The 112,873-nt window shown below is 64.4% G+C and carries 110 protein-coding genes, 6 tRNA genes and 1 other RNA gene (2 of these 117 cut by a window edge); 74 read left to right on the top strand and 43 right to left on the bottom strand.

Features of this window, described 5'->3' with window-relative positions:
• The 10 genes from rplU to SB749_RS09335 form a co-directional block, all read left to right on the top strand.
• Window positions 1-110, top strand: the final stretch of a protein-coding gene (gene rplU / locus SB749_RS09380; protein ID WP_025776790.1) for a 50S ribosomal protein L21. The gene continues 199 nt to the left of window position 1, outside the view; only the last 110 of its 309 coding nucleotides appear in the window; the start codon falls outside the window, past its left edge; it ends in the stop codon at window positions 108-110.
• A gap of 15 nt (window positions 111-125) precedes the next feature.
• Window positions 126-377, top strand: coding sequence for a 50S ribosomal protein L27 (rpmA, locus tag SB749_RS09375; RefSeq protein WP_025776788.1), 252 nt, complete (start codon window positions 126-128; stop codon window positions 375-377).
• Window positions 378-477: 100 nt separating this feature from the next.
• Window positions 478-2,043: a GTPase ObgE gene (obgE, locus tag SB749_RS09370; protein WP_410710109.1), complete on the top strand. Its 1,566-nt coding sequence runs from the start codon at window positions 478-480 to the stop codon at window positions 2,041-2,043.
• A complete protein-coding gene (gene proB, locus SB749_RS09365) occupies window positions 2,040-3,206 on the top strand; it encodes a glutamate 5-kinase (protein WP_410710108.1) in 1,167 nt (388 codons plus the stop codon). Before obgE ends, proB begins: the two co-directional genes overlap by 4 nt.
• 3 nt (window positions 3,207-3,209) lie before the next feature.
• Window positions 3,210-4,499, top strand: a complete 1,290-nt coding sequence (locus tag SB749_RS09360) for a glutamate-5-semialdehyde dehydrogenase (RefSeq protein ID WP_410710107.1) — start codon at window positions 3,210-3,212, stop codon at window positions 4,497-4,499.
• A gap of 176 nt (window positions 4,500-4,675) precedes the next feature.
• Window positions 4,676-4,837, top strand: a complete 162-nt coding sequence (locus SB749_RS09355; RefSeq protein ID WP_167443897.1) for a hypothetical protein — start codon at window positions 4,676-4,678, stop codon at window positions 4,835-4,837.
• A gap of 1 nt (window position 4,838) precedes the next feature.
• Window positions 4,839-5,444 (top strand): nicotinate-nucleotide adenylyltransferase, encoded by a 606-nt coding sequence (gene nadD / locus SB749_RS09350; protein WP_264801570.1) that lies wholly within the window; start codon window positions 4,839-4,841, stop codon window positions 5,442-5,444.
• The gene (locus tag SB749_RS09345) at window positions 5,437-6,906 is read left to right on the top strand and encodes a hypothetical protein (RefSeq protein WP_410710106.1); all 1,470 of its coding nucleotides are present in this window, start codon (window positions 5,437-5,439) and stop codon (window positions 6,904-6,906) included. The genes nadD and SB749_RS09345 overlap by 8 nt, the downstream gene beginning before the upstream one ends.
• Window positions 6,907-6,958: 52 nt before the next feature.
• Complete coding sequence (gene rsfS, locus SB749_RS09340; RefSeq protein WP_264801572.1) at window positions 6,959-7,336, top strand: ribosome silencing factor; 378 nt, start codon at window positions 6,959-6,961, stop codon at window positions 7,334-7,336.
• The gene (locus SB749_RS09335; RefSeq protein WP_410710105.1) at window positions 7,333-7,929 is read left to right on the top strand and encodes a histidine phosphatase family protein; all 597 of its coding nucleotides are present in this window, start codon (window positions 7,333-7,335) and stop codon (window positions 7,927-7,929) included. Before rsfS ends, SB749_RS09335 begins: the two co-directional genes overlap by 4 nt.
• A gap of 94 nt (window positions 7,930-8,023) precedes the next feature.
• Here SB749_RS09335 and SB749_RS09330 read toward each other — a convergent pair whose 3' ends face one another.
• Window positions 8,024-9,163 carry a glycosyltransferase family 4 protein gene (locus SB749_RS09330; protein WP_410710104.1) on the bottom strand — a complete coding sequence of 380 codons (1,140 nt, stop codon included), beginning with the start codon at window positions 9,161-9,163 and terminating at the stop codon, window positions 8,024-8,026.
• Between the two features lie 122 nt (window positions 9,164-9,285).
• Between SB749_RS09330 and SB749_RS09325 the strand changes: the two genes are divergently transcribed.
• Genes SB749_RS09325 through SB749_RS09300 form a run of 6 tightly spaced genes read left to right on the top strand, consistent with a single transcriptional unit; the run spans window position 9,286 to window position 15,187 of the window.
• The gene (locus tag SB749_RS09325; RefSeq protein ID WP_410710103.1) at window positions 9,286-12,324 is read left to right on the top strand and encodes a DUF4040 family protein; all 3,039 of its coding nucleotides are present in this window, start codon (window positions 9,286-9,288) and stop codon (window positions 12,322-12,324) included.
• Entirely contained in the window at window positions 12,321-12,653 is a 333-nt protein-coding gene (locus SB749_RS09320) for a sodium:proton antiporter (protein ID WP_039210769.1), read from the top strand. The genes SB749_RS09325 and SB749_RS09320 overlap by 4 nt, the downstream gene beginning before the upstream one ends.
• Window positions 12,650-14,167 carry a monovalent cation/H+ antiporter subunit D family protein gene (locus SB749_RS09315; RefSeq protein WP_410710102.1) on the top strand — a complete coding sequence of 506 codons (1,518 nt, stop codon included), beginning with the start codon at window positions 12,650-12,652 and terminating at the stop codon, window positions 14,165-14,167. The genes SB749_RS09320 and SB749_RS09315 overlap by 4 nt, the downstream gene beginning before the upstream one ends.
• Window positions 14,167-14,541, top strand: coding sequence for a Na+/H+ antiporter subunit E (locus SB749_RS09310; protein WP_264801797.1), 375 nt, complete (start codon window positions 14,167-14,169; stop codon window positions 14,539-14,541). The genes SB749_RS09315 and SB749_RS09310 overlap by 1 nt, the downstream gene beginning before the upstream one ends.
• Window positions 14,538-14,798, top strand: a complete 261-nt coding sequence (locus SB749_RS09305; RefSeq protein ID WP_039210778.1) for a monovalent cation/H+ antiporter complex subunit F — start codon at window positions 14,538-14,540, stop codon at window positions 14,796-14,798. Before SB749_RS09310 ends, SB749_RS09305 begins: the two co-directional genes overlap by 4 nt.
• The gene (locus SB749_RS09300; RefSeq protein ID WP_039210779.1) at window positions 14,798-15,187 is read left to right on the top strand and encodes a cation:proton antiporter; all 390 of its coding nucleotides are present in this window, start codon (window positions 14,798-14,800) and stop codon (window positions 15,185-15,187) included. The genes SB749_RS09305 and SB749_RS09300 overlap by 1 nt, the downstream gene beginning before the upstream one ends.
• Window positions 15,188-15,232: 45 nt before the next feature.
• Here the strand turns inward: SB749_RS09300 and SB749_RS09295 are convergent, their stop codons facing one another.
• A complete protein-coding gene (locus SB749_RS09295) occupies window positions 15,233-15,955 on the bottom strand; it encodes an alpha-ketoglutarate-dependent dioxygenase AlkB family protein (RefSeq protein WP_410710101.1) in 723 nt (240 codons plus the stop codon).
• A 56-nt stretch (window positions 15,956-16,011) separates the two neighbouring features.
• Between SB749_RS09295 and SB749_RS09290 the strand changes: the two genes are divergently transcribed.
• Window positions 16,012-16,680, top strand: a complete 669-nt coding sequence (locus SB749_RS09290; protein ID WP_410710100.1) for an alpha/beta fold hydrolase — start codon at window positions 16,012-16,014, stop codon at window positions 16,678-16,680.
• Window positions 16,681-16,765: 85 nt separating this feature from the next.
• Here SB749_RS09290 and SB749_RS09285 read toward each other — a convergent pair whose 3' ends face one another.
• The gene (locus SB749_RS09285) at window positions 16,766-17,977 is read right to left on the bottom strand and encodes an NAD(P)/FAD-dependent oxidoreductase (RefSeq protein ID WP_410710099.1); all 1,212 of its coding nucleotides are present in this window, start codon (window positions 17,975-17,977) and stop codon (window positions 16,766-16,768) included.
• Window positions 17,978-18,139: 162 nt separating this feature from the next.
• Between SB749_RS09285 and SB749_RS09280 the strand changes: the two genes are divergently transcribed.
• The 4 genes from SB749_RS09280 (at window position 18,140) to SB749_RS09265 (ending at window position 21,484) form a co-directional block, all read left to right on the top strand.
• Window positions 18,140-18,212: transfer RNA gene (locus SB749_RS09280), tRNA-Ala, on the top strand.
• Between the two features lie 117 nt (window positions 18,213-18,329).
• Window positions 18,330-18,686, top strand: a complete 357-nt coding sequence (locus SB749_RS09275; RefSeq protein WP_410710098.1) for a hypothetical protein — start codon at window positions 18,330-18,332, stop codon at window positions 18,684-18,686.
• Between the two features lie 159 nt (window positions 18,687-18,845).
• The gene (locus SB749_RS09270; protein ID WP_410710097.1) at window positions 18,846-20,198 is read left to right on the top strand and encodes a GH1 family beta-glucosidase; all 1,353 of its coding nucleotides are present in this window, start codon (window positions 18,846-18,848) and stop codon (window positions 20,196-20,198) included.
• Window positions 20,195-21,484, top strand: coding sequence for an MFS transporter (locus SB749_RS09265; protein WP_410710096.1), 1,290 nt, complete (start codon window positions 20,195-20,197; stop codon window positions 21,482-21,484). Before SB749_RS09270 ends, SB749_RS09265 begins: the two co-directional genes overlap by 4 nt.
• A gap of 35 nt (window positions 21,485-21,519) precedes the next feature.
• Here SB749_RS09265 and SB749_RS09260 read toward each other — a convergent pair whose 3' ends face one another.
• From SB749_RS09260 to SB749_RS09245, 4 genes are all read right to left on the bottom strand, one after another.
• A complete protein-coding gene (locus SB749_RS09260; protein WP_410710095.1) occupies window positions 21,520-22,062 on the bottom strand; it encodes a YdeI/OmpD-associated family protein in 543 nt (180 codons plus the stop codon).
• Between the two features lie 112 nt (window positions 22,063-22,174).
• Complete coding sequence (locus tag SB749_RS09255) at window positions 22,175-23,704, bottom strand: 3-hydroxyacyl-CoA dehydrogenase NAD-binding domain-containing protein (protein ID WP_410710094.1); 1,530 nt, start codon at window positions 23,702-23,704, stop codon at window positions 22,175-22,177.
• On the bottom strand, window positions 23,701-24,612 hold the full coding sequence (locus SB749_RS09250) for a 3-keto-5-aminohexanoate cleavage protein (protein ID WP_410710093.1): 912 nt from the start codon (window positions 24,610-24,612) through the stop codon (window positions 23,701-23,703). Before SB749_RS09250 ends, SB749_RS09255 begins: the two co-directional genes overlap by 4 nt.
• Entirely contained in the window at window positions 24,609-25,547 is a 939-nt protein-coding gene (locus SB749_RS09245) for a TetR family transcriptional regulator C-terminal domain-containing protein (RefSeq protein WP_410710092.1), read from the bottom strand. The genes SB749_RS09250 and SB749_RS09245 overlap by 4 nt, the downstream gene beginning before the upstream one ends.
• Before the next feature lie 193 nt (window positions 25,548-25,740).
• Here SB749_RS09245 and SB749_RS09240 point away from each other — a divergent pair, with 193 nt between their 5' ends.
• Window positions 25,741-27,114 carry a pyridoxal phosphate-dependent decarboxylase family protein gene (locus tag SB749_RS09240; protein WP_410710091.1) on the top strand — a complete coding sequence of 458 codons (1,374 nt, stop codon included), beginning with the start codon at window positions 25,741-25,743 and terminating at the stop codon, window positions 27,112-27,114.
• A 77-nt stretch (window positions 27,115-27,191) separates the two neighbouring features.
• On the opposite strand, the gene SB749_RS09235 is transcribed toward SB749_RS09240, so the two are convergent.
• Window positions 27,192-27,887, bottom strand: a complete 696-nt coding sequence (locus tag SB749_RS09235; protein WP_410710090.1) for a YczE/YyaS/YitT family protein — start codon at window positions 27,885-27,887, stop codon at window positions 27,192-27,194.
• A 107-nt stretch (window positions 27,888-27,994) separates the two neighbouring features.
• On the opposite strand from SB749_RS09235, the gene SB749_RS09230 reads away from it, so the two are divergent.
• The 5 genes from SB749_RS09230 to SB749_RS09210 all read left to right on the top strand — a co-directional run bounded on the left by SB749_RS09230 (window position 27,995) and on the right by SB749_RS09210 (window position 33,472).
• On the top strand, window positions 27,995-29,485 hold the full coding sequence (locus tag SB749_RS09230) for a PLP-dependent aminotransferase family protein (RefSeq protein WP_410710089.1): 1,491 nt from the start codon (window positions 27,995-27,997) through the stop codon (window positions 29,483-29,485).
• A 41-nt stretch (window positions 29,486-29,526) separates the two neighbouring features.
• Complete coding sequence (locus SB749_RS09225) at window positions 29,527-30,297, top strand: YggS family pyridoxal phosphate-dependent enzyme (protein ID WP_410710088.1); 771 nt, start codon at window positions 29,527-29,529, stop codon at window positions 30,295-30,297.
• A 23-nt stretch (window positions 30,298-30,320) separates the two neighbouring features.
• Window positions 30,321-31,346: an arsenic resistance protein gene (locus SB749_RS09220; RefSeq protein ID WP_410710087.1), complete on the top strand. Its 1,026-nt coding sequence runs from the start codon at window positions 30,321-30,323 to the stop codon at window positions 31,344-31,346.
• 32 nt (window positions 31,347-31,378) lie between these two features.
• Window positions 31,379-32,836 carry an AlkA N-terminal domain-containing protein gene (locus tag SB749_RS09215; RefSeq protein ID WP_410710086.1) on the top strand — a complete coding sequence of 486 codons (1,458 nt, stop codon included), beginning with the start codon at window positions 31,379-31,381 and terminating at the stop codon, window positions 32,834-32,836.
• A 63-nt stretch (window positions 32,837-32,899) separates the two neighbouring features.
• Entirely contained in the window at window positions 32,900-33,472 is a 573-nt protein-coding gene (locus SB749_RS09210; protein ID WP_410710085.1) for a methylated-DNA--[protein]-cysteine S-methyltransferase, read from the top strand.
• A 102-nt stretch (window positions 33,473-33,574) separates the two neighbouring features.
• Here the strand turns inward: SB749_RS09210 and SB749_RS09205 are convergent.
• Together SB749_RS09205 and SB749_RS09200 are read right to left on the bottom strand one after the other, a co-directional pair.
• Window positions 33,575-33,647: transfer RNA gene (locus SB749_RS09205), tRNA-Ala, on the bottom strand.
• 93 nt (window positions 33,648-33,740) lie between these two features.
• Window positions 33,741-33,968 carry a hypothetical protein gene (locus SB749_RS09200; RefSeq protein ID WP_157070552.1) on the bottom strand — a complete coding sequence of 76 codons (228 nt, stop codon included), beginning with the start codon at window positions 33,966-33,968 and terminating at the stop codon, window positions 33,741-33,743.
• Between the two features lie 784 nt (window positions 33,969-34,752).
• Between SB749_RS09200 and SB749_RS09195 the strand changes: the two genes are divergently transcribed.
• On the top strand, window positions 34,753-35,658 hold the full coding sequence (locus SB749_RS09195; RefSeq protein WP_410710084.1) for a universal stress protein: 906 nt from the start codon (window positions 34,753-34,755) through the stop codon (window positions 35,656-35,658).
• Window position 35,659: 1 nt separating this feature from the next.
• On the top strand, window positions 35,660-36,535 hold the full coding sequence (locus SB749_RS09190) for an alpha/beta fold hydrolase (RefSeq protein ID WP_410710083.1): 876 nt from the start codon (window positions 35,660-35,662) through the stop codon (window positions 36,533-36,535).
• 92 nt (window positions 36,536-36,627) lie between these two features.
• Here SB749_RS09190 and SB749_RS09185 read toward each other — a convergent pair whose 3' ends face one another.
• Both SB749_RS09185 and SB749_RS09180 read right to left on the bottom strand, forming a co-directional pair.
• Entirely contained in the window at window positions 36,628-36,858 is a 231-nt protein-coding gene (locus SB749_RS09185) for a hypothetical protein (protein ID WP_169252172.1), read from the bottom strand.
• Between the two features lie 72 nt (window positions 36,859-36,930).
• The gene (locus tag SB749_RS09180) at window positions 36,931-37,350 is read right to left on the bottom strand and encodes a phage holin family protein (protein WP_039210811.1); all 420 of its coding nucleotides are present in this window, start codon (window positions 37,348-37,350) and stop codon (window positions 36,931-36,933) included.
• A 252-nt stretch (window positions 37,351-37,602) separates the two neighbouring features.
• On the opposite strand from SB749_RS09180, the gene SB749_RS09175 reads away from it, so the two are divergent.
• Window positions 37,603-38,913, top strand: coding sequence for an MFS transporter (locus SB749_RS09175; protein WP_410710082.1), 1,311 nt, complete (start codon window positions 37,603-37,605; stop codon window positions 38,911-38,913).
• Between the two features lie 147 nt (window positions 38,914-39,060).
• A complete protein-coding gene (locus SB749_RS09170; protein WP_410710081.1) occupies window positions 39,061-40,530 on the top strand; it encodes a peptide MFS transporter in 1,470 nt (489 codons plus the stop codon).
• Window positions 40,531-40,848: 318 nt separating this feature from the next.
• On the opposite strand, the gene SB749_RS09165 is transcribed toward SB749_RS09170, so the two are convergent.
• On the bottom strand, window positions 40,849-41,706 hold the full coding sequence (locus tag SB749_RS09165; RefSeq protein ID WP_410710080.1) for a CPBP family intramembrane glutamic endopeptidase: 858 nt from the start codon (window positions 41,704-41,706) through the stop codon (window positions 40,849-40,851).
• Window positions 41,707-41,817: 111 nt separating this feature from the next.
• Between SB749_RS09165 and SB749_RS09160 the strand changes: the two genes are divergently transcribed.
• Together SB749_RS09160 and SB749_RS09155 are read left to right on the top strand one after the other, a co-directional pair.
• On the top strand, window positions 41,818-43,035 hold the full coding sequence (locus tag SB749_RS09160; RefSeq protein WP_410710079.1) for a molybdopterin molybdotransferase MoeA: 1,218 nt from the start codon (window positions 41,818-41,820) through the stop codon (window positions 43,033-43,035).
• A 32-nt stretch (window positions 43,036-43,067) separates the two neighbouring features.
• A complete protein-coding gene (locus tag SB749_RS09155) occupies window positions 43,068-44,273 on the top strand; it encodes a ThiF family adenylyltransferase (protein ID WP_410710078.1) in 1,206 nt (401 codons plus the stop codon).
• Between the two features lie 32 nt (window positions 44,274-44,305).
• On the opposite strand, the gene SB749_RS09150 is transcribed toward SB749_RS09155, so the two are convergent.
• Entirely contained in the window at window positions 44,306-44,551 is a 246-nt protein-coding gene (locus tag SB749_RS09150) for a MoaD/ThiS family protein (protein WP_410710077.1), read from the bottom strand.
• A complete protein-coding gene (gene moaA / locus SB749_RS09145) occupies window positions 44,552-45,640 on the bottom strand; it encodes a GTP 3',8-cyclase MoaA (protein ID WP_410710076.1) in 1,089 nt (362 codons plus the stop codon). It lies immediately after the preceding gene.
• A gap of 41 nt (window positions 45,641-45,681) precedes the next feature.
• On the opposite strand from moaA, the gene SB749_RS09140 reads away from it, so the two are divergent.
• The 13 genes from SB749_RS09140 to gluQRS all read left to right on the top strand — a co-directional run bounded on the left by SB749_RS09140 (window position 45,682) and on the right by gluQRS (window position 57,206).
• A complete protein-coding gene (locus SB749_RS09140) occupies window positions 45,682-46,890 on the top strand; it encodes a molybdopterin molybdotransferase MoeA (protein WP_410710075.1) in 1,209 nt (402 codons plus the stop codon).
• On the top strand, window positions 46,887-47,357 hold the full coding sequence (moaC, locus tag SB749_RS09135; protein ID WP_410710499.1) for a cyclic pyranopterin monophosphate synthase MoaC: 471 nt from the start codon (window positions 46,887-46,889) through the stop codon (window positions 47,355-47,357). The genes SB749_RS09140 and moaC overlap by 4 nt, the downstream gene beginning before the upstream one ends.
• Window positions 47,354-47,785, top strand: coding sequence for a molybdenum cofactor biosynthesis protein MoaE (locus tag SB749_RS09130; RefSeq protein ID WP_410710498.1), 432 nt, complete (start codon window positions 47,354-47,356; stop codon window positions 47,783-47,785). The genes moaC and SB749_RS09130 overlap by 4 nt, the downstream gene beginning before the upstream one ends.
• Window positions 47,782-48,183 (top strand): TOBE domain-containing protein, encoded by a 402-nt coding sequence (locus SB749_RS09125; protein WP_410710074.1) that lies wholly within the window; start codon window positions 47,782-47,784, stop codon window positions 48,181-48,183. The genes SB749_RS09130 and SB749_RS09125 overlap by 4 nt, the downstream gene beginning before the upstream one ends.
• A gap of 95 nt (window positions 48,184-48,278) precedes the next feature.
• Complete coding sequence (modA, locus tag SB749_RS09120; RefSeq protein ID WP_410710073.1) at window positions 48,279-49,043, top strand: molybdate ABC transporter substrate-binding protein; 765 nt, start codon at window positions 48,279-48,281, stop codon at window positions 49,041-49,043.
• Window positions 49,044-49,045: 2 nt separating this feature from the next.
• Window positions 49,046-50,743 carry an ABC transporter permease gene (locus SB749_RS09115; RefSeq protein WP_410710072.1) on the top strand — a complete coding sequence of 566 codons (1,698 nt, stop codon included), beginning with the start codon at window positions 49,046-49,048 and terminating at the stop codon, window positions 50,741-50,743.
• Between the two features lie 29 nt (window positions 50,744-50,772).
• Entirely contained in the window at window positions 50,773-52,461 is a 1,689-nt protein-coding gene (locus tag SB749_RS09110; RefSeq protein WP_410710071.1) for an AMP-binding protein, read from the top strand.
• A 125-nt stretch (window positions 52,462-52,586) separates the two neighbouring features.
• Entirely contained in the window at window positions 52,587-53,339 is a 753-nt protein-coding gene (locus tag SB749_RS09105; RefSeq protein ID WP_410710070.1) for an amino acid ABC transporter ATP-binding protein, read from the top strand.
• A gap of 45 nt (window positions 53,340-53,384) precedes the next feature.
• Window positions 53,385-54,284 (top strand): glutamate ABC transporter substrate-binding protein, encoded by a 900-nt coding sequence (locus tag SB749_RS09100; RefSeq protein ID WP_410710069.1) that lies wholly within the window; start codon window positions 53,385-53,387, stop codon window positions 54,282-54,284.
• 70 nt (window positions 54,285-54,354) lie between these two features.
• Window positions 54,355-55,017, top strand: a complete 663-nt coding sequence (locus tag SB749_RS09095; protein WP_410710068.1) for an amino acid ABC transporter permease — start codon at window positions 54,355-54,357, stop codon at window positions 55,015-55,017.
• Window positions 55,014-55,856, top strand: coding sequence for an amino acid ABC transporter permease (locus tag SB749_RS09090; protein WP_410710067.1), 843 nt, complete (start codon window positions 55,014-55,016; stop codon window positions 55,854-55,856). The genes SB749_RS09095 and SB749_RS09090 overlap by 4 nt, the downstream gene beginning before the upstream one ends.
• Before the next feature lie 94 nt (window positions 55,857-55,950).
• Window positions 55,951-56,271 (top strand): GNAT family N-acetyltransferase, encoded by a 321-nt coding sequence (locus SB749_RS09085; protein ID WP_410710066.1) that lies wholly within the window; start codon window positions 55,951-55,953, stop codon window positions 56,269-56,271.
• The gene (gene gluQRS, locus SB749_RS09080; protein WP_410710065.1) at window positions 56,268-57,206 is read left to right on the top strand and encodes a tRNA glutamyl-Q(34) synthetase GluQRS; all 939 of its coding nucleotides are present in this window, start codon (window positions 56,268-56,270) and stop codon (window positions 57,204-57,206) included. Before SB749_RS09085 ends, gluQRS begins: the two co-directional genes overlap by 4 nt.
• Before the next feature lie 44 nt (window positions 57,207-57,250).
• Here the strand turns inward: gluQRS and SB749_RS09075 are convergent, their stop codons facing one another.
• Together SB749_RS09075 and SB749_RS09070 are read right to left on the bottom strand one after the other, a co-directional pair.
• Window positions 57,251-58,420 (bottom strand): glycosyltransferase, encoded by a 1,170-nt coding sequence (locus SB749_RS09075; RefSeq protein ID WP_410710497.1) that lies wholly within the window; start codon window positions 58,418-58,420, stop codon window positions 57,251-57,253.
• A gap of 42 nt (window positions 58,421-58,462) precedes the next feature.
• Window positions 58,463-59,374, bottom strand: coding sequence for a DMT family transporter (locus SB749_RS09070; RefSeq protein ID WP_410710064.1), 912 nt, complete (start codon window positions 59,372-59,374; stop codon window positions 58,463-58,465).
• Window positions 59,375-59,630: 256 nt separating this feature from the next.
• Here SB749_RS09070 and SB749_RS09065 point away from each other — a divergent pair.
• The 7 genes from SB749_RS09065 (at window position 59,631) to SB749_RS09035 (ending at window position 65,056) form a co-directional block, all read left to right on the top strand.
• Window positions 59,631-59,703, top strand: a tRNA-Asn gene (locus SB749_RS09065).
• Window positions 59,704-59,812: 109 nt separating this feature from the next.
• Window positions 59,813-60,829, top strand: a complete 1,017-nt coding sequence (locus SB749_RS09060; protein WP_410710063.1) for an LLM class flavin-dependent oxidoreductase — start codon at window positions 59,813-59,815, stop codon at window positions 60,827-60,829.
• 96 nt (window positions 60,830-60,925) lie between these two features.
• On the top strand, window positions 60,926-62,347 hold the full coding sequence (locus tag SB749_RS09055; RefSeq protein WP_410710496.1) for an MFS transporter: 1,422 nt from the start codon (window positions 60,926-60,928) through the stop codon (window positions 62,345-62,347).
• 102 nt (window positions 62,348-62,449) lie between these two features.
• The gene (locus SB749_RS09050) at window positions 62,450-63,751 is read left to right on the top strand and encodes an EAL domain-containing protein (protein WP_410710062.1); all 1,302 of its coding nucleotides are present in this window, start codon (window positions 62,450-62,452) and stop codon (window positions 63,749-63,751) included.
• Between the two features lie 92 nt (window positions 63,752-63,843).
• Window positions 63,844-63,920 (top strand) — tRNA-Ile (locus tag SB749_RS09045).
• A 31-nt stretch (window positions 63,921-63,951) separates the two neighbouring features.
• On the top strand, window positions 63,952-64,116 hold the full coding sequence (locus SB749_RS09040) for a hypothetical protein (protein ID WP_410710061.1): 165 nt from the start codon (window positions 63,952-63,954) through the stop codon (window positions 64,114-64,116).
• Between the two features lie 448 nt (window positions 64,117-64,564).
• Window positions 64,565-65,056: a DUF3145 domain-containing protein gene (locus SB749_RS09035; protein ID WP_101546746.1), complete on the top strand. Its 492-nt coding sequence runs from the start codon at window positions 64,565-64,567 to the stop codon at window positions 65,054-65,056.
• A gap of 318 nt (window positions 65,057-65,374) precedes the next feature.
• Here SB749_RS09035 and SB749_RS09030 read toward each other — a convergent pair whose 3' ends face one another.
• The 6 genes from SB749_RS09030 to aceE form a co-directional block, all read right to left on the bottom strand.
• Window positions 65,375-66,619, bottom strand: a complete 1,245-nt coding sequence (locus SB749_RS09030; RefSeq protein WP_410710060.1) for a beta-ketoacyl-[acyl-carrier-protein] synthase family protein — start codon at window positions 66,617-66,619, stop codon at window positions 65,375-65,377.
• A gap of 67 nt (window positions 66,620-66,686) precedes the next feature.
• The gene (locus SB749_RS09025) at window positions 66,687-66,938 is read right to left on the bottom strand and encodes an acyl carrier protein (RefSeq protein ID WP_025776743.1); all 252 of its coding nucleotides are present in this window, start codon (window positions 66,936-66,938) and stop codon (window positions 66,687-66,689) included.
• A gap of 119 nt (window positions 66,939-67,057) precedes the next feature.
• Window positions 67,058-68,059 carry a beta-ketoacyl-ACP synthase III gene (locus tag SB749_RS09020; protein WP_410710059.1) on the bottom strand — a complete coding sequence of 334 codons (1,002 nt, stop codon included), beginning with the start codon at window positions 68,057-68,059 and terminating at the stop codon, window positions 67,058-67,060.
• An 18-nt stretch (window positions 68,060-68,077) separates the two neighbouring features.
• Entirely contained in the window at window positions 68,078-68,983 is a 906-nt protein-coding gene (locus tag SB749_RS09015; protein ID WP_410710058.1) for an ACP S-malonyltransferase, read from the bottom strand.
• Between the two features lie 34 nt (window positions 68,984-69,017).
• Window positions 69,018-70,238, bottom strand: a complete 1,221-nt coding sequence (locus tag SB749_RS09010; protein ID WP_410710057.1) for a PucR family transcriptional regulator — start codon at window positions 70,236-70,238, stop codon at window positions 69,018-69,020.
• 126 nt (window positions 70,239-70,364) lie between these two features.
• Window positions 70,365-73,127 carry a pyruvate dehydrogenase (acetyl-transferring), homodimeric type gene (aceE, locus tag SB749_RS09005; RefSeq protein ID WP_410710056.1) on the bottom strand — a complete coding sequence of 921 codons (2,763 nt, stop codon included), beginning with the start codon at window positions 73,125-73,127 and terminating at the stop codon, window positions 70,365-70,367.
• A gap of 294 nt (window positions 73,128-73,421) precedes the next feature.
• On the opposite strand from aceE, the gene SB749_RS09000 reads away from it, so the two are divergent.
• The 3 genes from SB749_RS09000 to SB749_RS08990 all read left to right on the top strand — a co-directional run bounded on the left by SB749_RS09000 (window position 73,422) and on the right by SB749_RS08990 (window position 74,798).
• A complete protein-coding gene (locus SB749_RS09000) occupies window positions 73,422-73,865 on the top strand; it encodes a DUF3052 domain-containing protein (RefSeq protein ID WP_139467151.1) in 444 nt (147 codons plus the stop codon).
• Window positions 73,862-74,329: a redoxin domain-containing protein gene (locus SB749_RS08995; RefSeq protein ID WP_410710055.1), complete on the top strand. Its 468-nt coding sequence runs from the start codon at window positions 73,862-73,864 to the stop codon at window positions 74,327-74,329. The genes SB749_RS09000 and SB749_RS08995 overlap by 4 nt, the downstream gene beginning before the upstream one ends.
• Before the next feature lie 64 nt (window positions 74,330-74,393).
• Window positions 74,394-74,798: an HIT family protein gene (locus SB749_RS08990; RefSeq protein ID WP_410710054.1), complete on the top strand. Its 405-nt coding sequence runs from the start codon at window positions 74,394-74,396 to the stop codon at window positions 74,796-74,798.
• A gap of 26 nt (window positions 74,799-74,824) precedes the next feature.
• Here SB749_RS08990 and SB749_RS08985 read toward each other — a convergent pair whose 3' ends face one another.
• Complete coding sequence (locus tag SB749_RS08985; RefSeq protein WP_410710053.1) at window positions 74,825-75,586, bottom strand: MerR family transcriptional regulator; 762 nt, start codon at window positions 75,584-75,586, stop codon at window positions 74,825-74,827.
• Between the two features lie 93 nt (window positions 75,587-75,679).
• Window positions 75,680-76,861, bottom strand: coding sequence for a trans-sulfuration enzyme family protein (locus SB749_RS08980; protein ID WP_410710052.1), 1,182 nt, complete (start codon window positions 76,859-76,861; stop codon window positions 75,680-75,682).
• Between the two features lie 109 nt (window positions 76,862-76,970).
• Between SB749_RS08980 and SB749_RS08975 the strand changes: the two genes are divergently transcribed.
• A complete protein-coding gene (locus SB749_RS08975; RefSeq protein ID WP_101554022.1) occupies window positions 76,971-77,444 on the top strand; it encodes an Lrp/AsnC family transcriptional regulator in 474 nt (157 codons plus the stop codon).
• Between the two features lie 34 nt (window positions 77,445-77,478).
• Window positions 77,479-77,907 carry a DUF1801 domain-containing protein gene (locus tag SB749_RS08970; RefSeq protein ID WP_410710051.1) on the top strand — a complete coding sequence of 143 codons (429 nt, stop codon included), beginning with the start codon at window positions 77,479-77,481 and terminating at the stop codon, window positions 77,905-77,907.
• A 59-nt stretch (window positions 77,908-77,966) separates the two neighbouring features.
• Here SB749_RS08970 and SB749_RS08965 read toward each other — a convergent pair whose 3' ends face one another.
• Entirely contained in the window at window positions 77,967-78,557 is a 591-nt protein-coding gene (locus SB749_RS08965; RefSeq protein WP_410710050.1) for a DUF2249 domain-containing protein, read from the bottom strand.
• Window positions 78,558-78,680: 123 nt separating this feature from the next.
• Here SB749_RS08965 and SB749_RS08960 point away from each other — a divergent pair, with 123 nt between their 5' ends.
• Window positions 78,681-79,028, top strand: coding sequence for a cupin domain-containing protein (locus tag SB749_RS08960; protein ID WP_410710049.1), 348 nt, complete (start codon window positions 78,681-78,683; stop codon window positions 79,026-79,028).
• A gap of 148 nt (window positions 79,029-79,176) precedes the next feature.
• On the opposite strand, the gene SB749_RS08955 is transcribed toward SB749_RS08960, so the two are convergent.
• Together SB749_RS08955 and SB749_RS08950 are read right to left on the bottom strand one after the other, a co-directional pair.
• Window positions 79,177-79,250, bottom strand: a tRNA-Val gene (locus SB749_RS08955).
• 94 nt (window positions 79,251-79,344) lie between these two features.
• Window positions 79,345-79,842, bottom strand: coding sequence for a TetR family transcriptional regulator (locus SB749_RS08950; RefSeq protein WP_410710048.1), 498 nt, complete (start codon window positions 79,840-79,842; stop codon window positions 79,345-79,347).
• 82 nt (window positions 79,843-79,924) lie between these two features.
• Between SB749_RS08950 and SB749_RS08945 the strand changes: the two genes are divergently transcribed.
• Window positions 79,925-80,001: transfer RNA gene (locus SB749_RS08945), tRNA-Pro, on the top strand.
• Between the two features lie 121 nt (window positions 80,002-80,122).
• Here the strand turns inward: SB749_RS08945 and SB749_RS08940 are convergent.
• Complete coding sequence (locus SB749_RS08940) at window positions 80,123-81,529, bottom strand: uracil-xanthine permease family protein (protein WP_410710047.1); 1,407 nt, start codon at window positions 81,527-81,529, stop codon at window positions 80,123-80,125.
• A 360-nt stretch (window positions 81,530-81,889) separates the two neighbouring features.
• Here SB749_RS08940 and bioB point away from each other — a divergent pair, with 360 nt between their 5' ends.
• Window positions 81,890-82,945 carry a biotin synthase BioB gene (gene bioB / locus SB749_RS08935; protein WP_410710495.1) on the top strand — a complete coding sequence of 352 codons (1,056 nt, stop codon included), beginning with the start codon at window positions 81,890-81,892 and terminating at the stop codon, window positions 82,943-82,945.
• 14 nt (window positions 82,946-82,959) lie between these two features.
• Here the strand turns inward: bioB and SB749_RS08930 are convergent, their stop codons facing one another.
• Window positions 82,960-84,501 (bottom strand): fatty acyl-CoA synthetase, encoded by a 1,542-nt coding sequence (locus tag SB749_RS08930; protein WP_410710046.1) that lies wholly within the window; start codon window positions 84,499-84,501, stop codon window positions 82,960-82,962.
• A gap of 118 nt (window positions 84,502-84,619) precedes the next feature.
• Here SB749_RS08930 and SB749_RS08925 point away from each other — a divergent pair, with 118 nt between their 5' ends.
• Both SB749_RS08925 and SB749_RS08920 read left to right on the top strand, forming a co-directional pair.
• A complete protein-coding gene (locus SB749_RS08925; protein ID WP_410710045.1) occupies window positions 84,620-85,474 on the top strand; it encodes a Nif3-like dinuclear metal center hexameric protein in 855 nt (284 codons plus the stop codon).
• A 14-nt stretch (window positions 85,475-85,488) separates the two neighbouring features.
• Entirely contained in the window at window positions 85,489-86,217 is a 729-nt protein-coding gene (locus SB749_RS08920; protein ID WP_410710044.1) for a zinc ribbon domain-containing protein, read from the top strand.
• A gap of 57 nt (window positions 86,218-86,274) precedes the next feature.
• Here SB749_RS08920 and SB749_RS08915 read toward each other — a convergent pair whose 3' ends face one another.
• On the bottom strand, window positions 86,275-87,051 hold the full coding sequence (locus SB749_RS08915) for a YaaA family protein (RefSeq protein WP_410710043.1): 777 nt from the start codon (window positions 87,049-87,051) through the stop codon (window positions 86,275-86,277).
• 141 nt (window positions 87,052-87,192) lie between these two features.
• On the opposite strand from SB749_RS08915, the gene rnpB reads away from it, so the two are divergent.
• Window positions 87,193-87,561: RNase P RNA component class A (rnpB, locus tag SB749_RS08910), an RNA gene on the top strand.
• A gap of 27 nt (window positions 87,562-87,588) precedes the next feature.
• On the opposite strand, the gene ppgK is transcribed toward rnpB, so the two are convergent.
• Together ppgK and map are read right to left on the bottom strand one after the other, a co-directional pair.
• Window positions 87,589-88,422 (bottom strand): polyphosphate--glucose phosphotransferase, encoded by an 834-nt coding sequence (gene ppgK / locus SB749_RS08905; RefSeq protein WP_410710042.1) that lies wholly within the window; start codon window positions 88,420-88,422, stop codon window positions 87,589-87,591.
• A gap of 1 nt (window position 88,423) precedes the next feature.
• Window positions 88,424-89,332: a type I methionyl aminopeptidase gene (gene map, locus SB749_RS08900; RefSeq protein WP_410710041.1), complete on the bottom strand. Its 909-nt coding sequence runs from the start codon at window positions 89,330-89,332 to the stop codon at window positions 88,424-88,426.
• 125 nt (window positions 89,333-89,457) lie between these two features.
• On the opposite strand from map, the gene SB749_RS08895 reads away from it, so the two are divergent.
• On the top strand, window positions 89,458-90,183 hold the full coding sequence (locus tag SB749_RS08895; RefSeq protein WP_264801670.1) for a FadR/GntR family transcriptional regulator: 726 nt from the start codon (window positions 89,458-89,460) through the stop codon (window positions 90,181-90,183).
• A gap of 76 nt (window positions 90,184-90,259) precedes the next feature.
• Here SB749_RS08895 and ald read toward each other — a convergent pair whose 3' ends face one another.
• Entirely contained in the window at window positions 90,260-91,378 is a 1,119-nt protein-coding gene (gene ald, locus SB749_RS08890; RefSeq protein ID WP_410710040.1) for an alanine dehydrogenase, read from the bottom strand.
• Window positions 91,379-91,697: 319 nt separating this feature from the next.
• Between ald and SB749_RS08885 the strand changes: the two genes are divergently transcribed.
• From SB749_RS08885 to SB749_RS08875, 3 genes are read left to right on the top strand one after another with little or no spacing between them, the layout of a single operon-like run.
• Window positions 91,698-91,901, top strand: coding sequence for a hypothetical protein (locus tag SB749_RS08885; RefSeq protein WP_410710039.1), 204 nt, complete (start codon window positions 91,698-91,700; stop codon window positions 91,899-91,901).
• A 4-nt stretch (window positions 91,902-91,905) separates the two neighbouring features.
• Entirely contained in the window at window positions 91,906-93,264 is a 1,359-nt protein-coding gene (glnA, locus tag SB749_RS08880) for a type I glutamate--ammonia ligase (RefSeq protein ID WP_410710038.1), read from the top strand.
• Window positions 93,264-96,305, top strand: a complete 3,042-nt coding sequence (locus SB749_RS08875; RefSeq protein ID WP_410710037.1) for a bifunctional [glutamine synthetase] adenylyltransferase/[glutamine synthetase]-adenylyl-L-tyrosine phosphorylase — start codon at window positions 93,264-93,266, stop codon at window positions 96,303-96,305. Before glnA (SB749_RS08880) ends, SB749_RS08875 begins: the two co-directional genes overlap by 1 nt.
• A 73-nt stretch (window positions 96,306-96,378) precedes the next feature.
• Here SB749_RS08875 and SB749_RS08870 read toward each other — a convergent pair whose 3' ends face one another.
• Both SB749_RS08870 and glnA (SB749_RS08865) read right to left on the bottom strand, forming a co-directional pair.
• A complete protein-coding gene (locus SB749_RS08870) occupies window positions 96,379-97,845 on the bottom strand; it encodes a mycothione reductase (RefSeq protein WP_410710036.1) in 1,467 nt (488 codons plus the stop codon).
• Window positions 97,846-97,995: 150 nt separating this feature from the next.
• Window positions 97,996-99,420: a type I glutamate--ammonia ligase gene (gene glnA / locus SB749_RS08865; RefSeq protein WP_410710035.1), complete on the bottom strand. Its 1,425-nt coding sequence runs from the start codon at window positions 99,418-99,420 to the stop codon at window positions 97,996-97,998.
• A gap of 143 nt (window positions 99,421-99,563) precedes the next feature.
• On the opposite strand from glnA (SB749_RS08865), the gene SB749_RS08860 reads away from it, so the two are divergent.
• On the top strand, window positions 99,564-100,004 hold the full coding sequence (locus SB749_RS08860; protein WP_410710034.1) for an RDD family protein: 441 nt from the start codon (window positions 99,564-99,566) through the stop codon (window positions 100,002-100,004).
• 163 nt (window positions 100,005-100,167) lie between these two features.
• Here the strand turns inward: SB749_RS08860 and SB749_RS08855 are convergent, their stop codons facing one another.
• The 3 genes from SB749_RS08855 to lipB form a co-directional block, all read right to left on the bottom strand.
• Window positions 100,168-100,905, bottom strand: coding sequence for a DUF4191 domain-containing protein (locus tag SB749_RS08855; RefSeq protein WP_410710033.1), 738 nt, complete (start codon window positions 100,903-100,905; stop codon window positions 100,168-100,170).
• A gap of 63 nt (window positions 100,906-100,968) precedes the next feature.
• Window positions 100,969-102,021 carry a lipoyl synthase gene (gene lipA, locus SB749_RS08850; protein ID WP_410710032.1) on the bottom strand — a complete coding sequence of 351 codons (1,053 nt, stop codon included), beginning with the start codon at window positions 102,019-102,021 and terminating at the stop codon, window positions 100,969-100,971.
• Window positions 102,022-102,031: 10 nt separating this feature from the next.
• Entirely contained in the window at window positions 102,032-102,670 is a 639-nt protein-coding gene (gene lipB, locus SB749_RS08845) for a lipoyl(octanoyl) transferase LipB (RefSeq protein ID WP_410710031.1), read from the bottom strand.
• A gap of 158 nt (window positions 102,671-102,828) precedes the next feature.
• On the opposite strand from lipB, the gene SB749_RS08840 reads away from it, so the two are divergent.
• The gene (locus tag SB749_RS08840; RefSeq protein ID WP_410710030.1) at window positions 102,829-104,244 is read left to right on the top strand and encodes a hypothetical protein; all 1,416 of its coding nucleotides are present in this window, start codon (window positions 102,829-102,831) and stop codon (window positions 104,242-104,244) included.
• Window positions 104,245-104,306: 62 nt separating this feature from the next.
• Here SB749_RS08840 and sucB read toward each other — a convergent pair whose 3' ends face one another.
• From sucB to SB749_RS08825, 3 genes are all read right to left on the bottom strand, one after another.
• Window positions 104,307-106,145 (bottom strand): 2-oxoglutarate dehydrogenase, E2 component, dihydrolipoamide succinyltransferase, encoded by a 1,839-nt coding sequence (gene sucB, locus SB749_RS08835; RefSeq protein ID WP_410710029.1) that lies wholly within the window; start codon window positions 106,143-106,145, stop codon window positions 104,307-104,309.
• 21 nt (window positions 106,146-106,166) lie between these two features.
• A complete protein-coding gene (gene lpdA / locus SB749_RS08830) occupies window positions 106,167-107,555 on the bottom strand; it encodes a dihydrolipoyl dehydrogenase (protein WP_410710028.1) in 1,389 nt (462 codons plus the stop codon).
• A gap of 153 nt (window positions 107,556-107,708) precedes the next feature.
• The gene (locus SB749_RS08825) at window positions 107,709-109,184 is read right to left on the bottom strand and encodes a leucyl aminopeptidase (protein ID WP_410710027.1); all 1,476 of its coding nucleotides are present in this window, start codon (window positions 109,182-109,184) and stop codon (window positions 107,709-107,711) included.
• A 122-nt stretch (window positions 109,185-109,306) separates the two neighbouring features.
• On the opposite strand from SB749_RS08825, the gene SB749_RS08820 reads away from it, so the two are divergent.
• Entirely contained in the window at window positions 109,307-110,413 is a 1,107-nt protein-coding gene (locus SB749_RS08820) for a quinone-dependent dihydroorotate dehydrogenase (protein ID WP_410710026.1), read from the top strand.
• Here SB749_RS08820 and SB749_RS08815 read toward each other — a convergent pair.
• Entirely contained in the window at window positions 110,388-110,999 is a 612-nt protein-coding gene (locus SB749_RS08815; protein ID WP_410710025.1) for a DUF3043 domain-containing protein, read from the bottom strand. The genes SB749_RS08820 and SB749_RS08815 overlap by 26 nt on opposite strands.
• A gap of 23 nt (window positions 111,000-111,022) precedes the next feature.
• Between SB749_RS08815 and SB749_RS08810 the strand changes: the two genes are divergently transcribed.
• The 3 genes from SB749_RS08810 to aat all read left to right on the top strand — a co-directional run.
• On the top strand, window positions 111,023-112,399 hold the full coding sequence (locus SB749_RS08810) for a dipeptidase (RefSeq protein WP_410710024.1): 1,377 nt from the start codon (window positions 111,023-111,025) through the stop codon (window positions 112,397-112,399).
• Between the two features lie 79 nt (window positions 112,400-112,478).
• Window positions 112,479-112,832 (top strand): HesB/IscA family protein, encoded by a 354-nt coding sequence (locus SB749_RS08805; RefSeq protein ID WP_025778316.1) that lies wholly within the window; start codon window positions 112,479-112,481, stop codon window positions 112,830-112,832.
• Between the two features lie 29 nt (window positions 112,833-112,861).
• Window positions 112,862-112,873, top strand: the 5' end (the start) of a protein-coding gene (gene aat / locus SB749_RS08800) for a leucyl/phenylalanyl-tRNA--protein transferase (protein WP_410710023.1). The gene runs 666 nt beyond the window's last position; 12 of the gene's 678 nt are visible here — the first part of the coding sequence; the start codon lies at window positions 112,862-112,864; the stop codon falls past the right edge of the window.

The following is a 112,873-nucleotide window of genomic DNA, read 5'->3' as shown; positions in this document are numbered from 1 at the left end:
TCCGCGGTCCCAAGATTGTGATCCAGAAGTACAAGAACAAGACCGGGTACAAGAAGCGTCAGGGCCACCGCCAGGACCTCACCCGTCTGAAGATCACGAACATCAAGTAAGAGGAGACTTCTCACATGGCAAGCAAAAAGGGAGTCAGCTCGACCCGCAACGGTCGCGACTCGAACCCACAGTACCTCGGCGTGAAGCGCTTCGGCGGCCAGGCCGTCAAGGCCGGCGAGATCATCGTCCGCCAGCGCGGAACCAAGTTCCACCCCGGAGCGAATGTCGGCCGTGGAGGAGACGATACCCTCTTCGCACTGACCGCAGGTGCCGTGGAATTCGGAACCCGCAACGGTCGCAAGATCGTCAACATCGTCGGAGCCTGATCCTTCCCGGATCCGTTCCGTCGTCAATATGATCTCTCCCTGAAAAGGGAGCATGAAGGGTGAGTCGAACGACTCACCCTTCATCTGATATAAGGACATTATGGCCACCGAGTTCGTAGACCGTGTCACCGTTCACCTCGCCGCAGGCGCGGGTGGGAACGGGTGTGCCTCGATAAGGCGCGAGAAATTCAAACCGCTCGGCGGGCCCGACGGCGCCGACGGCGGCAACGGCGGCAACATCATCTTCCGCGTCGACCGTCAGACCACCACCCTGCTTCCCCTGCACCACCGTCCGCACGTGCGCGCCGACGACGGCGGGATAGGCAAGGGCGATCTGCGCCACGGCGCCGACGGCAGAGACCTCATAGTCGACGTCCCAGAGGGCACCGTGGTGAAGAACACCAACGGCGACGTCATCGCCGACCTCGTCGAGGAGGGAACCGAATTCACCGCAGCCGCCGGTGGCCGCGGCGGGCTCGGCAACGCCGCGCTGGCCTCGACGAAGCGCAAGGCCCCCGGCTTCGCGCTCCTCGGAGAGCCCGGACAGACGCTCAGCCTCGTGCTCGAACTCAAGACGATCGCCGATATTGCCCTCGTGGGATACCCATCGGCGGGCAAGTCGAGCCTGATCGCTGCGCTGTCAGCCGCCAAACCGAAGATCGCCGACTACCCATTCACGACACTCGTGCCCAACCTCGGGGTCGTCCAGGCCGGCGACACCCGCTACACGGTCGCCGACGTTCCAGGACTGATCCCCGGCGCATCGGAGGGCAAGGGACTCGGCCTCGAGTTCCTCCGCCACGTCGAACGCTGTGCCGGCCTCGTCCATGTCATCGACATGGCCACCTGGGAGCCCGGACGCGATCCCGTATCCGACCTCACGATCATCGAATCCGAACTCGCCGCCTATGCCGTCGACCTCGACGACGGGAGCGGACTCCTGCCGCTCTCACAGCGCCCGAAGCTCGTGGCGCTCAACAAGGTCGACATCCCCGACGGTCGCGACCTCGCCGATATCGTCCGGCCCGATCTCGAAGCCGCCGGATACCGGGTCTTCGAGATCTCGGCAGTCAGCCACGCGGGTCTGCGGGAACTCTCGTTCGCCATGGCCGAGCTCGTGCTCGCCGAACGGGAACGTCGCGCCGAGATCGAAGCGACACCGCAGCGCGTAGTCATCCGGCCGAAGGCCGTCGACGATCGGGGATTCGAAGTCCGTTCCGAACGCACCTCCGACGGACCGCTGTTCCGCGTCCTCGGTGACAAGCCTCGTCGCTGGGTGCAGCAGACGGACTTCGGAAACGACGAAGCCGTCGGCTACCTCGCCGACCGCCTCGAGCACCTCGGCGTCGAAGAGGCTCTCTTCAAGGCCGGAGCGAAACCCGGCGACACCATCGTCGTCGGCGGAGACGACGGCGTCGTCTTCGACTGGGACCCCACAACCGTCGGCGGAGCCGAACTGCTCGGCTCCCGCGGATCGGACGCCCGACTCGACGAGGAAACGCGCTCCACACGCAAGGAACGCAAGGCCGCTTATCACGAGAAGATGGACGCGAAGGCCGCCACACGGGCCGAGTTCGAACAGGAGCGGCTGGCCGAACGCTCCCTCCGTGAGAGCCGCCTCGGTGCACCTGCGACAGAGTCTGGTGAGGGAGCCGGCGAGGAGTGACCGCCGCAGCTCAGGCGGATTCTTCCGCAGGATCGTTCCGTGACGACATCGCCCGAGCCCGTCGCATCGTCGTCAAGGTCGGATCGTCCTCGCTGACGACGATCGACGGCGGACTCGACGAAGCCAAACTCATCGCGCTCACCGATGTCATCGGGGCCCACCGATCGGCCGGTCACGAGGTCATTCTCGTCTCCTCCGGCGCGATCGCAGCCGGTCTGGAGCCGATGGGGCTGAAGAAGCGCCCTCGAGACCTCGCCAGCCAGCAGGCAGCGGCCGGGGTCGGTCAGGGACTGCTCATGGCCGCATACACGCGGGCGCTGGGACGCTACGACCTCGTTCCCGGCCAGGTGCTGCTCACCGCCGATGACCTGATCCGACGCACCCAGTACAAGAACGCCCAGCGAGCCATCGACAAACTCCTGGCCCTGGGCACGCTGCCCATCGTCAACGAGAACGACGCCGTGGCCACCGAGGAGATCCGCTTCGGAGACAACGACCGGCTGGCAGCTCTCGTCGCTCACCTGGCTCACGCCGATGCGCTCGTGCTGCTCTCCGATGTCGATGCGCTCTACTCTGGACCCCCGGACCAGCCCGGCTCCCGCCTGATCGGCCGCGTGCACGGACCTGGTGACCTCGACGACCTCTCCATCGGCGGAGTCGGGACAGCCGGAATCGGCACGGGCGGAATGGCCACGAAGGTCGACGCCGCCATCATGGTCGCCGATTCGGGGATCCCGGCCGTGCTGACCTCGGCACCGCAGGCCGCCTCGGCGCTGGCGGGGGAGACCGTGGGCACATACTTCGCCGTCACCCACAGACGACGGGGCACCCGCCTGCTGTGGCTGCGCCACCTCGCCCGGACCTTCGGATCGGTCACGATCGACAGAGGAGCCGAAACGGCCGTGCTCTCGAGGGGCACGTCCCTGCTCGCCGCGGGAGTCACCTCCTGCAGCGGGGACTTCGAAGCAGGGGATCCGGTCGAGATCCGCAATCTCGACGACGAGGTCATCGCCCGCGGTATGTCGAACTTCTCCTCGGACGAGCTGCCGCTGATGTTCCGTTCCACAACCGAGGAACTTGGCACCCGTCTGGGAAATGACTACCGTAAAGAGGTCATCCATCGAAACGATCTCGTTCTCACACAGGTGAGCGGGGGGAGATAGCCCATGACAGCAGCAGCCGAGATCCACCCGAAGACTGTGCGCGGCGTGACCCGCATCGTGCGCAACGCCAAGTCCGCCTCGAGCCTGTTGTCGACGACCTCGACCGCCGAGAAGAACGCTGCTCTCGGTGCCATCGCCGAGGCGCTGCGCGGCAACACCGACCGCATCGTCAAAGCCAACGACGCCGACATCGCCGCCGGCACCGAGAACGGAATGAGCGAGGCTCTGCTCGACCGCCTGCGCCTCGACGCCGATCGCATCGCAGCGATCGCGGACTCCGTCGAGGACGTCATCGACCTCGCGGATCCCGTCGGCGATGTCGTCGTCGGACGCACCCTGCCCAACGGCATCCGACTCACCCAGAACCGTGTCCCGATGGGTGTGATCGGTGCGATCTACGAAGCCCGCCCGAACGTCACCGTCGACATCGCCGTCCTCGCACTCAAATCTGGAAACGCCTCCGTCCTGCGCGGAGGATCGGCTGCGCAGAACTCGAACACTGAGATCATCTCCATCCTCCGGCGAGCCGTCGAATCGGCGGGACTGCCGGCCGACTCGATCAACGGCATCGACCAGTACGGGCGCGAAGGCGCGAACGTGCTCATGCACGCCCGCGACTACGTCGATCTGCTCATTCCCCGAGGTGGCGCCGACCTCATCAACATGGTCGTGCAGGAATCGATCGTGCCCGTCATCGAAACCGGTGTGGGCAATGTGCACATGTTCATCGATTCCACCGCCACGGTGAAGACCTCCGTCGACCTCGTCCTCAACTCGAAGACGCATCGACCCAGCGTGTGCAACTCGCTGGAGACCCTCCTTGTGCATGAGAAAGCCGCGAAACGCGTGCTGCCGAAGATCCTCGAACGCCTCGACGGCGCCGGGGTCATCGTCCACGCCGACTCGGACGTCTCGGCACTGGCGCCGGCCGGGATGAAGGTCCGACGGGTGTCGCGGCGCGACTGGGCCAAGGAGTACCTGGGACTGGAGATCGCGATCAAGCTCGTCTCCGGCATCGAAGAGGCCATCGACCATATTCGTGCCTACAGCTCCGGCCACACCGAGGTGATCGTGACGAAGGACCTCGACAACGCTGATACCTTCGTCACCGCCATCGATGCAGCGGCGGTGGGAGTCAACGTCTCCACGCGATTCACCGACGGGGGAGAGCTCGGCTTCGGTGCGGAGGTGGGCATCTCCACCCAGAAGCTGCATGCTCGCGGCCCCATGGGACTCGAACAGCTGACGACCACGAAATGGGTGATGATGGGCAACGGCCAGGTCCGTTCCTGAGCCCGAATCGGCTCCGACACTCCGCGATCAGGGTACTCACCGCCCGACCAGGGGAGACATCGGAGGGGGAAGAAGTCATGTCGATGCCGGATTCCCCGATGGTTCATGAGAAACTGAGAAGGTAACGACCCCGAAGCGCTCTGTGCGCGACGGATCAATGAGTAAGGAGAAATGACGTGAACGCAGCCATCATGGCCGCCGCGGCCGAAGGTGGGGAGCACGCAGCCCACGTGGAGCTGCCGATGGATCCGATCTGGTACGGACTCATCACCCTGGCGATCTTCATCACGATGGGCATTGTGTCTCGGTCGTGGAAGGGCATCTCGCACCGCCACTGATATGGCAGAGCACAGACGCAGAGTCGGTGTCATGGGCGGCACCTTCGACCCCGTCCACAACGGCCACCTCGTCGCGGCAAGTGAGGTCCAGGCGACCTTCGACCTCGACGAGGTGGTTTTCGTCCCCACGGGACGGCCGTATCAGAAGGACGTCGAAGAGGTCAGCAGCGCCGAGCACCGGTACCTGATGACTGTCATCGCCACGGCATCGAATCCGCGGTTCACCGTCTCTCGAGCCGACGTCGACAGACCGGGTCCGACCTACACGATCGACACGCTGCGCGACCTCGCCAGCAGCTACGGTCCCGAAACCGAGTTGTTCTTCATCACCGGCGCGGACGCTTTGGCTCAGATCTTGACGTGGAAGAATGTGGATGAGCTGTTTTCCCTGGCGCATTTCGTCGGGGTCAGCCGGCCCGGGCACGAACTCCACGGTGAGGGACTGCCGGTCGACCGGCTGAGTCTCGTGCAGATCCCTGCGCTGGCGATATCGTCCACGGATTGCAGACAACGGGTGATGGATGGTGCACCCGTCTGGTACCTCGTACCGGACGGCGTAGTGCAGTACATCGCGAAATACGAGTTGTACAGGAGTGAGAATGGCTGAGGAGCAGTTCACGTCACGTCGAGCACGGCGCGAAGCCGAAAGGCTGGCGGCGGAACAGGCGTTCGAAGCACGAGAGGTTCCTGAGCAGCCGAAGGAGGCTCCGAACTCTCGCGCCGGACTCCTCAGTCCGCTGCCCCCGAAGAAGCCCGGTGCGAAACCCGCCGCTGAGACCAGCGACGACACCGCCTCGCGCATCGACCCCGAACCCTCGCCGCGGACCAGCCACGAACGCGGCGCCCTGGCATCGGACCACCCGCAGGAGTCCCGGCCGCCGGTGCATGCCGAAGACCGTCTCGACCCGACACGGACCCCGTTGCCGCACTTCCAGTCGCGTGCCGAGAAGAAGAGATACCTGCGCGAACACGGACTTTCGCAGTACGGCGATCTGTCCACCGGCGCTATGCCGGTTGTCGCCGATGAGAAGGAACTGGCCGAACGGCAGGCCGCAGCCGAAGGTCGACTGACCGGACCGATCCCGGAAATCTCGGATTCTGAACCCGCGGACTCGAGCTCGGAAGCTGCGCCGGCAGCAGCAGACTCCGACGAAACACAGGCTTCGGCAGCCGCTGCGAAGGAATCGGTAAGCGATTGGCAACCCGACGCGAAGTCCGCCGCGACGGAACACGAATCCTATGACACCGCCGGTTTCGGGGGAGCAGCTGATGAGGTCGCCGCCCGCGATTTCGAAGCTCCAGTCACTCCTGCCTCGGCTCCGCGGCCGTCGACGGTGGAGAGCGAACCCTATGACGCACTGTCGATGCCGTACTCGGCTCTCGACGGCGACGCTCCTGCACTCGGCACCGAGGACGAGGACGAGACGCCTGCCGAGAACTCGGACGGGCCGGACTCAGAGGATCAGAACGCCTCAACCGACGAGCCTGCCACGGGTGTTGCCGCTGCAGCAGATCCCGCGGATGAACCTGCCCCGGAAGACAAGCCGGCCTCGAAGCCTGAGGCAGATGTCGTCGACGAGTCCGAGCCTTCGTCTCGGTCGCGACGGATGCCGATCGTGCAGCCGCCCTCGACCTCCGGAGTCCGAGTCGTCACTGCCGCCTCGGCGCAGATCCCCGAGGTCGACGAGCCCCGCAAGAGCGATGCTCGCCGGCCGCAGACCGCGGCGCCCGGTCGTGCCGAAGAGTCGCAGTCCGGCTCGGCCTCTGAGGGTTCCGGCGAATCGGCCGGCGACTCAGGTTCCGATGACGCGGCGCGCGCCCTGGCCGCCAACCCGGAGACCCGGCCGATGGAAGCAGTGCCCGAAGCCTGGTCGCTGCCGAATGCCGACTACGAAGACGAAGAAACCGTGAACCCTCCCGGCTCACGCATCCGTGCCAGCTCGGTGACCGGGCAGGACGGTCAGATCCTCATGGGCGAAGAGCCTTCGAAGATGCCCTATATCGTCCTTGGCGTGGCCGCGTTCTTCGCCCTGGCCCTCATCGTCATCGCCCTCGTCATGTTCCTCTGAGCAACACCCGGGACACACCACCTCGACAACCGCATCCATGCGAAAGGATCTTGTGAGCGAGATCGCCGAATCCACCCAGTTGCTTCGAACCGCGGCCAAAGCCGCGGACGAGAAGCTCGGAACCGACATCATCGGCCTCGATGTGAGCTCCACGCTCTATATCACCGACGCGTTCCTCATCGTCTCCGCCGATAACGAACGCCAGATCGGTGCGGTCATCGACGCTATCGAACAGGAAGTGCAGCTCGTCCACGACCGCACTCCGCTGCGCCGCGAAGGCCGGGGAGGGGACTGGGTGCTGCTCGACTTCGGCGAGATCGTCGTCCATGTCTTCTCCGCCGAACAGCGCGAATACTACGCGCTCGAACGGTTGTGGAAGGACGTTCCGGTCATTGATCTGCAGCTGCCGGAACCCGGCTCGGAGACATGACGAAGACCGTTCTGTTCTGGCGTCACGGACAGACGGACTTCAACGTCGCCGGTCGATTCCAGGGGCAGTCCGACGTCCCCCTCAACGATACGGGCCGAGAGCAGGCTGATCAGGTCGCCAGGCGGCTCGCCGAACTCGGACCGGAACTCATCGTCTCCTCCGACCTCTCGCGCGCCGCTGCGACCGCCGACAGCTTGGCCACACGCGTCGCTGTCGAACCCGTTCGCGATGAGCGGCTGCGGGAGACCGCCTTCGGCGAATGGGAAGGCTCCACCCGCGCCGAGGTGGCGGAGACCTGGCCGGACGAACTCGCCGACTGGGCCTCCGGAGCGGATATCGCACCTCCCGGAGGAGAATCGCGTACCCAGTCGGGCCGTCGTGTCGCTGACGCCATCACCGATATCGTGCAGTCCGCTGAAGCCTCGACGATCGCTATCGTCGCCCACGGTGCGGTGCTGCGCGCCGCTGCCGAAATCCTCCTGGAGATGAACGGGACAGGCCGGCTCGGGGTCCTCGGAAACTGCGGTCACGGAGAGTTCGGGTACACCGGCGACCAATGGGTTCTGCGCAGTTGGGGCACGCTCTCCCACTGAGTTGTTCGGTCGCACCGCTGCGGGCTCGGCCATCGGCTGAACGCGCCCTTGCGGAACCCGAGGCCCTCACCCGTGCATCAGTGTCCGCTCGGTCTCAGCCGTCGCTCTTGCGGTCGGCAGCGACTGATCTGATGAGGTCGACCAGCGAGTCTGCCGACTTCGCCCAATCGAAGACCTGTGACTGACGCCTGCCGGCTACGGACTGTTCGGCCCACCTGTCGGCATCGGTGAGCCGCTCGATCGCGTGCGCGATCGAGCGCGGATCTTCCGGGTCGAAGTATTCGGCCGCCTCAGCGGCGATCTCTCGGAAGATCGGAATGTCCGACACGGCCACGGGCACTCCCTTGGCCATCGCTTCGATGACGGGCAGACCGAAGCCCTCCTCCCGAGAGGCCGTGACCAGGGCCGTCGACTCGTCGAGCAGACGTGCATACTCCTCATCGCTGATTCCCCGATGGAAGACGACCTTCGCCCGGTCGGGAATGAGGGCTCGCAGCTGAGCTTCCCTCCGGCCTTCGATGCGGCTGGCGATGTGCAGGGTCCACCCCGGCAGGTGCTCGAGCGCGCGGATGAGGGATTCGACGTTCTTGTACGGCAGGAACGCGCCCATGTAGATGAGGGTCTTCGCATCGTGCCGGTTCACGGTCCGCGCCGGCGCTGCGACCGCCTCGGCGGCATTGGACACGACCTGCACCGGTCGATCCGTCAGCCGGTGGGCAGCGATGAGATCCTTCGTCGTCTCGGAGACGGCCGCTACGGCATCGGCACGATTGAGCAGCAGCCGCTGCGGGACGAAACTCAAATGATATGCCCGCCACAGCAGTCTCACTGGCAGCGGCAGATCGCCAGGTGGTTCGGGGTGGGAGTAGTAGATGAGATCGTGGATGGTGAGGATGAGGCCGTAACGGCGACCGAACGAGCCCATCGTCTGCATCGTCGAGAACACGACATCGGCGCCCAGTGCATTGAGCTTTCCGGCGATGGCCACCTCGGCGGGGGAGGTGGGGTCACCCAGCTGCACCCACGAACATTCGGGAAGCAGCGCCAGCTGTGCTTCATCGCTGATGACCACGGTCACGTCGATCTCTGTACCCTCGACGGCCGCCAGTAGGGCCGAGAGCAGACACGAACCGTAACGGGAGATCCCGTCGTGATGGGTGGTGCGGGTGAAGCGCGCGTCGAAGAAGACCGACAGCTTCGGGAACGGGTCGAGGCTCTTTGTGCTTTTGCTCATGGAACTCCGAGTCGATAGTCTGATTCTTCGAAAGTCTGTGTTTTGCAGAACGCGCACCTTGCGATGAAGGATCAGTGAGTGAACGAACGATCACCTGTGCCTGAGGCCGTTGAGGCCCGGTCATGATCCTAACGCTAATCGCTCTGGCTGCACTCGTGGTGCTCACTCCTGTCCTCACCCGTTTCGCGGGACGCGAGAGCGGCTGGCCGTTGGCGATCGCCTATCTCGGCGTGGCAGCCCTGTTCACTCCCACCGCCGCCGAGGTGATGACCGGGCAGAATCCGGAAGTGTCCTACCCGTGGATTCCCAGCTTCGGCGTCGACCTGGCACTGCGGGCCGACGGAATCGGTGTCGTATTCACCTATATCGCACTGATCATCGGTGCGGTCGTATTCATATATTCGACGCGCTACCTCAGCCCCGGACGCAATACGAGCTTCTACTGGCTGATGGTGATCTTCACCTTCTCCATGGTCGCCCTTGTGCTCACCAACGATGTGCTCGTGCTGTTCGTGTGCTGGGAGCTGACGTCTCTGGCCTCGTTCTTCCTCATCGCCCGGTCCGGATCTCCTGGGCAGGCACCGGCGCTGCGGACGATGTTCTTCACCTTCATCGGCGGCCTCAGTCTGCTGGTGGCCACTGGAGTGATCATCGCCGTGACCGGCACGACGAACCTCGCCGAGGCGATCAGCTCCCCGGTCTGGGCGGGCCAGCCCGAAGTCACGACGCTCGTGGCTCTGCTCGTGGGCGTCGCAGCCATGACGAAGTCCGCTCAGTTCCCGTTCCATCCCTGGCTGCCCGACGCGATGGCCGCCGCCACGCCAGTCTCGGCCTACCTGCATGCCGCTGCCGTCGTCAAAGCCGGCATCTTCCTCATGCTTCGGTTCTCACCGACCTTCCACGCCACACCGGCATGGAATATCCTGCTAGTGACGGCGGGTCTCCTCACCGCTTGCCTGGGCGGCTGGTTCGCGCTCAACCAGCATGACGTGAAGAAGCTCATGGCCTATTCGACCGTGTCTCAACTCGGTCTCATCACCGCGGTCATCGGCGTCGGCACCGAGGCGGCGATCGCCGCCGCCACCCTCCACGTCATCGCACATGCACTGTTCAAGTCCGGTCTGTTCATGATGGTCGGCGTCGTCGACCACCTCGCCGGCACCCGTGACCTGGCTCGGATTCCGAAACTCATGCGCTCCGCCCCGGCGGCGTTCACGGTGATGATCATCGGCTGTGCGTCCATGGCGGGGATTCCGCCACTGTTGGGATTCGTGTCCAAGGAGGCTCTGTTCACTGCGCTGAGGGAAGCCCCGGGCGGGCCCTGGGCCGGTTGGGCGGCTCTGCTCGTCGCCGTCGGCGCCTCGGTGCTCACCTTCGCCTACTGTGCGAAGACAGTCTGGGGCAGCTTCATCGACGGCCGCGAGCCCGAAGAGAGTCAGATCCATCGCGGTTCACCCGTCATGCTCATTGCTGCGGCCCTGCCGATCCTGGCCTCCATTCCCCTGAGTTTCGTCCTCTACCTGCTCGACACCCCGCTCGACCAGGTGGTCCGGGCAGCGGTGCCGACGGCCTCGGAGTCCGTGCACCTGGCACTGTGGCACGGATTCAACGCAGAACTGCTCGCCTCTGGGCTCATCATCGCCATCGGCGTGTTCATCATCCTCCGCCGGTCGCGCGTCTTCGTGTTCTTCCACAAGGCCACGCTGCCCTTCGACGGGGCCGACGTCATCGATGCGCTGACGAAGAATCTCAAACGCCTGGGATACGGGCTCTCCGCCTTCGTCCGTCCCATGAACTCGGGCCCCTATCTCGCTCTGTCGCTGGGCGGACTGAGCGTGCTCGCCATTGGGGCCGTACCTGTCGTCTTCGCCGATCTGCCGCCGCTCCAGGCCAACCTGAGCCGTCCTGTGGACGTGATTCTGCTCGTCCTCATCACCGTGGCGGTGCTCGTCCTGTGCACCTCGCATTCGCGGCTGACCACCGTTGTGGCCCTCTCTGCCATCGGCATCCTCGCCACCGTGCAGATCCTCGCGCTCGGCGCCCCCGACGTCACCCTGACACAGCTGCTCGTCGAAGCGATGACGATCATCGTCATCATGCTCGTGCTGCAGAAGCTTCCACGCTCATTCTGGAAGTACCCGAAGCGCAAACAGACACCGCGTCTGCTCCTGGCGATCATCGTCGGCGCGAGCGTTGCCGGGCTGACCCTGGCGCTCAACGGCCGTCGGGAGCGCTCCGCACTCGGCCAGTACTACCTCGACAAGGCTCCGGAGATCAGCGGTGGAGACAACATCGTCAATACGATCCTCGTCGAATTCCGTGCTCTCGACACCCTCGGTGAGCTGACTGTCCTCGGCATGGCCGGAATCGCGATCGTCGCGGTGATGTCGACGGTCAAGGACAAGTTCATCGACCCGCCGGCCGAGAACATCCCGGAACCGCCCAGGCCCCCGTGGGTGTCGATCCGGCCCAAGGGCACCACCGCATATCGTGCTGTGCACGAGGCATGGCCGAACGTCATCCCGCTGCAGCTGACCCTGAAGGTGCTCGGACCGCTGCTGGCGGTGAGCTCCCTGCTCATCTTCTGGCGCGGCCACAACTCCCCGGGAGGCGGATTCATCGCCGCCCTCGTCGGTTCTGCCGTCATCGGTCTGGCCTACCTGTCCACGCCGAAGGACCGGGCGCTCGGCCCGCCGCGTGCGCCCCTCTACCTCATCGGCTCCGGAGTCGCGACTGCGGTGGTCACCGGAATCATCGGACTGCTGTTCGCCGGTTCGTTCCTGCAGCCGCTGCACACCGAGTTCGCCGGCCGGCACTGGACGACGTCGATGCTCTTCGACGTCGGGGTCTACCTGGCGGTGCTCGGCCTCATGCTGCTCTCGTTCAACCTCCTCGGTGTCTCGGACTCCGCAGCCACGCCGGCCGGCGACGATGTGCTCACCAACGGCATCATCCGCCGGGACGTCGAACGCACCCGCGAACGTGCCGATGAGCTGCTCTACGGTGAGCTGAGCGGTCCGATGGAGGCCATCCGCGGTGAACGCCCCGAACGCGGCCGTCGCCGTGGGGCCGAAGAGTCCGATGAGGCGAAGGTGCGTGCGAACTCGACCCATATCCTCCGAGGGGATCCACCGACCGACGGAGACGAGGAGGAAGCATGATCCTGGCACTGACGATCGGCGTCCTCACCGCCGGCGGCGTCTACCTCATGATGCAGCGCTCCATGGTCCGGGGAGTCTTCGGTCTCACCCTCATCTCCCATGCCGCGAACTTCATCCTGCTCTCGGCAGGAGTCGGCGCCTGGAGAGGCGAACCTCTGGCGGGGCGCGGTGACCTCGCCGAGGCGGCCGATCCGCTGCCTCAGGCCTTCGTCCTCACTGCCATCGTCATCACCCTGGCAGTGACGATCTTCATGCTCGCCTTGGCTGTGCTCGGCCACGACGACGACCAGAAACGCAATCCCGAGACAGGGGAGGAGCGCGACTCATGAACTCCGCACTGCTTCTTCTGCTCATCGGCATCCCGCTTCTGGCCTCCGCGCTGAGCGTGCTCATCACCTCACGCACTTTCGACCGGCTGCTCCTGCTCGCCGTTCCCGTGTTCGTCGGCGGCAGCGGCGTCGCCCTGCTCGGCGTGCATGCTTCGACCCCGGTGATCGCCCATTCGGTCGGCGACTATGTGCCCGGCCTGGCGATCGTGTTCGTCTCGGACACGTTCACCGCGCTCATGCTGGTGCTCACCTCGCTGGTCGCGTTCGTCAGCAGCCTGTTCCTGGTCTCCACCGGTGAGGACCAGTACCGATTCGTCCCGGCGCTCATCCTGATGATGCTCACCGGTGTCTACGGTGCGCTGCTGACCGGTGATCTTTTCAACTTCTTCGTCTTCGTCGAAGTGATGATGCTGCCCGCCTACGCACTCATCGCCGTCACCGGCACCTGGCGCAGGCTCGGCATCGGACGTCTCTACGTCATGGTCAATCTGCTGACCTCGACGATGCTGCTCATCGGCGTCGGATTCGTCTACGGCGCCACCGGCACCGTCAACCTCGCCGTCCTGGCAGATCAGGGACGTCCGACCGGACAGGCCGCGATCGCTCTGGGCGTGGTGCTGCTCTCTCTGCTCATCAAGGCCGGCGGCGCACCCTTCCACGGGTGGCTCGTCCGCAGCTATCCGAACACCTCGGCGGGCATGATGTCGCTGTTCTCCGGTCTCCACTCGAAGGTCGGACTGTATGCGATCTACCGCATCTACACCACTGTCTACGGTGAGCCTGCTCCGTGGGCGACCGCCATTCTCATCGTTGCGGTGGCGAGCATCCTCATCGGTGCGATCTCCGGATTCGGGCAGGTGCGAGTGCGCAATGTGCTCGGGTTCCAGATGACCGCAGGCGTGGGCCACATCCTCATCGGCGCCACCCTGCTGACCTCGGCGGCCCTCGGTGCCGGCGCCTTCTACATGATGCACCACATGGTTACGATGGCAGGCCTGCTGCTCATCATGGGCGCCGTCGAACAGACCTACGGCACCGGTTCATTCCGCAAGCTCTCAGGGCTCGCCTCACGGGAGCGTTGGGCGACCATCCTCATGATCCTCGGCCTCTTCTCTCTCGTCGGTCTGCCGCCGACCTCCGGGCTGTGGGGCAAGGTCGGCCTCGTCAGGGCCTCCACGGACGCCGGCGGCGGCTTCGGATGGGTCCTCGTCGCAACGATCGTGGCCGGCGCGCTGATCAGTCTGCTGGCGCTTCAGCGCACTTGGCGCAACACCTTCTGGGGACCGCCGATGCAGACGTACCGCCCGGACTCGGCGGAGACCGGGCGCGCCCCGGCCGAACCGATCACGCGCAGCGTGCGCATTCCCGCCCGTCTGCTGGTGCCCGCCACGATCATGATCGGGGTATCTGTTGCGCTCTTCTGCTTCCCGGAGCCTCTGCTCGACCTCACGCACCGGGCAGCCGAGGGTCTCCTCGACCACAGTGACTACATCGAGGCGGTGATGGCACCGTGATGCGACTCATCCACGGCGTCTCCTACGCAGGCTTCATCGTCTGGGCGATCATCACCGGTTCGGCGACCATAGTCGCCCGACTCTTCCGCAGCGACTACGCCCAGCCGATGATCGTCGAACTCCCGATGCGCTGCGCCACCGATCTCGAAGTCACCCTCTTCGCATCGTCGATCACGATCACACCCGGCACCCTGGTGACTGCGATCGCGGCCGGCACGTCGACGACCCCGCCGGTGATCTTCGTCCACGCCCTGTTCGAGGAGTCGGAGGAATCCGCCCTCGATGGGCTCATCGATATGGAATCGCGACTGCTGGCCATGACCCGTGGTCGGGCACCGGGACCACACGCCGATTCAGAGGGAGGACGCTCATGATCGTCATCGCAAGCATCTGTGCGGTCATCCTCGCCGCCGCCATCGTCATCGGGCTCATCCGCGTGCTCACTGCTCGCGACCAGGGCTCACGTGCGGTGGTCTCTGACCTCATCTACTTCTCGGCTATTGCCATCGTCACCATGCTCGGCATCGCCGTGTCGTCGTCGATCGTCCTCGATGTGATCTTCCTGTCCTCCATGGTGGGCATCCTCGCCACGATCGCTCTCTCCCGGATCCTCACCAGGGGGCACCGCTGATGAACGAAGCACTCGCCACGACCCTCGTCGGGATCTTCGGAATCACCGGCTCCCTGCTGCTGCTCGGATCCGCCCTGGCGATGTTCAGGGTCCGCGACGCGCTGTCTCGGATCAATGTGTTCTCTCCGGCGACCGGGTTGGGCATGCCGTTCATCGTCATCGCCGCCTTCATCTACGACCTCTATTCGTCCGGGTTCTCGTGGAGCTCGCTGATCATGGCGGTCATCGCCGTGCTGTGCCTGATCATCGTGTCCTCGGTTGCGAGCAACACCCTGGCAAGGTCGGCGGTGCTGTCCGGACAGCCGGTGTTCCGGAAGACGTCCCCGAACCGGCTGGCAGCGCCGCCGGAAGGGGTCGTCGACATCGACCCCGACGCGAAGGACTCCTGAGCCGACTCAGTCAGTCGGGTCTGCCGGGCAACCGATCGCGTGGACTCAGTCCCGTCCGGTCGTGCGCATCGTGATGTTGATCCTGCCCCCGCCGAGGTGGTTCAGCCGTCCCGCGTCCGGTGCGGTTCCCGGCTGGATCGACCTGACTCCGTGGTAGGCGAAGCGGGCAGGGCCGCCGAAGACGAAGGCGTCACCCGAGGCCAATCGCAGATCCTCGAAGGGACGGTTGCGGGTCTCCGTGTTGCCGAACCGGAAGAGGCATGTATCGCCCAATGACAGGGAGACGACCGGGGCAGGGTCGAATTCGTCCTTGTCCTGATGCATGCCCATCTTCGCGTGCTCGTCGTAGTAGTTCACGAGAGCTACGTCCGGGTGGTAGTCGGCAGGGTCGAAGCCCCAGACAGCGGCGGTCCCCTGGGGGAGATCCTGTGTGTCCTCGACGACAGCGACTGCGGACTCCAGGACCTGGCGGCCAAGACGGGTCATCCAATCGGGGAAGGGCAGCACCACCTTGTCGTTGACGTCGACGGCTCGGCGGTCGTAGCGCCCGGGCTGCCAATGCCACCCCAACCCGATCGTCGTCACGCTCATCGGATGGCCTGCGATCGTCGTGGCATGGGGCGGAACCGGACCGGATTGCCAATCGGCATAGCGGGCGATGATCCACTGCTGCGCCTCGGCGGTGAGGAAGCCCGGTACCCAGACCGCGCCGGGGGCGACGATTGTCGGTCGGCGGTCGAAGGCCTCATCGGCGAAGAGCGAATCCATGTCTACCAGGATGCCAGAGCCGGTTCTAGAATTGTCACGAGACCCGAGGAGACACGATGAACGCAGCCAGTCCGCAATTGATCTTCCTCCACGGCGCCGGTGAGCGTGCCTCCGTCTGGGACGACGTGATCGCCGGGCTGCCTGGCGATTGGTCGTGCGAGGCGATCGACCTCGGCGAGCTCGGCGTCATCGACGATGGCATGTTCGACTTGTCTGCTGCGGCGGATCGGGTTCTGAAATCGGTCGATGAGGACACAGCGACCGTGGTCTGCGGACTCTCTCTGGGAGCGATGGTGGGCACTGTGGTCGCGGCTGGAGCAGCACCCGGCGCACTCGACGCGCTGATTCTCTCCGGCGGACAGGTCAGACCGCCGAAATGGATGATGCGTCTGCAGTGGCAGATCTCCATCCGACTGCCGGAAGCGGCGTTCGGAGCATACGGTTCGACGAAGACCGAGACCTTGGCCATGTACGCGGCAGTCGAAGCCGCCGATCTGCGGGGCCGCCTCGGCGAAGTGCGGGTGCCGACTGCGGTGTGGTGCGGGACCCGGGACATCGCGAACAGACCTGCGGCCAGGCAGCTGGCGGAAGGCATCGACGGAGCCGAACTCCGATTCGTCCCGGGAATGGGCCACGACTGGCACCGCAGCCATCCGGCGGCGTTTGCGGCACACCTGCGGGAATTCGTCACTGCAGCGCTGGCACGGAAACCGCGGGGCCGGTGACATTCGGATCACCGACCCCGCAGAGTCATCGTTCGTTGGCGCGTCGGCTCGGCTCGGAAACCCTCGGAGTCGGAGCCGGCCCGAATCAGAGTTCGCCGACCGGCACCTGGTCGTCGGCGAGACGATCGGCGCTGACTTCCTTGCCGATGAGGGCGCGGAGCTCGTCGCCGTAGTCCCAGACATTGACGTTCATGGCTGCGGTGACCTTGCCGCCTCGGTGCCAGAACACGATGAATTCGCCGCTGGACTTGTCTCCGCGGATGACGACGTCATCCTCGGAACCGCCGCGACCGACGTATTCCATGCCGAGGTCGAACTGGTCGGTGTAGAAATACGGCTGCCAGTCGTAGGACTTGGTCCCGCCGCTGATCGTCGAGGCCGCGACCTCGGCCTGGCGAACCGCGTTGTCCCAGTGTTCGACGCGCAGACGTTCACCACGCAGAACGTTCTGCGCATTCGCGATATCGCCGATGGCCAGGATGCTGCCGTCGGAGGCGCGCATCTGTTCGTCGACGATCACGCCGTTCTCGGTCGTCAGACCCGCCGAGGAGGCCAGATCGACGGCGGGATCCGCGCCGATTCCGATGACGACGAGATCGGCGGGAACACTTCCGGCGGACGTTTCGACGGCCTCGACCGCGGAGTCACCGGTGAAGACTGTCGTGTCCGCGTCCTTGAGGAAGTTCACTCCGTTCTTTCGGTGCAGGTCTTCGAAGTACTCTCCGAGTTCCGGCCCGAGGACACCGGAGAGCGGGGGAGCATCGGTGTGGAGGATGACCGTGACATCGCAGCCGTGGGACTTCGCTGCGGCTGCGACCTCGAGGCCGATCCAGCCGCCGCCGATGATCGCGACCTTCTTCCCCTCGCCGAACTGGGACCGGATGGCCACCGCATCCCCGGCGTCGCGGAGAGTGTGGATATTGCCCAGCTGAGCGCCGGGGACATCGAGTGTCCGGGGCACCGATCCTGTCGCAAGGATCACCTGACCATAGGACAGGTCTCCGCCGTCGTCGAGGGTGACGGTCTGAGCATCTGTATCGATCGAGTTCACCGAGGTGCCGAAGAACGTCTCGACGTCGTGGGCCGAGTACCAGTCCTCTCCGCGGAGGGCTGAGTCGGCAGGATCCGACCCCTCGATCATCACCTTCTTCGACAGGTCCGGGCGGTAGTACGGAGCCGCGGGTTCGGTGCCGACGAGCGCGATCCGAGCGGTGTAACCGGCATTCCGCAGCGATTCGACCACGGTGCCTCCTGCCAGGCCTGCGCCGATGACGACTGTTCCGAATTCTTCTGCCATTGTCGGTCCTTTCGTAGAGGGGACTCTCTTTCGACTGTACTCGCCGAGATCAAGTGGCTCCACCGACCCCGAACCTGGTGACACACTGTGCCTCACGAGGTCGCATACGGCCCGTGCGATTTTGGCTGAGAACCGGGTGCAGGCGTAAACTGAAAGTGAAAAGGGGCTTTAGCTCAGTTGGTAGAGCGTTTCGTTCGCAATGAAAAGGTCAGGGGTTCGATTCCCCTAAGCTCCACACAGTTCCCCGTCGACTCGTTCAACGGCTTATATTGTGTTGTGGATTTCGTGCATTCGGGGCCAGGCTCTGGGCCAGGGGACGCGTCGAAGTGCGCAGAGTCAGGACGGACGTGGAATGAACACGAAGACGGCAGTCATGACCGGCATTCTGGGTCTTGCCGGCGTTGCCCACTTCTCGCGACCCAACCTCTTCGACTCCATCGTCCCGCCTCGGTTGGGCAACCCGCGGTTCTGGACCTACGCCAGCGGCATCGCGGAGCTCGGCTGTGCAGGACTGTTAGCCAACCCGACCACCCGGCGCTTCGGCGGTGTCGCCTCTGCCGCGCTCATGGTCGGCGTCTTCCCGGCCAACATCTACACAGTGATCAAACAATGGGACAATCCGAAGGGCCGAGCCATCGCCTGTGCGAGACTGCCTCTGCAGATCCCGCTCGTGTGGGCAACGGCGGCGATCGCCGCTGAAGCCGACTGAATCTCCTGCGCTCCAGACCCTTCAACTGCGATCTGTACTGATCTGACCAGTCAGGGCGCCCCTGCTTGCCGCCCCCGTCGTCCTCGCAGAGCGAAGCCGCATCTGCCAGGTTCAGGATCATCTGTTGCAGGCCCTGTCCAACCGTGACATATTCGATTCATGGTGGGGAATCTTCCAAGCAATGTCGGGGCTTTGGCCGGAATGCACTTCTCCGCAGCCACGGCCGCCTTCCAGATCGAAGGGGCGCGCAGCGCGGGTGGTCGCGGCCGCAGCATCTGGGATGACTTCGTCGACACGCCCGGCAACATCATCGACGGCAGCACTGCCGAGCCTGGTCCCGACAGCTACCACCGCTTCGCTGACGACATCGCGCTGCTTGCCGACCTCGGTGTCGACCGGTACCGGTTCTCCATTTCATGGACCCGTGTGATCCCGAATGCCGGGACGGACGCCTCGGTGAATTCGGCCGGTCTCGACTACTACGACCGCCTCGTCGACGGACTGCTCACCGCCGGGATCACACCGGAACCGACGCTCTACCACTGGGACCTGCCGGTCGCACTCGAGGGAGCCGGCGGATGGCTCAACCGTGACACAGCCCACCGCTTCGGTGACTATACGCAGGTGGTTGCCGGACGCCTCGGTGACCGTGTTCGTCACTGGTACACGATCAACGAACCCGCATCGACATCGCTGCAGGGCTATGCGCTGGGGGAACTGGCACCCGGACACACACTGCTCTTCGATTCCCTGCCCACCGTCCACCACCAGCTGCTGGCTCACGGGATCGCCGCTCCGATACTGCGTGGGTACGGCGCAGTTCAGGCCGCTCCGACGTTCAACCACAGCCTCATCCTCCCCGCCTCCGAGACGTCCGAGGACCAGGCAGCGGCCGGGCTGCTCGACGTGATTCACAACCGCCTTTTCGCTGACCCCCTGCTGACTGGACAATATCCCGACCTCAGCGGCTTCGGCGTGGAACTGCCGATGGCCGACGGCGATATGGACCTCATTTCCGCACCGAATGAGGTCTACGGGTTCAACTACTATAATCCGACCACGGTCCGTGCCTCGGCAGGACCCGTGCCGTTCGAGATGGTGCCCACCCCCGGAGCGACCGTGACCGGGTTCGGTCCCATGTGGCCGATCCGTCCGGATACGATGCGCGACTTCCTCACCGATATGGGTCGACGCTACGGGTCCGCACTGCCGCCGATCATCATCACCGAGAACGGGGCGTCGTTCCCCGAACCGGACACCACGGACGAGGAGATCAACGATTCCGAGCGGATCGACTATCTGCGCGACCACCTCGGCGCGGTGATCGATGCGAAAGCAGCGGGTCTGCGCATCGACGGGTACACCGTATGGTCGCTGTTGGACAATTTCGAATGGGCTGACGGATGGAGTCAGCGCTTCGGGCTCGTCCACGTCGATATGAACACCGGAATGCGGACGCCGAAAGCCTCTTTCCGCTGGTATCGGGACCTCATCTCCGCGGTCCGGCCATGAGTACGGTCAGCCCGCCGCCTCACCGAGGCGACTCCGTTACGCGAGCACGCGTATCGCTCGGATGGATGGTGTGGTTCACGCTCGCCTGGTTGGCGATCTGGACGGTCCAGCTGACACCGATCCAGCTGCTGCTGCCGCTGCAGCTCGACACTCAGAGCGGGCACTGGATCGACGGGGTCGTCTGGTCCGGACTCGTGCTCTCGGCCGGAGGCTTGGCCGGAATCGCTGCCGCACCCGTGGCCGGTCGGCTCTCCGACCGCACCCGGTCGCGGTACGGCCGGAGACGTCCTTGGGCGATCGGGGGATCGGTGCTCGCCGCACTCGGACTCGTGCTCACCGGCAGTGCCGAGGGACCCCTGTCGGTCGGGGCGGCATGGGTGGTCACCTCGGTCGGCGTGTCCGTGGCTTCTTCGGCGCTGACCGCGCTCATCGCCGATCAGCTCGCCGATCAGCGCGGCGCGGCCTCGGCCGCAGCCAGTTCGGCTCAAGCCGTCGGCGTCGTCGTCGGCGTCGCCGCGATCGTCCTGCTGGGTCTGAGCACCGGCGCGTCCTATGTGGTGCTGGCCTGCTTCATCCTCGTCGTCGGCACGGCCACTGCGATGCTGCTGCCCGACCCGCCGCTGCCGCATGCCGCCGTGCTCCAATTCCATGCCCGTCGCGAGCTCATCCGGCCACGGGTGTCCTCACTCGTCGACCCGAGCTTCACCCGGCTGCTGATCAGCCGCTTCATCGTCAACGTCGGCAATGCGTTCGGAACGTCGCTGCTGCTGTTCTTCCTGCTCTACGGGATCATGATCCCCGCCGCAGACGCCGAGAACAGCCTGCTCATCCTCATCGTCATCTACACGGTATTCGTGGTCGCCGCCTCGATCCTCGTCGGCATAGTCACGGACAGACGAGGCAGCCGACGCTTCTGGACGGTGATCTCGGCCCTGGTCCAGGCCTGTTCCGGAATCATCATCCTCATCAGCCCGAGCTTCACCATGACAGCGGTGGCGGCCGGAGTCATGGGCGCCGGATACGGAGCCTATATGGCGGTCAGCCTCGCGCTGGCCACGGATCTGCTGCTCGACCCGGACGATCACGCCCGTGATCTCAGCCTCGTCAACAGCTCTGCGAACCTCGGGCAGCTGATCGGCCCGCTCCTGGGCGCCGGCCTCGTCGCACTGGTCGGCGGGTTCTGGCTCCTCTTCGCGGCCGCCGCGGTCGTCTCCGTACTGGGGGCGGGACTCACGCTCACGGTGCACTCGTCACGTGCGGTGCTGCGAGCTCCGCAGCCGGACTGACCGGTGCCGGGCGGGTCGGTCAGATGCCTATCGGTTCAGGACAGTCCGAGCAGCTTTCCGCTCTTGGACAGTTCCGGGTCGGTGCATGAGGACAGGTCGAAGCAGCAGGGACGACGCTTGCCGGATTCGAGCTTCGAGATTGCGACCTCGACACGGCGTGCACGTGTATCGGCGTTCTTCGTCGCCTTGATCCAGCGCACCCATTCCCATCGGGCCATCGGCGTGAGCCCGGCCCAGACATCGTCGAGATCACCGGCACCATCGAGAGCCGCACGGAGGTCCGATGGAACCGCCACCTCCGGCCAGTTCTTCGTCGGAGTCAGACCGACCTCGACCTCCGCTCCTTCTGTTGCACCGAGGGTCTCCCACTGGTCGTCATCGAGGCTGATCCAATGGCCACGTCGACCGTCAGGTTCGATGACAGTGCTGAACCCGGTGCCATCGAGCGTGCCGTTGACGGCGACCTGCCCGCGTGAGGGCAGCTGATCGCTGGCCTCCTGGGGCAGGCGCAGAATCGGGCGGTCGCCCAGCAGCTCGGTGTTCGCAGTGAAAGTGACGTCGGCAGTCGTGGTGGTCATGGTGACTCCTCAGAGAACGGATGATCGGGTCTGGACACTCGGATTCGACCGAAGCGATGACTTTCAGAATAGTGGCACGAGGCTGTGTCGGCTTCTCGATTCCTGACGCATTTCAGCCGATCGAACGGCCGACCCAGTCGGGGCTGCTCGTTTCGATCTGCGCGATCCGCTCGGTCACAGCCTGTGGGAAGGGCACGACTCGGTCCTCCGCTTGGTCGACATGGAGGCCCATGATCTCCTCGGTCGATACGAGGCGATCGTCGACGTACATCTCATACGCCAGGTGCAGCTTCTTCTCACCAGCACTCACGAGGTGCGGGACGACGGTGAGGCGGTCGCCCAGGGCCGCCTCGTCGAGGTAGCGGATATGGGATTCGACAGTGTACAGGGACGCTTTCGCGCTTTGCCGGTAGGCGGCATCGAGGCCGAGCTGATCCATCACCTGGTCGGTGGCGAATCCGAACACGAGAACGTAGAAGGCCTCGGACATGTGCCCGTTGTAGTCGATCCATTCGGGTACGACTTCGGTGCTGTACGTACCGAGTATCCTCGCCGAGGCGGTCCGCGCCATCGATGCAGACGGTGGGGGAGCGGCGGAGGAAGAAGGAGAGCCCACCTGGCCGTCGGCAATCTCATCGCGACCGGAACCTGTCGCGGTGGCGGGCAGAGACGCGGTCAGTCGACGAAGGGCGATGATTCCGGCATCACGATGAGCCACGAGGTCGGTGATGGAGCGGTCACCGGCCTCGATATCGCAGCCGGCCACGACATCATCACGCAGCTGCTGACTGAGTTCCGGGGCGGTCAGCCGCGTCCACGGAGACTTCAGCGACGGTCCGAAATGGTCGAGCATATGCGCCATTCCGCCCTCACCGCCGGCGAGGTGGAACGTGAGCATCGGTCCCTGGAACGGCCACCGCAGACCGGGGCCATCGGTGATCGAGCGGTCGATCTGCTCGACCGTGGCCTCTCCCTGCTCGACCATGTACAGGGCCTCGCGCCACTGAGCTTCCTGCAGACGATTGGCGATGAAGCCGGGGACTTCGCGGTCCATGCGGATGACGGACTTGCCGATATGGCTGAAGAAGCCGGCCGCCCAGTCGACAGCAGCAGCCGAGGTGGACTGGCCGCCGACGACCTCGACCAAAGGGATGAGGTAGGGCGGATTGAATGGATGGCCGACGACGAGTCGCTCGGGGTGGGCCGCCTCGGTGGCCATTTCGGTCATGCTGTATCCCGAGGTCGACGAGCTGATCACGATGTTCGGCGGGCACACCTCGTCGATCCGGGCCAGCAGTCCGCGTTTGAGCGCGAGGTCCTCGGGTGCGGACTCCTGGACGAACCCGGTGTCGGCGACCGCCTCGGCGAGGTCGGTGTGGATCGACCAGGCGGTGCGGTCGGCTGACTCGACCATGTCGAGTTCGGCCAAGGCCGGCCAGGCCGCGTCGAGGAGCCTGGCGAACTTGTCGCCGGCGTCCGGAGCCGGGTCCCAGATCTTCACCCGGTAACCCTGGGCGAGCAAATAGGCGGCCCAGCCGCCGCCGATCGTTCCTGCGCCGACGCAGGAGACGGTGTCGATCGAGCCGAAGTCGGGGAACTCCGGCGTGTTGGGAATGGGCGCGGCGGGGGTGGAACCGTTCACAGATCGCCTCCGGTGATGGTCGGTGTCTGTACGCGCAGATCGAGGATCTCGCGAGCTTCGTCCGGGGTGGCAACGGATGCACCGAGGCTTTCGATGATGTCGACGGCACGTGCCGTGAGGTCGGCGTTCGTGGCCTTGACGCCCTTGGACAGGTAGAGGTTGTCCTCGAGCCCGACGCGGGCGTGGCCCCCGGCGAGCACGGAGCGCGCCACCCACGGCAGCTGGTTCGCGCCGATGGCGAACGACGTGAACTGCGCTCCCTTGGGCAGCATGTTCACCATCGCCGACAGCAGGCCCGGATCGGCGGGGGCACCATAGGGAATGCCCATGCACAGCTGGTACAGAGGCGGAGCGTCGATGAGTCCCTCCTCGACCAGCACATTGGCGAACCACAGATTGCCGGTGTCGAAGATCTCGAGTTCCGGACGCACCCCCAGGGTCTGGATGCGCTTCGAGCCTTCGCGCAGCATGTCCGGGGTCGAGACGTAGAGGTTCGACCCCTCACCGAAGTTGAGGCTGCCGCAGTCGATCGTGCAGATCTCGGGCAGCAGCTCCTCGACGTGGGGGAGTCGATCGAGAGCGTTGATGAGATCGGTGCCCGGCATCGTCGTCAGCGGATCCTGCGGATCGATGACGAGGTCACCGCCCATTCCAGCAGTGAGGTTGATGACCGGATCGACGTCGGAGGCGCGGATGCGGCGGACGACCTCGCGGTAGTAGGCGACCTCACGCGAACCCTGTCTGGTCTCGAGATCGCGGACATGGATGTGGACGACCGACGCCCCGGCCCGGGCCGCCGCAATGGCATCGTTCGCGATCTCTTCGGGGCTGACGGGAACGTGCTCGCTCTTGCCGGTAGTGTCACCGGCTCCGGTGACGGCACAGGTGAGGATGACTTTGCGATTCATGATGACTCCTTCAGTCGATCGGCGGATGTGGCGGTTGAGGGTGGTGGGTTGTGGGGAAGCATGATGGCGCGATCGAGGTAGGAGCGCAGGCGCTGGGAGAAGATCTCGGCGTCCATCACCCCGGTGAGCACCTTGATGCCGAGTCCGTCGAGGAGAGAAGTGAGCTCGTCGGCCATGACACGAGGATCACCGGCACGGAAGCAGCCGGTGCGCTGACCGTCCTCGAGCGTCGTCTGGACGGTGCGCGACCAGCGTTCGTAGCTGAGCGGATAGTTCGACAGGGTCGAACCGTCGAGGGCCATTCGAGACCACGTCTGCAGCCAGATCGACCATTCGCCGCGTTCCGTGCGCCCCAGCGGCGACTGCAGCTTCAGCAGACGTTCGAGTCTCTGCGCGGGATCCGCGATGTCGTCGAGCCACGCGATCTGACGGTCGAAGGCGAGTTTGACCGAATAGTCGAGAGCGGCATCGAAGAGCTCGGATTTGTTGGCGAAGTAGTAATGGATGCTCGGAGCAGAGACCCCGGACGCCGCCGCGATATCGGCGATGCGCACGGCGTCGAAACCGTACCGGCCGAACAGCGTCCACGCTGCCTCGGCGATCGTGCGTTTCGGGTTGGCGTCGTCGTCGCCGGCTGCCGCTGCCGCTGAGTTCGGCGGCAGCGCGGAGACCTGGGACTCGTCGCCGAGCAGCCACCGGACCGTCACCCCCGTAGCGGTGGCCACGCCGAGGAGCTCATCGGCGGTGAAGCGGCGGCGACCGGACAGCGCTTTGGACAGCTTCGTCTCGTCGATGCCGATCACCGAGGCGATCTTGCGCTGCTTCAGTCCGGATCGTCGGATGGCGTCCCGGACGCGGAGTCCGGTCGCCTCGGAGCCCTTGCCGATCATGCCGCGGGAAAGATCCCGGGCGTCGGTCGTCTGCCTTCCTGTCATGGTGCCGAACCTACCTCAGCACCGAGTTCGTTCGCAAGGAAATATGAATAGAAATCAGAACTTGCGATCAGTGATCATGAAGAGGAATTCGCAGCGATCCGAACCGTCCGACGCACCACAAATCGGCTCTGTGCGGTTAGTCTCGTTATCGGTGGGCGATCCCCATCACCATCGACCGCGCCGAGGAGCCCCTATGACCGATAGTCTTCATTCCCGCATGCACGTCGTCTCCGATGAGACCCGCAACCTCGTGAATCTCGTGCTCGAGTATTCGCGTCGTCGGACTCTTGCCGAGGACACTCCGCTCGACCATCCGACGTCCGAAGCCGAGCTGCGTCGGCTGGCCGGTCCCACCGTCACCGAGGAGGGGCTGGGGTCAGCTCGGGCGCTGGCGATCTTCGAACACATCTTCGCACCCGCCTGCATCTCCACCGACCACCCGAAGTACCTGTCGTTCATTCCCAGTGCTCCGACGAAGGCTGCTGTGGCCTTCGATCTCGTCGTCTCCGCCAGTGCTCTCTACGGCGGATCGTGGCTCGAAGGCGCCGGCGTCGTCCATGCCGAGAACGAAGTCCTGCGCTGGCTGGCGGGAGAATTCGGGCTGCCCGCAGGAGCCGGGGGAGTCTTCGTCCAAGGAGGTACGATCGGCAACCTCTCAGCTCTCGTCGCCGCCCGCAACGCACAGAAGGAGAAGCTCGGTGAGACTCGGCCGGGACGCTGGGTGATCGTGTGCAGCGCCGAAGCACACTCCTCGGTCGCCTCCGCGGCCGAGGTGATGGATGTCGATATCGCCCCTGTGGCCACCGGCGAGGACGGGATCCTGCGTCCGGGCGGTGTGCGTGAGGCCCTGCTCGAACACGGGGACGCCGTGATCGCGGTGGTGGCCACCTCGGGGACGACGAATTTCGGCACCATCGACGACATCGCCGGCATCGCGGCTCTCAAGGACGAATTCGACTTCTGGCTCCACATCGACGGCGCTTACGGTCTGGCCGCGATGCTCTCACCGCAGGCACGTCACAAGTTCGCCGGAGTGGAGAAGGCCGATTCGCTCATCGTCGACCCTCACAAATGGCTCTTCGCTCCCTTCGACGCCTGTGCGCTCATCTACCGCGATCCGAATTCGGGACGGCGAGCGCACACACAGAAGGCCGAATATCTCGATACGCTCACCGACGCTCAGGATTGGAGCCCCTCGGACTTCGCCATCCAGCTCACGCGACGGCCGCGCGGGCTGCCGCTGTGGTATTCGCTGGCCAGCTATGGTGCCGAAACGTATCGGGAGGCGATCGGCCATTCGATCGATCTGGCGCGTGAGATCGCCACTGAGATCAAGCATCGTGAGCATCTGCGGCTCGTGCGCGAACCCGAACTCTCGGTGGTCGTGTTCGAACGCGACGGTTGGCAGCGGTCGGATTATGACGCGTGGTCGGATCGACTGCTCGAGGACCAGCGCGCCTTCGTCGTCCCGAGTTCACACCAGGGGCGGCCGAATGCCAGATTCGCGATCGTCAATCCGCTGACGACGTTCGACGATCTCACCGACATCCTCGATTCGATGGAGTGAGTGGACGCGTCGGACGTTCTGTCCGTCCTGCAGCGGGGTCCTCGATCGTCTGAGGGCCGCGCAGAGGCGGCTTTCGCTCAGTCTTCGGGGAAATCCTCGGCGGTGGTCGTCGGCTTGGACCGGGGACGGAGTTCGACGGTGAAGGCGGGAAGCAGAGCCTGGGTGATCGGGCCGATCCCCAACGCGTAGAGGACAGTGCCGATGCCGACGACTCCGCCGAGGAGCCAGCCCACCGCGACGACGCTGACTTCGATGAGGGTGCGGACCAGACGGATCGAGCGTCCGGTCACGCGGGAGAGACCGGTCATCAGCCCATCGCGGGGGCCCGGCCCGAACTGGGAGCCGATGTACATCGCCGAGGCGGCCCCGTTGAGGACGACGCCAGTGACCATGAGCGCGATGTTCCACCCGAGCTCTTCGGGCCGGGGCAGGAACAGGCGGGTGAGGTCGAGCGCCGGCCCGACGAGGAGGGCGTTGAGAATCGTGCCGATGCCCGGCTGCTGGCGCAGCGGGATCCAGATGAGGAGTACGAGGAACGCGAGAATCGTGATGATGGTTCCGAAGGTCAGCGGCACGTGATTCTGAATGCCGGAGTGGAGGACGTCCCACGGCATCATGCCCAAGCCCGCGTTGACCATCATCGCCATCGAGGCACCGAAGAGGTAGAGACCGAGGATCAGCTGGGGGAGACGCCGCCACAGCCGTCCGCCGCGCAGCTGTGCGATGGGACCGACGTTGGCCAGCTGACGCTTCGGGGCTCTCATCTTCGTCATGTGGTGGCTTTCTGCGGGTGCGATCGGAAGGACGATTCCATCATGACCGAAATTGGTCTTGTGTGAAATAGCCACTTGCAGGAAAGTGGTCCCATGAGGTCAGAACCATGAGCACACCGGTCCTGGGCGCGAAACGACTCGTCGGCATCATCGAAGACGGACCGTGGAAGGCGCCCGCATACGAATCGCTGGCCGCCGCGGTGGCCGCGGCGATCACGGACGGACGACTCCCGGTCGGAACGAGGCTGCCGAGCGAGCGCGAACTCGCAACCGCGTCCGGTCTCTCGCGGACGACGACGGGACGGGCGTACTCTCAGCTGCGGGAACAGGAATTCATCCTCACCCGCCGCGGCTCCGGCAGCATCGTTCAACTGCCCAGCGTCCCCGGCGGCCGCATCGACCATCTGCTCTCACCCGCCGGCGGCGACGAGTCGGAGATCGACTTCACCTGCACTGCACCGGTCGCAGCTCCGGATATCCTCGACGCCTACGATCGGGCACTGTCGCGATTGGGTGCCTACCTGCCCGGCACCGGATACTATCCTTCCGGGCTTCCGGTCCTGCGTAAGATCATCGCCGACCGCTATACCCAGCGCGGAGCACCGACCGACCCCGATCAGATCCTCATCACCTCCGGGGCCCTCGGCGGTGCGGCCATCGCCGTTCGCGCCCTCCTCGACGTCGATCCGCATGAGTCCGCGCGCCTCGGCGGGGCACGGTCGACCTCGCGGGTGCTCGTCGAAAGTCCCACCTATCCGAATGCGATCGCCACGCTCGAAGGCGCAGGCGCCGCTCTCGTGACCTACCCGCTGGAGTTCGGAGCTCAGGGGCACCATTGGGACATCGACGCCGTGGAGCAGCTCATGGGACAGATGCGTCCGCGCAGCGCCTATCTCATCCCTGACTTCCACAATCCGACCTGCGCCCTGCTGCCCGAAGCCCAGCGCAGTGAGTTCGCGGAGGCTCTTCGTCGGCACCGAGTCGTCCCCATCTTCGACGAATCCCTCGTCGAACTGGGGCTCGATGGCGGCAGGACGCCCACCCCGATGTCTGCGCTGATCCCGGACTCGGTGACAGTGGGCAGTGTGAGCAAGATCTACTGGGGAGGACTGCGCATCGGATGGATGCGCATTCCCCGCCACCGGATAGGCCATTTCGCGTCCTCCCGGCTCGGACTCGACCTGGGAGCACCGGTTCTCGAACAGCTCGTCACGGTCGAGCTCATGACCAACCACGATGCTGTCGTCGCCGACTGCCGATCCCGACTCAGAGCCGCCCGAGACATGCTCACCGCGCAGGTGAGGTCATGGCTGCCCGAGTGGAAGCTCATCGTCCCAACCGGTGGAATGGCGCTGTGGGCCGAACTGCCGGAGGCGCGTTCCGGGGTACTCTCGATCGCTGCCAGAAACCACGGTCTCCGCCTCGTCGCAGGGCCGAACTTCGCCCCGGCCGGTGGACTAGACCGGTGGGTGCGCCTGCCGTATACGGTGACGGAGAGCGAACTGCAGCAGGTGGGGCCGCGACTGGCCGCGGCCTGGGAGGAGGCCAAGTCGATGAGCGGACGTGGACCGACCGACCGCGCCCGCATCGTGGCGTGAACACCACGGGCACGCGGCCGGAACCTGAGTACGATGACCGTATGGGAGATGACAGCGGACTCAGTCACGATGGGCAGTACTCGACGGCGACGACAGTCGAGGATTTCCGAGCCAACATCGCCGAGGTGAAGCGCCGGATCGCAGCTGCCGCCGAACGCGCCGGTCGGGACCGGACCGACATCGAGCTGCTTCCCGTGAGCAAGACCGTACCCCAGGACCGCATCCGCCTCGCCGTTGCCGCCGGTTGTGCGAAGTTGGGTGAGAACAAGGTTCAGGAAGCCCACCGCAAATCCGAGGAGATGGCCGATCTCGACATCGATTGGGCTGTGATCGGGCACCTCCAGTCGAACAAGACCAAGGACGTAGCGAAGTTCGCCAGCGAATTCCAAGCGCTCGACCGACTCAAGGTCGCCAGAGCCCTCGACCGGCGACTCGAAGCGGAAGGACGCAGCCTCGATGTATACGTCCAGGTCAACACTTCCTCCGAAGACTCCAAATTCGGCATGCCCCCGGAAGAGCTTCTCTACTTTCTCAAAGAGGTGCGAGCATTCGACACTCTCAAGGTCCGGGGACTGATGACCTTGGCAGTCTTCTCCTCGGACATCGACCGTGTCCGTCCCTGCTTCCAGCTTCTGCGCGGTCTGCGTGACCGGGTTCGCGAGACCGATCCTGACCTTCTCGGTCCGGGGCGGCTGTCGATGGGCATGTCCGGTGACTTCGAAGTGGCTATCGAAGAGGGTGCAGACTGCGTCCGCGTCGGTCAGGCCATCTTCGGTCGACGAGCGCTGCCGGACTCCCACTACTGGCCCTAAGCCGACTGATCGGCCGATCGGCTGTGCCTCCTTCCTGCCCGGAGTTCGGACGTGATAAGCCGTCGGCTCAGACGAGTTCGAACGCCGTTCGCAACCCCTCGACGCAGACGCTCTGGTGGTTCGGCGGTGCCGTGCTCGGTGTCATCCTCGGTGCCGGAGTCTCCGGATTCGCCGCTTTGGCCGAAGCTGCCCTGACGCCTTGCCTCATCGCCCTGCTCTTCCTCACGTTCCTCGACATCCCCTTCGAAACGGGACTACGCGCCGTTCGCGATCTGCCTCTTCTCGCAGTGACGGCGGCCTTGAACTTCCTCATCGTCCCGCTGGTCGTCGCCGGGCTCATCACGGTCTTCGACATTGCTGATCCGCTGCTGCCGGCTGTGCTCATCGTGCTGCTGTGCCCCTGCATCGACTACGTCATCGCATTCACACGCGCTGCGGGAGGCGCCGCCGATCGGCTGCTGATGCTCACTCCCGTGCTCATGATCGCTCAGCTGCTGTTGCTGCCCGTGATGCTGTGGGCGGTCACCGGAGGGCGGCTGAGCATCGATCTGCCTGTTCGCCCGCTTGTCGGCGCACTGGTGCTGTTCATCATCATTCCTCTTACGGCTGCCGTCGTCGTTCGTCGACTTGCCCGCCATACGCCACGACTGGAGCGGCCCCTCGCCGCGAGCGCTCGTCTGATGGATCCGGTCATGACGCTGACCCTGCTCGTCATCACTGCCTCGGTCACCCCGATGATCGCCGGATCCGTCGGACAGTTGGGGACCGTGGCCGTCGTCTTCACCGTCTTCGCCGTCGCGATGACCATGATCGGGTGGGGCGTCACCCGGGCTCTGCACGTCGGTCCGCAGAGATCTCGTGCTGTGATCCTCTCCGCCGTCACGCGCAATTCCCTCGTCATGCTTCCGATCGTGCGGGCGGTCATCGGGGATGGAATCGGCTCTGCAGGGGTCGTGACGCAGACTCTCATCGAGCTGATCGTTCTGATCGTCCTCGTGCGTGTCCTCCCTCGTCTGGTGCCGGCGACTGCCGTGACCGAAAACCGCTAGTAATCGTTCTCCTCGGAGCGGACAATGGATTTATGTTCACCTCCGACCAGTGCTATCAGGCAGTCACTTCCCGTGACCGACGCTTCGATGGAATGTTCTTCACGGCGGTGCGCACCACCGGGATCTTCTGCCGTCCGTCGTGTCCGGCGAGAACTCCGCGCCGGGAGAATGTGGACTTCTTCGTGACCGCCGCGGCTGCGGCAGATGCCGGTTTTCGGGCCTGCCGCCGGTGCCGCCCGGATGCCAGTCCGAATTCGCCGCAGTGGGACACCCGCGGTGACGTCGTGGCCCGAGCCATGCGCCTCATCCGCGATGGTGCCGTCGACCGTGTGGGAGTCGAAACCCTCGCCGCTGAACTCGGCTACAGCACTCGCCAACTCGGGCGCCTCATCCATGCCGAGCTCGGTGCCGGGCCTTTGGCGCTGGCCCGCACCGAACGGGTGCGCACTGCCAGGACGCTCATCGAGGCAACCTCGATGCCGATGAGCGACATCGCCTTCGCCGCCGGCTTCTCCAGTATCCGACAGTTCAACGACACGTTCCGCACGATGTATTCGGTCAGCCCACGACAGCTGCGCAGAGCCGGTGCCGAACATTCGGTGGCCGACGAAGTCGTACTCCGGTTGGCATATCGGCCGCCGTTCGATTTCTCGCATCTGCTCGGGTATCTCGAGGCAAGAGCCGTTGCCGGGATCGAAAACGTCTCGGACGGCGCTTATACCCGCTCGTTGCGGCTGGCTCACGGTCCCGCCGTGATCATGGTGCGGCAAGGGGCCGGGGACTTCGTCGACTGCCGCCTCCGATTGGCGGACACCCGCGACCTCGGCAGCGCTGTCGCACGGGTCCGGCGCCTCCTCGACCTCGACGCCGACCCCGAGGCGATCGCCGATACACTGCGGTCGGCGGGGCTGCGCCGCCTCGTCGACGAACATCCGGGACTTCGTTCGCCGGGCCACAGCGACCCCGTCGAACTGGCCTTGCGCACAGTTCTCGGACAGCAGATCTCCCTGGCCGCCGCTCGGACCCATCTGGAACGCCTTGTCTCAGGCGCAGGAGAATCACTGCCGAAGGAGTTGAGGCTCGAAGGAGTCGACCGAGTCTTTCCCACCGCGGAGGCGATCGCCGCGATACCCGTATCGGACTGGGCTCTGACGGCAAGTCGGATCCGGACGATTCACGCACTGTCGCAGGCGTTGGCCGACGGCAGTGTGGACCTCGGCACCGGCAGCGACCGCGAGGACGCGAGCCGGAGCCTGCTGGCACTGCCCGGAATCGGTCCGTGGAGCAACGGCTATATTCGGATGCGGGCCCTCGGAGATCCCGACGTCTTCATGGGCTCCGACCTAGGCGTGAAGAAGGCCATCGCCGATCTCGATGAGAATTCAGCGGCACCTGCCGATTGGACGCTGGTCGCTATGAACTGCAGTCCCTGGCGCTCCTACCTCACCCACCTCCTGTGGGCACATCACGCCCGCAGCCCGGAACCCTGACAGTCCGACTCCGACCAACGAATGATTCGACCCATCACTCACCGACACGAAGGACACGCAGACATGACCACGTCGACCCCGACCCAACCCGACACCGCACGGAAACCCACCGCCGTCATCGACCTGCCGACCGCCTCGGCACCGGTATATACGACGATCCTCGACACGGACCTGGGACCGGTCCTGCTCACCTCCGACGGAGTCCATCTCACTGGTCTCTATCTGGAGGTCTCCGAATTGATCGATGCTCGACTCGACAGAACGTTCGGAGTCGAACCGACTCCGGAAGACGACCTGGAGATCTTCCACCGCACTGAAGTGCAGCTGGGGGAGTACTTCGCCGGCCGGCGCACAGCATTTGATCTGCCGTTGGCAGTAAAGGGAACGGAATTCCAACGCTCGGTATGGCAGGCGCTGACGCAGATCCCGTACGGAAGCACCGCAGGTTACGGTGAACTGGCCGAGATGCTGGGACGACCCGGTGCGGCCCGTGCTGTGGGGGCCGCCAATGGTAAGAACCCCATCAGCATCATCGTGCCCTGCCACCGAGTCATCGGAGCGGACGGATCCCTGACCGGCTACGCCTGGGGAGAAGAGAAGAAGCGCCAGCTCCTCACCCTAGAGACCCGCCCCTGATTACTACCTGACGGGGGCCAGCAACCTCGCGCCAGGTTGCGGGACCCCCGTCAGGTAGCAAGAAGGGCGGGGATCCTTGTTCGGATCCCCGCCCTTCAGCGGTGGAGGTAAGGGGATTCGAACCCCTGACCTTCTCCATGCCATGGAGACGCGCTACCAACTGCGCCATACCCCCGCTTGCCTGATCAATATTACCCACGTGTGGGTGAGAGACCAAATCAGGGGAGAGTGACGCTCGACACAGCCAGGTATGGCTCACTTCTTCGGCTCAGATGTATGGGCGGACCTGGCTGAGGTAGCGCACGATGTCCCGTTCGCGCAGTTCGCGGACACGCTGCTCACGAGCGTATTCGCGCAGTCGAGCCTGCTGGCGGGCGGCAGACTTTCGACGACGGGTTTCGGTGGTTGGGCCGGGCCGGCGAGCCCAACGGATGAGCTTCATCCCAGTGCTCAGGGCCCAGCGGCGTGGATAGGTGAATGGGAATGTGGTCGACACAATCTGTCCTCTGATTTTCAGGCAGGGAATATCCGCAAATGGGCGGGAGATATCCCCAAAGGGCGTTAGGGAAATGAGAATCGGAAAAATCGGTCTCTTAATAGAGTGCTGTTCAAAAAAAGATGCACAATGCAGATGAGGAGAAATGCATCTGCTGAAATGCGTCAATGACACAGCGCTTTTCGCGAAAGAGAGAATGCAATTCGGAAAACCGCGAACTCAGAACGGAAGAGAGTCGGACAGCTGGGTGTACGGCAGTGCAGCACTCAGCTGAAAGTGACGGCCGATCAGAGTTCGAAGTCAGCGCGTGAAGCGTGAAGAATGCCAGTTCTCAGGCGACCGGTGGCTCAAGAGACAACGGTGGCCGGAAGCCAACCGGTGGAAAAGACGTGAGAGACGGCTGTGTCAGCCGACGAGTCCTTGTCCGCCAATCGGGCAGGCAGCGTATTCATGCCGGGGTGTTCGAAGGTCAGGGCCTGCAAGAAAATTCATCATCGTAACTGCTCTCCTTTCATGGTCGTGGATCTCGTGGGGACGGCGTCAACGTCCGCTATTGTCAAGGTGCAATCAGGGTGGTGTCTGCGAATCCGTAATTGCACTGTCGAATTTAGCACAGCTTTCATTGTGTGTGGGAGTTTTGTTCATTATTTTCTCAGAAATTTTCACTTCGTCTGTTCGGGTGAGAAAGACGGTTCGTGGAAACTGTTGGTCGAAGCGCTGTTTGGGCCGACGTAGAATCAGAGGAGACGTGCATCAGTCGGACGCGCAGCTTGAGGAGTTGAGGATGTCAGAGACCGCCACCACCCGACGTCTGGTCGTCGGATACATCGCCACGGATCGGGGCCGGGACGCGATCTCGCTGGCCATTTCGATCGCGCGGTCCATCGACGTGGAGCTCGTGGTCACCATCGTCCGTCCGGAATCATCGACGATTCTCGCCGGCAGCGCCGTGCCCAAGGACGGGGCCGGGATCGTGGCCCAGCAGATCGACGATTGGCTGGACGAAGCACTGGCACTCATCCCCGATGACATCCGCTCCAGAGGCTGCATCCATATCGCCTCGAACGAATCCAAGGGACTCATGGAGGTCGCCGAGCAGGAAGGCGCACTGGGCATCATCATCGGTGCACGGGCCACCACACTGATGCGCCAACTGCGCATCGGCACAGTCGCTTCGTCGCTGCTGCACTCATCGACGGTGCCCGTTGTGCTCGCCCCGTCGGGCAGATCCGATATCGGTCCGATCTCGCGTGTGACCGCACTCTACGGTGCTCGTCCAGGTGCTTCGTCACTCATCGGAGCGGCCATCGAATCGGCTGTCGGCCTCGGAGTCGATCTCAGGCTGCTGTCCCTGATCGAGAACGACGGACTCTATGATGACGAGGTCGCCGAGATCGCCGAATTCGCCGAACAGTACGGGGGAGCGGTGCTGGCCGACGACGCTTCGGAGATGCTGGCTTCTGGCCGCGCGACAGTGAGAACGAAGGCCGGAGCCGATATCGAAGAGGCCGCCGAGACCATCGACTGGCAGCCCGGTGACCTCGCCTACATCGGATCGAGCCGCTTGGGCCACGGAGGCAAGGTCGCGATCGGTGCGAGGGCTCGCCGCCTGCTGCGTGTCCTGCCCGTTCCGGTCGTGGTCGTGCCCCGACGTGCCGTGAGTCGACTGCACACCGCCGAAACCGACTGAGGTGCGGATACGTCAATCACAGCGGACTGACATCCGGCTGGTCTCCCACAGCACGGCCGCGTGGCTCTATCCGGGTGACCGGCGTCGGCGTCCGCTGCTGATGGTGCACGGCTTCCGTGGGGACCATCATGGAATGGACCTCATCGCCGGCAGCATCACCGACCGCGAGGTGGTCGTGCCCGACCTGCCCGGGTTCGGTCTCACTGCCCCGCTGGATTCGGGCTCGTCGCTCTCGGCCTTCGTCGATCATCTCCTCGCTCTGCGCGCCGAGGTGGGCAGGCAGCGGGGCGTGACACCGATCCTGGTGGGGCACTCCTTCGGATCGATCCTGGTCAGCCACCTAGCAGCCTCCCACCGGGACGTCGTCGACGAGCTCGTGCTCATCAATCCGATTACCAGCCCCGCCCTCGAAGGACCCGCACGCTTCCTCACCGCGGTCACCCGCGCCTACTATGCCCTCGGCGCGCGGCTGCCCGAGCGCGCCGGTCGTGCCCTGCTGAGCAACCCCGTGATCGTCCGCGCCATGAGTGTGGCCATGGCCACGACCGGCGATCCCGGCCTGCGTTCGTACATCCATGATCAGCACGCGCGGCACTTCTCGTCGTTCGCCGACCGCACGTCTCTGTCAGAGGCCTTCGCGACGTCGGTCGCGCACACCGTCACCGAGGTGGCCGACCACTTGTGTATGCCCACGCTCGTCATCGCCGGCGACCAGGACGCCATCGCCCCGATCGGCCCGACCCGCGCGTTTGTGGAGAAGCTCCCCGACGCCGATTTCGTGGAATTGGGCGGGGTGGGCCACCTTGTGCACTATGAGCGCTCGGAGGAAGCCGCCTCGGCGATCATGGATTTCTGTCACCGGCGAGTCGACGGGTGATTCGGCGTGTGACAAGACGAAGGGAAAGCCGGTGAATCGACGAAGGGCCGCTGCGCATCAGCGCAGCGGCCCTTCTCAAGCCGTGTTGGAGATCAGCGTCGGGAGTCGCGTGCCCAGCGGTAGAGGATCGGCACGAGGAATGCGAAGCACGACGCGAGCAGACCACCCCAGAACACCCAGAACTCGGTTCCCTCAGGTGAGGAGAATGAGGCTCCGAAGAGGTAGAGCCCGAACACGAACAGAGCGAAGGCGAAGACGAATACGACGACATCGGCGAACGATGCTGAATTGCGGGTTCTCTTCGGGGCGGCGATATCGGACATGGTCTCCTCCGGCGATGTTTCTGGTGGTCAGCTGACTCTCAGCAACAGTCTACATCGCGTAGAGGACTTTGCTCATCTCCGGTCGTGTTCGGCGCTTCGCTCCGGGACCAGCCAACCGAGCAGAGCCGAGACGATCGAGACGATGATCGCGGCGAAGATGGCGGAGAAGAAGAACGAATCGATGGTGAATTCGAACGGGGTGAACCCGCTGAGCCAACTCGTCAGCGCCAACATGATCGCGTTGATGACGATGGAGAACAGTCCCAGGGTCAGACACGTGATCGGAGCCGAGACGAAGCTGAGGATCGGTTTGATGAAGGCGTTCGCCAATCCGAAGATGAGGCCGATGACGAGGTAGGAGATGATCATCGCCGGAATGGCTCCGGCCTGCTCCTCGACGACCCGGTTCCCTGTGATCGTCACACCCGGCAGGATCCAGGCCGCCACCCAGATCGCACAGGCGTTGACGATGACGCGAGACAAGAAGTTCATAGCCGTCATCCTCGCAGACCGATCTGCGTTCTTTCTGAGTCGCGGATGGGAATGAGGTCCGTGCCATGGTGATCAAACTCAACGTCGCTTGGTGCACTGGCACTCGAATCGGATCGCCAGACACAGTAGCCTGAAGGGGAACCCCTCGGTTCGACTTTCTCAGACCAACAGCGTGCACCTACCGAGTGATTTGATCCAGGTCACCACGGCGGCACGACCTCCCGGACGAGCGGGAGCAGAAACTGGATTGATATGACAGACAGCGACACACCCTCCTCGGCTCGGCGCACCACCGCGCAGCAGTCTTCACCGACTCTGTTCTCGGCCGTCGGGCGCAGCTATTTCCCGATCGCCTTCGTCGCCCGCATGCCTTTCGCCATGATCGTCGTCGGTGTGCTCACCCTCGTTGTGGCCGCACGCGGATCGCTGAGCCTGGGCGGGATCAACTCCGCCATGGTCGGATTGGGCACGGCTCTGTTCGGTTCCTTCATCGGGGCGGCCGCTGATCGTTGGGGTCAGCGCTACGTTCTGCTCATCGCCGGGATCCTCAACTGCCTGGCGCTGACCTTCATGGCATGGGTCGTCTTCAGCCCGCTGCCGGATATCGTCGTGTTCATCGCCGCCTTCGCGATCGGTGCCACCTCACCTCAGGTCGCCCCCATGTCGCGGTCTCGCATCGTCGACATCGTCATGTCCGTGCTGCCCTTGTCGAGGCGGCCGAAGGTGCTCAACGCCACGATGGCCTACGAATCCGCAGCCGATGAGGTCATCTTCGTCTTCGGACCTTTCCTGGTCGGACTCTTGGCGACCTTCTTCACCCCGGTCGCGCCCATCATCGGGGCGATCGTGATGACGCTCGTCTTCGTCTCCGCCTTCGCACTCCACCCGACAGGTCGGGCGCGTTCGACGGGGACGTCGAGCAGCCTCGGCGAGCGTGCTCCGGCCAAGGACATGTTCACCGCTGGTGTCTTCGTCATCATCCTCGGCGTGTTCGGCGTCGGCATGGTGTTCGGTTCCACCCTCACCGCTCTCACCGCGCTGACCAACGACATCGGCCGACCGGAGGAAGCCGGTCTCATCTACGGAGTCATGGGCATCGGCTCTGCGGTGCTGGCGATCTCGGTGGCGCTGTTCCCCTCAGCGTTCGCGCTGTGGGCCCGACTGCTGTGCTTCGCGCCGGCTCTGGTCACGGGCTCGGTCGTCCTCGCGTCGACGGAATCGATGCCGATCATCGTCATGGCTCTGCTGCTCATGGGCACGGGAATCGGGCCGAGCCTCGTCACCCTCTTCAGCCTCGCCGCCGAACGGGGACCGCTCGGACGCTCGGCGACCGTGATGTCGATGGCGGGGTCGGCGATCATCGTCGGCCAATCGGTGTCCTCGGCGATCAACGGAATCCTCGCCGAGGATCAGGGAACGGCCGTGGCGATGGCCGTCCCGGTGGCCGCCTCGGCGATCGTCCTGTGTGCCGGTGTCCTCAATCTGTTCGTCGGGAAGCGCCGCGATCAGAACGCTGTCAAGCCGTCACGGCAGCGCGTAACAGACGGCGAAGAAGAGATCTGAATCACTCCGACTTTCCGCTTTCTGGGACGGCGTGTCCCAGGCATTGCCAGGTGTGACCACGGCAAAACCGAGGAGTATGATTTCCGCTGGTCCATCGTGAAATGCGCCACGGATCGTGGCCTCTCACACCACTACGGAAAGCACACAATGTCTTCAAGCACCTCGACGACCGAGGCCGTCCGCAGCGACACCCGCTTCTTCGGACACCCTCTGCCGCTCATGCAGCTGTTCAGCCTGGAACTGTGGGAGCGATTCTCCTACTACGGGATGAACGGCATCCTCGCGATATACCTCTACTTCAGCGTCACCGACGGCGGCATGGGAATGGAGCAGGGTACGGCCGTGGGCATCGTCGGTGCGTACGGCGGTGCCGTCTTCCTCGCCACGATCCTCGGCGCCTGGATCGCCGACCGCCTCGCTGGAGCGGAGAAGGTCCTCTTCTACTCAGCGATCATCATCATGGCAGGCCACATCTGCCTGGCTCTGATCCCCGGCTTCGGGGGAGTGGCGGTCGGTCTCATCCTCGTCGCGCTCGGCTCGGGCGGTCTCAAGGCGAACGCCTCCGCACTGGTCGGCGAACTCTACGAAGAGAAGGATCCGCGTCGTGACGCCGGCTTCACCATCTTCTATATGGGCGTGAATATCGGTGCCTTGTTCGGACCGCTGATCACAGGTCTGCTGCAGTCGAACATCGGCTTCCACTACGGCTTCGGGGCCGCCGCGATCGGCATGGCCCTTGGTCTCGTCATCTACCTCACCGGTCGCAAGAATCTGCCGCCGGAGTCGCGGGTGGCGGTCAACCCGCTGCCGAAGAACAAGCTCTACCTCTTCGTCGTGGCCGTCGTGGTCGTCGTTCTCCTCGCCGTCATTCTGTGGATGACGAAGGTCGTCAACCCCGAGAACCTCGATTGGTGGATCGCCGGCATCTCTGCCGGTGCGGCCGCCTGCTACTTCATCGTTATGTACACCTCACGGCAGACGAAAGGCGACGAGCGCTCCCGCGTCCTCGCCTATATCCCATTCTTCATCACCGTCGTCATCTTCTGGTCGATGTACCAGCAGATCTTCGGCGTGCTGACCGTCTACTCGGATACCCAGCTCAACCGTTCGATCTTCGGTTGGGAGATGCCGATCAACTGGATCCAGCTGATCCCTGCGTTCTTCGTCATCGTCTTCGCCCCACTGTTCGCGACCATGTGGATGAAGCTCGGACCCAAGCAGATCTCGACACCTGTCAAGGCCGGACTGTCTCTCGTGCTCATCGGCATCGGCTTCCTCATGTTCCTGCCCTTCGCTGAGGCCGGGCAAAATGAGACCCCGCTGCTGTGGGTATGTCTGACCCTCGCCGTGTTCGTCTTCGGTGAGCTGCTCATCTCGCCGGTGGGACTCTCGTTCTCCACGAAGGTCGCACCGAAGGTCTTCCAGTCGCAGATGATCGCCGTGTTCTTCCTCGCCTCGGGTGTCGGTACGGCCCTGTCCGGTGTGCTCGGCGGGTACTTCGACACCGCTAACCAGACACCCTACTGGCTGTCGATCGGCGGATCGTCGGTCGTGCTCGGTCTGCTTGCGCTGACGCTGACGAAGCCGATGCTGGGGCTGCTGCGCGGAATCCGCTGATTCAGTCGCTGCGCGCATAGTCAGTGCAGCCCGAGGGCCCCTGTGAGTCACAGACTCGCAGGGGCCTTCGGCGTTGCCTGCGGCATCTCTCACCCGCAGTGTCGTTTCAGAGCGTTGCAGCACGAGGGTGTGGCCCGACGGGTGATGGATGCCGGAGCAACGGTGTGAATTGCTGAGGGTGGGAGGGCGTGCGGTCGAGGGGAGGAAACGCGACCGACGGGAGGGCGTGACGCTGGCTGGAGTGCGTGACGCTGGCTGGGTGAATCGCAAGCACAGCGCGGCACAGCCTCAGCGAGCGCGTGGGACGTGACCCCTGGGTCAGACGCCGATGAAGATGGGCAGCGCGTCAGGGTGGTGGGCGTGGACGATCGTGAGGAACACGAGCGCGTCGAAGAGCAGATGCACCGTGACCGTGTAGGGCAGTGACTTCGTGCGGGTGAAGATGAAGGCCTGCACGAGTGCGAAGGGGATCGTCAGCAGCGGTCCGATCGACCGGTAGCCGAGTTCCCAGAGGAACGACACGAAGATGATCGTGGTGAATACGTTCGCAGTCCAGAACGAGAAGTGTTTGCGCAAGAGGGCGAAGACCGTGCAGATGAAGAACAGTTCGTCCCAGATGCCCACGGCGTTGACCCCGAAGAACAGCCGGATAATCTCCGACCAGTTCGTCAGCGGGGGCCAGTTGAGGTAGACCCCGGTGCGCATGAAGTACTGCGGCAGCACTGCCCAAGCGACCACAACGACGAAGACCAGCCAGGCCCACTCCAGCCGCGACCAGGGCTGGCCGCGACGCAGCGGAAACTGGATCGTCTTGTCATCGAACACATAACGAGTCACGAGCCAAGGGCCGATGACGACGGCGGAGAGCACAACGCCCATGCGTGCGATGTTCGACCACGAGATATCGGCTTCGACCGATATCGCCGAGATGAGAGCGAGACACGCGGCGATGATGCTGAGGTCTCTGGCGAACCTCCGATTGACACTCCACGCGATGATCAGGGCCGCGAGCATCGGAGCGTATCCGAAGGCGCGGACCTGCGGAAACGTCGTTCCGACGCCGAAGAGCACAACCGCCGAGACCGCCAGCAAGGCAGCCGCAGCGGCCTCCCAGCTGAGCGGTTTCAACTGTGAGGATTCGATGGTTACTGCTCGGTCAGTGTCCACGCTCCACACTGTAGACGAACCCGGACCGAGCCGCACCGGATCTTCAGCCAGTGGCGCACCGGATCATCGCGCTTGGCCGTGACGAATCGCAAGTAGGATCGGAGCGAGGGAAGGACATCATTGGACCCAGAGGAGTACTGCGAGCTCATCGCCGCACTGGCACCGAACCTGCACACCGAAACGACGCCGGTACGCAGTGCTCTCGGGCGCACCAGGGCAACGGATATCACAGCTCCACGATCGGTGCCCGGCTTCGCCGCCTCGGCGATGGATGGGTTCGCCCTCGACGGAGATGCCCTCAACTCCGCCCGCGACGGCAAGTCCATTCGAGTCGTCGGCGACACTCCCGCCGGACATCCCGCCGTCACTCTGCAGACGGGATGCGCGGTGCGCGTAATGACGGGCGCTCCCGTTCCCACCGACGCCGAGGCGGTCGTCCCCGTCGAGCTCACCGATGCTCAGCAGACCGGGCCGGCGCCCGACGCCATCAGAATCGATTCCCTGCCCGAGACAGTGCCTGCGCAGTGGAATATCCGCGCGATCGGCGAGGACATGAGCCGGGGCGACATCGTCCTTACCGCGGGGCAGCGGATCACCTCGGCCGGAGTCGGCGTGCTGGCGATGCTCGGCGTCACCGAGATCGACGTGGTCCGGAGGCCCCGCATCGGTCTGATCGTCACCGGAGACGAAATCCAGGGCACCGACCAGACAGGCGAGAGCCGCACCGAGGCGGCCACCGCCGCGATCTTCAACTCGAACCTGCCGATGCTCGCCGCCGCCGTCCGCGGCTTCGGTGCCGACCCCGTCGAAGTCACGTGCAGCGACGACGCCGACGAGCTGCGCGGTGTGCTCACGACGATGAGCACCGAGGCCGACCTCGTGGTGACGACCGGAGGTATCAGCGCCGGTGCCTTCGAAGTCGTCCGTCAGGTCCTGGAACCCGACCATTCGACATTCCGCCGACTGGCTATGCGACCCGGATCGCCACAGGGATTCGGGTTCTACGGCACTCTGCCGCTCATTCATCTGCCCGGCACTCCACAGGGAGCTTTCGTCGCCTTCCACCTCTTCGTCGGCTCGCTGCTGACAGGGAAGCTTCTGCGGCAGAGATGGAGGAAGGGAATTCTCGCAGGCCCCGACCTGCGACCACACGGAAACGCCGTCACGTTCCGTCCCGGCACCTTCACCGAATCGGGGGAGATCCTCCCCGCCGACCGGGCCAAGCTTCCGAACTTCGCCACGGCCGATGTGATCATCAGAATCCCTGCCGGCACCGATGCCCCGCGTGGTTCAGCAGAATTGTGCGCAGGCACGGCGGTCGACTACCTCGAGTGCTGATGCCGTCCGCCCTGTCGGATTAGGATGGGGCCATGTCCACTTCACCCCTCGGCCCTGCCGACCGGACCCGCTACGCACGGCAGATCCGGCTGTCCGGATTCGGTGAGAGCGCGCAGGCGTCGCTGCTCGACTCGCAGGTGCTCGTCATCGGTGCCGGGGGACTCGGTGCCCCGATTCTCAGCTACCTCGCGGCCGTGGGCATCGGCACGATCACCGTGGTCGACCCCGATATCGTCGAACTGAGCAATCTGCATCGACAGGTCATCCACACCGAGGCGGCCATCGGCACTCGTAAGATCGATTCCGCTCAGCAGCGGATGAACGGGATCAATTCGTCGATCGAGGTCCGCACGATTCCGCAGCTGCTCACTCCGGACAACGCTCTCGAACTCTTCGCAGGCGTCGACATCGTCGTCGACGGCAGCGACAACTTCGCCACCCGCTACCTTGCCAATGATGCCTGTGAGATTCTCGGAATCCCGCTCGTCTGGGGAACGATCCTCGGCTTCGACGGCCAGGTCGCCGTCTTCGATGCCGAACGCGGCGCCACCCTGCGCGACCTCTACCCTGAGGTTCCCGCTCCGGGCAGTGTGCCCGACTGCTCGGTCGCCGGAGTCCTCGGGCCCCTGTGCGGAAGCATCGGATCCGCCATGGCGATGGAGGCCATCAAGGTGCTCACCGGCATCGGGACACCGCTGATCAACAGCGTGGCGATCCACAGCAGCCTCGACGCGGGCTGGGAGACGGTCCCGGTCCGGCCGATCCCCGGCAGGCCTCCGGTCACTGACCTCGAGCAGCATCGCGGCGACTATGCCCAGCACACGTTCGACTCTCTGAGCACCGACGGCGACACGGCAGAGAGTGCAAAAGGCTCGACCACAGGGGAGGACCGTCTCGGGCCGGCCACCGTCACCTGGGCGGAGGTCGAGTCCGGCTCCATCCTCGTCGACATCCGCGATGACTATGAGGTCGCCTCGGGGATGGTCCCCGGTGCCATTCACATTCCGATGGACGAGCTGCTCGACGATCCCAGCCGCCTGCCGACTGCCAACACAACAGACACGCCCGCCATTTCTGACGCTGCCCCCGCACGGCCGCACGGGATCGCACTGTACTGCCGGTCGGGAGTGCGCTCGGCGAAGACCGCTGCGCAGCTGCGTTCACATGGCATGGCAGTGACGTCGGTCAACGGTGGATATCTCGCCTATCTGTCGCAGCCGGCTCCACAGCAGAGCTGACGAGGCTTCAGCCGATCTCGCCGATCAGGGCCTCACCCGCCGGCGAACGGGGGGAGGACATCGACGGTGTCACCGTCGGACAGTTTCGCGGACCGATCGGTGGCGGCCACGGAATTGACGAGGAAGCTCGAGCGCGACAGCACGGTCGCGGCTTGGGGGTCGGCCGCCTCGGCGAGGGTCGTGACGAGCTCATCGACGGACCCGGCATGGATCTGTGATTCGCGGGCCCCGAAGGCCTCCCGGGCTGCGGCGAAGAACCGAACGGTGATGGTGGGCACTTATCCTCCGATGGCGCTCATGGGTCGTTGCGGCTGCTCGAACGAATCCGTGTCCATCCCATGACCGGCGAGCTTCTTCCAGTGCGCACCCTTCCACAGGTTAGCGATCGATTCGTCGGAGGCACCATCGCGCATCGCGGTGAGCAGATCGACCTCGGTGCGGGAGAACAGGCAGGTGCGCACACGTCCTTCCGCGGTCAGCCGGGTGCGAGTGCAGTCGGCGCAGAAGGGACGCGTGACCGAAGCGATGATGCCGACGGTGCCGAGGATCGTATCGGGACGGCGTCGATCGGCGACGAGGAACTTCTCGGCCGGGGCGCCGTTGCGCGGGGCCGAATCCGGGGTGAGGACGAATCGGGGTTCGAGGAGGGCGAAGATGTCGGCGGCGGTGATCATCGACGTCCGCTCCCAGGAATGTCCGGCGTCCAGGGGCATCTGTTCGATGAACCGCAGGCTCAGATCCTGTTCGAGGCACCACTGCAGCAGATCAGGCGCCTGTGCATCGTTGACTCCCGGCAGCAGCACGGCGTTGATCTTCACAGGCTCGAGGCCGGCGGCTTTCGCCCCGTCGATGCCTTCGAGCACCCGCTTGAGGAACGGGCGCCGGGTCATGGTGGTGAAGGTCTCCGGATCGATCGTGTCGAGAGAGACGTTGATGCGATCCAGTCCCGCCTCTTTCAGCCCAGCGGCGCGTTTGTCCAGACCGATCGCGTTGGTCGTCAGGGCGATGTTCGGTCGCGGTTCCAGTGCCGCGACGCCGGCGATGATCTCGTTGATGTCCTTGCGGGTCAGGGGTTCGCCGCCGGTGAACCGGACCTGGTCGACGCCGAACTTCTCCACGGCAATGCGGACGAAGCGCACGATCTCGTCACCGGACATTGCCGAGTCGCGGGACATGAATTCGACGCCCTCTTCCGGCATGCAGTAGGTGCAACGCAGATTGCAGAAGTCCGTGAGGGAGATGCGGAGGTCCCGAGCCCGCCGGTCGAAGGTGTCGAGCAGCGAGTCCTCCTTATGGGCGGTGAACTCCTCGCCCGGGTCGACCGTCGGAGTTCTCAGCACCGGCATGGGCAGGCCGATCTTCTCCATTGCGTCATCCTCCTTGAAAAGCGTGTCGATATCATCGTCCCATGACTACTGCGAAGATGCATCGTGAGCGCATATCCGAGATCATATCGCCGCTGACCGGTCCGGTGAGCCTGCCGCTGAGTTCGCTGCTGGATGCGCCGAGGCGACTGACCGCCGATGTGGAATCGCCGATCGATGTGCCCGGCTTCGACAACTCGAGCATGGACGGCTATGCCTTGGCCGCGGCCACCGTGGAGGAGATGCGGCACCGCCCGATTCCCGTGCACGGCCGCGTCGCCGCAGGAGCACGTGGTGAGGCAGTTCGACCAGGCACCGCAACCGAGATCATGACCGGGGCACCGCTGCCGCAGGGTACCGATATGGTCGTCAAGATCGAAGACACCTCACCGGGACGCTTCGGTGCCGAATCCATCACCCTCGACGCTCATGCGGAACCGCGCCCGGGAGCATTCGTCCGCCCCCGCGGCTCTGACGTGAGCGCCGGTCAGACCGTGCTGAGCGCGGGCACCATGCTGACGCCCGCCCACCTCGGCGTGGCCGCCGCGTGTGGAGTGAACGAACTGCCCGTGCTCGGCCTGCCACGCGTGCTCATCGTGAGCACAGGTGACGAGATCGCCGCCGAGGCGGCCGCCGGAATCAACGACGCGAACTCAGTGACGCTCTCGGCCGGGCTGCGCCGCCTCGGCGTCGAAGTCGATGTCGCCTTCGTCCCCGATGATCCGCAGCAGCTGCTCGACCGAGTGCGGCGCAGCGACGCACAGCTCGTCATCTCCACCGGCGGAATCTCCAAAGGCGCTCACGAAGTCGTCAAGCTCGCAGCCGAACTCGATGCCGAATCCGCGATGGTCTTCGAACCCATCGCCATGCAGCCCGGCGGACCACAGGGATGCGGGCGTCTGGCAGACCACGCCTGGGTCGCGCTGCCCGGCAACCCGGTGAGCACCCTCATCAGCTTCGAACTGTTCATCCGTCCCGCGCTGCTCGGCCTGGCAGGCGACGCAGCGCCCCGCGAAGTCGCCCACCACCGCCTGGCCCACGGGTTCGATGAGACCCCGCCGGCCGGGAAGCTCCAGGTCCGCCGTGCCCGGCTCACTGAGGCGGGCCTCGAATTCGTCGGCGATTCCCGTTCCCACCTGCTCCACAGCTACGCCGAGGCGACCCACCTCGTCTTCGTCTCACCCGACGAACCCGGACCGGACAACCCATTCTCACCCGCGGGGGATAGGCTGATGACGTGGAAGATCGCATGAAGCTCTCGCACGTCGACGAGACCGGAACCGCCCAGATGGTCGATGTCGGCGACAAAGACGTGACCAAACGCCGGGCGGTGGCCACCGGGACCATCACGACCCGCAGCGAGGTCATCGACATGATCGCCGAGGCGGGACTGCCCAAGGGAGACGCCCTGCCCGTGGCGCGCATCGCCGCAGTGATGGGGGCGAAGCGCACCAGCGACCTCATTCCCCTGTGCCATCCGCTGCCGCTGACCGGAATCGACGTCGAATTCGCACTCGGCGACGATCGTGTGACCATCACCGCCGCAGTGAAGACGGTGTCGAAGACCGGAGTCGAGATGGAAGCCCTGACGGCCGTGACCACGGCCGCGCTGACGATCTTCGACATGATCAAGGCCGTGGACAATCAGGCCGTGATCAGCGATATCAAGGTCATCGAGAAGTCAGGCGGAAGGAGCGGAGATTGGACACGAGAGTCATGAGCACCGGAACCGTCGTGACCACGGGAGTCGTCGAGACCCCGGTTTCGACCCAGGCACTCGAACCCGAAGTCCTCACCGACACCTGCGGCGCAGTCGTGAGCTTCTCCGGCGTCATCCGCGACCACGACGAGGGCCGTGGCGTCAGTTCCCTGCACTATGAGGCCCACCCCCTCGCGGCCGATCAGATCGCCGAGGTGGCCGCCGACATCGCTGCCCGCCACGCCGAGGTCCGCCTCTCCGTCGTCCACCGGGTCGGCGACCTCACCATCGGAGACGTGGCTCTGGCCGCCGTCGTGGCCTCGGCCCACCGGAAGGACTCGTTCCTGGCCTGTTCCGAACTCATCGACGAGGTCAAAGCCCGAGTGGCGATCTGGAAGCACCAGCACTTCGCCGACGGCAGCGACGAATGGGTGGGAGCCCTCGAATGACTCAGCTGCGCATCAGCGAGGCCGCACGGTTCCTCGGCGTCAGCGACGACACGGTGCGCCGGTGGGTCGCCGACGGGCGGCTCACCTCGCTCAAGGACTCCTCGAACCGTGCCGTCGTCGAAGGCAGGGAACTCGCCGAACTCGCGCAGTCGTCCGCGGCCTCACTCGCCGACCCCAGCGGCGTTATGAGCTCCTCACGCAACCGCTTCGCCGGACTCGTCACTGACGTCAGCATCGACGGAGTGATGGCCCAGGTGAGCATGCAGTGCGGTCCTTTCCGCGTGGTATCGCTGATGTCGGCCGAAGCCTGTCGTGAACTCGAGCTCGAACCGGGAAGTCTCGCGACCGCCTCGGTGAAGGCGACGATGGTGTCGATCGACACCGTCCCGGGTTCATGAATCGCAGCCGACTCTTCCCCGCAGCACGACACATCCAAGTCTCATAATCGGAACTGAAGTCGACACGAAGCCGCATCTGCGGGTTCAATGGGTGTATGAAGAAAACCCTGCTGGGGCTCTGCACCGTCGCAGCCCTGACCCTGACCGCCTGTTCCTCGGGATCGGACTCGGGGCCCGAAGTGGACCAACCGGAAGAGATCACCGTCTTTGCCGCCGCTTCGCTCACCGAAGTCTTCGAAGACGTCGCCGATAAGTACAAAGCCGCCGATCCGAGTGCACCCGATGTGAAGTTCTCCTTCGCCGGATCGTCCGACCTGGTCTCCCAGATCTCCGAAGGTGCCCCCGCCGACGTCATCGCCACCGCTGATGAGAAGACGATGGACACGCTGGAGACAGACGACCTGCTCGCCGGCGAACCTGAGACGTTCGCTTCGAACACACTCACCATGGCTGTGGCCGACGGCAATCCGAAGGCGTTCAAGAGCTCCCAGGACTTCCCCGGCAACGACCTCGTCGTCTGCGCGCCCCAGGTGCCCTGTGGAGCCGCGACGGAGAAGTGGGCCGACCTCAATGACGTCGAACTCGATCCGGTCAGCGAAGAGAACTCGGTCACCGACGTCCTCGGCAAGGTCAGCGCCGGACAGGCCGATGCCGGAATCGTCTACGTCACTGACATCGCCCGTGGAGACGGCAAGGTTCAACAGGTCGACCTCGACGGCGCAGACAAGGTCATCAACAAGTACCCGGCCGCCACAGTCAGAGCCAGCGAGAACCAGGACCAAGCCGATGCCTTCGTGAAGTTCCTCGGCTCCGACACGGCTCAGAAGCTGCTGCGCGACGCCGGATTCGCCGCAGGCTGACCATGCCCGCGCAATCCTCGAACCGTTCGAAGGCATCCCCGTCCCTCTCGCCGAGGAGGCTCAGATCGGATTCGCTCATTCCCGGCTGGTTGTGGCTGCCCGCCGTCATCGGCATCGTATTCCTGCTCCTGCCGATCATCGGCATGCTCACCCGAGTCGACCCGCAGAGTCTGCTCGCCGTGATCACGGCCGAGGAATCGCGGCTGGCGATGAAGCTGTCCCTGCTGACCTCGATGATCTCGGCCCTGGTCAGCGTCGCCCTCGGGTTCCCGCTGGGCTACCTGCTCGCGACCAAGGACTTCCGCGGGCAGCGGATCGTGCGCACCCTCATCCTGCTGCCGCTCGTGCTTCCACCGGTGGTCAGCGGTCTGGCACTGCTCTACACCTGGGGGCGCTCGGCCGTGCTCGGCGGCGCCGCGGAAGATCTCGGACTGAGCCTGGCCTACACCACCTCGGCGGTGATCATGGCCCAGATCTTCGTCTCGCTGCCGTTCATGGTCATGTCGGTCGAGACCGCAACCACGGCTCTGGGGCGTCGCTTCGAGCTCACCGCCGCCGAACTCGGGGCGAAACCCGACCGCGTGTTCTTCACGGTCACGCTGCCGCTCCTGCGCAACGGCATCACCACTGGCGCCGTCCTCTGCTTCGCTCGCTCCCTCGGTGAATTCGGTGCCACCCTGACCTTCGCCGGATCCCTCTCCGGCGTCACTCGCACGATGCCCCTGCAGATCTACCTCGTCCGCGAATCGGATCCGCAGGCCGCCATCGGCCTGTCCCTGCTGCTCATCGTCATCGCCGTGGTCATCATCGTCCTAGCGTACCGATCCCCGCACGCCCCCCGCCTCCGCCCGACACCCCGGACGGTGAAGTCCACGCTCGCCGAGGCGGCCACCCCGCCACCGCGCCATGACCGGGCACAGGGTGCTCCGATCACATCCGGTCCACCGTCCGGAGGGCGTCTGAGCACCGCGGTGGAACTTGCCGAGCGGGGAATCGCTCTCAACTTCACCGTCCCCGTCGGGGGGACGACCGCGATCATCGGGCGCAACGGCGCCGGCAAATCGAGCCTGTTCCACATCCTCACCGGAGCGCTGCGCCCCGACTCCGGACACCTGCGCATCGGTGACGACGCGATCTTCGATCTGGACGCCGGGCACTGGCCGGCCATCCACGACCGCGGCATCATCCATCTGGCGCAGAACCCGCTGCTGTTCCCGCACCTGAGCGTCATCGACAACGCGAGCTACGGTCTACGCGCTCACGGCATGGCCCGCGGGCCGGCCCGGGAACGGGCGCAGGACATGCTCGACCGCCTCGGCGTCGGTCACTGTGCGCAACGGCGACCCGAAGCGGTCTCGGGCGGCCAGGCCGCACGCATCGCTCTGGCCCGCGCCCTCCTCGTCGATCCGCGGCTGCTTCTGCTCGACGAGCCCCTTGCCGCACTCGACGTCGATGTGCGCGTCGAGACCCGTCAGGTGGTCGCCGAACTCCTGGCCGATCGCAGCGCACTGCTCATCACTCATGACATCGACGACGTCAGCGCGCTGGCCGATGAGCTCGTGCTCGTCGAAGATGGAGCGGTGGAACTGTCGGCCCAGGTAGGGCACGTCGATCCAGGGCAAGCCGGAGCAGGGGAGGACTTTCTGCGGAGCTTTTGCATGATGGACCACGACGGCATAGTGTGCAATCAGTCACATTGAACCACTGACATTTCAAGGAGCACAGCGCCGTGGCCGAACTGTCCTATTCCTCCGGTATCTCCACCGAACCCCTGCTCGGGATCACCATCGGAGAGCACTTCAAACGCATCGCGACTGCGAACCCCGATGCCTTGGCACTCGTCGACCGGAAATCGAACCGGCGGTGGACGTACGCGGAGTTCGACGCCGACACCGATGCACTGGCCGTGGGACTGCTCGAACGCGGCGTGAAGAAGGGCGACCGAGTCGGGATCTGGGCGCAGAACGTTGCCGAATGGGCCCTCGTCCAGTACGCGACCGCGAAGATGGGCGCCATCCTCGTCAACGTCAACCCCGCCTACCGCAGCCACGAACTCGAATACGTGGCCAAGCAGTCCGGGATGACGCTGCTCATCTCGCAGGTCGTGGCACCCCCGCATTCGGATTTCCACGCCATCGGCACCGAGGTAGCTGCGAAGGTCCCGGCACTCGACCTGGTGTTCCTCGACACCGTCCCCGAGGACCTCATCGGCGGCGCGAACATCGGCGAACGTCAGTCCTTCGCCCGCCTCATCGGACACGGCAGGCAGCTGCTGGCCGACTCGGGCGCGAAGTACGGCGTCCGCCTGCAGCAGGTGATGGACGACCTGTCGGCCGATGAGCCGATCAACATCCAATACACCTCAGGCACCACCGGATTCCCCAAAGGCGTGACGCTCAGCCACCACAACATCCTCAACAACGGATTCTTCATCGGCGAGACGCTCTCATACACCACTGCTGACACCGTCGTCGTGCCCGTGCCCTACTACCACTGCTTCGGCATGGTCATCGGCAACCTCGCCGCACTCAGCCACGGGGCGGCGATCGTGCTGCCCTCACCAGGCTTCGACCCGCTGGAGACGATGACCGCCGTCACCGAGGAGAAGGCCACCTCCCTCTATGGTGTGCCGACGATGTTCATCGCCGAACTCGAACACCCGCAGTTCTCCGAGTTCGATTTCTCGAGCCTGCGCACCGGCGTCATGGCCGGGTCCCCGTGCCCGGTGAACACGATGCGCAGAGTCATCGACGATATGAACATGTCGGAGGTCGCCATCTGCTACGGCATGACCGAAACGGCACCCGTGTCGATGATGACCCGCGTCGACGACTCCCTGGAGAAGCGCACCCAGACGGTCGGGCGCGTGATGCCCCATCTCGAGATCAAGATCGCCGACCCGGTCACCGGACAGACTCTCCCGCGCAGACAGAAGGGCGAATTCTGCACCCGCGGCTACGCGGTCATGCTCGGATACTGGGAGCAGCCCGACAAGACGGCGGAGACGATCGACGCAGCTCGGTGGATCCACACCGGCGACCTCGCGATCATGGACGAGGACGGCTACGTCGACATCTCCGGTCGCATCAAGGACATGGTCATCCGCGGCGGCGAGAACGTCTATCCGCGGGAGATCGAAGAGTTCCTCTACCACCACCCGGCCATCCGCGACGTCCAGGTCGTCGGGGTCTCCGACGAGAAGTACGGGGAGGAGCTCATGGCTTGGGTGATCCTCAAGGACGGCTTCGAATCCCTGAGCGCCGAGGAGGTGCGGGAGTTCTGCTCCGGCAAACTCGCCCACTTCAAGATCCCCCGCTACGTCGAGGTCCGGGATTCCTTCCCCATGACGGTGTCGGGAAAGATCCGCAAGATCGAACTTCGCGAAGAGGGCGAGAGGATCGCACACGCCGCCGTCTGAGGCCCAGCCGCGATCCGGAACCGAACTGCATTCGGATCGAGCCTGAGATCACAAGTCGGTTGCAGTTCGAACCCGACCGGGCATGAGTTTCTCTTGCGTGCCCGAATTCACTAGGATCATTGTTCATGAGAGCTGAATCACCACCGCCACTGGTGTCCTTGAGCAATGTCGAGAAGCACTACGGCGACTTCCACGCTTTGAAGAACGTCAACCTCGATATCGCCGAACGCGAGGTCGTCGTCGTCATCGGCCCCTCCGGGTCAGGCAAATCGACCCTGTGCCGGACGATCAATCGGCTGGAGACCATCACCTCCGGCAGCATCACGATCGACGGCAGCGAACTGCCCGCCGAAGGCGCGGCCCTGGCTCAGCTGCGCTCCGACGTCGGCATGGTGTTCCAGGCCTTCAACCTCTTCGCCCACAAGACGATCCTCGAGAACGTTACGCTGGGACCGATCAAGGTGCGCAAGATCCCGAAGGCCGAGGCGGACCAACAGGCGATGGCGCTGCTCGAACGCGTCGGCGTCGCCCACCAGGCCGACAAGTATCCGGCTCAGCTCTCCGGCGGGCAGCAACAGCGTGTTGCAATTGCCCGGTCTCTGGCGATGAAGCCGAAGGTGATGCTCTTCGACGAGCCCACCTCGGCGTTGGACCCGGAGATGATCAACGAAGTCCTCGATGTCATGGTCGGACTCGCCGAGGAGGGTATGACCATGGTCGTGGTCACCCACGAGATGGGCTTCGCGCGCAAAGCCGCCCATCGCGTGGTGTTCATGGCCGACGGGGAGATCGTCGAAGTCGCCGAACCCGAGGAGTTCTTCACGAACCCCCAGAGCCCCCGAGCCAAGGACTTCCTGTCGAAGATCCTGACCAACTGACACCACCGCTTTCAATCAGCACCACCTCACTCACAAGGAGAGACCATGAAGAAGCTCAGACTGGCGGTCGCCTCGGTGGCCATCGGAATGCTGGCACTCAGCGGCTGCGGCCAGGGCGGAACCCCGGACGCACCTGCCGACGGCGACGGCGCCAAGGCAGAAGCACCCGAATACACAGTCAACGAGAGCGCGGACATCGCCGACTCGAAGACATGGAAGGCCGCGAAGGACGCCGGTGAGATCACCATCGGTGTGAAGAAGGACCAGCCGGGCCTCGGCAACGTCTCGGCCGGCTCTGAACAGCCCGAGGGCTTCGACATCGAGATCGCGAAGATGGTTGCCGCACAGCTCGGATTCAAGCCTGACCAGATCAAGTACACGGAGACGGTCTCGGCCAACCGCGAGCCGTTCCTGCAGCAGGGCAACGTCGATCTGGTCGTGGCTACGTACACGATCAACGATGAGCGCAAGAAGGTCGTCGACTTCGCCGGACCGTACTACGTCGCCGGCCAGGATCTGCTCGTCGCCGAGGACTCCGATATCGCGGGACCTGAGGATCTCGACGGCAAGAAGGTCTGCTCCGTCGACGGTTCGACCCCGGCGCAGAACATCAAGGACAAGTACAAGAAGGCCGAACTCGTCACCTATGACGCGTACTCGAAGTGCGTCACCGACCTGCAGTCGGGCTCCGTCGACGCGGTGACCACCGATGACGCGATTCTGCGCGGCTATGCCAAGCAGTACGAGGGCGAGTTCAAGGTCGTGGGCAAGCCCTTCACCGAAGAGCCCTACGGCGTCGGTCTGCCCAAGGACGACAAGGCCCTGCGGGACGCGGTCAACGATGCTCTGGAGAAGGGCATGGACGACGGCGATTGGAAGAAGGCATTCGAATACACCCTCGGATCCACCGATGGTGTCGACATGCCCAAGGTCGACCGCTACTGACCCAGTCCACAGATTGACATGATGCGAGGGCACCGACAGCGGTGCCCTCGCATCGATTAAGGAATCTGCCATGGATTTCCTGGAGCTTCTCCAGATGTTCCTCTCCGGCGCGTGGGGAACGATCAAACTCTTCACCGTCGCCCTGATCGGATCGATGATCCTCGGTACGGTGCTCGCCGCGATGCGTGTCTCACCGACCCCTGTGCTGCGCATCGCCGCATCGACGTACATCAACGTCGTCCGGAACACTCCGCTGACGCTCGTGATGTTCTTCTGTGCGTTCGGACTGCCGTTCCTTGACATCCGATTCGGGTCGACGAGTTCGTTCAACTCCTTCGTCTACGCCACGATCGCTCTCATCGCCTACACCGCGTGCTTCGTTGCGGAGACGCTGAAGTCGGGAATCGCGACGATTCCCGTCGGGCAAGCTGAAGCCGCACGCGCAGTGGGCCTGAGCTTCGGCCAGACCTTGAGCGAAGTGATTCTGCCGCAGGCGTTCCGCACGGTCATCCCGCCCCTGGGCAGTGTGATCATCGCGATGCTCAAGAACACCTCCATCGCCTCGGCGTTCAACAACCGAGAGCTGATCTCCGCGATGCGCAATGCCATCGAAATCCGCGGTGACCTCGTCATCCCGATCTTGTTCGGCACCGCCTTGGCCTATCTGATCCTGGCTCTGCTGCTCGGCCGTGTCTTCGACTACCTGGAGAAGAAGCTGGTGATTCTGCGATGAGCGCTCCCACTCAAGTGCTGTTCGACGAACCGGGGCCGAAGTCGCGCCGGAACAACATCATCCTCTCGATCGCGTCGCTGATCGTGCTGTTGGCACTCGTTGCATTTGTGATCTGGAAGTTCGCCGACGCCGGTCAGCTCGCACCCGAGAAGTGGTACCCCTTCACCTTCGCGCAAATTCAGACCGTCCTGCTCCAAGGCATGCTCGCGACCCTCAAGGTCGCGGTCGTGGCATCAGTCCTCGCGTTGGTGGTCGGAGTGGTCTTCGCCCTTTTGCGGCTCTCACCCAAGAAGGTCATCTCGGTCCCCGGAACGATCGTCCTCGAATTCTTCCGCGGCGTGCCCGTGCTGCTGCTCATCTTCGCGATGTTCCTCCTCTTCGGCAACGAGATCGGTTCCTTCTGGTCGGTCGTCTTCGGCCTGACCCTCTACAACGGAATGGTGCTGGCCGAGATCATCCGTGCAGGCATCCTCGCCGTCCCCACCGGGCAGCGTGAAGCGGCCATGGCGATCGGGCTGCGCTCGGGACAGGTGATGAGTCTGGTGCTCATGCCGCAGGCGCTGCGAGCGATGATGCCGACGATCATCGCTCAGATCGTCGTGCTCCTGAAGGATTCGGCTCTGGGCTTCATCGTCACGTATCAGGACCTGCTCTACCAGGTGAACCTCATCGGCCGAGAGTACAACAACCTGTTGCCGACGTTCATCGTCGGGGCACTCCTGTTCATCATCATCAACATGATCGTCGCCGGGTTCGCCCGCTGGCTCGAATCCCGACTCCAGCGAAAAACGACCGCCGACACCGAGGCGGATGCTCTGACCTCGAAGATCATCGACTGATTCCCCGGTTGCGAACAGGGCCCGGTCGACAGCGACCTGGCCCTGTTCGACCATGTATCGTTCACATAGGAGTCGGCCATGAAGGAGTGCATCAATGCCACAGCCTCAACTCAGCCCCACACCGGTTCGAATGGTGAAGAACATCGACCGCGAACGGTACGAGCTGTTCACCGATGAGAACCCGGGAGAGTTCATCGGGTTCCTCGCCTACCAGGTTATCGATGACCACACTCTGGAACTCCAGCACACGATCATCTCCGAAGGCTTCTCCCGACGAGGCTTCGCCCGTACCCTCGTCACCCAGGTGCTCGACCTCATCCGGGCCGACGGGTCGACCATCGTGCCGACCTGTTCGTACGTCCAGGACTACCTCGAGCGCTTCCCGCAGTACGGCGATCTCGTGTCCCCTCAGTGACGGAGAGACAGCAAGGCGGCGGAGCGGGCCGTTTCGCTCCGAGCCCGAGCGGTGACCTCCACATCGGCAATATCCGCTCCGGACTGCTCAGCTATGTGCGTGCCCGGCAGACAGGCCGGCGGTTCGTGTGGCGGATCGAAGACCTCGATCGGGTGAAGGCCGGAGCAGCCGACTCACAGCTTCAGGTCTTCGCCGACCTCGGCGTCGTCCCGGACGAAGCTCCTCTGGTCCAATCCGAACGCACTGCCGAATACGCCGCCGCGATTGCGAGGCTGGAGGCGGACGGACTCGTCTACGAATGCTATTGCTCACGCAAGGACATCGCTCAGGCCCCGAGCGCACCGCACGCACCACCCGGGGCGTACCCGGGGACCTGTCGCCGTCTCGGGGAAGAAGAGCGCGAGTCCGCCCGACTGAGGCTCGAAGCGAGCAATCGGCGCCCGGCGCTGCGTCTGCGCGCGGACAACCGAGTCCACAGCATCGACGATGTGCTGCTCGGCCGGGTGGAGGCCGTCGTCGACGATCTCGTGCTGCGGCGAGGTGACGGTGTCTTCGCCTACAATCTCACCGTCGTCGTCGATGATGCAGCGACCGGAATCGACGAGATCCTGCGCGGCGACGATCTCGCTTCTTCGGCACCCCGGCAGGCGTACCTGGCACGGCGGCTTGGTCTGCCCGAACCGGACTGGGTGCATGTTCCACTGGTGCTCAACGACAGTGGTCAGCGGCTGGCCAAACGCGATGGAGCGGTGACCTATCAGCAGCTGCGCGGCCTCGGCTGGACCAATGAAGACGTCTTCGCCTGGATGCAGCAGTCACTGGGATTCGACGGAGACGGTGCCCCGTGGAGATCCGTCGACGATATGGTCAGGGACATCGACTTCGCTCGGATGGCGACGACGCCGACGGTCTTCATCCCGCCTGCGGGCTCCTAGGGCCGATTCCGCTCAGGCCGTCTCCTCGTCAGGCCGATGCTTCATCAGGCTGCGGACGAGTCGACGGCGTCTCGGATGACGTCGTCGTAGATCGCTTCGAAGGTGTCGAGGGTGTATTCGATATCGTGTTTGGCCACGACATCGAGCGACGCCTTCGACATGGCATCGAGTTCATCATCGGGCATTCGGCAGATGCGGGTGAAGCGATCCGCCAGCGCATCCGTGTCGCGCGGCGGAAACAGGTACCCGTTGACTTCGTCGCGGACGAGGTGCGGCAGGGCCACAGCATCGGCGAGGACCACAGGTTTGCGCGACGCCAGTGCCTCCAGCGTGGCGATGGACTGCAGCTCAGCGGTCGACGGCATGCAGAAGAAGGTGCAGCGCTGGTAGGCCTCCATGAGCGCCTTGTCACTGATCTTCCCGAGCACATGCACTCGATCGGCGATGCCGAGTTCGGCAGCCAGCTGCTTCAGCGGCTCCTCCTGGTCACCGCCGCCGGCGATGTCGGCTTCGAGCCCGAGCGCGGGATCGGTCTTCGCCACAGCCTCGACGATGTCGGCGGCGTGCTTCTCCGAGGAGAGCCGACCGACGAAGAGAACACGTGGGGGAACGGCCCGCGACGCGGCGCAGTCGAGTTCGCGCAGATGAGCAAAGCGTTCCAGATCGATCCCGCAGGACACTGCCCTGATGGGCGAGGAGAACCCGTTCTCGGTGAGCAGATCGGCGGCCAGCTGCGTCGGAACCGTGATGAAATCGGCGGACTGGAACTTCCGGCGCAGATCCCACCAGGCGATGGCGGTGCCGCCGTCGAGAACGGCCTTCGGAGCTTTGAGATAGGGGCGGACATTGTCGGGCATGAAGTGGTTCGTGGCCACGACAGGGATTCCGCGCCTGATCGATTCGGAGAACGCATAGCGGCCGATGACGAAGTGCGCCTGAGTATGCACGACATCGGGGCGGACGCTGTCGAGGAGCCGCGAGAGCTCGGGCCTCGTCTCCCACGGCATGCAGATCATCCACGTCGGGTGCAGGGGCCACCTGTGAGCGGTGAGTCGGTGGACGGTGACCCCGTTCTCGACACTGACCGAGGGTTTGCCCGTGGCCGAGGGGCAGGCGACGTGGACGTCGTTGCCACGTGCGGCGAGACCTTCGGCCAACCGTTCGGCGAATTTCGCGGCACCGTTGACTTCGGGGGCGTACGTCTCCGCCGGGATGAGGATGCGGCGTTTCGGGGTGGGACGGTGCGCAGACAGGATTCAGCTCTCCTCGGTGTCGGTCATGGTGTCGGAACGGCGGGCGTTCCTGCGCTGAGCTTCTCGATCTCTGACATCGGGATGATACCGCGACAATACAACGACGGCTGCGCAGGCGACCACTCCGGTGAGCGAGATGAGGATGATGAGCCAGACGGGGGAGTGGGCCGCCTCGCCGAGGACGACGGTGCCGAGGATGACGGCACCGATCGGGTCGATGACGGTGAGACCGGCGATGACCATCTCCGGGGGGCCCGCGGCATAGGAATTCTGGACGAACAGGGACCCCAGGGCCACGGCCGCCAGCAGCGCCGCGACATTGATCCAGGTGACCTGGTCGAGTCCGGCCTGGAGGAACTGGACGCTGACAAGGTGAGCGTTCGTCGCCACACAGGCGAACAGCAGGCCGGCGGCGATGATGAGCACGAGCTGAGGGGCGTGGCGGAAGACCACCACGATCACCAGCCCGACCGCCACGGCGACGGCGGTGATCCAGAACAGCGGCATCGCATCGGCTCCGAGGTGGACCTCCGACTGTGCCGTCGTCGCCGAGAGCGCGACGAAGAGCGTCACCCCGGCGGTACACCAGACGACTGACTGAACGAGTCGCCTGTTGACCTTGAGCCCGCGGTGGCGGACGCCGAGCAGCACCGAGACGATGAGTGAGAATGCTCCGATCGGCTGCACGACCATCACCGGAGCCAGCGCCAGGGCCACGAAATTGCCCGTCGTTCCCACTCCGAGGATGATCAGCCCGAGCAGCCACCGACGATTGCGCAGCAGCTCGGTGAAATGGGCCCAGCTGAGTCCGTTGTGGGAGTCATTCTGCCCGGCGACCGCATCGTGCTGATACAAGGCGCCATAGGCCAGTGCCACGGCCGCGAGGACGGCGAGGGCGATTGCCACTATGGTCACGATGAGTCTTCCGGTATCGACGGTGTGGAGGTGGGGAGCGGATCGCTTCGAGTCTATCGCGCGGGGCGGCGGCGGAGATGGCCGCAGACTGTGTTTGTCCTGACTGTAAGGCAACCCTGCGGCGACGGGTGGGGAAACCCTCAGCGCTGTGGCCGAAGCACCCTCAATGCTGTGAGCTAAAGCACTCGTCACGGTTTTGTTCGCCGGCCAGGAGATTTGCTAAGCTGGAACACACGTCCGCAGGAAACTGCGGCATTCCTCCGTAGCTCAGTTGGCAGAGCATTCGACTGTTAATCGAAGGGTCGCTGGTTCGAGCCCAGCCGGGGGAGCAGCCAAGGTCCCGTCCGTGAGGACGGGGCCTTCGTCGTTGCCGACATTGCGCTCTGTGTCGTCGACGTGGACGGGGAATAGGCTCTGCACGCGGCGGGTTCAACTGGCATGAAGTCTTTCGGATTCCTCAGTTTCGGTCACTACGACAACGCTGGCGACCTCGACGCTGGGCGGATGCTGCGCGATGCGGTGGAGATCTCCGTCGGTGCCGACGAGCTCGGCGTCAACGGTGCCTACTTCCGAGTCCACCATTTCGCGACCCAGGCGGCCTCTCCCATTCCGCTGCTGTCGACGATCGCCGCGAAGACCAGCAACATCGAGGTCGGTACCGGGGTCATCGACATGAGATATGAGAACCCGCTCTACCTCGCCGAGGAGGCCGCCGCCCTCGATCTGCTCTCCGACCAGCGAGTGGCGCTGGGCATCAGTCGCGGATCCCCGGAGCCGGCCCTGCGCGGTTGGGAAGCCTTCGGCTACGAGGATCCCACCGAGCCGAAGGCCGCGAACATGGCCAGGGAGAAGTTCGATCGGTTCCTCCGGGCCATCCGCGGCGAGGAACTTGCCCCGGCGGATCCGCAGCAGTTCGGTCCGGGGAAGCGTCTGCGCATCGAACCGCATTCCCCTGGCCTTGAACGCCGCATCTGGTGGGGAGCTGGATCCGCATCCACCGCCGAATGGGCGGCACAGCAGGGTGTCAACCTGATGAGTTCGACTCTGCTCACCGAGGCGACCGGCGCCGCATTCGGAGACCTGCAGGGCGAGCAGATCGCCAGGTACCGTCAGGCGTGGAGCGCCGCTGGTCACGAATGGACTCCGAGAGTGTCCGTCAGCCGCAGCATCTTCCCGATCACCACCGACCTCGACGACCTCTACTTCGGTCGGCGTGGGGCCGGCCAAGGGGATCAGATCGGCATCATCGACGACACACGCTCGACGTTCGGCCGTGCCTACGCGGGTGAACCGGACCAGCTGATCGACGAGCTCAAGTCCGACCCGGCGATCGCGGCGGCCGACACCCTCATGCTCACCATCCCCAGTCAGCTCGGCGTCGACTACAACCTGCACATCCTCGAGTCCTTTGCCCAGCACGTCGCGCCGGCCCTGGGCTGGGCTCCTGCCGGATAATGCTGAGACGCGGGGTCGAACCGGACTGCATGAACGTAGGATGAGGCGAGGCAGAGACGATGAAAATGAGGGGGCCGCGTGAGCGAGAGCACGAAGATGACGCAGACGCAGAAGCGCATCCTCCTCATCGGCCTCGTTCCCCTCTTCATGTCCCTGCTGTCGGTGTCCAGCATCAACGTCGTCCTGCCCTCGATCGCTGCTGATATCGACGCCTCCACTTCGGCGCTGCAATGGGTGCTCACCGGTTATGCGCTGTCCTTCGGCGTGGTCCTCGTCGCCGCCGGACGTGCCGGAGACGTCTTCGGACGCGGACAGCTGTTCGCCATCGGAGTCGGTCTGTTCGGGCTGTCCTCGCTGGTGGCCGGAATCGCCCCTGATCCGCTGACGCTCAACATCTCCCGAGTGACCATGGGGCTGGGCTCCGGATTCCTCAATCCGCAGGTCGTGGGCCTGCTGCAGCAGTACTTCCAGGGGCCGCCGCGCGGTCGTGCATTCGGGCTGATGGGCACCACCGTCGGTCTGTCGGTGGCCATCGGCCCTGTGCTGGGCGGTGCCCTCATCGCACTGTTCGGCAGCGACCTCGGCTGGAGAGCGACCTTCCTGGTCAATGTTCCCTTCGCCATCGCCTCCCTCATCCTCGCCCGGGCCTGGCTGCCTGCCGGCGCATGGCGACCTGCCGTCGACCAGGACGCGAAGAACTCCGACGGCGGCAAGGATCTCGACCCCGTGGGGGTCATCCTCCTCGGCATCGGCGTCCTCCTGATCCTCCTGCCCTTCGTCGAATCATCGCTGGGCTGGTTCATCTGGCTGTCCCTGCCGATCGGCATCGGCATGATCTGGGTGTGGGCCCGGTGGGAACGTCGGTACGCGCGTCTGGGCCGTCCCCCGATGGTCGATCTCGATCTCTTCCGCATCCGCAGCTTCAGCAACGGTGCGATCATCATCGCCCTCTACTTCCTCGGCGTCACCAGCGTCTGGGTCCTCGTAGCCATGTACATGCAGCAGGGGCTGGGACACACCGCCTTGGCCGCGGGAATGATCGGTCTGCCGGCCGCGCTGTGCTCGGCGGTCTCAGCCGATGTGTCCGGACGGTTCGTTTTCCAGATCGGGCGCCGCCTCGTTGTCTGGGGGATCGCGCTGTGCCTCGTCGGTCTGGTGGCCACGATCGCCGTCGTCGCGCTGCTGTCCCAGGGCATCGGAAGCGAGTGGTGGATGCTGCTGACCCTGGCGTTCATCGGCACCGCGCAGGGCATGGTCATCAGCCCCAATCAGACTCTCACCCTGCAGGAGGTCCCCCTGAGGTACGCCGGGTCCTCGGGAGGAGTGCTCCAGACCGGGCAGCGCATCGGCACTTCGATGGGGCTGGCGATCATGACCGCGCTGGCGTTCTCGATCACCGCGGCGAGCAATTGGCATTGGGGGATGATGGGAGCGTTCGTCGCGATCGCCGTCATCGTCATCCTCGCCGGTATCGTCGGTCTCATCGAGGTTCGCCGAGGCGGCCCCCGCCGGGCTTGAGTGCCGCTCGCGCCGCGCCCGGCCGAGTCAGGCAATCGTCAGCTGTCAGCGCAATAATGTTACGGATTTTAGACAATCCGCTGTGTCCGAATGTGGAAGACTGTGAACGCACATCAGCCCATGGAAGGAAACACAGTGGTCGAGGCCGTACCCGATGACGAGCTGGGGCTCGAGGAACTCGTGCGCTCGGGCGGGATAGAAACCTATTTCGCCCCCGTCGTCGACGCACTGACCTTCCAGCGGGTCGGCCACCAGATTCTGCAGGCTCCCACGGGTTCCCCGGAGCTGGGTCGTGCCGAGTCGGAGAACCTGCGTCACGCCATGCGCGCCTCGACGATCACGGGTGATATCGACGCCTCTCTGCGTGACTCCGCGCTGCGCACGGCAGAAGGAGCCGGACTGCCGAAGTCGAACCGCCTGTTCCTCCATGCCGAAGCTGAGTCTTTTGCGACCCTCGAGGATCGCACCGGAGAACCCGACCGCTCGGTCATCCTCCAGCTCGACGCCACCCGGGTCGCCTCGTCCCCGGCCTCAGTGCTGCGCTCGGTGCGGTCGGCACGCGCCATGGGCTGGGGAGTGGGCATGTCTTCTGTGGGGGCCGATCTGCGCAGCACTGCCTTCGTCCCGCTGGTCAATCCTTCGGTGGTCGGACTCCACCCGGACGTTCTGCGCATCGACTGCGACTCCCATCTGGCCGAACTCAACCGTCTTCTCCACGCCCATCTCGAACGCACCGGTGCGGTCATCCTCGCCGACGGTGTCGAGACCGAAGAGGATCTGGACCGTGTGCGTGCGCTCGGGGCGCGGTACATGTCCGGGCCCTACTTCGGTGAGGCCACGAAGCAGCCGCAGGCGTTCTCCGAGCCGAACGAGGACGCCCTCGTATCTCACTACTCCCGCAATCTGCCTGCACTGGGCACCCCGTATTCGATCTCGCAGGGACTGCGCCGCGAGCCTCTGGTGATGAACCGCGAACTTCTCGTCGCGCAGATCGCCGCCTTGGAAGAGCGTGCTCTGGCATCGGGAACCGCGACCATCACCCTCGGAGTGTTCGGAGAGGACGACGACTTCTCCGAGGCGACACGACTCCGTTATGAGAAGATCCGGGACACCGTGGGGCTGACGGCGATGTTCTCCGGCGGCTTCGACGGACCGCCGATTCCCGGAGTGCGCACCGGACTCGTCGACGCATCCGATCCCATCCGCAATGAGCACGGCGTCGTCGTGGTCGGGCCGGACTGGTCGGGCATGGTTGCAGCGTCGAAGCGCAACGATCCGGGCAGCGACGGACAGACCGTCTTCGATGTCTACATCACGACCGACCGCTACACCTGCGTCGACGCCGCACGCAGCGTTCTGACTCGCGTCGCACCCCTCACCGCAACAGCGAAGCTGCGGGCCTGAGCGGCGCGAGTCCGGGTGTCCCGACTCCGCTGAACGCACGTGTGATGCGAATGGGGAAGCGGGCTCCGATGGTGCTAATGTTGTCTCGGCTGGCCCCCGTAGCTCAGCTGGTTAGAGCAGGGAACTCATAATTCCTTGGCCGTCGGTTCAAGTCCGACCGGGGGCACCACGAACCATCGAACCGGTTCGGACAAAGGAGCGTGGGCAGTCCACTCTCCGCCCGGATCGTTCCTGACGAGTTCGGCAATTCTGCGGTCGTCTGCCTCCGCCTCGTCGAACAGGTGTGTGAAAGAGGCCTCCGCCTTCGGGTTCTCGGCGGAATGCTCGGCCCGTATTCGCATTGCCCCGGTGTCGTCATCGGATGAAGAGATCTCGACGACGAATTGCGGGCCCACTTCGGCAGAGACCACTCGTGCCAGACGAACGCCCTCCTCGGTGAATGCGCGCGCTGCCGCATCGGATACCCAGTCGATCTCATCGTTGAGCGAGTCATAGTAGGACTGCTCCACACCTGCAGCTCCGCGACGAGGCCAGAGGACAGCCCTGATTTCCGACAGTCGATGGGATCGCGGATCCACAGCACCGAACATGCATAGTCGGGGAACATGCGGATAGTCCGCGGCGGTCGTTCGTCGGTCATCTGCTCCTCGGTCATGACGCCAGCCTATGGCCGGTCATCCGCTCGGCACAGACACCCGACGCCACCAGCATCTTTGATGCTTGGCTGTACGACGAACATCGACTATTATGTGGTCAGCACCTCCTTTCGGATCGTAGGGGAAGACGTATCCGAGGTAGGAGGCAGAAATGGATATGACTCAGGGCGTACTCTTCGTCCACTCAGCACCTCGTGCGCTGTGCCCTCACATCGAGTGGGCAGCGGGCGGGGCCATCGGCGCACAGGCACGCTTCGACTGGACACCCCAGCCGGCAGCACCAGGGCTCGTGCGCGCGGAAGTCTGCTGGCGCGCGCCCGCAGGCTCCGGAGCTCGCATCGCATCCGCACTGCGCGGCTGGGATTCACTCCGCTATGAAGTCACCGAGGAGCCCTCGGCCGGAGTCGACGGCGGTCGATGGAGCCACACACCCGATCTGGGCATCTACCACGCCGTCACCGATACGGCCGGCAACATCCTCGTCCCTGAAGACCGCATCCGCTCCGTGATGGAGCGCGCTGCCGGTGACCCTGCGAAGTTCTCCTCGGAGATGGCGACCGCTCTCGGCGAAGCCTGGGACGAGGAACTCGACGCGTTCCGTCACGCAGGAGAAGGCGCACCGGTGCGCTGGCTGACGAAGGTCGGCTGAGCCGCTCCCTTCACCGCCGAACTGCACTCAGCTGCGAGAGTTCGGGCGTTCACAAATGCAGATGGGCACACCCTCCTACCTCGGGTGTGCCCATTTCGCACGCTATCGTGCCTGCGCGCTTATGCAGGAGGCTCTGCACAGACCACTCTCCTGGGCACCTTGAGCAGATTGCTCAGCGCAAACTACCTTCCCAGGCGTATAGTGCGTCTTGCGCCCAAATGGAAACGGCCCACTCTGAGTCAGTCGGAAAGCACAGTTTCAAAACCGTGTTTTTCGACTCAGAGTGGGCCGTAGAGCTGTCTGAGTTCGCTCAGAACTTCAGACTGAGCGGAACGCGACGACGGCGTTGTGACCGCCGAAGCCGAACGAGTTCGTGATCGCTGCGATATCGCCGGCAGGCAGATCCGCAGGCGTGTCACGGACGATGTTGATCCCCTTGACCTTCGGGTCGACTTCGTCGACGTTGATGGTCGGGGGAGCGGTGCGAGTCTGCAGCGCCTTGACCGTGAGGATCGCCTCCACGGCACCCGTACCTCCGAGGAGGTGTCCGGTCATCGACTTCGTGGCCGAGACCAGTGCATCGGAGACGTTGTCACCGAGGAGTTCGCTGATGGCCAGCGATTCCGGGATGTCTCCGACAGGAGTCGACGTGGCATGCGCATTGACGTGCTTGATCTCAGCGGCGGTCAGCCCGCCGGCGTCGAGTGCCTGCTGCATGGCGGCCAGCGCGTGCTTGCCCTCCGGCTCTCCACCGGTGATGTGGTAGGCGTCGTTCGAGATGCCCCAGCTGGCCACCTCGGCGTAGATCTTCGCTCCACGAGCCTTCGCATGCTCCTCGGTCTCGAGGATGAGCGTGCCCGCACCTTCGCCCATAACGAAGCCGTCGCGGTCGACGTCATAGGGACGCGAAGCGGTCTCGGGCGAATCCGTGCGACGCGACAGCGCCTGCATCGAATTGAACGCGGCAAGAGTGATCGGGTGGATCGCTGCTTCCGAACCGCCGGCGATGATGATGTCGGCCTTGCCCGAAGCGAGAACATCATAGGCGTGGCCGAGGCTCTCGGTCGATGAGGCGCAGGCGGAGACCAGGGTCTGCACGCCGGCACGAGCCTTGAATTCCATGCCGATGGCGGCCGCAGGTCCGTTGGGCATGAGCATGGGAACCGTCAGGGGCATGACCCGGCGCGGGCCTTCCTCCTGCAGGGTGTCCCAGGCGTCGAGCAGAGTCCAGACTCCGCCGATTCCGGTGGCCCAGGAGACGGCGGTGCGTTCCGGATCGGTCTCCTCGAGACCGGCATCGGCCATGGCTTCACGAGCAGAGATGAGAGCGAACTGGCTCGAAGGATCGAGGCGTTTGGCCTGGACCCGTTTGAGATTGTCGGGCACGACCTGTGGGTCGACCTGCGCTGCGAAGTCCACGGCGAGGCCGTACTTCTCTGACCAATCGTTGTCCATTGTGTGGACGCCGGACTGACCGGCCAGAATGGCTTCCCAAGTGGCATCGACAGTCGCGCCCAAGGGGGTTACCGCACCGATTCCGGTGACGACAACTTTAGATGTCATGGTACAAACCTCGTCGATAGTGTGGACACGGCCCGTCTGTGGACGGGCCGTGTTCGGCTGCTGTGTGTCAGGCTTCCTGAGCCTTGTTGATGTAGTCGACAGCGTCCTGAACGGTGACGAGGTCCTTGACGTCGTCATCGGGGATCTTCACGCCGAACTTCTTCTCAGCGTTGACGACGATGGTCATCATCGAGATGGAGTCGATGTCGAGGTCGTCGGTGAACGACTTGTCGGCTTCGACTGCTTCGACAGCCAGGCCGGTCTCTTCGTTGACGATCTCTGCCAGCCCAGCGAGGACTTCAGCTTCGGTGAATGCCATTTCTTTCCTACTTTCTGATTTCGGTCGAGGGTTTTTCGACCGTTTGAGGAACTTTTCGACGAGTGTCCCGCCGAATATCTTAGGACATTCACGGAGAGTTTTCCGTGAATGGGTGTGTCTCAGGGCAGGCGCACGACCTGAGCACCGTAGACGAGGCCCGCGCCGAAGCCCATCTGCAGGGCGAGACCGCCGCTGAGTTCGGGCTGTTCCCGCAGGAGCCGTTCGGTGGCCAGCGGGATCGACGCCGCCGAGGTGTTCCCGTTGTCGGCGATGTCACGTGCGATGACAACGGACTCGGGGAGCTTCAGCTGCTTGGCGAGCTCGTCGATGATGCGCATGTTCGCCTGGTGCGGGATGAAGGCAGCGAGATCCTCGGCCTCGATGCCGGAAGCAGCGAGAGCCTCCTTGGCCACCTCGGCGCCGTCCCACACGGCCCAGCGGAAGACGGTCGGCCCGTCCTGGCGCAGGGTCGGGAAGGGCAGTTCGCGGTCGTCGCGGATGTCGTAGAGGGAATCCGTCATCCGGATGGTCGACCAGTTCTCGCCCTTCGAGCCCCACACCGTCTTCGAGATGCCGGGTTCGTCGGCGGAGGACACGACGACCGCGCCGGCGCCATCACCGAGGATGAACGAGATCGAACGGTCCTCGGGGTCGATGACCTCGGAGAGCTTTTCGGCTCCGATGACGAGGACATTGTCGAGCGTGCCTGCACGCACCAGCGCGTCGGCCTGGGAGATGCCGTAGCAGTAGCCGGCACACGCCGCGCTGATGTCCCATGCCGGGATCGGCCCGGTCCCCAGCCGTGCGGTCAGTGCCGCAGCCGCTGAGGGTGTGAAGTACTCGAACGTGACGGTCGAGATGATGATGCCGCCGATGTCCTCCGGCTTCAGCCCCGCCGAGGCGATCGCCTCGAGCGCGGCTTCCTCGGACATGTCGAGGACGCCGACGTCTTTGCTGGCACGACGGCGGGTGACGATGCCCGTGCGCTGACGGATCCATTCGTCGGAGGAGTTGATGGGTCCGGCGATATCGTCATTGGTGACGAGGTTCTCCGCACGGTAAGCACCGATTCCGGCAATGCGGGAGAAAGTGCCGAGTTCGGCAGTCTTGAGTGTAGGCATGGCGTCTTCTTTCGATTCTCAGGCGTGGGCTGCCGCGAACTCACGCGCGCCGTCGAGGTCGGCGGCCGATTTGATGGCGAATGTCTCGACGCCCTTCATGGCGCGTCGAGCGATTCCGGTCAGCGTTCCACCGGGGACGAGTTCGATCATTCCGGTCACACCGGAGTTCAGCAGCGCCTCCTGGCACAGATCCCAGCGCACCGGGTTCGTGACCTGCTTGACCAGGCGGTCGACATACTCGCGACCGGCCTCGACCGCAGTGCCGTCGGCGTTGCTGAGGATCGAGACGGCAGGGTCGGAGACCTCCATCGCCGAGGCGGCGGCAGCGAGATCGGCGGTGGCGGCAGCCATGAACTCGGTGTGGAAGGCGCCGGCCACTGCCAGCGGGATGACCCGAGCCCGCTCCGGCGGGTTCTCGGCCAGGGTCTCGAGCGCCTCGAGAGAGCCGGCGGCCACGGTCTGGCCCCCACCGTTGACATTGGCGGGGCTGGCCCCGGCGGCCTCGATCGCGGCGAGAACATCCTCGGGCTGGCCGCCGACCACGGCGGACATGCCGGTCGGAGTGGCGGCGGCAGCGGCGGCCATTCCATCGGCACGGACCTTGACGAAGGCCATGGCGTCGGCCGGGGTGAAGATGCCTGCGATCTGTGCGGCCGCGATCTCACCCACGGAGTGGCCGGCGACGACGGCAGGGCTGACGCCGAGCTCGGCGGCGCAGGCGATGGCGGAGGCGACGAGCAGAGGCTGTGCCACCGCGGTGTCCTTGATCGTCTCGTCATCGGATTCGGTTCCGTGCAGACGCAGATCGATTCCCGAGGCTGTCGAGAGTTCGTCGATCTGTGCCGAGAAGGTGTCGAGTTCGAGGAACGAACTCAGGAAACCGGTCTTCTGGGCTCCCTGGCCCGGACAGGTGATTGCAAGCACTCAGTTCTCTTTTCGTTGGGTTCCGTTGTTCAATCTAATGGACACTGGACCGATCTCGGTGAGATTTGTCGCTGTTCGACAATACGCCGTCCTCGGACAGTCGCCCATACACCAAGGCGATGTGGATGACGAAGGCATCACGCGAGGTCGTCGGATCGAGCCCGATGGCGTCGGTGATCTTCCGGAGTCGGTAGCGCACAGTATTCGGGTGCACTGACAGTGCCTTGGCCGTGGCTTCGAGAGAGGACCCGAATTCGACATAGGCGCTCACGGTCTTCAGCAGCTGGCCCGTTCCCGAGGTCAGCGGTTCGTAATAGCGTTCGATAAGTTCGGACAGGGCGATCTGATCCCCGGACAGAGCGCGTTCGGGCAGCAGATCATCGGCTTTGACCGGGCGGGGGGAGTCGGGGCGGGCGGTCGCGGCCTTGAGCGCGCGGATCGCCGCCTTCGCCGAGGTGGCCGCTTCGGCAAGTCCCGGCACTGCCGGTCCGACGATGACTTCGGAGGGTCCGAAGCAGTCCGAGAGGTCCTCGACGGCATCGTCGAGTTCCGTCACTCCGCCGAGGACGATGAGCAGACGATTGTCGTGGATGCCCACAAGCGCGTCATCGGCCCACCGACTGGCCTTACGGCGGATGCCGTCCAATCCCTTCTTCGCCGAGCGCTGCGGGGCGCGGCCGACGATGACGCACACGGGGCCCTCTGACTGCCAGCCGAAGGCGGCGGTCCGGCTGGCGAGCTCGTCGACGGAGTCTCCGCGGACGAGAGCGTCGACGACCATCGCCTCGAGTCGCGCGTCCCAGCTGCCTCTGGCCTCTGCGGCCCGGGCGTAGACATCGGCCGCGGCGAACGCGATCTCCCGGGAGTAGATGAGCACGGCCTCGCGCAGGGCAGGCTGCTCGACGGGACGAGCGATGTCCGGAACGCGTTCCTCGACGACCTCGACGACGATCTTGAGCAGCTGCAGGGTCTGCTGCAGGCTGATGGCCCGGATGAGGTCGCGTGGCGCGGTTTTGAAGATGTCGGAGACCACACGCAGATTCGTATCGGGCTTGCGGTACCAATCGACGAACGAGGAGATGCCCGATTGGGCAAGCAGTCCCACCCAGGAGCGGTCTGACGACGACATCGAGCGGTACCAGGGCAGCTGAGCCTCCAGCCGCTGCAGAGTCACCGATGACAGGACGCCGACTCCGGCGCGCAGTCTGCGGGCGGTTTCGGCACGACGGCGCAGGGTCTCGGCATCAGACATCATGAGCACGAGTTTAGATGAATCAGAACAATCCGGTTGTCAGCGACATACAAAGAGTCGAAAAAGGCGACAAATATGGCCGGAGTCTTGGAGACTCCGGCCATATTCGCTTTCAGCGTGCGGGCGAGATCAGGCGCCTGCTCCCTCGGTTGAACCCGAGTTGCCGGCACGAACATCGTTGAGCTGGTACTTCTCAGCCGCCTCGGCGGCCTTGTCGATCGAGATCTTCCCGGTATCGGCCAGCGAGATGAGCGCCTGCGTGACCACGGAAGGACCATCGACGAGGTAGTAGCGACGTGCCGCGGGACGGGTGTCCGAGATTCCGTATCCGTCGGTCCCCAGCGAGGTGAAGTGGCTGGGCACGTACTGACGGATCTGATCCGGCACTGCTCGCATATAGTCCGAGGTCGCGATGATCGGGCCCTCGGTCTCGGCCATCTTCTCGGTGACATATGGAATCCGCGGTTCGGACTCGGGGTTCTTCAGACGCTCGTTCTCAGCGTCGAGTCCGTCGCGGCGCAGCTCGGTCCACGACGTCACCGACCACACATCGGCCGAGACGCCCCAGTCCTGATCAAGCAGCTCCTGAGCCTCGAGCACCCACGGCACACCGACGCCGGATGCCATCAGCTGAACCTTCGGCCCTCCGTTGTCGGGTCCCTTCTTCAGGAGATAGAGGCCCTTGAGCACGCCTTCGACGTCGAGATCCTCCGGTTCGGGCGGCTGGACCATCGGCTCGTTGTACATGGTGATGTAGTAGAGCACGTCAGGATCTCGCTCATCGGCGGGATCGTACATCCGGTGGATGCCGTCCTTGACGATATGCGCGATCTCATAGCTGTAGGCCGGGTCGTAGGAGACCACGGACGGATAGGTCGACGCCAGCACGTGCGAATGTCCGTCGCCGTGCTGGAGGCCCTCGGCCACCAGAGTGGTGCGTCCCGCGGTGGCGCCGAGGACGAAGCCGCGAGCCATCTGGTCACCGGCGGCCCAGAAGAAGTCACCGGTGCGTTGGAAGCCGAACATCGAGTAGAAGATGTAGAACGGGATCATCGGCTCACCGTGCGTGGCATACGAGGTGCCGACCGCGGTCAGCGCCGCGGTCGCCCCAGCCTCGTTGATGCCGACGTGGAGCAGCTGACCGTCCGTCGCCTCCTTGTAGGCGAGGAACAGGTCGCGGTCGACGGAGATGTAGTTCTGTCCGTGCGGGTTGTAGATCTTCGCCGTCGGGAAGAACGAGTCCATGCCGAAGGTGCGAGCCTCATCGGGGATGATCGGCACGATCCGGTGGCCGAACTCCTTCTCCCGCATGAGGTCCTTGAGCACGCGCACGAAGCCCATCGTGGTGGCGATCTCCTGCTTGCCCGATCCGCGACGACCGGCCTGGTAGGCCTTGTCCGAGGGCAGTTTGAGATCGATATGAGTCGACCGACGCTCGGGGGAGTATCCGCCGAGCTCCGCGCGACGCTCCTGCATGTACTTGATCTCGGGTGCGTCGACGCCCGGGTGGTAGTACGGAGGCAGCTTCGGGTTGTCTTCGAGCTCCTTGTCCGAGATCGGGATCTGGAAGTGGTCGCGGGCGAGCTTGAGATCGTCGACCGTGAGCTTCTTCATCTGGTGCGTGGCGTTGCGGGCCTCGAAGTGCGGTCCGAGCGAGTAGCCCTTGACCGTCTTGACGAGGATGACGGTGGGCTGTCCGGTGTGCTCCATCGCGGCCTTGTAGGCGGCGAAGACCTTTCGGTAGTCATGCCCGCCGCGCTTGAGGTTCCAGATCTGCTCGTCGCTGTAGTCCTCGACCATCGCCTTCGTCCGCGGGTCGCGGCCGAAGAAGTTGTCGCGCACGAAGCCGCCGGACTCACCCTTGTAGGTCTGGTAGTCGCCGTCGGGGGTGGCATTCATAAGGTTGACGAGCGCGCCGTCGCGGTCCTTGGCCAGCAGTGCGTCCCATTCCCGTCCCCAGACGACCTTGATGACGTTCCAGCCGGCACCGCGGAAGTACGACTCGAGTTCCTGCATGATCTTGCCGTTGCCGCGGACGGGTCCGTCGAGACGCTGCAGGTTGCAGTTGATGACGAAGTTGAGGTTGTCGAGCTCTTCGAAGGCAGCGACGTGGAGCATGCCGCGGCTCTCCGGCTCATCGAGTTCGCCGTCACCGAGGAAGGCCCAGGTCTGCTGCTGCGAGGTGTCCTTGATCCCACGGTTGTGCAGGTACTTGTCGAACTGCGCCTGCGCGATCGCGTTCATCGGTCCCAGACCCATCGACACCGTCGGATGCTCCCAGAAGTCGGGCAGCTGGTGCGGGTGAGGGTAGGACGGCAGTCCCTGCGGCTTGCCGTCGATGAAGTGCGACTGCTGCTGACGGAAGCCGTCGAGCTGTTCGGCGCTCATCCGGCCCTCGAGATAGGCACGGGCATACATGCCGGGGGAGGCGTGGCCCTGATAGAAGATGTGGTCGCCGCCGCCCGGATGGTCCTTGCCGCGGAAGAAGTGGTTGAGGCCGACCTCGTAGAGGGTCGCCGAGGAGGCGTAGGTGGAGATGTGCCCGCCGACCTCCACCCCGGGACGCTGAGCGCGGTGGACGAGCATGGCGGCATTCCAGCGGTTCCAGCGACGGTAGCGGCGTTCGACCTCTTCGTCTCCGGGGAACCAGGGTTCGTTCTCCGGACCGATGGTGTTGACGTAGTCGGTGGCGGTGAGGCTGGGCACGCCGATCTGCTTCTGGCGAGAGCGCTCGAGCATGCGCAGCATGACATAGCGTGCTCGAGTCCGACCGCCCTCGTCGATGAGGCCATCGAGGGAGGCCAGCCATTCGGCGGTCTCCTCCGGGTCGATGTCGGGCACCTGGCTGGGCAGCCCGTTGAGGATGGGCCCGCCCTGATTCCGATTGTCCACGATGTGGTCCTCTCTTCAGCTCCACGATCTTCTTTGGTGTAGAGATCATGACCATCGGATGGTGTGTGCTCCGCAGGTTGTCTGAGCCCAGAGGCCACCCGATCTACCTGTCAGCCTAGTACTCCCAGCCGAACTTCGCGCTCCCGCGAAGTTGTGATCTCTCTGACGCATCTGCACACTGTGCCGACAGGTTCACGGTCGGGTGTGCTGATTGAGTGCCGTTTGAGTGCGCTTGCCGCGCGCGGGCGCGCCGATTATTTGCACCTTGACCACTGTTGGCGGAAGAATACGAGCATGAGCAACTCCGCTTCTGAAAGGACATCCTCCACTTCGACCCTCGCAAACGAGCTGGGACACAACCTCGGCTTGAAAAAGGGCGACTATGTGCAAGAGGTCGGCTATGACGACGACGTCGATCAGGCACTCTGCGAGGCGATCGAGAACATCATCGGAGACAAGATCGCCGATGGCGAAGAGGATGACGTCTACGACGTGATCCTGATGTGGTGGCGGTCGGACGACGATGACCTCGTCGACGGTCTCGTCGACGCCCAGACCACATTGAAGGAGGGCGGAGTCGTGTGGCTGCTCAGCCCGAAGGCGAACCGTCCGGGACACATCAGCCCGGCCGACATCTCCGAAGCGGCGCCCACCGCCGGAATGCATGTGACCTCTACGGTCAGCGCCGCCGATGACTGGGCCGGATTCCGGCTCGTGGGCAAGAAGAACTATTCATGATCCTGCGGCCCGGTGACCGGGCCCCGGATCTCACCCTTCCCGATCATCTCGGGTCGGTCATCACCCTCACCGAGGCGGCCCCACGTACCGCTCGCGTGCTCGCATTCGTTCCGTTCGCCTTCTCTCCGATCTGCGGAGACGAACTCGCCGCTCTCGACAAGTGGCAGGAACGGATGCGAAAGGGTTCCCGGGCCGTTGACGTCGTGGTCGTCTCAACCGACTCCAAGTACACTTTGGCGGCGTGGGCCCGGCAGACGGGAGTAGACGTCACTCTCGCATCGGATTTCTGGCCCCATGGTGAAGCGGCTCGCGCGTTCGGCGCCTTCGATCAAGTCCACGGAGTCGCCGAACGAGGAGTCTTCGTCATCTCACCTGCGGGTACGATCGTGAGTGGCAGGAAGGTCGCCCGTACCGAGACTCGGGATTTCTCCGAGGATTTCGCCGTAGCCCTTTCCAGCCTCTGAGAATCGAGCCCCCGCCGAAGAGCCGATCGACGGCACCTTCGGCGCCTGTTGAGGAGGACACCTTATGGCCACGCTGTTCACGAAGATCATCAACGGAGAGATCCCCGGCACCTTCGTCCATCAGGATGACAAGTGCGTCGCATTCCTCGATGTCGCTCCGATGACCGAGGGCCATGTCATGGTCGTCCCGCGCGACGAGATCTCTCACTGGATCGACGCCGATGCGGACCTTCTCGCTCATCTCACCGCGGTGGCGAAATCGATCGGCGAAGCACAGAAGCGAGCATTCGACTGCGACCGCATCGGCCTCCTCATCGTCGGCTACGAGGTTCCGCACCTGCACATCCACGTCCTGCCGACGACGTCGATGGATGACTTCGACATCTCTGACCGTGCTCCGATGCAGACTCCGGAACAGCTGGAGGCGCCTGCCGAGAAGATCCGACAGGCGCTCTCCGAACTGTCCTGATCCGGTGCTGCTCGACTCAGATCGACTCAGAGGCCGTTGGCCTCGAGGCAGCGGTCGAGTGAATCCCTGACGAGTTCGGCTCCCGCGGTTCCGCCGTAGTTCGCGCCGAACCGCGGGTCGTCGACATACATCTGCCCGAGACCGCGCACGTATCCTGCGAGGTCTCCGTCGGGATCAGCGGCGGGCGTGCCCGGGACTGCTCGCAGCCATTCGATATGGCGTCGGGCGAGGTCCTGGCAGCGGTCCGAATCGGGCCGGGCCCCCGCCTCGGCGGCGGCGATCCAATCCTCGGACAGAGCGGAGACTCGGGCCTTCCACTCCCGTTTCTCGGCCGGCGACCGGCTGGACCACCACTCGTCTCCTTGCCGGTAGGCGTCGGCACCCCAGCGCCTGGTCACTTCCTCTTCGTGTTCGCGATGGTCGAAACCATCGAACATCTCTTCAGCCATGAGCGGCTCACCTGCTTCCAGTCGTGTGATGGTGACGGCGACGGCGGCGAGCTGTCGGTCGAGCCTGTCTCTCTCGCGTCCGAGCGAGACCAGGTGCTGCGACAGCGCCTCGACCGGATCGTCTCTCCGATCGAGCACCTCCGCGATCGTCGTCAACGGCAGACCCAGCTCCTTGAGCAGCAGGATGCGCTGGAGGCGCACCAGAGCCGCTTCGTCGTAGCAGCGATAGCCGTTGGCGGCGATCGAGGTCGGCGGCAGCAGACCGATGGCGTCATAATGACGCAGGGTTCGGCTCGTCGTTCCCGTCAGCCGTGCGATTTCCTGAATGGACCAGTCCATGTCTGACAGCTTAGAAGTTGACGCAGCGTCAAGGTCAAGAGCCGGATTGATCGACACGAGGAGAAAGTTCTGACGCTGTCTCGGAACTCCGACTCAGGCAGCGTCGCGAATGGCGTCGAGTGCCGTGAACAGGTCTCGGGCGAGGTCGTCGACATGTTCGAGCCCGACCGACAGGCGGACGAGGCCGTCACCGGGTTTCGCGGTGGCCGCCACGGGCCGATGCGTGAGCGAGGCCGGGTGCTGGATGAGCGTATCGGCACCGCCGAGGGAGACAGCGTGCACGATGAGATCGCAGTGTTCGACGAAGGTCCGGGCCGCTTCGAACCCTCCGGCGAGTTCGATGGCGATCATCGCGCCGCCGCCGTGCATCTGCGAACCGACGAGCCCGCGCGGATCGGAGTCGGCGAGACCGGGGTAGTGGACACTGGCGATCTCGGGGCGTGTCTGGAGGCGCCGGGCGAGTTCGCCTGCGGTGTCCTGGGCGGCGCGCATCCGCACTGCCAGCGTGCGAAGTCCGCGGTGCAGGAGATAGGCGCCCATCGGGTGCAGCAACCCTCCGGTGATGGCGCGGACCCGACGCAGACGCATCGTCCAGTCGCTGTTCGTCGCGATGATCCCGCCCATCGCGTCGCCATGACCGCCGAGGTACTTCGTGGCACTGTGCAGCACGAGAGCTGCCCCATGGTCGAGCGGACGCTGGAGCACTGGGGTGCAGAAGGTATTGTCGACCAGTACCGGCACGTCTCCTGCCGCTGCGACGACGGCGCCGATGTCCACGAGGTCGAGGCTCGGGTTGGCCGGAGTCTCGATGATGACGAGGCCGGTGTCCTCTCGGATCGCCGAGGCGATCTCGTCTTCTTTCGCCCAGGTCACCGAGGTGCCGAGCAGTCCTGACTCGAGCAGGTGATCGCTTCCTCCGTAGAGTGGGCGAACGGCGACGATATGAGGAGTGCCAGCCTCGACCGCGGCGAGGAGCGCAGCGGTCATGGCTGCCATTCCAGTGGCGAAGGCGACGGCGGATTCGGCGTTCTCCAGTTCGGCGAGCGCGGACTCGAATCGTGCCACACCGGGCTGCCAGAGCCGCTGGTAGACAGGAGAGTCCCCCTCTTTCAGAGCATGGCCTCCAGCGAGGCTCTCATAGGAATCTCCTCCCGTGCGGACATCGTTGACCGGGTTGGTGGTGGAGAGGTCGATTGCGGGAACGTGGACGCCTTCGTCTGCGAGACCGTCCATCCCGCCGTGGACCATTCGGGTCTCAGGGTGCATAGATGTCATAAGCGTATTCAATCCAGTTCTCCCGACGTGCGCAACGAATGCGCAATGACCTGCAGGTATTCGATGCTCTCCAGGAGAATCTGCGATGAGGTATGGGAGACTGTGACTCATGTCGCAGAATGTCTCACTCGATGGCACCGATCTTCGCCTCCTGCAGGAGCTCAATGCCGATGCACGCGCATCGGGCGCGGTTCTGGCCGCGGCCGTCGGCATCTCGGAATCGACGGTGTCCCTGCGTCTCAAACGACTGAGATCGCTCGGTGTCATCCGCGGCTTCCATATCGACGTCGATCCGACGGCGTTGGGAGTCGGCCTGCAGGCGCTCATTTCGATTCGGTTGGCCAAGCATGATCGGACCGAGATCGACGCGTTCACTGCGGCCGCGCCGAAGTTCCCGGGGGTGGTGCGGATGTACCATATGGCCGGAGCCGACGACTACCTGCTCCACATCGTCGCCACAGACACCGCGGCCGTGCAGTCCTTCGTCCTCGACTATCTCACTCGGTATCCTGCCGTGGCCCATACACGCACGAACCTCATCTATCGTGTCGAAGACGGCTCCGCTTGGATTCCCGAGGAATGATCCCAGAGGTGCCCTGAACTGCCATACTGTCCTCATGGCAGAGAACAAGACCCAGCCGACCGACGCCGATGTCGCCGCCTACCTCGATTCGGTGACTCCCGAGAAGCGCCGCGAGGACGGACTCGCCCTCGACTCGATCTTCCGCGAGGTCACCGGCGAAGAACCCGTGATGTGGGGTCCCTCGATCGTCGGCTACGGCCGCTATCACTATCGATCCCCGGTGAACCCGCGCAACCACGGCGAGTGGCCCGCGACAGGGTTCTCCCCTCGCAAGAGTCAACTCTCGCTGTACGGACTCAAGGACCTGCCCGAGGCGGCGTATCTGCTCCCGGAACTCGGGAAGTACACAGAGGGTGCCGACTGCGTCTATGTGCGTCGTTTGGAGAACATCGACGAGGCGGTGCTGCGCCGACTCATTGCCATCGCCGCGGCCCGTCCCGACGATCCGGAACCGGCCGACTGATCACAGGCACCGGTGGGAAGCCGATGGATGACTCCGGTTTGATGATCACGGGTCCGTGATCAGGTGCGGGCGGTGATACTCAGCCCCTGTTTGCGCTGGTGGACAGAGAAGTACTGCAGTCCCGCCTCGGCGTCGGCGAGGAATCGGCGGCGGGACTTACGGGGCAGCCACACGAGCTGGCCGGGGGTCAGGTCGATCGTTCCCGTTTCGGTCTCAAGAATGCCTGCACCGGCGAGGACGTGGATGAGGACGTCGAGAGACGGACCGGTATGTTCTCGGATCTCCCCGCCGGGGACCAAGGCAATGACATTCGCGTCGAGGTCACGCCGCTGCGTCGGCAGCTGCCAGACGGATCCGGAGTCCTCGGCGGTATCGCTGAGTTCGGTGACGTCGAGGACGACGCGAGGGGCCGGTGTGCCGGCGCGACGGACGATGCGCACCCGAGCTTCACCCTCTGTGCTCTGCAACGGCTCCCAACCGACCGCACCGGCGAACTCGCGGACCATCTCCACACGCAGGCCTTCGGGTACGTGATCGTTGACGAGGATCAGGCCTGTGCCGACCTCGAGTTCCTCATACGCCTTGATGATGAGCGGATGCCGCTCCGGCTTCGGTATGTTCCGGACGTCGATGACGGGTTCGTCTGCCACAGCAATACCTCTCAGTCGCTTCGATGATTCCGCATCGAAACTATCACCACAGTGGGAAATCGAGATTACGCTGAGGAAGGAAGCAAGCCTCCGAGCTGTACACCACTGAGGAAGGAATTCACGATGACCCAACAGGCGTCCGCACAGAACCTGGAGAGTCTCAGCGCAGAGCTGCTGGAGAAGGCTCGCGGGGTACGCAGCGGGCGGGCCGCTAAGGGCGTGTTCACCGGAACCTATCTTCGGCAGGCCCTGCTCACAATGCGAGCGGGTGCCGAGCTCGCAGAACATGATTCCCCACCGGAAGCGACGTTGCAGGTCGTGACAGGTCAGGTGCGGATGGTGACGGCCGATGAGACCTGGGAACTGAGCGCCGGAGAACTCATCGCCATTCCCCCTCAGAAGCACTCGGTGGAAGCCCTGACCGATGCGGCATTCCTGCTCACGATCCGTACGGAGATCGACAAGGGGTGATCGACTCCGGTCCTGGTATTCGACTCCGGGGCCGGTCTGCGACTCCGACCCCGCCTCGGCGGATTTCGATTCAGCGCCAGCCCCGCCTCGGCGAGATTCGGGGCGAAATATGGAAAAGGCACCCCGTGCTCACAGGATGCCTTCACGGTGGGCCCAGAGGGACTCGAACCCCCGACCCTCTCGGTGTAAACGAGATGCTCTAGCCAACTGAGCTATAGGCCCCACCTGCGTCGTCGACGACTGCGACAGCGCTTGATCAGTATGCCATACCCGAGGGTGAGCAGCGAAACGGGAGCGCCGGTGGTCACGGTGAGGATCAGATCTGTGACCGGGAGGATCGCAGCAGCCGCGCCGCATTGGCTGCGAAGTTCTCTGCTGCATCGGCGGGGTCGACGTCGAAGAGTCTGCGGTTCTGTTCGACGGCCACGGAACCGAGAGTGAGCGTGAGGATTCCATGAGAGAGTTCGGCTCCCAGCCGATCGGTCGTCAGCGCCTGCGGAGTGACATCCGTTGGGGCGATCGAATAGCCGAGCAGCACGATCTCGGCACCGTCACGGTATTTCAGCAGCACCTCGCGAAGTGACATCGCGGCGGCGAGTGGATCGATGGTGGCGGGACAGAGAGTATCGACTTCGGCTTTGAGCGAACGCGAAATGAGGATGAGCAGTGACTGCTTGTCCTTGACGTGCCAGTACAGCGCAGAAGGCTGAACGTCGAGTTCGCGGGCGAGTCGGCGCATGGACAGATCGCCCAGACCGTACTGCGAAAGGATGCTCAACGCAGTGGTGGTGATGCTTTCGGCTGTCAGTGCCAATGAGACATACCTTTCATTCTCGTGCAGCGGCCCTTCCCGATTTTTCAGATCGCGTTCCCCTCGCTATAGTAGTTCCTGGTCACGGGATATAGCGCAGCTTGGTAGCGCGCCTCGTTCGGGACGAGGAGGTCGTGGGTTCGAATCCCGCTATCCCGACCAAGGGAAAGTGCCGCAGCATCGCTCAGGCGAGGTTGCGGCACTTCTGCATTCACAGCCGATCACCGTCGCGATGGGGGTGCGCTGCACGAATGCAGCGCACCCCCATCTTCACGACTCGCGCTCAGGAGGGTGAGCCTGGCTTCCGGGAGCCGGCATCGGTTCGGTCAGCCGCCTCGGCGAAGTTCTCCGCGACGATGTCGGGATCCGTGCCCCGCCACCGGGCGATCGCCTTCATCACCTGATAGATGATGATCGCCGAGGCGGTGCCCAGGGCGATGCCTTCGAACTGCAGTCCGCCCGAGGTCCAGGTGAAGTTCGCGATGGCGACGATGAGCGAGACCGCGGCAGTGTTGAGGTTGATCGGGTTGGAGAAGTCGACCTTGTTCTCCACCCAGATCCGCACGCCGAGCATGCCGATCATTCCGTACAGCACGGTCGCAGCTCCGCCGAGGACCCCGGGAGGGATCGTCGCGATGATCTCACCGAACTTCGGCAGCATGCTGAGGACGAGGGCGATGATCGCCGCGCACAGGTAGGCGGCAGTGGAGAAGATGCGCGTGGCTGCCATGACGCCGATGTTCTCGGCATAGGTCGTCGTTCCCGAACCGCCGCCGGATCCGGCAAGGATGGTGGAGAAACCGTCGGCGAAAAGCGTCCGGCCCGTCAGGTGATCGAGGTCGCGGCCAGTCATTGCGGCGACCGATTTCACATGGCCGATGTTCTCGGCGATGAGGACGAGGACGACGGGCAGGAACAGGCCGAGGTAGCCGAGATCGAACGCCGGTGCATGGAACGCGGGCAGTCCCACCCAGTCGGCTTTCGAGACGGTGGAGAAGTCGAGGTCACCCTGCAGCCATGCCGCACCATAGCCGACCAGGACGCCGATGAGGATCGAGAGTCGGCCGAGCATCCCGCGGAAGAGCACCGTGGTCAGCAGAATCGCGACGATCGTGATCACGGCGGTCAGGGGAGCGGCCTTGACCCAATCCCAGGCGGCCGGAGCCAGGTTTAGCCCGATGAGGGCCACAATGGCCCCGGTCACCACTGGGGGCATGGTCACTTCGATCCATCGGACGCCGACGAAATGGACCACGAGCCCGACGAGCGCCAAGGTGACTCCCACCGAGATGATTCCACCTTGAGCCAACGCCATGGCATGAGGTTCGAGGTCCTCTCCGGCCGTTGCCGAGAACCCCGTGACGGCCCCGATCGGAGCGAGCAGCCCGAACGACGAACCGAGGTAGGAGGGCATCATGCCCTTCGTGATGAGCAGGAACAGCAGCGTGCCGATGGCGGTGAAGAACAGCGTCGTCGACGGTGGGAACCCGGTGAGCAGGGGCACGAGGAACGTCGCGCCGAACATCGCCACGACATGCTGTGCACCGATGCTGATGGTCCGCGGCCAACTCAGACGCTCTTCCGGCAGAACCCTCTCTCCGGGAGCGATCGTCCGCCCGTCTCCGTGCAGACGCCAGCCGCGGCGACTGCCTGTTCCTTCGCGAGTGTCCGTGGGTGCCGACTCCGCCATTGTGCTCCTCGTTCCGTTCTTCCCTGTACTGGGTCGTTGGCCGGCGGTCGGGCAGCGCTCGGGGCCGGCGAAAGAATTCTATGCTCCAGCCCGCCGGCACGCCGACTCGAACGCTGACGATCCGGTATGGCCGGTGTGTCTGAGGACCCTGCTCCGGAAGGCGGGTTCAGCATTCTGATAGCGCTTTGAACAGTGTTCAGGAGATCTGAGCTGGGCCGATTCTGTCCTTGTTCAATCGCCCGGAGACAAAGGATCAATCGATGACGACTGTGAACCCTGACCAGAACGTGAACCCCGAACGGCTCGCCGAGTCCATTCTCCACGGGGGAGCCAGCCACTGAATCCGACGCACTCGCTCTCCTGGCTACGCCGGATAAGGAGCTGTTCGGTCTCGTCCATGCCGGATCGCGACTCCGCCGAGAGCACTTCGGCATGACGATCAAGTTGAACTATCTCGTCAACCTCAAATCGGGAATGTGCCCGGAAAGCTGCACCTACTGCTCACAGTCACTGGGGTCGAAGGCCGAGATCCTCAAATACTCGTGGCTGAGCACCGACGATGCCATGGATCAGGCGAGTATGGGCATCGGCGGCGGGGCGTCGCGCGTCTGCCTCGTCGCCAGCGGTCGTGGACCGAGCCGTCGCGACGTGGGCCGCGTCGGTGAGATCGTCGAACGCCTCAAAGACGAGAATCCCGAAGTCGAGGTGTGTGCGTGTCTGGGCATCCTCAAGGAAGGTCAGGCCGAGGCGCTCAAGGAAGCCGGCGCCGATGCCTACAACCACAACATCAACACCGCGGAATCCTTCCACGACAATATTGTCAAGACCCACACCTACGAGGACCGGACGAATACCGTCGAACACGCCAAGGCGGCTGGACTCTCACCCTGCAGCGGCCTCATCGTCGGGCTCGGCGAAAGCGACGAGCAGATCGTCGAGGCGCTGTTCGCGCTCAAGGCCCTCGGATCCGAGTCGATCCCGATCAACTTCCTCGTTCCATTCGACGGCACGCCGCTCGAGGGACAATGGAACCTCACGCCCATGCAGTGCATGAAGATCGTCGCGACGGCCCGCTTCGTCTGCCCCGACAGTGAGATCCGACTGGCCGGCGGTCGCGAGATCCACCTCAAATCCCTCCAGCCGATGGCGCTGCAGCTGGCCAACTCGATCTTCCTCGGCGACTATCTCACCGCCGAGGGCCAAGCCGCCGCCGATGACCTCGCCATGATCCGCGACAACGGATTCACCATCCTCGGTCAGGAGGGCGGGGAGGCCCGGACAGAGGAATCCGTTGCAGGATGCGGTGGGGCAGCGGGCTGCTGTTCCGATCGGCAGACCTCCGCCGAGGCGGCCGCCCACACCGATCCCGTCATCCGCCGACGCGGCGCAGGTACCGCAGAAGTCGCCAATGCCTGAGCGTCCGCGTGCCCTCAGGCTTGGCGCAGGCTGCGCTTGAGGATCTTCCCGGCTGAGTTCTTCGGCAGTTCGGCAACGAACTCCACCCGCTTGGGCACCTTGAACCCGGCCAAGCGGGACTTGACGTGACCGATGACATCATCGGCCGACAGCGGCGGCTGTCCGTCCTTGAGGACGACGAAGGCGGCCACCGCCTCGATCCACTTCTCATCGGCGATCCCGACCACAGCCACCTCGGCGACCTGGGGCAGTTCGAAGACGGCATCCTCGACCTGGCGGCTGGCGACCAGCACGCCACCCGTGTTGATGACGTCTTTGACTCGGTCGACGACCTCGACGAAGCCCTCCTCGTCGACCTTGACGAGGTCCCCGGAATGGAACCAGCCGTTGTCGAACGCCTCGGCGGTGGCTTCCGGCCGGTTCCAGTAGCCTTCGCACAGCTGCGGCGACCGGTAGAGGATCTCGCCCTCCTCGCCGGGGCCGACGTCGTCACCGGCGGCGTCGACGACGCGGGTCTCGACGAACATCACCGGGCGACCGGCCGAACCCGGGTGATCGTCGTGTTCCTCGGGACGCAGCACAGTGCACAGCGGGCCCAGCTCCGACTGGCCGAAGCAGTTGTAGAAACCCAGCTGCGGAAGCCGCCGGCGCAGGCGCTCGAGGATCGGTCCGGGCATGATCGAAGCTCCGTAGTAGGCCTTGTGGAGGCTGTCGAGGTTGCGTGTTTCGAGGTCGGGGCTGTTGGCCAACGCCACCCAGACGGTGGGGGCGGCGAAGAACGAATTGACCTTCCGTTCCTCGAAGATGGCGAGCAGCTGCTCGGGCACGGGCGCGGGGACGATGATGTTGTGCGCGCCGATCGACAGAAGCGGCAGCAGGAAGACGTGCATCTGCGCGGAATGATAGAGCGGCAGGGCATGGACGGCACGATCGGTCGCGGCGAAGTCGAGGGACATCAGGGACGACAGGTACTCGTGCAGAAGGGCACGATGGGTCATCACCGCACCTTTCGGCGCCGAGGTGGTGCCGGAGGTGTAGAGCAGCTGTGCCACGTCCGTGTCGTCGACGGAGAATTCTGCGCTGCCGGCAGGGGCGATGTCCTCCGCGGTGGCGACTGGAACGAGATCGGCGAAGTCGATCACCTGCGCCTCGGCTCCGGTCGGGGTTGAGGTGACGGCGGACTTGAGGTCGGAGTCGGCGAAGACGATCTCGGCACCGGAGTTGCTGAGGATGTAGTCGAGTTCGTCGCTCTTCAGCTGATAATTGACCGGCACGTGGATGAACCCGGCGCGGGCGCAGCCGAGATAGAGGAGGACGAAGACGTCGGAGTTCTTCCCATAGGCGGCGACACGGTCGCCCTTGGTCACGCCGAGACGAACCAGTTCGCGGGCCACTGCGGTCACGGCAGAGTCGAGTTCTGCATAGGTCCAGGTTCGGTCGCCGAATTCGATGGCTGTATCGGTGGGGAAACGGCCGGCGCTGCGTCGGATGAGATCAGAGACCGTGGACGAGGTTCTGATGACGGGTGATTCGGAGGAGGCGCGTGTAGTTGTCATGATCCAAATATATGAGCCAGATCACGTTCGGCGAAAATCGTCGGCTGATCTCTGGGCAGGGTCCTCGGTCCCACGCTGCCGGCGATGTGTCTCGGTTCGGATGTAATAGTGTGGGGGCATGAGACATCCGAAGGTGAGTGACTGCGTAGAGGTGTTCGACTCACTGTGGCCACCTGCCCTGGCCGAGTCCTGGGATTCCGTAGGACTGGCCGTCGGCGACCCCGACGCCGAGGTCCGATCGATCCTCTTGGCTCTTGATCCTATGGACGCCGTGATCGCCGAGGCCGTCGTACTCGGCGCAGACCTGGTGTTCAACCATCATCCGCTCATGCTCAAACCCGTGAATTCGGTGAACGCCGCAACTTTGAAGGGAGGAGCCGTCCACACTCTCATCAGCAACGATATTGCGCTGTTCAATGCGCACACGAACGCCGATTCGGCCCGCGGCGGAGTCTCCGATGTGCTCATCTCACTCTTGGGGATCGAGGAAGCGCAGCCACTGTCCCCGCATGACGAGGCTGATGATTCGGGACGCGGCTCGCTGCCGACCGGGATCGGCCGCGTCGGCGACCTCGACCGGCCCACACCGGTCCGGGACCTTGCCAGGCGACTGGCCGCGCAGCTGCCGCGCACCACGACCGGTGTGCGGATCGCCGGCGATCCCGCTGCGACAGCGACTCGTGTCGCGGTCTGCGGCGGCGCCGGCGACTCGCTGTTCGACGAGGTCAGGGCCAGCGGCGCCGACGTCTACGTCACCGCCGACCTCCGCCATCACCCGGCCACCGAGGCGCTTGATGCGGCGAATCGTCGAGAGCGCGGACTCTCGCTCATCGACCTCTCCCACTGGGCGTCTGAGACGGTCTGGCTGAATGCGGCGGCCGAGGCACTCGAGACCGAATTCGCGCGGCGCGGGTTCACTGTCTCGCTGCAGCACTCGGCAGTCAACACCGACCCCTGGGTCGAACGGTACTGACAAGGAGACCGACGATGCTCATCACCGACAGCCAGAGAACTGCGCTGCAGACCCTCATCGAACTCACCGCCCACGGGCGCGCCCTCCAGTTCGAACATGACAACCCGAAGAGGGCAGAAGAGCTGCAGGAGCTCATCTCCCGCCACAAGGAGCTCGGAGAGAAGCGGACCGAGGCCGCCGCTGTCGTCGACGGCCATCAGGACGCCATCACCGAAGCCACCGGACTCATCGAAGCACAGCGGTCGAAGATCGAGAAGAAGACCGCCGAGCTCAACGACGGAACCGGTCTGACCAGCAGAGACATGGTGAATCTGCAAGAGGAGATCGCCGGTCACGAAGCTCGGGTCGCCGAACTCGAAGAATCGCAGCTGGAGGAGATGGAGAAGCTCGAAGCCGCTGAAGACGAACTCGCGGCAGTCGATGACCGAATCGCCGAAGTCACGGCCTCTGGCAAAGAGGTGCAGACTGCGGTGAAGGACAGGAAGGCCGAACTGCGGGAACTCATCGCCGAGAACGAGGCAGCGGCGTCGGGCGCGAGGAGCGAGCTGCCGCAGCAGCTGCTCACGACATTCGATGCCAATGTCCGGCAGGGCGGTCCCGGAGCCGCCCTGCTCAATGGTCCGAACTGTCAGGCGTGCGGACAGGAGATCGGCGGAGCAGCCTGGCACGGAATGCTCGGCGCCGATGCCAACGAAACCTATGAATGCGAAGAATGCGAGGCAGTGCTGCTGCGCCGCAGCTGATCCTACCTCGACTGATCTCGTCGACGTTGAAGGACAGAGTCGCTGTTGACGAGCCTCTCAGTCGCGGAGGACGATCATGAGGTTCGCCGACTTCGCGCTCGTCGAGGCTGTGAATTCAACCTCATAGAACTCCTCGGCCCGGGACACAAGGTCTTCAGCCGTCTCCGGCAGGGCACGATCAGCGGAGAGCAGCCGACCGGCGAACTCGCCTCGATAGAACTTCGCCCAGTGGGAGACGACGCGACGTTTCCCGCCGCTGACGGACACCGCGCCCATGGTGACGACCTGATCGGTGGGACCCGGCCACACGGACCGGTAATCGCTCGAGCGGCAGTCGAGGGCCACCTCGGCGGGGTCGAGGGAGCAGGACTTCGCCAGAACCGGCTTCCAATAGGATGTCAGCTTTCCCAAGGTCCCCAGATCGGTCTTCATCGCCAGCCGGTAAGCGGGGATCTCATCGAGTCCGTGCACCCGGCCGAACAGGGCGGAGAATACGTGGACGTCGTGGAGGCGGTCCCGCAGCTTATCGTCATCGTTCGACTGCGCCACCAGTTCGCCAGCACCCATCGCTTCATAGAGCACACCGGAATAGGTGAGCAGCGCGGGGGCACAGGGGATCTCATCGAGGACGGTGTTCCGATCGACGTCCGCGGAGAGCGACGCGCCGACGCCGAGCTTCTCGAGGGCATCTCGGCGCTTCGAGACCTTCTTCAGCGCAGCGAGCACACGCTTGCGCTTCGTAGTGAGTTCCGGAGCCGAGAGACCGTCGAGATCGAGCGTGGGACCGGTCGGCGACGGAGTCTTGCCCTCGGAGGGCGGCAGCAGGATCTTCACCACCCCATCGTATGATCACGCAGTGACGCGGCTGGGACCGGGTGCGGATGAGGTTGATCACGCTCGGTCTCCGGCCTCCGCCGCGTGTGGGTGCCGTGTGCGTGGGGGAGTCGCGGAGCGACTACACTGGGATGCTTGAGGACAGGTCACCAGACGGTCGCGGCTCTCTTCGCGAGGGCTGAGGAACGTCCGGGCTCCACAGAGCAGGGATGGTGGGTAACACCCACCCGGGGCGACCCGCGGGCCAGTGCAACAGAAAGCAGACCGCCCAGTTCCGACTGGGTAAGGGTGAAACGGTGGTGTAAGAGACCACCAGGGCGGCGGGTGACCGTCGCTGCTGGGTAAACCCCATCCGGAGCAAGATCAGACAGACGACGTTCGAGGCTGCTCGCCGAGTCGTCGGGTGGATTGCTTGAGGCCGGTGGCAACATCGGTCCCAGATAGATGACCGTCAGGCGAGAAGGGCAACCGACTCGTCGACAGAACCCGGCTTATCGGTGGCCTGTCCTCATTCTCAGCGTCTTCTGCTGTGTCCTCTCAAGACGGACTGCGACGGACCTTCGCCTTTCCGTCGTTGACCGCGATCATCGCGGCTCCCACGATTCCGGCGTTGTTGTACAGCTTCGCCGCCTTGAGCTTCGCCCGCGTCCTGATGAGCGGCAGGAACTGGTCATGGGACTTCGAGACACCTCCGCCGACGATGATGACGTCGGGCGCGACCAGCAGCTCAATCTGGGCATAGTATTGCTGCAGCCGAGCCGACCATTCCGGATAGGTCAGTCCCAGCCTGGTCCTGACCGATTCCGCTGCCTGTGTCTCGGCATCGGCGCCGTTCATCTCGATATGGCCGAGTTCGGTGTACGGGACCAGCCTGCCCTGAGTGAACAGTGCGGTTCCGATTCCCGTGCCCAGCGTCGTCAGCAGCACCGTCTTCTTCCGGTGCTTGCGTCCGGCCCCGAAGGTCATCTCGGCCAGTCCGGCGGCATCGGCGTCGTTGAGGAAGTACACGGTGTGGCCCGTGCTCTCGCCGATGATGTCGGCGATGGGCGAACCGATCCAACTCTGGTCGAGGTTCGCCGTGTATTCGACGAGTCCTTCGCGGATGACGCCGGGGAATCCGCAGCCGACCGGAAGGGAGTCGATAGCGGCACGGTCGGCGACGAGTTCGAGTTCGACGGCACGTTCGCTCAGCGCATCCAACACCGTGGCGATCGTCGCAGCCACGGCATCCGGGGTGCTCGGCTTCGGAGTGAGCTCGCGCAGCCGCTTGAACGGCAGCTTGCCCGTCACCGTGTCGACGAGTGCCGCTTTGATCCCGGTGCCGCCGATGTCGATTCCGATCGCAAAGCGTGGTGAGGTCTCCGCGCTCATTTCAGCTCTCCTCATGTGCGGGTCCGGCGGCAATCGCGGTGTCGGCATCGGGCAGAGTCAGGATATCGGCACCGGATTCGGTCACCACCAGCGTGTGCTCGAACTGAGCGGAGCGCTTGCGATCCTTCGTCACCACGGTCCAGGAATCATCCCAAACGTCCCAGTCGATCGTGCCGAGGTTGAGCATCGGTTCGATCGTGAAGATCATTCCCGGTTCCATCGTCTCCGCGTGGGCGGGAGCCGCGTCATAGTGCGGGATGATGAGCCCGGAGTGGAATTCGCGTCCGACGCCGTGCCCGCTGTAGTCGCGCACGACTCCATAGTCGAAGCGCTTCGCGTACTTCTCGATCACCCGTCCGATGACGTTGATCTGACGCCCCGGCTTGACCGCCTTGATTCCTCGCATCATCGACTCGTAGGTGCGTTCGATGAGCAGACGGGACTCCTCATCGGCGTCTCCGGCGGTGAATGTGTAGTTCGTGTCTCCGTGCATGCCCTGGTAGTAGGCGGTGATATCGACATTGACGATGTCGCCGCCTTCGATGACGGTCGAATCGGGGATGCCGTGGCAGATCACCTCATTGACGGAGGTGCACACGGATTTCGGGAAACCGCGATAGCTCAGCGTCGACGGGTACGCTCCATGATCGCACATGAACTCGTGCGCCACCCTGTCGATGTCGTCGGTCGTGATGCCGGGGACGATCATCTCGCCGACGGCAGCCAGGGCATTGGCCGCGATCCGGCCGGCCGCCCGGACCACCTCGACCTCCTCGGGGCTGTAGAAATTGTTTCCCCGGCCTTCATCGGCGTCGGCGCGACCGACGTACTCTGGGCGGGGGATGTCCTTCGGCACACCGCGTTCGGGCGAAACGGTGCCGGGCGTGAGCAGGCGAGTGTGAACAGTCATGATGGTGTCGATCCTATGCTGGAAACGCGGCTTTGTCCCGCTGCCCGGTCGCCTGTCGATGCCGCGGTGCGGTGCCGGTGGAGTTTAGAATCGGAAGCAGCCGTGCCAAGGAAGCGGGAGGCAGATTGAGCGACGACACGACATCGGCGGGCCACGAGTTCGCTGGACTGGGCGAAGTGGTGAGCCTGACGAGCGCGCCGCAGCAGATCGCCGACCATATCCTCTCCGGAATCGCCGTCGGAGCGCTGCCGGAAGGCACCCTGCTGCCGGGTGAACGCACGTTGGCCGCGGATCTGCAGGTGTCCCGTTCCAGCGTGCGCGCAGCTCTGCTGCGGTTAGAGCGTCTCGGAGTCGTCGAGCGCCGCCGTGGACGCGGGGGAGGGACGTTCGTCAAGACCGCCCGCCCCGAGGCGCTGGCTCCCATGGCCGGCAGAATCGACGAATTCCATGCCGAACGGCGGAACCTGCTCGACGCCCGCGCCGTCTTCCAGAATTCTCTAGCGGCGACAGCCGCACTGCGACGCACCGAGGAGGAGCTGAGCGAGCTCCGGGAACTGGCCGAGGTCTATTCGCAACGCGCCGAGGCGGCCGCCGCCCGCACTGCCGACGCGCAGTTCCACTTCGCCATCGCCCGTGCCGGGCACAACCCGGAACTCGTGCGCATGGCCATCGACCTCGATACGAAGATCAACGCCGGTTTCCGTCACGACCCGTTCTCTCCAGAGCTCTTCGACCACGCTGTGGACGACCACGCTGCGATCGTCGAGGCGATCGCCGCCGGAGACGCCGCAGCGGCGGGAAGGCTCTGCGAGGAGCACTTCAGGTACACGACCATCGTCCCCCGCCCCTGACCCAATTACTACCTGACGGCGGCCCAGCAACCTCGCGCGAGGTTGCTGGGCCGCCGTCAGGTAGTAATAGGGTTTTTCAGTTGGCTAGGGCGTGGGCCACGGACACGGCTTCGTAGCCGAACGCCTCGGCGACGTTGTCGTTGGTGACATGCCCGTTGTGGATGTTGAGGCCGCGGGCCAGGGCCGAATCGTTCGACAGCGCCTTGTGCCACCCCTGATCGGCGATCTTCACCGCAAACGGCAGAGTCGCGTTCGTCAGCGCCGCCGTGGCCGTGTTCGGCACGGCACCGGGCATGTTCGCCACGCAGTAGTAGACCGAGTTGTGCACGGTGAACGTCGGATCATCGTGCGTCGTCGGTCGCGAGTTCTCGAAGCAGCCGCCCTGATCGATGGCGATATCAACGAGGACGGAGCCCGGCTTCATCCCGGAAACCATGTCATCGGTGACGAGCTTCGGCGCCTTCTTGCCCGGGATCAGCACCGAACCGATCACGAGATCGGCCGAGGCCAGAGACTTCGTGATCTCGTACTTGTTCGACACCTTCGTCCCGATGGCACCGGCGAAGGTCTCATCGATCTGCCGCAGGCGCGGAATGTTGATGTCGATGACTTCGACGGTCGCTCCGAGACCGAGGGCCATGCGGGCGGCGTTCGTCCCGGCCACACCGGCACCGATGACGACGACATTCGCACGTTCGACGCCGGGGACCCCGGAGAGCAGGATGCCGCGACCACCGTTGGCCTTGAGCAGACTGTGTGCGCCGACCTGAGTCGACAGGCGACCGGCGATCTCGCTCATCGGCGCCAGCAGCGGAAGACCGCCGCCGTCGGGCTGGACGGTCTCGTAGGCGATGGCCGTGGTTCCGGCCTCCATCAGAGCCTTCGTGAGTGCCTCATCGGCGGCGAGGTGGAGGTAGGTGAAGAGAATGAGATCCTTGCGCAGGAACCCGTATTCCTGGGCGATCGGCTCTTTGACCTTGAGCACGAGATCGCCGGCGGCCCAGGTGGTGGCCGCGTCGGGGGCGATCGTCGCTCCGGCTGCCTCGTATTCGGCATCGATGATGAAGGAGCCTTCGCCGGCTCCCGCTTGGACGGTGACCTCATGGCCGTGGGCGACGAGTTCGTTGACGCCGGCAGCGGTGATGGCGACTCGGAACTCGTTGTTCTTGACCTCGGTGGGCACTGAAATGCGCATGTGTGTCCTTCTCTCCTGGTGATGTGCCGCAGGGGCGGAGGCGGCCGACCTCTCCGTCGGCCGTCGATGGTGTCAACTCTATTCCTTTGAAGGTTTGGAGAGCAAACCTTTAAATCTGTTTTCGTCATCACAATTGCGAAATCAGTGAGTCTGAGTGCCAGATGCCGCGGAAACCATGGTTCCAGACGGAGATTGCGCGCAGCGAAGACACCAGCAGCGGCGGTTCCTGGGCCTGCGCGGCAGGTGCCGCCAGTTCGCCTCGTGAAACGGTAAGCTGAAACCGTCAATGCAGAACCCCGCTGAGGAGAGAAGGCTCGCCATGGGACTCTACGAAGATATCGACGATCCGAACTCGAAGTACTACTTCAACCTCGAGACGAACACCGTCGAAAAGGGCCTGGTCAGCGATTGGACCCACCGAATGGGGCCATACGAGACCGAAGAAGTCGCCCTCGCCGCCCTGGACAAGGCGCGAGAGCGCAGTCAGAAGTGGGACGAAGACGACGAGAAGTGGAACGGCTGAGTAGATGTCACGTCAGGAGGAATTCGTTCTCAGGACCGTCGAGGATCGTGAAGTGCGATTCATCCGACTCTGGTTCACCGATGTCCTGGGACAACTGAAGTCCGTGGCCATCGTCCCCGCCGAACTCGAAGGCGCCTTCTCCGAAGGCATCGGATTCGACGGCTCGGCAGTCGAAGGGCTGTCCCGGGTGTTCGAGGCCGATATGGTGCTCAAACCCGACCCCTCGACGTTCTCTCTGCTGCCCTGGCGCGGAGAGACCGAACCGACCGGGAGGATGTTCTGCGATGTCCATGTGCCCGGGGGAGAGCCAGCGCCGGCCGATCCGCGCAACGTCCTCAAACGCACTCTGGCCAAAGCCGCCGAACGCGGCTTCACCTTCTATGTGCATCCTGAGATCGAGTTCTACCTCTTCAAGACCGACAATCTCGACCCTGTGACCGGGATCAGCGACGGCACAGCGCCGATGCCGGTCGACACAGCAGGCTACTTCGACCATGTCAACGGGGGAACGGCCAATGACTTCCGCCGCGAAGCAGTCACCATGCTCGAAGCCATGGGACTGTCGGTGGAGTTCTCCCACCATGAGGCCGGACCTGGTCAGAACGAGATCGACCTGCGCTACGCCGACGCGCTGACCATGGCCGACAACGTCTTGACGTTCCGGTCGGTCATCAAAGAGGTCGCGATCTCCCAAGGTGTCTACGCTTCGTTCATGCCCAAGCCGATGGCCGATCAGCCAGGCAATGGGATGCACACGCATGTCTCCCTGTTCGAGGGCGAGAACAATGCCTTCTTCGAACCGGGGGCCGAATATCAGCTGTCGAAGACCGGCCGACAGTTCATCGCCGGACTGCTCACCCACGCCGCCGAGATTTCGGCAGTGACCAACCAGCACGTGAACTCCTATAAACGTCTCTGGACCGGCCATGAAGCTCCGTCGTACATTTCGTGGGGCCACCGCAACCGTTCTGCTCTCGTACGGGTCCCGCAGTACAACTCCGGAAAGTCCTCGTCCGCTCGTGTCGAGTACCGTGCGCTGGATTCCTCCGCCAACCCGTACCTGTCGTATGCGCTCATACTCGCAGCGGGACTGAAAGGGATCGAAGAGGGCTACGAACTGCCTGAAGAGGCCGAAGACAACGTTTGGCTGCTCTCTTCCACCGAACGGCGGGCGATGGGGATCGAGGCGCTGCCGCGCAGCCTGTCCCATGCCCTGGAGCTGATGGAGGGATCTGATCTCGTCGCCGAGACCCTGGGGGAAGAGGTGTTCGACTTCTTCCTGCGCAATAAACGGCAGGAATGGGCCGACTATCGCGCGCAGGTGACTCCATACGAGCTCGCGAAGCACTTCACCTCGATGTGATGGCCCCAATCACCTCACGCACGACCAGCGTCCCGGAGGCCACCGCTCGGTTCCTCCACGAGCTCGATGAGCTCCTCGGCGTCCCTCTGGCCACTGATTCGCGGTTCGTTGATCTTCTCATGGCAACCCCGGACCCGCATGGAGCGGCGCTGGGTCTGTTGCGCGTGGTCGAGGCCGCGGGGGAGGGTTCCGCGGCCCTGCTGGACGCAGTGAGGACCGGATCGAAGAGCGAGCTGGCCGAGGATGAACTCAACCGCCCCCTCCTGGCCCGGCTCCTCGCGGTCGTCGGCACTTCGGAGGCGATGGTCGACCATCTGGTCCGGCATCCCGACTCCCTGCCGGTGCTGCTCGTCCCCGACCCGTTCCTGCTGATCTCCACGCCTGCCGCCTCGGCGGTGTCCCTGAGATCAGAGATGCTCTCGGCCCTCGGCGCGGACCCCGAGGATCCGGCTCCGCGCGCCGCGGTGACCGGAGATGACGGGGTCAAGGCGCTGCGACGGACCTATCGAGATGCGGTGCTTCGCCTCGTCGCCGATGATCTGTCTGCGGAGTCTCCGGACGAAATCGTCGACCATGTCATGGCTGTCCTCTCCGACCTTGCCGCCGCTGCCCTCGACGCGGCCCTGGCCATCGCACGAGCCGAACTCGACGAGGCGGCCGACATCCGACTGGCGGTCATCGCCCTGGGCAAGACCGGTGCACGAGAACTCAACTACGTCTCCGATGTCGACGTCGTCTTCGTCCTCGACTCCGCCGAGACCGAAGGTGCCAGGAGCCTGGCCACCGATCTCGCCCAACGTATGCGCAGCATCCTTTCGGACGCCGGAGGCGAGCCTGCACTGTGGGAGGTCGACACCGCACTGCGTCCTGAAGGAAAAGCCGGAGCCCTCGTGCGCACGCTGTCGGAATTCGAGCACTACTATGCCGATATCGCCGAGAACTGGGAATTCCAGGCCCTCCTCAAGGCCCGACCCGTCGCCGGCAACAGCGAGGTGGGACAAGCCTTCGCCGAGTCTCTCCTGCCCTTGGTCTGGCAGGCGGCCAGCCGTCCCGGCTTCATCGACGGAATCCGGGCGATGCGTCGCCGCGTCGTCGACCTCATCCCGGCGCTCGAGGCCCCACGCCAGATCAAACTGGGTCGCGGCGGGCTGCGGGACGTCGAATTCTCCGCTCAGATGCTCCAGCTCGTCCACGGACGCAACGACGAAGACATCCGCACCCCGAATACACTCGTTGCTCTCCGTGAGCTAGGAGAACACGGCTATATCGGCCAGCAAGATGCATCTGTCTTCTCCACCGCGTACCGCTTCATGCGCGTCGTCGAACACCGCGTCCAGATCCCGAGGATGATGCGCAATGCGCTCATTCCCGACGATGAGGCCAAGCTGCGAACGTTGGCCCGTTCGGTCTTCCGGTCAGGTTCACGGACTGGCGACCGCCTCGAACAGGCTCGCCGCGATTATGCGAAGCAGGTCACCCGCCTCCATGAGCAGATCTTCTATAGGCCCATCCTCGAGGCGGCCGTCGGCGTCCACGGAGCCGTCGTGGACGCGCAGAAACGGGGTTCGAGCCTTCAGGCGGCCGCCGAGCGTCTCCAGGCTTTCGGATATGTGGACCCGCAGGGTGCTTTGAGCCATATCAAGGCCCTGACCACTGGGATGTCGCGCACTGTCATGGTCATCAAGCAGGTGCTTCCGGCGCTGCTCGACTGGTTCTCCGACGGTGTCGAACCCGATCGAGCACTGCTGGCCTTCCGACGACTCAGCGAATCGCTGTCATCGTCCGGGTGGTTCCTCAAGATGCTCCGCGACTCCGGCCTGGCCGCCAAATCGGTGGCCGAGGTCCTCTCCATGTCCGGGTATGCAACGGAGCTTCTGCTGCGCCAGCCCGCCGCCGTCGCCTGGCTGGACCGTCATGTGAATCTCGAAGCTCGTGACCTCTCGATCCTCAACGCCGAGGTCGACGGGCTGCTCAAGCGCCATGGCGCCGATGCGGTGACTCCGATCCGCGAGACGTACAGCCGCGAACTGCTGCGGATCGCTCTGCGCGACGTCCTCAACGTCGGCGAACGCACCGAGATACCCGGTGATCTCTCCGATCTCATGGACTTGGCGGTCCGAGGGGCCCTGCAGGCAGTGCGAATTGACCTCGACGGTCCTGACACTCCGGACTACGAATTGGGGATCATCGCCATGGGCCGATGGGGCGGACGGGAGATCGGCTATTTCTCTGATGCCGATGCGATGTTCGTCTACCGCCCCGTGTCAGACGATCTCGACGCCGAGGCACGCGGGAAACTGAGCAAACACGTGACGAAGGTGGTGCTCCAGCTGTCATCCCGACTCAAAGCCAGCGAAGGAGCCCAGGGGGTCGACCTCGATGCTGATCTGCGGCCGGAAGGCAAGAACGGGCCGTTGGTGCGCAGTCTCTCGTCCTACCAGGCCTATTACGCGAAGTGGTCCCAGCCATGGGAGGCACAGGCGCTGCTGCGGGCGCGCCCAGTGGCCGGCGATGACGGTCTCTTCGAGGCCTTCCTGGCACTCATCGATCCGCTGCGCTATCCGGAGGAGATGCCGCAGAAGGCGTTGACACAGGTGCGCACGCTCAAGGCGCGAATGGAAGACGAACGGCTGCCCCGCAATGCTGATAAGCGGCGGCACCTCAAACTCGGCCGAGGCAGTCTCTCCGATGTCGAATGGACCGTGCAGCTTCTGCAGCTCCAACACGCCCATCGGGTGGAAGGCCTGCAAACCACCTCGACTCTGGCGGCTCTCGACGTGGCCACGCACGAGAACCTGCTGCCGGCTGACGACGCCGACCAGCTGGCGGCGGCCTGGCAGTTGGCCACCGATGTGCGTTCGGCCGTGATGCTCTTCCGCGGACGCATCGCGGAATCGTTACCTGCCGATTACACCGAGCTCGAAGGCACGGCCCGACTCCTCGGCTATCCGGCAGGGGCAGGACATGACCTCGAAGACGACTATCTGCGCACCACCAGGCACGCACGTTCCGTGATGGAACACCGCTTCTACGACTTCTGACTCGACGGCGGCGACAGCCGCCGGCGTGCGGACCCTCTCGGTCATGGGACGAATCGGCAGTCGGCGGATGTCCTCAGTCGTCGAATTCGAGTCCGAGCAGGGCGTTCTCAACGACCTCGGGCAGCGCCGGGTGGATCCAATACTGCCCCGTGGCCACCTCGTCGGCCTTCTGCCCGAAGGCCATGGCCTGGATGAGCGGTTGGATGAGCATCGACGATTCGTGCCCGACGATATGGGCGCCGAGGATGTGCCGGGTGCTCCGATCGGCAATGATCTTCACGATTCCGGGGTCATCGGCCATCGCCCAACCGTAGGCGACATCGGAGAACTTCTGCACCTTGACAGTGACGTCGTGTCCGGCCCCAGTGGCCTCTGCTTCGGTCATGCCCACATAGGCGACTTGCGGGGAGGAGAAGACGGCACCGGGAACAGCGTGGTGATTGACTGCGGCGAGGTCGTTCGCCCGAGCACTGCCGGGCGACCCTGCGGCAACGTCTGCGGCCAGATTGCGGCCGACGATCTTCGCTTCGTGGTTGGCGACGTGTTTGAGCTGATGGGGTGAGGAGATGTCTCCGAGAGCGAATACTCCGGGTACGGGCTGACCGGCCGAGAGGACTCTTTGGTGCTCGTCCACGGACAGGCGATTGCCGTCGGTGATGTCGAAACCAGCGGCCTCGACATCGAGCTCGGCGGTGTTGGGTACCCTTCCCGTGGCTACGAGCACTCCGTCGGCGGTGATCGTCTCCGGAAGGTCCGCCTCGACGAGGCGGCCGCTGGGTTCGATGGTCAACGTGACTTCGCCGTCGGCGATGTCGATCTGCTTGGACCGGGCACCGTGGAGGACGGTGTGGGTGGAGTCGAAGACCCGAGTGAATTCAGCGGCGGCCTCCTGATCGATATTGCCCAGGAGGCGAGGACCACGGGCCAGGACAGTCACCTCGGTGCCGAGTGCGGAGAAGACGTGGGCGAACTCCATGGCGACGATTCCGGAGCCGATGATGATCAGGCGTCTCGGCTGTTCAGCGCGGCGCATCACGGTGTTCGAGGTGAAGACCGGGTAGTCGTCGGTGTCGACGCGGACGGTGTCGAGTCCGGCGATGTCGGGGATGATCGGGTGTGCGCCAGCGGCGATGACGATGCGATCGGCGGTGATCTCCTCGCCGGAGGCGGTGCGCACGGTCTTCTGCCCAGTGAAGTGAACATGTTCAGCGACAACGGTGATATTGGGCTGGCGGTCGCTGCTGCGGTACTCGCGTCCTCCGGACTCGATGGCGTCGATGCGCGAGAAGATGCGGTCCTGGAGTCCGGCCCAATCGACCTTCGGGTGAGTCGGGGTCAGGTTGTAGCGATCGGCCTGGGTGGACTGCTCGGCGAGAGTGGCGGGAAAGACGAACATCTTCGTCGGGATGCACCCGACGTTGAGGCAGGTGCCGCCGAAGTGCCATTCCTCGGCGATGGCGGTCTTCAGGCCCGCGAAACGCTTGTCGAGGAACATATTTCCCGAACCGGTGCCGATGAGCAGCAGGTCATAATGCGTCAAAGTCCATCCCTCCGATGGTGCGTGATCCGACCGGCCGCGTGGGCGGCCGCAGAGCCGAAAGGGCGCCACAGGTGAAAACCCGTGACGCCCTCACTCTATTCCCCTCGGCTGCAGGATCTCAGCTCGGCTGAGGTCGGCCGCCGGCCGAGATCAGAGTGCGTAATAGAGCTCGAACTCCGTCGGTGTCGGACGCAGGCGAGCGACATCGAGTTCGTTCTCACGCTTGATGCGGATCCATGTCTCGATGAGGTCGGGGGTGAACACGTCCCCGGCGGTGAGGAAGTCGTGGTCCTTCTCCAGCTCGATGAGAGCCTCGTCGAGGGTGCCGGGGACGAGCTTGATGTCCTTGGCCTCCTCTGGCGGGAGTTCGTAGAGGTCCTTGTCGATGGGCTCCGGGGGCTCGATGCGGTTGCGGATGCCGTCGAGTCCGGCCATGAGCTGCGCCGAAAACGCGAGGTAGGGGTTCGACGAGGGGTCGGGTACGCGGAACTCGAGGCGCTTGGCCTTCGGCGAGGAACCGGTCACAGGAATGCGGATCGCGGCCGAACGGTTGCGTGCCGAGTAGACGAGGTTGACCGGAGCCTCATAGCCGGGCACGAGTCGACGGTAGGAGTTGATGGTCGGGTTCGTGAAGGCGAGCACGGCGCCGGCGTGCTCGATGAGGCCGCCGATGTACCAGCGGGCGAGGTCGGAGAGCCCGCCGTAGCCGTTCTCGTCGTAGAACAGGGGCTCGCCGTTCTTCCACAGCGACTGGTGGCAGTGCATTCCCGATCCGTTGTCGTCGAACATCGGCTTGGGCATGAAGGTCGCAGACTTGCCGTTGGCGAACGCAGTGTTCTTGATGACGTACTTGAAGTCGAGCAGCTGGTCGGCGGCGTGCTGGAGGGTGTTGAACTTGTAGTTGATCTCCTGCTGACCCGCGGTGCCGACCTCGTGGTGGGCCCGTTCCATCTCGAAGCCGATCTGCTCGAGCGTCAGCGACATCTCGTCACGAATATCAGCGAAGTGGTCCTGTGGAGACACGGGGAAGTACCCGCTCTTGTGCGGAGTCTTGTAGCCGAGATTGCCGCCGGCCTCATCGGCGCCGGTGTTCCATGCTGCTTCCTCGGAGTCGATGCGGTAGAAGCTGTTGCCGGGAGTGTTCTCGTACTGGACGGAGTCGAAGAGGTAGAACTCCGCCTCGGCGCCGTAGAAAGCCGTGTCGGCGATGCCGGTGCTCTGCAGGTAAGCCTCGGCTTTGGCCGCGACCTGCCGGGGATCACGGGAGTACGGCTCGTCGGTGAAGGGGTCGACGATCGAATGCGTGACGACCAGAGTCTTCGCCTCCCGGAACGGATCGATGTAGGCGGAGGTGACATCGGCGAGCAGTTTCATGTCGGACTCGTGGATGCCCTGGAAGCCTGTGATGGAGGACCCGTCGAAGAGCAGACCTTCGGTGATCTCCTCGGCGCCGTATGAGGCGGCGGGGAGGTTGAAGTGCTGGACCACACCGGGCAGGTCGCAGAACCGGACATCGACGAATTTGACGTCATTGTCCGATATGTAGTTGACGAGTTCTTCAGCAGACGAGAACACTTAGGTCTCCTAGTTCGTGTACGGTGGCCGTTTGTCCTGACCACGGTCAATCCTAGTCGCCGAAGAATGAAGTGGTGATGTCGACCATGTTTCGGGCATGTTTCCTGAGGATCCACTCAGGCCGGATTTCGTAGGCTGGGGGAGTGATCAATCGTGACGACCTTGGTTCCTGGCTCGAAGGACCCCGGTTCGACAGGGATGACGACGACTGGCCCGGAAAGCGGCTGGGTCTGCCTGTCAACGGCTCGCATTCTCTGGCTCCGGCGTGGAAGCGAATCCTCGCCCTGCTCGTCGACTGGCTGATGTGTCTGGCGATCGCCAATCTCATCGATCCGGCGAATCCGATCCTCGCGCCCGCGTTCTTCGCCCTCGAGAATTTCGTACTCGTGGGCACTCTCGGCTATTCGGTCGGCCATCGCCTCTTCGGCATCGAGGTCCGTCGCCTCGACGGTCACGTGCCGGGACTGCTCAAGTCGCTCATCCGCTCAGTCCTTGTCGTGCTCGTCATTCCGGCGCTCATCTTCAACCGCGACAACCGCGGAGTCCACGATCTCGCAGCAGGCACAGTCATCCTCCGCCGCTGACCCCAATTACTACCTGACGGCGGCCCAGCAACCTCGCGCCAGGTTGCTGGGCCGCCGTCAGGTAGTAAGAGGGGAATGGGAAGCGGCGCCGACTCTCGTTGAGTCGGCGCCGCTTCTCCTTGCCTCGGCTGAAGGGCTCGTGCGTTCGCTGAGGGGCTGCGGGTCAGCGTCCGCGCATCGCCTTGTGGTTCGGGCGGGCCTTGTTCGGGTCGATGCCCTTCGGGATCGGTGGGCGGGTGCCCTGCGTCCCGAGAGCAGCCAGACGATTGCGCACGGCCAGGACCTCGGCGCGGTTGAGCTTGCGCGGCAGCTTCTGCACGGCCGGAACGACCTGCTTCATCGCCAGCTGGCCCTCTTCCTTGCCGCCCTGGAAGGTATGCACCGGAACATTGGGGAGGATGCGTTCGTGGCGCCTCTTCTCCTTGGCCAGCAGCTTCGCGCTGCGTCCCTTCGGACCTTCGCTCAGCAGCACGACGCCGGCACGACCGGTCGACCGGAACACGAGGTCGCGGCTCTTCGGATCGACGGCGATCGGCTTCTCATCCATGAGGTACCCGCGACGGGCCGTGTTGAGAACAGCGCCGAAGGCTCCGGGCTGTCCGTCCATCTGAGCGAATGCGGCGGTCTCGGCGAAGCGGCCGAGCATGAACATGCCCAACAGCAGACCGACCATGAAACCGAGGATCGTCGTGAAGATCGCAGTGGTGCCGCCGATGAGCAGACCGATCAGCAGACCGATGAGCGTGCATCCGAGGATCGCCGCGGCCAGCAGCCACGGGGTCGCTTTGTTGTGTTTGGCGGACAGCTCGTAGACCTGACGCATCTGCGCCAGTCGGCCGGGCTTCTTGTTCGGATCCTTCGGCTTGCGCCGGAACAGTCCCTTACGCGGTTCTTCGCTCATTCTCTCACTTGCTCTTGAGGGGCGTTGCGGCGTCGCCTCCGGAAATCAGGGGGAGGCCGACGCTCATTGCTCAGCAGTCAAGTCTACCTCTTCGCCGGGGCCGAAGGTATCCACAACGGCCTGCGCCTCCTGCTTGGCGGGCGTGTGCTTGTCGAGGTGCGCCAGATGCGAGGGGATGGCCTCTCCACGACGGCGCATGGCGGTGGCCCACAGGCGACCGGCACGGTACGACGAACGCACGAGCGGACCCGACATGACACCGAGGAAGCCGATCTCCTCTGCGGCATCGCGCAGCATCACGAAATCGGCGGGCTTGACCCACCGGGTGACGGGATGGTGCCGGGGAGAGGGACGCAGGTACTGCGTGATGGTGATGAGGTCGCAGCCGGCATCGTGAAGGTCCTGGAGTGCGGAGATGATCTCGTCGTTCGTCTCACCCATCCCGAGGATGAGGTTCGATTTCGTGACCAGACCGGCCTCACGGGCCTGAGTGATCACCGACAGCGACCGTTCATAGCGGAATGCGGGACGGATGCGCTTGAAGATGCGCGGAACCGTTTCGACATTGTGCGCGAGCACCTCGGGGCGGGAGGAGAACACCTCGGCGAGCTGATCCGGCTTGGCATTGAAATCAGGGATGAGCAGCTCGACGCCGGTGCCGCGACCGTCGACATACGAAAGGTCGTGGATCTGACGCACGGTCTCGGCATAGAGCCAGGCGCCGCCGTCTTCGAGGTCGTCTCGTGCCACACCGGTGATCGTCGAGTAGCGCAGACCCATCTCCGCCACCGAGGCGGCCACGCGGCGAGGTTCGTCAGCGTCGAATTCGGCCGGTCGGCCGGTGTCGATCTGGCAGAAGTCACAGCGCCGGGTGCACTGTTCGCCGCCGATGAGGAAGGTCGCTTCGCGATCTTCCCAGCATTCGAAGATGTTCGGGCAGCCTGCCTCTTCGCAGACCGTGTGCAGCTCCTGCTTGCGCACGAGCGACTTCAGCGCCGTGTACTCGGGGCCGATATGGGCCTTCGCCTTGATCCAGGCCGGCTTGTCCTCGATCGGAGTCTCGGAGTTGCGGGCTTCGACGCGGAGCATGCGGCGGCCCTCTGGTGCGATCGTCATCTGAGTTCTCCTAAGCGGTGATGGTCTCGTGCAGGATTTCGTCGAGTCGCTGCGCCACATCTTCGGGAGTGACCGGGCGACCGAGCTCAGCACTGATGGACGTGGTGTCGGCGTCTGTGATCCCACACGGGATGATGGACTCATAGGCGCCGAGGTCGTTGCTGCAGTTCAGGGCCAGGCCGTGCATCGTCACGCCTTCGTGGATGCGGATGCCGATGGCGCCGATCTTGCGGTCACGACGGAGTTCGTCGCCGCGCAGCCAGACACCGGCACGGCCCTCGACCGTGGTCGCCTCGATCTCGTATTCGGAGAGCAGTCGGATCATCGCATCCTCGAGTTGGGACACGAAGAGTCGGACCTCTTTGGGGTCATTGAGCTTGTAGATGCAGTAGGCGACCAGCTGTCCGGGACCGTGCCAGGTGATCTTCCCGCCGCGGTCGACGTCGATGACATCGGTGCCGTCGGTGGGCCGTTCGAAGTCCTCGGTGCGCTTGCCGGCCGTATAGACCGGGGAATGCTCGAGGAGCAGGATCGTCGACCGGCGGTCGCCTGCGAGCACTTCGTCGTGGTATCTCTTCTGCAATTCCCAAGTCTGCCGATAGTCCGAGAGGACAGGGGCGAACCCGAGCGTTTCTGTGGCCAGGGGCATGGCTCCACACTATGACTCTTGACCTCAGTGTTCAATTTGTTTCCAATCACATCTGCCGACCTCCACCGAGGCTGTGGCCCTTGACACATAACGACATCGGCGAGCATCATTAAACGACATCAAACGCATCAGATCATCATCAACGGAGATGACGAACCATGACATGGGAGTTCCAAGCAACGATTGCGGATGATATCCATCGCGTCGTCGATTCCGACGGTCGCAGTGCGTGGGGCGTCGTGCACAATGATTTCGATGCCGACGATCCCCGTGTTCTCGCCCTCACCGAGGTGGCTCTGCCGAACGGCGCCCGTTCCCTTCTCATCGTCCCCGCTTCACCCGGAGGGCTCGTCCTCGACGTGATCCGCGCCTATCAGGGACTGACCGAGGCCGAGCTGTGCACCCTGTTCCTGGGCATCATCGAGGAGCTCACGACGTGCACGCGGCCAGAGGATCGGCTCACTCTGACCGCGTTCTCCCTCGACGCCGACGGTCGACCGGTCATCATTCCCGGAGTCTCGGCGCCCATAGTGACGACACCGCGCCGCGCCGTGGGGGAGATGATCTATCACGCCGTCCACGGGCGTCCGTGGGCCGAGGTGCTGCTTCCCGTCGAACTCGCGCTGTCCGAATCATCGTCGGCTCTGCGGTCGCTCGTCTCAGGTCTCCTGGACGATGCGGCGTCCGATATCGGGTTGGGCACCGCCCTCGCCGAGGCGGCTGATTCCCTGCGTACGCTTGACCGTCCCGCTGCGCTGCCAATGGTGCCGGCCGAGAGCGAAACGTCGCCGGAATCGGCCCTCACGGCTCGCCTGCGCGTGGCAACCGGGCTCAGACCGAACCCGCGATCGGAGGAGGGCAGCGGTTCGACGCTCGGCGCACCGGCTCCGCCTCTGCGCGGGGGCGGAGTGTCTCCGCTGCGCGCCGAGGCGAAGAACTCGCGACGCTCGAGAAGCGAACGCAGGCGCGCCGATGGCCGATGGGGATGGATGACACCGCTTTTGCACTCCGTGGACTCCCTGTGGACACGCGTGCGGGCGGTGGACCTGCAGCGTTGGTTCGGACGCAGCACCCTGCTCATCGGCCTCACCGTGTGCCTGACGGTTCTCGGCGGAATCGTCGCCTGGACCTCATGGTCGTCCACCGCGGCCGTGAGCGAAGAGGAGGCGTCGTCGGCAAAGGGGGCGGACCGGCCGCCCGAACCGCAGCCAACGATGAACGCAGACGACGTGACCGCAGTCCTCGAGGAGCTGTGTGAGTCACGGGCAACAGCTCTCAGCAAGGGCGACGAGGCGGCTCTGAAGGCGCTGACGGTGCCCGAGTCGGCCGCCGCAGCGGCCGATGAGCTCATCGATCTTTCGACGTATGCCGACTCCGACTATTCGATCGATGTCGAGGACGTGGAGATCGTCGCAGCCGACGATGTCCGGGTGGTCGCCTCGGCGCTCATGCGCTCGAGCGGAGGTACCGGGGCCGACCTGGTGGAGTTCGCCGAGCAGACCGTCGAGTTCGAACTGCGCAGAGTCGAGGGGACATGGCTCGTGGCGGAGGTCCGGGAGGCAACGACGCGGTGAATGGCCCGAGGGGCCGACCACGAATGGTCGGCCCCTCGAAAAGGTGTGTCGGTCAGTCAGGCTCAGAGGTCGAGATCGGCCTCGAAGTTGCCTTCTTCCAGACGTGCCTTGATGGTCTGCAGGAATCGTCCTGCATCCGCACCGTCGACCAGCTGGTGGTTGTAGGTCAACGGCAGGTACACCATGTCGCGGATGGCGATCGCCTCGTCACCGTCGGCCGTCTTCACGGCGATGGGACGGCGGACGATCGCGCCCGTACCGATGATGCCCATCTGCGGCTGGTTGATGATCGGCGTGTCGAACAGCGCCCCGACGGAACCGATGTTGGTCACCGTGAAGGTTCCGCCCGAGAGCTCGTCCGGCATGATCTTGTTGTTGCGAGTCCGGTCAGCGACATCGTCGATGGCCTTCGACAGACCTGCGACACTGAGATCACCGGCATCCTTGATCACGGGCACGAGCAGTCCGCGCGGGGTATCGACCGCGACGGCCAGGTGCTCGTGATCGAAGTAGGTGATCTGCTGCGACTCGAGATCGTACTGTGCGTTGACCTTCGGGTGCACCTGAAGCGCTTCGACGATGGCCTTGGCGAAGAACGGCAGGTAGGTCAGCTTCGAACCGTGTTTGGCCTGGAACGCTTCCTTGTTGGCCTTGCGCAGCTTGACGACGCGAGACATATCCACTTCGATGACCTGCGTGAGCTGAGCGGAGACATCGAGGGACTCGCTCATGCGCTTGGCGATGGTCTGGCGGATACGCGAAGCCTTCTCCGTGGTGCCTCGCAGCTTCGCAGCCTCCTCAGGGATCTCGACCTTGAACGGAGCCTTCGGTGCTCCGGCCGATGCGCCGGACTGTGCCGCGGGAGCGGCAGCAGGGCCGTTCTTCGCGGCCGCCTCGACATCCTGCTTGCGGATGCGTCCGCCCACTCCGGTGCCGGAGACCTGCGAGAGATCGACACCCTTCTCGCGGGCCAGACGGCGCACGAGGGGAGTGACGTAGGCAGCGTTCTCACCGACGGTGTCGGCGGCGGCAGGTGCCTGTGCAGCTGCCTCCACCGGCTCTTCGGCCTGAGCGGCCGAGGCGGACTGCGCCGATGCTGTCGCGGCCGGTTTGGGAGCCGATTCCTGCTTCGGTGCCTCCGGCTTCGGTGCCTCCTGCTTCGGTGCCTCCTGCTTCGGAGCCTCTTCGGCGGGGGCTTCCTGCTTCGGAGCTTCCTCGGCGGGGGCCTCTTCCTTGGGCGCTTCCTCAGCCGGTGCGGATTCGGCCGGGGCACCGGAACCGATGCGGGCCAGAGGCGCGCCGACCTCGACGGTGTCGTCCTCTTCCGCCAAGTGAGCCTGAACGACTCCGGCGACGGGGGAGGGGACCTCGGTGTCGACCTTGTCGGTCGAGACCTCGAGGAGCGGTTCGTCGACCTCGACCTCTTCACCGACCTCCTTGAGCCAACGGGTCACGGTGCCTTCGGTGACGGACTCGCCGAGCGCGGGCATCGTGATCTCGGTGCCTTCGGAGGATCCGGAATCCGAAGCGGCAGGTTTGGAATCCTCGGCCGGTGCTTCTTCAGCCGCCGGTGCCTCTTCGGCTGGTGCTTCTTCGGTCGGGGCCTCTGCAGGCTCCTCGGCGGGTTCCTCGGCCGGTGCCGCATCGTCGGATGAAGCGCCGCTGCCGTCGCCGATGTAGGCGAGGTCGCCGCCGACCTCGACCACGTCATCTTCTTCGGCCAGGATCTTCTCGAGGGTGCCTGCGTAGGGGCTCGGGATCTCAGTGTCGACCTTGTCGGTCGACACTTCGAGCAGCGGTTCGTCTACCTCGACTTCTTCGCCCACTTCCTTGAGCCAGCGAGTGACAGTGCCCTCGGTGACCGACTCTCCGAGAGCCGGCATCTGAACGGAATTCGACATGAGTATTCGTCTCCTCGGATCTTATGAGTGGAAGTGCAGGGGTTTGCCGGCCAGGGCCAGGTGGGCCTCGCCGAGTGCTTCGTTCTGCGTGGGGTGCGCGTGGATGAGCTGCGCGACTTCCTCGGGGAATGCTTCCCAATTGACGATGAGCTGAGCTTCACCGGCCTGCTCGGACAGACGAGCACCGATTCCGTGCACGCCCACGACCGGACCGTCCTTTTCGCGGATGACCTTGATCAGACCTGTCGTGTTCAGGATCACGGACTTGCCGTTGCCGCCGAGGTTGTACTCGAGCGATTCGACCTGATCCTTGCCGTACTTCTCTTCCGCCTGTGCAGAGGAGAGTCCGACGGAGAAGATCTCCGGTTCGCAGTAGGTTACGCGGGGGATGCCGGATTCGACGACCGGTGCCGGGTTGAGTCCAGCGATCTCCTCGGCGATGAAGATGCCCTGGCCGAAGGCGCGGTGGGCCAGTTGGAGTCCGGGGACGATATCGCCGCAGGCGTAGATGTTGCCGACGCCGGTGTGGAGACGTTCGCTGGCGAGGACGAATCCGCGATCCATCGGGATACCCTGCTCTTCGAAGCCGAAGCCCTCGGTGACCGGGCCGCGGCCGACCGCCACGAGGAGGTACTCCGCCTCGAGCGTCGAACCGTCTTCGAGAGTGACCTTGACCCCGTCGGCCGTCTCTTCGACGCCCTTGAACATGACGCCGAGCTTGAACTTGATCTTGCGCTTCTTGAAGGCGCGCTCGAGGTTCTTCGAGATGGTCTCGTCCTCGTTGGCAACGAGGTGCTTGAGGCCCTCGACGATCGTGACCTCAGCTCCGAAGGAGTTCCAGACGCTGGCGAACTCGACGCCGATGACGCCGCCGCCGAGCACGATGGCCGAGCTCGGGACCTTGTCGAGCTGGAGAGCCTCGGTGCTCGTGATCACGCGGTCGGTGACCTCGAGTCCGATGGTCTTCGATGTCGAACCGGTCGAGAGCAGAACGTTCGTGCCCTTGACGGTGTGGTTGCCGTCTTCGCCGGTGACCTCGACAGTGTCTTTGCCGACGAGCTTGCCGGTGCCGAAGTAGGTGTCGATTCCGCGAGCCTTGACCAGACCCTGCAGACCCTTGTAGTTGCGGGTGATGACCCCGTCCTTGTACTCGAGCACCTTGGCGATGTCGATCCCCTTGAACTCGGCTTCGATGCCGAAGGTCTCGGAGTTCTTGGCGGTCTCGGCGACTTCTGCGGCGTGCAGAAGAGCCTTCGTCGGAACGCAGCCACGGTGCAGGCAGGTGCCTCCCACCTTGTCGCGTTCGATCAAAGCGACCTTCATGTCGAGCTCTGCGGCTCGCAGAGCAGCGGCATAGCCACCGGTTCCGCCACCCAGAACGACAAGGTCGTAGGTCAATTCGTCACTCACGGATTTCTCCTCGTAGCTGTGAATAAGCCTGCAGTACGCAGCTTTCAGTCTTATCTTTCCACTTTTCTTGCGCGGGGCGAAGAAAAACGCTGTCTGATTGGACACAGGTGGGCATCATCACGTTCACCGCGACAGCGTGTAGAACCACCGTGCTCAGGCCTTCGCCTTCGCGATTTCGATGAGTGTGCGCACCGCGGCTCCGGTCGCGGCCTTCGGTGTGTAGCCGAAGGGTGCTGAACCGTTGAAGCTCGGTCCGGCGATGTCGATATGCGCCCAGTTCGCATCCTCTCCGACGAATTCACGCAGGAACGCCGCAGCGGCGAGCATGCCGCCGGGGCGCGGTCCCGAGTTCGTGAGATCGGCGGCGGTGGAGTCGAATCCGGAGAGCATCTCCTCGGGGATCGGCATCGCCCACATCTGCTCACCGGCCACGGACGCCGAGGCGATGACCTCTGCCCGCGCGGCTTCGGAGCCCATGACGCCAGAGGTGCGTTCGCCGAGTGCGACGATCTGAGCACCGGTGAGTGTGGCCACATCGATGAGCAGATCCGGGTTCTCCGCACCGGCGTCGGTGAGCGCATCGGCGAGGACGAGTCGGCCCTCGGCATCGGTGTTCGTGACCTCGACGGTCTTGCCGCTGCGCATCTTCAGCACATCGCTGGGGCGCTGTGCCGAAGACCCGGGCATGTTCTCCGCCATCGGCAGCCACGCGGTGACCCGCACCGGGAGCTTGAGGTCGGCGATGCCGAAGAGCGCCTGCACGACGGCCGCGGAACCGGCCATATCGGACTTCATGTCCTCCATGCTCTTCGCCGGCTTGAGTGAGATGCCGCCGGAGTCGAAGGTGATTCCCTTGCCGACGAAGCTGAGATGGCGCTTGGCGCCGCGAGGGGCGTATTCGACCTTGACGAGGCGGGGTCCGCGGGTCGAACCCTGGCCGACGCCGATGATTCCGCCGTAGCCTCCGGCCTTGAGCTCCTTCTCGCCGAGCACAGTGACCTTGAGCTTGCGGTCCTTGGCCTGGTCCTTGACGATCTCGGCGTAGGACTCGGGGTAGAGATCGAGCGGGGGAGTGTTGACGAGATCGCGAGCTCTGTTCGTCGCTGCCGCGATCACCTCGCCGGCGTCATGGGCTGCGGCGAATGTCTTGCCCTCGGGGCCGATGACGGTGATCCCGCCCGGCGTCGTGCCCTCGCTGCGGTAGTCGAGGAAACGGTAGGTTCCGAGTCCCGCGCCCACCGTGACAGCTTCGACCTCGGTCGGAGTAGTGGCGGGCAGGGCCAGAGCGATCGACTCGACACCGTCGAGTACGCGCAGCGCCGCCCCCGCGCCGCGACGCAGCGATTCAGCGGTTGCGGCGACATCGGAGTCATCGGGATCGAAGTCGCCGAGTCCGACGAGCAGGACGGAGTCGGCGGAGACACCCTTCGGAGCGGGAACACGAGCGGTGGATCCGGCCTTTCCGCTGAACCCGATGGCGCGAGCGGCTTCGTCGAGGGCGGTCTTCGCCGCTTTCGCCCCTTCGAGCCCGAGGACCATCGAGTCCGCTGCCGCCAGCACCAGAACGGAGGCGGTGGCCTTCACCGGTGAGGTCGTGGAGTAGCTGCTGAGGGTGGATGCACCAGCCATGAGTTCCCTTTCAGTCGACTTTGAACGTTGATTCGATCCTAATGCCAAACACGTCGACTTGCTGAAGCAGTGAGTCGAGCGCCTGCTGAAGCGATGAGGGACTCTGACATATTCTTAGGTGCGTGTACTCATTGATCTTCAGACTCCTCTTCGTTCCGATGGATGCCGAACGGGCCCATCACCTCTCGTTCTCCGCGCTGCGCCTTCTTGACTCCGTTCCTCTGCTCGGTCGCCTGCTCCGCTTGGTCTGTGCCCGCGGCTCCGTCCGGCCCGTTCAGGTGATGGGTCTGCCCTTCCCCAACCGAGTGGGCCTGGCCGCCGGGTTCGATAAGAACGGTGTGGGGGTCCGTGCTCTGTCGTCGCTGGGCTTCGGACATATCGAAGTCGGAACGATCACCGCCCATGCGCAGCCGGGCAATGACCGTCCGCGGCTGTACCGTCTGCGGAAGAATCTCGCCCTGCTCAATCGGATGGGGTTCAACAACGACGGTGCCCGGCAGGCGTCGTTCAACATCGCCGCCGAGCGGAAGAAGATCGAGTCCCTCCCGCAGCGCCTGCGTCCGATCGTGGGCATCAACATCGGCAAGACGAAGGTCGTCGAGGCAGCCGATGCGGTGGCCGACTACGCGGCATCGACCCGTGCGCTGGCTCCTTTGGCCGACTACCTCGTCATCAATGTCAGCTCACCGAACACACCCGGTCTGCGCGACCTGCAGTCCGTGGACAGCCTGGAGCCGATCATCACCGCCGTCCGCGACACCGCCGCCGAGGTGGTCGAGAGTCCGCGATCGACGCTGGGCCATGTGCCCCTGCTGGTCAAGATCGCCCCGGATCTCGCCGACGAGGATGTCGTCGAGATCTGCGACCTCGCTCTGCGCACCGGCGTCGACGGACTCATCACGACGAACACGACGATCGATCGTGGTGTGCTGTCCGGCGCCGAGGCGGAATTCGCCGAAGGTCAGGCCGGCGGCATCTCCGGACGCCCGGTGGCCGAACGCTCACTCGAGGTGCTGCGTCTGGTCAAGAAGCATGTGGGAGACGAGCTCACCGTCATCTCCGTCGGCGGTGTCGCGGATGCGAAAGACGCCCGGGCTCGAGTAGCCGCGGGCGCCGACCTTGTCCAGGCCTATTCGGGGATGATCTACTCCGGTCCGTTCTTCCCCGGCCGCATCGCGCGCGGCCTCGAGTCGAGTCGACTGCTCACTCGGGGTACTGGCGGCGCTTGACCTGGGGCTTGGGCATGCGCAGCGGACGCAGCTGGATGCTGCGCATGACCGCGTAGAAGGTGATGCCCCGTTCGACTTCGCCGAACTTGTTGCGCAGCCGGTTCTTGAGGATGTAGTTGAGCACGAACCCGTCGAGGACGATCAGTGCGATGAGACCCCAGACGGCGTAGGTGAAGTACTGCTGGATCTGCACCGGCTGCGTGAACGCGATGACGAGGATGAGGATCGCGGCTGGTATGAAGATCTCGCCGATCGAGAAGCGGGCATCGATGTAGTCGCGGATGTACCGGCGCTGCGGGCCCTTGTCACGACGGGTGAGGTATTTCTCCTCACCATTCATCATGCCGATGCGTGCGCGGTCGCGCTCCTGCCGCTGCTGCTCCTTGGCTTTTCTGTTCGCAACCTTGCGATCCTTGTTCACCAAGGGCTGACGGCGCGCAGACTCCTGTTGGCTGCGCTTGGGCGTGGGCCGTCCCTTCTTCGCCTCCGCTTCGCGACGGGCGTCGGCTTCTGCGGAGAGGTCGTCATGGACTGGCTGAGAGGCGGAGGTTTCTTCCTCCGCGCGAGATTTTTTGCTTCCGAACACGAGATGAATACTACCTTTGGAGAATGAGCGAATCGACTTCAGCACTTGACAGTGCACAATTGCATGCCGAACTGGACACCATCTTCGACGAGGTAATCGGCAATCTCACGGATCTCGTCGCCATCCCCTCCGTCGCCTGGCCGAGCTTTGACGCCGCGAATGTCACGGCCAGCGCCGAGGCGGTCGCGGGCTTGGCACGTCAGCTCGGCCTCGAGACGGAGATCCTCACCGCGAAGCAGTCTGACGGCGCCGACGGATACCCGGCCGTGGTCGCCTCCGTGCCGGCTCCGGAGGGCGCCCCGACCGTCCTCCTCTACGCCCATCACGACGTGCAGCCGCCCGGACGCGCCGAGGATTGGGACACCGAACCCTTCGTCGCCACCCGGAAGGGCGACCGTCTCTTCGGCCGTGGAGCCGCCGACGACAAGGCGGGGATCATGGTCCATCTCACGGCTCTCCGGCTGCTGGCCGACCGCCTCGGTGTCGGTGTGACGCTCTTCTTCGAAGGCGAGGAGGAAGCCGGCAGCCCGAGCTTCCGCAATTTCCTCGAGACCTACCGGGACCGACTGCGTGCCGATGTCATCGTCGTCGCCGATTCGGGCAACTGGGCTGCGGGCACTCCGGCCCTGACGACGAGCCTGCGCGGAATGTGCGCCGTCGAATTCGAGGTCTCCACGCTCGACCACGCCGTGCACTCGGGAATGTACGGGGGAGTGGCACCGGATGCGATGCTCGCGATGACGAAGCTGCTGGCGACCCTCCACGATGACAACGGCTCCGTCGCTGTCGCCGGGCTGCACTCGAGCACAGAGACGTCCATCGACTACGACGAGGCGACTCTGCGCACCGACTCCGGAGTGCTCGAGGAGACCGAGCTCATCGGCGCAGGCACCTTGGCCTCCCGTCTGTGGACTCAGCCGTCGATCACCGTCATCGGCCTCGACATTCCCGATGTGGCGGTCTCTTCGAACACCCTGCAGTCCTCACTGAAGGCCAAGCTCTCGATCCGACTCGCGCCCGGGGACACTCCCGCCTCGGCGGTCAAGGCCGTCGAAGAGCATCTGCGCGCGAATCTGCCCTTCGGCGCGCAGCTGAGCATCGGTGAGACCGAGGGCGGAAGCCCCTGGCAGGCCGATGAGAACGACCCAGTGGTCCGGACCGCCCGCCAGGCGCTCACCGACGCATGGGGCACCGAATCGGTGACGATGGGCATCGGCGGATCGATTCCCTTCATCGCCGATCTGCTCGATGTGTTTCCCAGCGCATCGATCCTCGTCACGGGTGTCGAAGATCCCGACGCCAGGGCCCACAGCGCCAACGAATCGCTCTACCTGCCCGATTTCAAGGCCGCGATCGTCGCCGAAGCACTGCTGCTGCAGCGCCTCGGCGACCAAGGATGACGCAAACGGGGAATAGCTTGCCGGGCACCGACGTTGTCACCGGTGTAGCCTGGGGACAGGAACGCGAAAAGGAGTAACCATGACTGTGACCGAAAAAGCAGAAGCCACCCACGAGGTGGAGCTGTCGTCGACCGCTGCCGACAAGGTCCGCAGCCTGCTGGAACAGGAAGGTCGTGACGACCTGCGCCTGCGCGTGGCTGTCCAGCCCGGCGGATGTTCCGGATTGATCTATCAGCTGTATTTCGATGAGCGTTTCCTCGACGGAGACGCAGTCCGCGACTTCGACGGCGTCGAGGTCATCGTCGACCGGATGAGCGTTCCCTACCTCAGCGGTTCGACCATCGACTTCTCCGACACCATCGAGAAGCAGGGCTTCACCATCGACAACCCCAACGCCGGCGGCTCCTGCGCCTGCGGAGACTCGTTCCACTGATCAGCCTCGGCTGAGGAGGAGCGCTTCTCATGGACCTGGAG

The sequence above is a fragment of the Brevibacterium sp. SIMBA_078 genome (genome assembly GCF_046534565.1).
Classification (GTDB): domain Bacteria; phylum Actinomycetota; class Actinomycetes; order Actinomycetales; family Brevibacteriaceae; genus Brevibacterium.
The sequence above is the reverse complement of the archived record's forward strand: the minus strand, read 5'-3'. Positions and strand labels throughout refer to the sequence as shown.

What these genes read in the sequence shown, in the direction of transcription:
- SB749_RS08875 (WP_410710037.1), top strand. Translation starts at nt 93,264, where the DNA reads ATGGCCCCAATCACCTCACGCACGACCAGCGTCCCGGAGGCCACCGCT.
- nadD (WP_264801570.1), top strand. Translation starts at nt 4,839, where the DNA reads ATGGCAGAGCACAGACGCAGAGTCGGTGTCATGGGCGGCACCTTCGAC.
- SB749_RS09240 (WP_410710091.1), top strand. Translation starts at nt 25,741, where the DNA reads ATGACCGATAGTCTTCATTCCCGCATGCACGTCGTCTCCGATGAGACC.
- SB749_RS08975 (WP_101554022.1), top strand. Translation starts at nt 76,971, where the DNA reads ATGTCGCAGAATGTCTCACTCGATGGCACCGATCTTCGCCTCCTGCAG.
- SB749_RS08825 (WP_410710027.1), bottom strand. Translation starts at nt 109,184, where the DNA reads ATGGCTGGTGCATCCACCCTCAGCAGCTACTCCACGACCTCACCGGTG.
- SB749_RS09095 (WP_410710068.1), top strand. Translation starts at nt 54,355, where the DNA reads ATGGATTTCCTGGAGCTTCTCCAGATGTTCCTCTCCGGCGCGTGGGGA.
- SB749_RS09175 (WP_410710082.1), top strand. Translation starts at nt 37,603, where the DNA reads ATGACAGACAGCGACACACCCTCCTCGGCTCGGCGCACCACCGCGCAG.
- SB749_RS08810 (WP_410710024.1), top strand. Translation starts at nt 111,023, where the DNA reads ATGAGCGAATCGACTTCAGCACTTGACAGTGCACAATTGCATGCCGAA.
- SB749_RS09275 (WP_410710098.1), top strand. Translation starts at nt 18,330, where the DNA reads ATGAACACGAAGACGGCAGTCATGACCGGCATTCTGGGTCTTGCCGGC.
- SB749_RS09315 (WP_410710102.1), top strand. Translation starts at nt 12,650, where the DNA reads ATGAACTCCGCACTGCTTCTTCTGCTCATCGGCATCCCGCTTCTGGCC.
- SB749_RS09195 (WP_410710084.1), top strand. Translation starts at nt 34,753, where the DNA reads ATGTCAGAGACCGCCACCACCCGACGTCTGGTCGTCGGATACATCGCC.
- obgE (WP_410710109.1), top strand. Translation starts at nt 478, where the DNA reads ATGGCCACCGAGTTCGTAGACCGTGTCACCGTTCACCTCGCCGCAGGC.
- SB749_RS09310 (WP_264801797.1), top strand. Translation starts at nt 14,167, where the DNA reads ATGCGACTCATCCACGGCGTCTCCTACGCAGGCTTCATCGTCTGGGCG.
- SB749_RS09010 (WP_410710057.1), bottom strand. Translation starts at nt 70,238, where the DNA reads ATGATGTCTGATGCCGAGACCCTGCGCCGTCGTGCCGAAACCGCCCGC.
- SB749_RS09100 (WP_410710069.1), top strand. Translation starts at nt 53,385, where the DNA reads ATGAAGAAGCTCAGACTGGCGGTCGCCTCGGTGGCCATCGGAATGCTG.
- SB749_RS08980 (WP_410710052.1), bottom strand. Translation starts at nt 76,861, where the DNA reads ATGACATCTATGCACCCTGAGACCCGAATGGTCCACGGCGGGATGGAC.
- SB749_RS09000 (WP_139467151.1), top strand. Translation starts at nt 73,422, where the DNA reads ATGAGCAACTCCGCTTCTGAAAGGACATCCTCCACTTCGACCCTCGCA.
- SB749_RS08985 (WP_410710053.1), bottom strand. Translation starts at nt 75,586, where the DNA reads ATGGACTGGTCCATTCAGGAAATCGCACGGCTGACGGGAACGACGAGC.
- ppgK (WP_410710042.1), bottom strand. Translation starts at nt 88,422, where the DNA reads ATGAGCGCGGAGACCTCACCACGCTTTGCGATCGGAATCGACATCGGC.
- SB749_RS09105 (WP_410710070.1), top strand. Translation starts at nt 52,587, where the DNA reads ATGAGAGCTGAATCACCACCGCCACTGGTGTCCTTGAGCAATGTCGAG.
- SB749_RS09085 (WP_410710066.1), top strand. Translation starts at nt 55,951, where the DNA reads ATGCCACAGCCTCAACTCAGCCCCACACCGGTTCGAATGGTGAAGAAC.
- ald (WP_410710040.1), bottom strand. Translation starts at nt 91,378, where the DNA reads ATGCGCATTTCAGTGCCCACCGAGGTCAAGAACAACGAGTTCCGAGTC.
- SB749_RS09140 (WP_410710075.1), top strand. Translation starts at nt 45,682, where the DNA reads ATGACTACTGCGAAGATGCATCGTGAGCGCATATCCGAGATCATATCG.
- SB749_RS09290 (WP_410710100.1), top strand. Translation starts at nt 16,012, where the DNA reads ATGAACGCAGCCAGTCCGCAATTGATCTTCCTCCACGGCGCCGGTGAG.
- SB749_RS09320 (WP_039210769.1), top strand. Translation starts at nt 12,321, where the DNA reads ATGATCCTGGCACTGACGATCGGCGTCCTCACCGCCGGCGGCGTCTAC.
- sucB (WP_410710029.1), bottom strand. Translation starts at nt 106,145, where the DNA reads ATGTCGAATTCCGTTCAGATGCCGGCTCTCGGAGAGTCGGTCACCGAG.
- SB749_RS08995 (WP_410710055.1), top strand. Translation starts at nt 73,862, where the DNA reads ATGATCCTGCGGCCCGGTGACCGGGCCCCGGATCTCACCCTTCCCGAT.
- SB749_RS09330 (WP_410710104.1), bottom strand. Translation starts at nt 9,163, where the DNA reads ATGAGCAAAAGCACAAAGAGCCTCGACCCGTTCCCGAAGCTGTCGGTC.
- map (WP_410710041.1), bottom strand. Translation starts at nt 89,332, where the DNA reads ATGACTGTTCACACTCGCCTGCTCACGCCCGGCACCGTTTCGCCCGAA.
- SB749_RS08930 (WP_410710046.1), bottom strand. Translation starts at nt 84,501, where the DNA reads ATGACAACTACACGCGCCTCCTCCGAATCACCCGTCATCAGAACCTCG.
- SB749_RS09215 (WP_410710086.1), top strand. Translation starts at nt 31,379, where the DNA reads ATGTTCACCTCCGACCAGTGCTATCAGGCAGTCACTTCCCGTGACCGA.
- SB749_RS08840 (WP_410710030.1), top strand. Translation starts at nt 102,829, where the DNA reads ATGACATGGGAGTTCCAAGCAACGATTGCGGATGATATCCATCGCGTC.
- SB749_RS09060 (WP_410710063.1), top strand. Translation starts at nt 59,813, where the DNA reads ATGAAGTCTTTCGGATTCCTCAGTTTCGGTCACTACGACAACGCTGGC.
- SB749_RS09230 (WP_410710089.1), top strand. Translation starts at nt 27,995, where the DNA reads ATGAGCACACCGGTCCTGGGCGCGAAACGACTCGTCGGCATCATCGAA.
- SB749_RS09260 (WP_410710095.1), bottom strand. Translation starts at nt 22,062, where the DNA reads ATGACCACCACGACTGCCGACGTCACTTTCACTGCGAACACCGAGCTG.
- SB749_RS09270 (WP_410710097.1), top strand. Translation starts at nt 18,846, where the DNA reads ATGGTGGGGAATCTTCCAAGCAATGTCGGGGCTTTGGCCGGAATGCAC.
- SB749_RS09285 (WP_410710099.1), bottom strand. Translation starts at nt 17,977, where the DNA reads ATGGCAGAAGAATTCGGAACAGTCGTCATCGGCGCAGGCCTGGCAGGA.
- SB749_RS08960 (WP_410710049.1), top strand. Translation starts at nt 78,681, where the DNA reads ATGACCCAACAGGCGTCCGCACAGAACCTGGAGAGTCTCAGCGCAGAG.
- SB749_RS09155 (WP_410710078.1), top strand. Translation starts at nt 43,068, where the DNA reads ATGTCCACTTCACCCCTCGGCCCTGCCGACCGGACCCGCTACGCACGG.
- SB749_RS08920 (WP_410710044.1), top strand. Translation starts at nt 85,489, where the DNA reads ATGCTCATCACCGACAGCCAGAGAACTGCGCTGCAGACCCTCATCGAA.
- modA (WP_410710073.1), top strand. Translation starts at nt 48,279, where the DNA reads ATGAAGAAAACCCTGCTGGGGCTCTGCACCGTCGCAGCCCTGACCCTG.
- SB749_RS08885 (WP_410710039.1), top strand. Translation starts at nt 91,698, where the DNA reads ATGGGACTCTACGAAGATATCGACGATCCGAACTCGAAGTACTACTTC.
- SB749_RS09325 (WP_410710103.1), top strand. Translation starts at nt 9,286, where the DNA reads ATGATCCTAACGCTAATCGCTCTGGCTGCACTCGTGGTGCTCACTCCT.
- SB749_RS09090 (WP_410710067.1), top strand. Translation starts at nt 55,014, where the DNA reads ATGAGCGCTCCCACTCAAGTGCTGTTCGACGAACCGGGGCCGAAGTCG.
- SB749_RS08805 (WP_025778316.1), top strand. Translation starts at nt 112,479, where the DNA reads ATGACTGTGACCGAAAAAGCAGAAGCCACCCACGAGGTGGAGCTGTCG.
- SB749_RS09020 (WP_410710059.1), bottom strand. Translation starts at nt 68,059, where the DNA reads ATGCCTACACTCAAGACTGCCGAACTCGGCACTTTCTCCCGCATTGCC.
- moaC (WP_410710499.1), top strand. Translation starts at nt 46,887, where the DNA reads ATGAAGCTCTCGCACGTCGACGAGACCGGAACCGCCCAGATGGTCGAT.
- SB749_RS09235 (WP_410710090.1), bottom strand. Translation starts at nt 27,887, where the DNA reads ATGACGAAGATGAGAGCCCCGAAGCGTCAGCTGGCCAACGTCGGTCCC.
- SB749_RS09025 (WP_025776743.1), bottom strand. Translation starts at nt 66,938, where the DNA reads ATGGCATTCACCGAAGCTGAAGTCCTCGCTGGGCTGGCAGAGATCGTC.
- SB749_RS09035 (WP_101546746.1), top strand. Translation starts at nt 64,565, where the DNA reads ATGACTCAGGGCGTACTCTTCGTCCACTCAGCACCTCGTGCGCTGTGC.
- lipB (WP_410710031.1), bottom strand. Translation starts at nt 102,670, where the DNA reads ATGCCCCTGGCCACAGAAACGCTCGGGTTCGCCCCTGTCCTCTCGGAC.
- SB749_RS08990 (WP_410710054.1), top strand. Translation starts at nt 74,394, where the DNA reads ATGGCCACGCTGTTCACGAAGATCATCAACGGAGAGATCCCCGGCACC.
- SB749_RS09115 (WP_410710072.1), top strand. Translation starts at nt 49,046, where the DNA reads ATGCCCGCGCAATCCTCGAACCGTTCGAAGGCATCCCCGTCCCTCTCG.
- SB749_RS09305 (WP_039210778.1), top strand. Translation starts at nt 14,538, where the DNA reads ATGATCGTCATCGCAAGCATCTGTGCGGTCATCCTCGCCGCCGCCATC.
- SB749_RS09030 (WP_410710060.1), bottom strand. Translation starts at nt 66,619, where the DNA reads ATGACATCTAAAGTTGTCGTCACCGGAATCGGTGCGGTAACCCCCTTG.
- SB749_RS09250 (WP_410710093.1), bottom strand. Translation starts at nt 24,612, where the DNA reads ATGAATCGCAAAGTCATCCTCACCTGTGCCGTCACCGGAGCCGGTGAC.
- moaA (WP_410710076.1), bottom strand. Translation starts at nt 45,640, where the DNA reads ATGGAGAAGATCGGCCTGCCCATGCCGGTGCTGAGAACTCCGACGGTC.
- SB749_RS09225 (WP_410710088.1), top strand. Translation starts at nt 29,527, where the DNA reads ATGGGAGATGACAGCGGACTCAGTCACGATGGGCAGTACTCGACGGCG.
- SB749_RS09345 (WP_410710106.1), top strand. Translation starts at nt 5,437, where the DNA reads ATGGCTGAGGAGCAGTTCACGTCACGTCGAGCACGGCGCGAAGCCGAA.
- SB749_RS09265 (WP_410710096.1), top strand. Translation starts at nt 20,195, where the DNA reads ATGAGTACGGTCAGCCCGCCGCCTCACCGAGGCGACTCCGTTACGCGA.
- SB749_RS09360 (WP_410710107.1), top strand. Translation starts at nt 3,210, where the DNA reads ATGACAGCAGCAGCCGAGATCCACCCGAAGACTGTGCGCGGCGTGACC.
- rpmA (WP_025776788.1), top strand. Translation starts at nt 126, where the DNA reads ATGGCAAGCAAAAAGGGAGTCAGCTCGACCCGCAACGGTCGCGACTCG.
- SB749_RS09130 (WP_410710498.1), top strand. Translation starts at nt 47,354, where the DNA reads ATGAGCACCGGAACCGTCGTGACCACGGGAGTCGTCGAGACCCCGGTT.
- SB749_RS09180 (WP_039210811.1), bottom strand. Translation starts at nt 37,350, where the DNA reads ATGAACTTCTTGTCTCGCGTCATCGTCAACGCCTGTGCGATCTGGGTG.
- glnA (WP_410710038.1), top strand. Translation starts at nt 91,906, where the DNA reads ATGTCACGTCAGGAGGAATTCGTTCTCAGGACCGTCGAGGATCGTGAA.
- SB749_RS09300 (WP_039210779.1), top strand. Translation starts at nt 14,798, where the DNA reads ATGAACGAAGCACTCGCCACGACCCTCGTCGGGATCTTCGGAATCACC.
- SB749_RS08925 (WP_410710045.1), top strand. Translation starts at nt 84,620, where the DNA reads ATGAGACATCCGAAGGTGAGTGACTGCGTAGAGGTGTTCGACTCACTG.
- lipA (WP_410710032.1), bottom strand. Translation starts at nt 102,021, where the DNA reads ATGACGATCGCACCAGAGGGCCGCCGCATGCTCCGCGTCGAAGCCCGC.
- SB749_RS09055 (WP_410710496.1), top strand. Translation starts at nt 60,926, where the DNA reads ATGACGCAGACGCAGAAGCGCATCCTCCTCATCGGCCTCGTTCCCCTC.
- SB749_RS09125 (WP_410710074.1), top strand. Translation starts at nt 47,782, where the DNA reads ATGACTCAGCTGCGCATCAGCGAGGCCGCACGGTTCCTCGGCGTCAGC.
- SB749_RS08855 (WP_410710033.1), bottom strand. Translation starts at nt 100,905, where the DNA reads ATGAGCGAAGAACCGCGTAAGGGACTGTTCCGGCGCAAGCCGAAGGAT.
- SB749_RS08940 (WP_410710047.1), bottom strand. Translation starts at nt 81,529, where the DNA reads ATGGCGGAGTCGGCACCCACGGACACTCGCGAAGGAACAGGCAGTCGC.
- SB749_RS08970 (WP_410710051.1), top strand. Translation starts at nt 77,479, where the DNA reads ATGGCAGAGAACAAGACCCAGCCGACCGACGCCGATGTCGCCGCCTAC.
- SB749_RS09185 (WP_169252172.1), bottom strand. Translation starts at nt 36,858, where the DNA reads ATGTCCGATATCGCCGCCCCGAAGAGAACCCGCAATTCAGCATCGTTC.
- SB749_RS09295 (WP_410710101.1), bottom strand. Translation starts at nt 15,955, where the DNA reads ATGGATTCGCTCTTCGCCGATGAGGCCTTCGACCGCCGACCGACAATC.
- SB749_RS09335 (WP_410710105.1), top strand. Translation starts at nt 7,333, where the DNA reads ATGACGAAGACCGTTCTGTTCTGGCGTCACGGACAGACGGACTTCAAC.
- SB749_RS09170 (WP_410710081.1), top strand. Translation starts at nt 39,061, where the DNA reads ATGTCTTCAAGCACCTCGACGACCGAGGCCGTCCGCAGCGACACCCGC.
- SB749_RS09245 (WP_410710092.1), bottom strand. Translation starts at nt 25,547, where the DNA reads ATGACAGGAAGGCAGACGACCGACGCCCGGGATCTTTCCCGCGGCATG.
- SB749_RS09210 (WP_410710085.1), top strand. Translation starts at nt 32,900, where the DNA reads ATGACCACGTCGACCCCGACCCAACCCGACACCGCACGGAAACCCACC.